Source organism: Streptomyces sp. HNM0574, from assembly GCF_012726235.1.
GTDB lineage: Bacteria > Actinomycetota > Actinomycetes > Streptomycetales > Streptomycetaceae > Streptomyces.
In genome coordinates this window covers 284286-398847 of the sequence record NZ_JAASAH010000004.1, presented here as the reverse complement: position 1 = coordinate 398847, position 114562 = coordinate 284286, and the positions used below count along the sequence as shown (strand labels likewise).

General features: G+C 72.6%; 102 protein-coding genes and 4 riboswitches (2 of these 106 only partly in view). Of the genes, 52 read left to right on the top strand and 50 right to left on the bottom strand.

The window, feature by feature from the left end; translation table 11 throughout:
- The 4 genes from HCC30_RS10795 to HCC30_RS10780 form a co-directional block, all read left to right on the top strand.
- Positions 1-897 carry the 3' portion of a helix-turn-helix transcriptional regulator gene (locus tag HCC30_RS10795; RefSeq protein ID WP_169442201.1) on the top strand. Its footprint begins 306 nt before the window's first position, so only the last 897 of its 1203 coding nucleotides appear in the window; the start codon falls outside the window, past its left edge; the stop codon is at positions 895-897.
- A gap of 95 nt (positions 898-992) precedes the next feature.
- A complete protein-coding gene (locus HCC30_RS10790; RefSeq protein ID WP_169442200.1) occupies positions 993-1478 on the top strand; it encodes a hypothetical protein in 486 nt (161 codons plus the stop codon).
- Between the two features lie 11 nt (positions 1479-1489).
- Positions 1490-1855, top strand: a complete 366-nt coding sequence (locus tag HCC30_RS10785; protein ID WP_240979460.1) for a hypothetical protein — start codon at positions 1490-1492, stop codon at positions 1853-1855.
- Between the two features lie 576 nt (positions 1856-2431).
- Positions 2432-3562, top strand: a complete 1131-nt coding sequence (locus HCC30_RS10780; protein WP_169442275.1) for a methyltransferase domain-containing protein — start codon at positions 2432-2434, stop codon at positions 3560-3562.
- A 200-nt stretch (positions 3563-3762) separates the two neighbouring features.
- On the opposite strand, the gene HCC30_RS10775 is transcribed toward HCC30_RS10780, so the two are convergent.
- Entirely contained in the window at positions 3763-4311 is a 549-nt protein-coding gene (locus HCC30_RS10775; protein WP_169442198.1) for a hypothetical protein, read from the bottom strand.
- 314 nt (positions 4312-4625) lie between these two features.
- Between HCC30_RS10775 and HCC30_RS10770 the strand changes: the two genes are divergently transcribed.
- Positions 4626-4832, top strand: a complete 207-nt coding sequence (locus HCC30_RS10770; protein ID WP_169442197.1) for a hypothetical protein — start codon at positions 4626-4628, stop codon at positions 4830-4832.
- Positions 4833-4883: 51 nt separating this feature from the next.
- Here HCC30_RS10770 and HCC30_RS10765 read toward each other — a convergent pair whose 3' ends face one another.
- From HCC30_RS10765 to HCC30_RS10755, 3 genes are all read right to left on the bottom strand, one after another.
- Positions 4884-6479, bottom strand: a complete 1596-nt coding sequence (locus HCC30_RS10765; RefSeq protein WP_169442196.1) for a precorrin-2 C(20)-methyltransferase — start codon at positions 6477-6479, stop codon at positions 4884-4886.
- Positions 6476-7102 (bottom strand): precorrin-8X methylmutase, encoded by a 627-nt coding sequence (locus HCC30_RS10760; RefSeq protein ID WP_169442195.1) that lies wholly within the window; start codon positions 7100-7102, stop codon positions 6476-6478. Before HCC30_RS10760 ends, HCC30_RS10765 begins: the two co-directional genes overlap by 4 nt.
- A 103-nt stretch (positions 7103-7205) precedes the next feature.
- A complete protein-coding gene (locus HCC30_RS10755) occupies positions 7206-8561 on the bottom strand; it encodes a cobalamin biosynthesis protein CobG (RefSeq protein ID WP_240979459.1) in 1356 nt (451 codons plus the stop codon).
- A gap of 141 nt (positions 8562-8702) precedes the next feature.
- Positions 8703-8764: riboswitch (cobalamin riboswitch) on the top strand.
- A 55-nt stretch (positions 8765-8819) separates the two neighbouring features.
- On the opposite strand from HCC30_RS10755, the gene cobN reads away from it, so the two are divergent.
- On the top strand, positions 8820-12440 hold the full coding sequence (cobN, locus tag HCC30_RS10750; RefSeq protein ID WP_169442193.1) for a cobaltochelatase subunit CobN: 3621 nt from the start codon (positions 8820-8822) through the stop codon (positions 12438-12440).
- Between the two features lie 162 nt (positions 12441-12602).
- On the opposite strand, the gene HCC30_RS10745 is transcribed toward cobN, so the two are convergent.
- The 6 genes from HCC30_RS10745 to HCC30_RS10720 all read right to left on the bottom strand — a co-directional run bounded on the left by HCC30_RS10745 (position 12603) and on the right by HCC30_RS10720 (position 15272).
- Positions 12603-12899 carry a hypothetical protein gene (locus HCC30_RS10745; RefSeq protein ID WP_169442192.1) on the bottom strand — a complete coding sequence of 99 codons (297 nt, stop codon included), beginning with the start codon at positions 12897-12899 and terminating at the stop codon, positions 12603-12605.
- Positions 12896-13141, bottom strand: a complete 246-nt coding sequence (locus HCC30_RS10740; RefSeq protein ID WP_169442191.1) for a hypothetical protein — start codon at positions 13139-13141, stop codon at positions 12896-12898. Before HCC30_RS10740 ends, HCC30_RS10745 begins: the two co-directional genes overlap by 4 nt.
- Before the next feature lie 210 nt (positions 13142-13351).
- Positions 13352-14203, bottom strand: a complete 852-nt coding sequence (locus HCC30_RS10735; protein WP_169442190.1) for a Scr1 family TA system antitoxin-like transcriptional regulator — start codon at positions 14201-14203, stop codon at positions 13352-13354.
- 6 nt (positions 14204-14209) lie between these two features.
- Positions 14210-14728, bottom strand: a complete 519-nt coding sequence (locus HCC30_RS10730; protein WP_169442189.1) for a DUF6879 family protein — start codon at positions 14726-14728, stop codon at positions 14210-14212.
- On the bottom strand, positions 14706-14930 hold the full coding sequence (locus tag HCC30_RS10725; RefSeq protein WP_169442188.1) for a hypothetical protein: 225 nt from the start codon (positions 14928-14930) through the stop codon (positions 14706-14708). Before HCC30_RS10725 ends, HCC30_RS10730 begins: the two co-directional genes overlap by 23 nt.
- Before the next feature lie 183 nt (positions 14931-15113).
- Positions 15114-15272, bottom strand: a complete 159-nt coding sequence (locus HCC30_RS10720; protein ID WP_169442187.1) for a hypothetical protein — start codon at positions 15270-15272, stop codon at positions 15114-15116.
- 294 nt (positions 15273-15566) lie between these two features.
- On the opposite strand from HCC30_RS10720, the gene HCC30_RS10715 reads away from it, so the two are divergent.
- The 4 genes from HCC30_RS10715 (at position 15567) to metE (ending at position 21365) form a co-directional block, all read left to right on the top strand.
- Positions 15567-16583, top strand: a complete 1017-nt coding sequence (locus HCC30_RS10715) for a helix-turn-helix transcriptional regulator (protein ID WP_346776575.1) — start codon at positions 15567-15569, stop codon at positions 16581-16583.
- A 437-nt stretch (positions 16584-17020) separates the two neighbouring features.
- Positions 17021-18001: a trypsin-like peptidase domain-containing protein gene (locus HCC30_RS10710; protein WP_169442186.1), complete on the top strand. Its 981-nt coding sequence runs from the start codon at positions 17021-17023 to the stop codon at positions 17999-18001.
- A gap of 132 nt (positions 18002-18133) precedes the next feature.
- Positions 18134-18361: a hypothetical protein gene (locus HCC30_RS10705; protein WP_169442185.1), complete on the top strand. Its 228-nt coding sequence runs from the start codon at positions 18134-18136 to the stop codon at positions 18359-18361.
- 303 nt (positions 18362-18664) lie between these two features.
- Positions 18665-18886, top strand: a riboswitch (cobalamin riboswitch).
- Between the two features lie 160 nt (positions 18887-19046).
- Positions 19047-21365 carry a 5-methyltetrahydropteroyltriglutamate--homocysteine S-methyltransferase gene (metE, locus tag HCC30_RS10700; RefSeq protein WP_169442184.1) on the top strand — a complete coding sequence of 773 codons (2319 nt, stop codon included), beginning with the start codon at positions 19047-19049 and terminating at the stop codon, positions 21363-21365.
- Between the two features lie 227 nt (positions 21366-21592).
- Here the strand turns inward: metE and HCC30_RS10695 are convergent, their stop codons facing one another.
- The 7 genes from HCC30_RS10695 to HCC30_RS10665 all read right to left on the bottom strand — a co-directional run bounded on the left by HCC30_RS10695 (position 21593) and on the right by HCC30_RS10665 (position 28483).
- The gene (locus HCC30_RS10695; protein ID WP_346776574.1) at positions 21593-22417 is read right to left on the bottom strand and encodes an ABC transporter ATP-binding protein; all 825 of its coding nucleotides are present in this window, start codon (positions 22415-22417) and stop codon (positions 21593-21595) included.
- 23 nt (positions 22418-22440) lie between these two features.
- Positions 22441-23433, bottom strand: coding sequence for an iron chelate uptake ABC transporter family permease subunit (locus HCC30_RS10690; protein ID WP_206323675.1), 993 nt, complete (start codon positions 23431-23433; stop codon positions 22441-22443).
- 83 nt (positions 23434-23516) lie between these two features.
- On the bottom strand, positions 23517-24530 hold the full coding sequence (locus tag HCC30_RS10685) for an ABC transporter substrate-binding protein (protein ID WP_346776573.1): 1014 nt from the start codon (positions 24528-24530) through the stop codon (positions 23517-23519).
- 135 nt (positions 24531-24665) lie between these two features.
- Positions 24666-24784, bottom strand: a riboswitch (cobalamin riboswitch).
- 139 nt (positions 24785-24923) lie between these two features.
- Positions 24924-25160 (bottom strand): hypothetical protein, encoded by a 237-nt coding sequence (locus HCC30_RS10680; RefSeq protein ID WP_206323674.1) that lies wholly within the window; start codon positions 25158-25160, stop codon positions 24924-24926.
- A 244-nt stretch (positions 25161-25404) separates the two neighbouring features.
- Positions 25405-26823: an NAD(P)/FAD-dependent oxidoreductase gene (locus HCC30_RS10675; RefSeq protein ID WP_346776572.1), complete on the bottom strand. Its 1419-nt coding sequence runs from the start codon at positions 26821-26823 to the stop codon at positions 25405-25407.
- A 168-nt stretch (positions 26824-26991) separates the two neighbouring features.
- A complete protein-coding gene (locus HCC30_RS10670; RefSeq protein WP_169442180.1) occupies positions 26992-27891 on the bottom strand; it encodes a TIGR01777 family oxidoreductase in 900 nt (299 codons plus the stop codon).
- A gap of 70 nt (positions 27892-27961) precedes the next feature.
- Complete coding sequence (locus HCC30_RS10665; protein WP_169442179.1) at positions 27962-28483, bottom strand: DUF4240 domain-containing protein; 522 nt, start codon at positions 28481-28483, stop codon at positions 27962-27964.
- A gap of 149 nt (positions 28484-28632) precedes the next feature.
- On the opposite strand from HCC30_RS10665, the gene HCC30_RS10660 reads away from it, so the two are divergent.
- The 3 genes from HCC30_RS10660 to HCC30_RS10650 all read left to right on the top strand — a co-directional run bounded on the left by HCC30_RS10660 (position 28633) and on the right by HCC30_RS10650 (position 31834).
- A complete protein-coding gene (locus tag HCC30_RS10660) occupies positions 28633-29853 on the top strand; it encodes an RNA-guided endonuclease TnpB family protein (protein WP_169442178.1) in 1221 nt (406 codons plus the stop codon).
- 308 nt (positions 29854-30161) lie between these two features.
- Entirely contained in the window at positions 30162-31721 is a 1560-nt protein-coding gene (locus HCC30_RS10655) for a sodium-dependent transporter (RefSeq protein ID WP_169442177.1), read from the top strand.
- The gene (locus tag HCC30_RS10650; protein ID WP_169442176.1) at positions 31721-31834 is read left to right on the top strand and encodes a methionine/alanine import family NSS transporter small subunit; all 114 of its coding nucleotides are present in this window, start codon (positions 31721-31723) and stop codon (positions 31832-31834) included. Before HCC30_RS10655 ends, HCC30_RS10650 begins: the two co-directional genes overlap by 1 nt.
- 93 nt (positions 31835-31927) lie before the next feature.
- Here the strand turns inward: HCC30_RS10650 and aceE are convergent, their stop codons facing one another.
- The 8 genes from aceE to HCC30_RS10610 form a co-directional block, all read right to left on the bottom strand.
- Positions 31928-34642, bottom strand: coding sequence for a pyruvate dehydrogenase (acetyl-transferring), homodimeric type (aceE, locus tag HCC30_RS10645; protein ID WP_169442175.1), 2715 nt, complete (start codon positions 34640-34642; stop codon positions 31928-31930).
- A 326-nt stretch (positions 34643-34968) separates the two neighbouring features.
- Complete coding sequence (locus HCC30_RS10640; RefSeq protein ID WP_169442174.1) at positions 34969-35592, bottom strand: GntR family transcriptional regulator; 624 nt, start codon at positions 35590-35592, stop codon at positions 34969-34971.
- 382 nt (positions 35593-35974) lie between these two features.
- Positions 35975-37693 carry a 2-oxoglutarate dehydrogenase, E2 component, dihydrolipoamide succinyltransferase gene (gene sucB, locus HCC30_RS10635; protein ID WP_169442173.1) on the bottom strand — a complete coding sequence of 573 codons (1719 nt, stop codon included), beginning with the start codon at positions 37691-37693 and terminating at the stop codon, positions 35975-35977.
- A 58-nt stretch (positions 37694-37751) separates the two neighbouring features.
- Complete coding sequence (gene lpdA, locus HCC30_RS10630) at positions 37752-39140, bottom strand: dihydrolipoyl dehydrogenase (RefSeq protein ID WP_169442172.1); 1389 nt, start codon at positions 39138-39140, stop codon at positions 37752-37754.
- A 373-nt stretch (positions 39141-39513) separates the two neighbouring features.
- Complete coding sequence (locus tag HCC30_RS10625; RefSeq protein WP_169442171.1) at positions 39514-41094, bottom strand: leucyl aminopeptidase; 1581 nt, start codon at positions 41092-41094, stop codon at positions 39514-39516.
- Between the two features lie 261 nt (positions 41095-41355).
- Positions 41356-42171, bottom strand: a complete 816-nt coding sequence (locus tag HCC30_RS10620; RefSeq protein ID WP_169442170.1) for an adenosylcobinamide-GDP ribazoletransferase — start codon at positions 42169-42171, stop codon at positions 41356-41358.
- Positions 42168-43301, bottom strand: coding sequence for a nicotinate-nucleotide--dimethylbenzimidazole phosphoribosyltransferase (locus HCC30_RS10615; RefSeq protein WP_169442169.1), 1134 nt, complete (start codon positions 43299-43301; stop codon positions 42168-42170). The genes HCC30_RS10620 and HCC30_RS10615 overlap by 4 nt, the downstream gene beginning before the upstream one ends.
- Positions 43302-43400: 99 nt before the next feature.
- Positions 43401-44636, bottom strand: coding sequence for a bifunctional adenosylcobinamide kinase/adenosylcobinamide-phosphate guanylyltransferase (locus HCC30_RS10610; protein WP_169442168.1), 1236 nt, complete (start codon positions 44634-44636; stop codon positions 43401-43403).
- Positions 44637-44719: 83 nt separating this feature from the next.
- On the opposite strand from HCC30_RS10610, the gene HCC30_RS10605 reads away from it, so the two are divergent.
- Both HCC30_RS10605 and HCC30_RS10600 read left to right on the top strand, forming a co-directional pair.
- Entirely contained in the window at positions 44720-44935 is a 216-nt protein-coding gene (locus tag HCC30_RS10605; RefSeq protein WP_169442167.1) for a hypothetical protein, read from the top strand.
- A gap of 208 nt (positions 44936-45143) precedes the next feature.
- A complete protein-coding gene (locus HCC30_RS10600; protein ID WP_169442166.1) occupies positions 45144-46016 on the top strand; it encodes an SMP-30/gluconolactonase/LRE family protein in 873 nt (290 codons plus the stop codon).
- 1 nt (position 46017) lies between these two features.
- Here HCC30_RS10600 and HCC30_RS28530 read toward each other — a convergent pair whose 3' ends face one another.
- Both HCC30_RS28530 and HCC30_RS28525 read right to left on the bottom strand, forming a co-directional pair.
- Positions 46018-46671 carry a methyltransferase domain-containing protein gene (locus tag HCC30_RS28530; RefSeq protein ID WP_346776583.1) on the bottom strand — a complete coding sequence of 218 codons (654 nt, stop codon included), beginning with the start codon at positions 46669-46671 and terminating at the stop codon, positions 46018-46020.
- A 38-nt stretch (positions 46672-46709) separates the two neighbouring features.
- Positions 46710-47309: a DUF3043 domain-containing protein gene (locus tag HCC30_RS28525; RefSeq protein ID WP_169442165.1), complete on the bottom strand. Its 600-nt coding sequence runs from the start codon at positions 47307-47309 to the stop codon at positions 46710-46712.
- 242 nt (positions 47310-47551) lie between these two features.
- Here HCC30_RS28525 and HCC30_RS10585 point away from each other — a divergent pair, with 242 nt between their 5' ends.
- The 5 genes from HCC30_RS10585 to HCC30_RS10565 all read left to right on the top strand — a co-directional run bounded on the left by HCC30_RS10585 (position 47552) and on the right by HCC30_RS10565 (position 54229).
- Positions 47552-48355: a PspA/IM30 family protein gene (locus tag HCC30_RS10585; RefSeq protein ID WP_169442164.1), complete on the top strand. Its 804-nt coding sequence runs from the start codon at positions 47552-47554 to the stop codon at positions 48353-48355.
- A gap of 135 nt (positions 48356-48490) precedes the next feature.
- Positions 48491-48769 (top strand): hypothetical protein, encoded by a 279-nt coding sequence (locus HCC30_RS10580; protein ID WP_169442163.1) that lies wholly within the window; start codon positions 48491-48493, stop codon positions 48767-48769.
- Positions 48770-48890: 121 nt separating this feature from the next.
- Complete coding sequence (locus HCC30_RS10575; RefSeq protein WP_169442270.1) at positions 48891-50219, top strand: sensor histidine kinase; 1329 nt, start codon at positions 48891-48893, stop codon at positions 50217-50219.
- Positions 50216-50893 carry a response regulator transcription factor gene (locus tag HCC30_RS10570; RefSeq protein WP_169442162.1) on the top strand — a complete coding sequence of 226 codons (678 nt, stop codon included), beginning with the start codon at positions 50216-50218 and terminating at the stop codon, positions 50891-50893. Before HCC30_RS10575 ends, HCC30_RS10570 begins: the two co-directional genes overlap by 4 nt.
- 177 nt (positions 50894-51070) lie before the next feature.
- The gene (locus HCC30_RS10565; RefSeq protein ID WP_169442161.1) at positions 51071-54229 is read left to right on the top strand and encodes an efflux RND transporter permease subunit; all 3159 of its coding nucleotides are present in this window, start codon (positions 51071-51073) and stop codon (positions 54227-54229) included.
- A gap of 118 nt (positions 54230-54347) precedes the next feature.
- Here the strand turns inward: HCC30_RS10565 and HCC30_RS10560 are convergent, their stop codons facing one another.
- Positions 54348-55223 carry a GNAT family N-acetyltransferase gene (locus HCC30_RS10560; RefSeq protein WP_169442160.1) on the bottom strand — a complete coding sequence of 292 codons (876 nt, stop codon included), beginning with the start codon at positions 55221-55223 and terminating at the stop codon, positions 54348-54350.
- A 38-nt stretch (positions 55224-55261) separates the two neighbouring features.
- Positions 55262-56440, bottom strand: a complete 1179-nt coding sequence (gene nadA / locus HCC30_RS10555; protein WP_169442159.1) for a quinolinate synthase NadA — start codon at positions 56438-56440, stop codon at positions 55262-55264.
- A gap of 266 nt (positions 56441-56706) precedes the next feature.
- Between nadA and erpA the strand changes: the two genes are divergently transcribed.
- The gene (gene erpA / locus HCC30_RS10550) at positions 56707-57060 is read left to right on the top strand and encodes an iron-sulfur cluster insertion protein ErpA (protein WP_169442158.1); all 354 of its coding nucleotides are present in this window, start codon (positions 56707-56709) and stop codon (positions 57058-57060) included.
- Positions 57061-57158: 98 nt separating this feature from the next.
- Here the strand turns inward: erpA and HCC30_RS10545 are convergent, their stop codons facing one another.
- The gene (locus HCC30_RS10545) at positions 57159-58586 is read right to left on the bottom strand and encodes a hypothetical protein (protein WP_346776571.1); all 1428 of its coding nucleotides are present in this window, start codon (positions 58584-58586) and stop codon (positions 57159-57161) included.
- A 204-nt stretch (positions 58587-58790) separates the two neighbouring features.
- Positions 58791-59012, bottom strand: a complete 222-nt coding sequence (locus HCC30_RS10540; RefSeq protein WP_169442157.1) for a hypothetical protein — start codon at positions 59010-59012, stop codon at positions 58791-58793.
- 140 nt (positions 59013-59152) lie between these two features.
- On the opposite strand from HCC30_RS10540, the gene HCC30_RS10535 reads away from it, so the two are divergent.
- A complete protein-coding gene (locus HCC30_RS10535; RefSeq protein WP_169442156.1) occupies positions 59153-60127 on the top strand; it encodes a carbohydrate kinase family protein in 975 nt (324 codons plus the stop codon).
- 73 nt (positions 60128-60200) lie between these two features.
- On the opposite strand, the gene HCC30_RS10530 is transcribed toward HCC30_RS10535, so the two are convergent.
- Entirely contained in the window at positions 60201-61595 is a 1395-nt protein-coding gene (locus HCC30_RS10530) for a cysteine desulfurase/sulfurtransferase TusA family protein (protein ID WP_169442155.1), read from the bottom strand.
- A 434-nt stretch (positions 61596-62029) separates the two neighbouring features.
- Here HCC30_RS10530 and coxB point away from each other — a divergent pair, with 434 nt between their 5' ends.
- The 4 genes from coxB to HCC30_RS10510 all read left to right on the top strand — a co-directional run bounded on the left by coxB (position 62030) and on the right by HCC30_RS10510 (position 66530).
- Positions 62030-62992, top strand: coding sequence for a cytochrome c oxidase subunit II (gene coxB / locus HCC30_RS10525; protein WP_169442154.1), 963 nt, complete (start codon positions 62030-62032; stop codon positions 62990-62992).
- On the top strand, positions 62989-64722 hold the full coding sequence (gene ctaD / locus HCC30_RS10520; protein WP_169442153.1) for a cytochrome c oxidase subunit I: 1734 nt from the start codon (positions 62989-62991) through the stop codon (positions 64720-64722). Before coxB ends, ctaD begins: the two co-directional genes overlap by 4 nt.
- Positions 64719-65117, top strand: coding sequence for a cytochrome c oxidase subunit 4 (locus HCC30_RS10515; protein ID WP_169442152.1), 399 nt, complete (start codon positions 64719-64721; stop codon positions 65115-65117). The genes ctaD and HCC30_RS10515 overlap by 4 nt, the downstream gene beginning before the upstream one ends.
- Before the next feature lie 147 nt (positions 65118-65264).
- A complete protein-coding gene (locus tag HCC30_RS10510) occupies positions 65265-66530 on the top strand; it encodes an Ig-like domain-containing protein (RefSeq protein ID WP_169442151.1) in 1266 nt (421 codons plus the stop codon).
- Between the two features lie 153 nt (positions 66531-66683).
- On the opposite strand, the gene HCC30_RS10505 is transcribed toward HCC30_RS10510, so the two are convergent.
- Positions 66684-67094 (bottom strand): hypothetical protein, encoded by a 411-nt coding sequence (locus HCC30_RS10505; RefSeq protein ID WP_169442150.1) that lies wholly within the window; start codon positions 67092-67094, stop codon positions 66684-66686.
- A 167-nt stretch (positions 67095-67261) separates the two neighbouring features.
- Here HCC30_RS10505 and HCC30_RS10500 point away from each other — a divergent pair, with 167 nt between their 5' ends.
- The 7 genes from HCC30_RS10500 to HCC30_RS10470 all read left to right on the top strand — a co-directional run bounded on the left by HCC30_RS10500 (position 67262) and on the right by HCC30_RS10470 (position 76094).
- The gene (locus HCC30_RS10500) at positions 67262-67882 is read left to right on the top strand and encodes a heme-copper oxidase subunit III (RefSeq protein WP_169442149.1); all 621 of its coding nucleotides are present in this window, start codon (positions 67262-67264) and stop codon (positions 67880-67882) included.
- A gap of 94 nt (positions 67883-67976) precedes the next feature.
- Positions 67977-68789: a c-type cytochrome gene (locus HCC30_RS10495; RefSeq protein ID WP_169442148.1), complete on the top strand. Its 813-nt coding sequence runs from the start codon at positions 67977-67979 to the stop codon at positions 68787-68789.
- Complete coding sequence (locus tag HCC30_RS10490) at positions 68786-69856, top strand: Rieske 2Fe-2S domain-containing protein (RefSeq protein WP_169442147.1); 1071 nt, start codon at positions 68786-68788, stop codon at positions 69854-69856. The genes HCC30_RS10495 and HCC30_RS10490 overlap by 4 nt, the downstream gene beginning before the upstream one ends.
- On the top strand, positions 69857-71482 hold the full coding sequence (locus HCC30_RS10485; RefSeq protein WP_169442146.1) for a cytochrome bc complex cytochrome b subunit: 1626 nt from the start codon (positions 69857-69859) through the stop codon (positions 71480-71482).
- A gap of 211 nt (positions 71483-71693) precedes the next feature.
- A complete protein-coding gene (gene trpD, locus HCC30_RS10480) occupies positions 71694-72761 on the top strand; it encodes an anthranilate phosphoribosyltransferase (RefSeq protein ID WP_169442145.1) in 1068 nt (355 codons plus the stop codon).
- A 96-nt stretch (positions 72762-72857) separates the two neighbouring features.
- Positions 72858-74321, top strand: coding sequence for an amino acid permease (locus tag HCC30_RS10475; protein WP_169442144.1), 1464 nt, complete (start codon positions 72858-72860; stop codon positions 74319-74321).
- A gap of 33 nt (positions 74322-74354) precedes the next feature.
- A riboswitch (SAM riboswitch) is annotated at positions 74355-74474 on the top strand.
- Positions 74475-74705: 231 nt separating this feature from the next.
- Positions 74706-76094, top strand: coding sequence for an aminotransferase class V-fold PLP-dependent enzyme (locus HCC30_RS10470; RefSeq protein WP_206323610.1), 1389 nt, complete (start codon positions 74706-74708; stop codon positions 76092-76094).
- A gap of 40 nt (positions 76095-76134) precedes the next feature.
- On the opposite strand, the gene HCC30_RS10465 is transcribed toward HCC30_RS10470, so the two are convergent.
- The 7 genes from HCC30_RS10465 to HCC30_RS10435 all read right to left on the bottom strand — a co-directional run bounded on the left by HCC30_RS10465 (position 76135) and on the right by HCC30_RS10435 (position 82778).
- Entirely contained in the window at positions 76135-77553 is a 1419-nt protein-coding gene (locus HCC30_RS10465) for a glycerate kinase (protein ID WP_169442143.1), read from the bottom strand.
- An 82-nt stretch (positions 77554-77635) separates the two neighbouring features.
- Positions 77636-79060 (bottom strand): SLC13 family permease, encoded by a 1425-nt coding sequence (locus HCC30_RS10460; protein WP_169442142.1) that lies wholly within the window; start codon positions 79058-79060, stop codon positions 77636-77638.
- 144 nt (positions 79061-79204) lie between these two features.
- A complete protein-coding gene (locus HCC30_RS10455; protein ID WP_169442141.1) occupies positions 79205-79864 on the bottom strand; it encodes a response regulator transcription factor in 660 nt (219 codons plus the stop codon).
- Positions 79861-81336: an ATP-binding protein gene (locus HCC30_RS10450; protein ID WP_240979492.1), complete on the bottom strand. Its 1476-nt coding sequence runs from the start codon at positions 81334-81336 to the stop codon at positions 79861-79863. The genes HCC30_RS10455 and HCC30_RS10450 overlap by 4 nt, the downstream gene beginning before the upstream one ends.
- A 91-nt stretch (positions 81337-81427) precedes the next feature.
- The gene (locus HCC30_RS10445) at positions 81428-81754 is read right to left on the bottom strand and encodes a small hydrophilic protein (protein WP_169442139.1); all 327 of its coding nucleotides are present in this window, start codon (positions 81752-81754) and stop codon (positions 81428-81430) included.
- A gap of 58 nt (positions 81755-81812) precedes the next feature.
- Positions 81813-82094 carry an Lrp/AsnC ligand binding domain-containing protein gene (locus HCC30_RS10440; RefSeq protein WP_169442138.1) on the bottom strand — a complete coding sequence of 94 codons (282 nt, stop codon included), beginning with the start codon at positions 82092-82094 and terminating at the stop codon, positions 81813-81815.
- A 12-nt stretch (positions 82095-82106) separates the two neighbouring features.
- On the bottom strand, positions 82107-82778 hold the full coding sequence (locus tag HCC30_RS10435; protein ID WP_240979456.1) for a rhomboid family intramembrane serine protease: 672 nt from the start codon (positions 82776-82778) through the stop codon (positions 82107-82109).
- Between the two features lie 174 nt (positions 82779-82952).
- Between HCC30_RS10435 and HCC30_RS10430 the strand changes: the two genes are divergently transcribed.
- From HCC30_RS10430 to HCC30_RS10415, 4 genes are all read left to right on the top strand, one after another.
- Positions 82953-83192, top strand: a complete 240-nt coding sequence (locus HCC30_RS10430) for a hypothetical protein (protein ID WP_169442137.1) — start codon at positions 82953-82955, stop codon at positions 83190-83192.
- A 103-nt stretch (positions 83193-83295) separates the two neighbouring features.
- Entirely contained in the window at positions 83296-84627 is a 1332-nt protein-coding gene (locus tag HCC30_RS10425; protein WP_169442266.1) for an NYN domain-containing protein, read from the top strand.
- 426 nt (positions 84628-85053) lie between these two features.
- The gene (locus tag HCC30_RS10420; protein WP_169442136.1) at positions 85054-86088 is read left to right on the top strand and encodes an NlpC/P60 family protein; all 1035 of its coding nucleotides are present in this window, start codon (positions 85054-85056) and stop codon (positions 86086-86088) included.
- A gap of 48 nt (positions 86089-86136) precedes the next feature.
- Positions 86137-87411 (top strand): hypothetical protein, encoded by a 1275-nt coding sequence (locus HCC30_RS10415; protein WP_346776570.1) that lies wholly within the window; start codon positions 86137-86139, stop codon positions 87409-87411.
- 12 nt (positions 87412-87423) lie between these two features.
- On the opposite strand, the gene HCC30_RS10410 is transcribed toward HCC30_RS10415, so the two are convergent.
- The gene (locus tag HCC30_RS10410) at positions 87424-88725 is read right to left on the bottom strand and encodes a glycosyltransferase 87 family protein (protein ID WP_169442135.1); all 1302 of its coding nucleotides are present in this window, start codon (positions 88723-88725) and stop codon (positions 87424-87426) included.
- 182 nt (positions 88726-88907) lie between these two features.
- Between HCC30_RS10410 and HCC30_RS10405 the strand changes: the two genes are divergently transcribed.
- The gene (locus tag HCC30_RS10405; protein ID WP_169442134.1) at positions 88908-90050 is read left to right on the top strand and encodes a glycosyltransferase family 4 protein; all 1143 of its coding nucleotides are present in this window, start codon (positions 88908-88910) and stop codon (positions 90048-90050) included.
- An 83-nt stretch (positions 90051-90133) separates the two neighbouring features.
- On the opposite strand, the gene HCC30_RS10400 is transcribed toward HCC30_RS10405, so the two are convergent.
- Positions 90134-91948, bottom strand: a complete 1815-nt coding sequence (locus HCC30_RS10400; protein WP_169442133.1) for an AMP-dependent synthetase/ligase — start codon at positions 91946-91948, stop codon at positions 90134-90136.
- 276 nt (positions 91949-92224) lie between these two features.
- Here HCC30_RS10400 and HCC30_RS10395 point away from each other — a divergent pair, with 276 nt between their 5' ends.
- The 6 genes from HCC30_RS10395 (at position 92225) to HCC30_RS10370 (ending at position 97584) form a co-directional block, all read left to right on the top strand.
- Positions 92225-92986: a metallophosphoesterase gene (locus HCC30_RS10395; RefSeq protein ID WP_169442132.1), complete on the top strand. Its 762-nt coding sequence runs from the start codon at positions 92225-92227 to the stop codon at positions 92984-92986.
- A 166-nt stretch (positions 92987-93152) separates the two neighbouring features.
- A complete protein-coding gene (locus HCC30_RS10390; protein ID WP_169442131.1) occupies positions 93153-93614 on the top strand; it encodes an SRPBCC family protein in 462 nt (153 codons plus the stop codon).
- 75 nt (positions 93615-93689) lie between these two features.
- The gene (locus tag HCC30_RS10385) at positions 93690-94970 is read left to right on the top strand and encodes an ArsA family ATPase (protein WP_169442130.1); all 1281 of its coding nucleotides are present in this window, start codon (positions 93690-93692) and stop codon (positions 94968-94970) included.
- A gap of 133 nt (positions 94971-95103) precedes the next feature.
- A complete protein-coding gene (locus HCC30_RS10380) occupies positions 95104-95616 on the top strand; it encodes a DUF5304 domain-containing protein (RefSeq protein WP_169442129.1) in 513 nt (170 codons plus the stop codon).
- A gap of 113 nt (positions 95617-95729) precedes the next feature.
- Complete coding sequence (locus HCC30_RS10375; protein ID WP_169442128.1) at positions 95730-96671, top strand: ROK family glucokinase; 942 nt, start codon at positions 95730-95732, stop codon at positions 96669-96671.
- A gap of 100 nt (positions 96672-96771) precedes the next feature.
- A complete protein-coding gene (locus HCC30_RS10370) occupies positions 96772-97584 on the top strand; it encodes an endonuclease/exonuclease/phosphatase family protein (protein WP_169442127.1) in 813 nt (270 codons plus the stop codon).
- Positions 97585-97611: 27 nt separating this feature from the next.
- Here HCC30_RS10370 and HCC30_RS10365 read toward each other — a convergent pair whose 3' ends face one another.
- A complete protein-coding gene (locus tag HCC30_RS10365; RefSeq protein WP_169442264.1) occupies positions 97612-98100 on the bottom strand; it encodes a hypothetical protein in 489 nt (162 codons plus the stop codon).
- A 178-nt stretch (positions 98101-98278) separates the two neighbouring features.
- The gene (locus tag HCC30_RS10360) at positions 98279-99022 is read right to left on the bottom strand and encodes an alpha/beta fold hydrolase (RefSeq protein WP_169442126.1); all 744 of its coding nucleotides are present in this window, start codon (positions 99020-99022) and stop codon (positions 98279-98281) included.
- 266 nt (positions 99023-99288) lie between these two features.
- Here HCC30_RS10360 and HCC30_RS10355 point away from each other — a divergent pair, with 266 nt between their 5' ends.
- The 5 genes from HCC30_RS10355 to HCC30_RS10335 all read left to right on the top strand — a co-directional run bounded on the left by HCC30_RS10355 (position 99289) and on the right by HCC30_RS10335 (position 104461).
- The gene (locus HCC30_RS10355; protein WP_169442125.1) at positions 99289-100089 is read left to right on the top strand and encodes a lysophospholipid acyltransferase family protein; all 801 of its coding nucleotides are present in this window, start codon (positions 99289-99291) and stop codon (positions 100087-100089) included.
- Positions 100090-100155: 66 nt separating this feature from the next.
- Positions 100156-101391, top strand: coding sequence for a DUF5931 domain-containing protein (locus tag HCC30_RS10350; RefSeq protein WP_240979455.1), 1236 nt, complete (start codon positions 100156-100158; stop codon positions 101389-101391).
- Positions 101392-101468: 77 nt separating this feature from the next.
- Complete coding sequence (locus HCC30_RS10345; protein WP_240979490.1) at positions 101469-102113, top strand: response regulator transcription factor; 645 nt, start codon at positions 101469-101471, stop codon at positions 102111-102113.
- Positions 102114-102321: 208 nt separating this feature from the next.
- Complete coding sequence (locus tag HCC30_RS10340) at positions 102322-103350, top strand: 6-phosphofructokinase (RefSeq protein ID WP_169442123.1); 1029 nt, start codon at positions 102322-102324, stop codon at positions 103348-103350.
- A gap of 82 nt (positions 103351-103432) precedes the next feature.
- Positions 103433-104461 carry a 2-hydroxyacid dehydrogenase gene (locus tag HCC30_RS10335; RefSeq protein WP_169442122.1) on the top strand — a complete coding sequence of 343 codons (1029 nt, stop codon included), beginning with the start codon at positions 103433-103435 and terminating at the stop codon, positions 104459-104461.
- On the opposite strand, the gene HCC30_RS10330 is transcribed toward HCC30_RS10335, so the two are convergent.
- Positions 104427-106445: an anthranilate synthase family protein gene (locus HCC30_RS10330; RefSeq protein ID WP_169442121.1), complete on the bottom strand. Its 2019-nt coding sequence runs from the start codon at positions 106443-106445 to the stop codon at positions 104427-104429. The genes HCC30_RS10335 and HCC30_RS10330 overlap by 35 nt on opposite strands.
- Before the next feature lie 287 nt (positions 106446-106732).
- Here HCC30_RS10330 and HCC30_RS10320 point away from each other — a divergent pair, with 287 nt between their 5' ends.
- Together HCC30_RS10320 and HCC30_RS10315 are read left to right on the top strand one after the other, a co-directional pair.
- Positions 106733-108082, top strand: a complete 1350-nt coding sequence (locus HCC30_RS10320; protein WP_169442119.1) for a 3-deoxy-7-phosphoheptulonate synthase class II — start codon at positions 106733-106735, stop codon at positions 108080-108082.
- A gap of 173 nt (positions 108083-108255) precedes the next feature.
- Positions 108256-108570 (top strand): (2Fe-2S)-binding protein, encoded by a 315-nt coding sequence (locus tag HCC30_RS10315; RefSeq protein ID WP_169442262.1) that lies wholly within the window; start codon positions 108256-108258, stop codon positions 108568-108570.
- A gap of 9 nt (positions 108571-108579) precedes the next feature.
- Here HCC30_RS10315 and bfr read toward each other — a convergent pair whose 3' ends face one another.
- A complete protein-coding gene (gene bfr, locus HCC30_RS10310) occupies positions 108580-109056 on the bottom strand; it encodes a bacterioferritin (RefSeq protein ID WP_169442118.1) in 477 nt (158 codons plus the stop codon).
- 234 nt (positions 109057-109290) lie between these two features.
- Between bfr and HCC30_RS10305 the strand changes: the two genes are divergently transcribed.
- Positions 109291-109914, top strand: a complete 624-nt coding sequence (locus tag HCC30_RS10305) for a sulfite oxidase-like oxidoreductase (RefSeq protein ID WP_169442117.1) — start codon at positions 109291-109293, stop codon at positions 109912-109914.
- 53 nt (positions 109915-109967) lie between these two features.
- Here HCC30_RS10305 and HCC30_RS10300 read toward each other — a convergent pair whose 3' ends face one another.
- The 4 genes from HCC30_RS10300 to HCC30_RS10285 form a co-directional block, all read right to left on the bottom strand.
- A complete protein-coding gene (locus HCC30_RS10300; protein ID WP_169442116.1) occupies positions 109968-110849 on the bottom strand; it encodes a deoxyribonuclease IV in 882 nt (293 codons plus the stop codon).
- A 5-nt stretch (positions 110850-110854) separates the two neighbouring features.
- Complete coding sequence (locus HCC30_RS10295) at positions 110855-111580, bottom strand: transglycosylase SLT domain-containing protein (protein WP_169442115.1); 726 nt, start codon at positions 111578-111580, stop codon at positions 110855-110857.
- 475 nt (positions 111581-112055) lie between these two features.
- Positions 112056-114005 (bottom strand): Stk1 family PASTA domain-containing Ser/Thr kinase, encoded by a 1950-nt coding sequence (gene pknB / locus HCC30_RS10290; protein WP_169442114.1) that lies wholly within the window; start codon positions 114003-114005, stop codon positions 112056-112058.
- A 144-nt stretch (positions 114006-114149) separates the two neighbouring features.
- Positions 114150-114562, bottom strand: the end of a protein-coding gene (locus HCC30_RS10285) for a thiazole synthase (protein WP_169442113.1). 430 nt of this gene lie beyond the right edge of the window; only the last 413 of its 843 coding nucleotides appear in the window; its start codon lies beyond the right edge, outside the window; it ends in the stop codon at positions 114150-114152.

Sequence of the window (114562 nt, the reverse complement as noted above, 5' to 3'; positions counted from 1 at the left end):
GAGGAGCCGAGTACGGTCAGCGAACTGTCGAGCGCTCATGACGGTATGTGCGCGGCCTACTGGCGGGGCGACTTCGTGGAACTGAGCGAACTCACCGCCAAGGTGGTACTCGAAGGGAGTGCCCGCTACGTCCAGGCGGTGGGGTGCGAACGCGAGCGACTCGGTGCGCTCCTCGCCAGCGCCTACCAGTTCGCCTCGTCGACCGCGATGCTGCTCGGGCAACGTGATCTGGCGCTGAGCGCCCTCACCTCCGCACGGTACGTGGAAGGCGCTTCCGGTGATGCTCTGCTGGCCGCGGTCACGGATTCCACGCTGTCGTGGATTCACCTGCGGAGCGCGAAGGTGCCGCAAGCGGTTGCCGTCGCGGAGCGTGCGGCTTCGCGTATCGAACCCTCGTTCAGCAAGTCGCCGCGCCCTCAACTCCTCATGTACGGACGGCTGATGATCGCGGCGGCCGTGGCAGCCTCGCGCCGGGGTGATGCCACATCCGCGGACGACTACCTGTCGCAGGCTCACGCGGCGGCAGCGCGGCTCGGCCGCGATGAGACGGCGTACGGCACGCATTTCGGCCCTACGTTCGCGAACACCGAGGCCGTGGGTATCGCCGTGGCGCTCGGAAACCACGGAAAGGCGCTCCAACTGGCTGCGCACACGCGTCTTCCCCGGTCCATGCCCAAGCTCGCCCGCAACCGCTACAAGCTCGACGTCGCCCTCGCGCAGTGCTCGGCGGGGCTGTACGACAAGGCCGGTGACACGCTGATCGAGGTCGGTCTCGACGCGCCGGAGTGGGTCAAGCATCAGGCGTTGCCCGGCGTCATCGGGCAGCGGATCGCGAAGGTGTCGACGGCGCGGGTGCGGAGCATCAGCGAAGTGATCGGCGTCCCCCTGGTCGCGTGACGCCTACGGGCCGTAGGAGTTGACGGCGACTCAACCTGGCGCAGCCCTACGGCCCGTCTCTTCACTATGCGTGGTCGTCGCGACACGATGTGCGCATGGCCAGCACCGAGCAAGGACTCAAGAAGGGGCCGACTCCGGCCCGCAGAACCGCAGGTGAGAAGAGTCGGCGGCAGGCCCTCGCGGACCACGCGGCCGGCCACGTGCCGGGCGAGGGCCCCGTACCGGACCACGCGTCCAAGGTCGACCGCTTCCGCGTCGTGCTCTACCTGTGCGCCGCGGCGAACGCCGACATCGCCGGACCGCGCGAGGAGTGCGCCGAGTACGCCGCGGCGTTCGGCTGGGAGATCGCCGAGGTGGTCGAGGACCGCGTCGGCTTACTCTCCCCGGAGGGACGTGAAGGACTCGCCCGCGCCGTCGAGTTGGTCGAGCAGCAGGAAGCGGGCGCGGTCCTCACGCCCTGGCGCTCGATGATCTCGACCATTCCGCAGGAGTACGACGAGGTCGCGCGCGGCGTCGAGAAGGCGGGCGGCTTCCTGCACGTCATGGACTCCGACCGGATCCGGCCGCACACGTCATGCTGACGGGGCCGGTCATGCCGGGGAAGATCACCGCCGGGTACTGGTGCGAGTGGTGGGTGTCCGACCCGAGCGCGCCCGCGCCGCGCCGCATGCAAGCGTGCCCGGTCGGCGCACCGTCGAACGCGCTGCGCTGGGCGCGGGCCGGCCTCGGCGTCATCGCGTCAGCCCTCGACGAACCGGCCTCGTCGTACGTCTTCGACTGGCTCGGTTCGGACCCGCGCGAGGCAGAGGCCGGCCTCGCGCGCGGCGAGCCGTTCGCGTTCTCCGTCTCGTGCGGCGTGGCACGGTTCGTGTGGACGGCCCGGCCGGTCGACTTCCTGCCCCTGGTGGGCGGCGCTCCCTTGCCCTGCGGGGTACGTGGGGGTGCGCCGTGGGAGTAGGGCCGTTGGAACTGTGGGCCGGGTTCGATTTCCGTCGCGGTTCCTGCCATCGCTGCGAGCGGACGAACCTGCCCGTGGCGTGCCTGGGGACGATGGAGGCGCACGGCGTCACCGTCGTATTCCGCGCCTGTCACTGGTGCATCTTCCGGGTGGAACAGCTCCATTGGACCGAGGCCGAGCGCGCCCGACGGCGAGCCGGTGAGCCCGTGCCGGAGCAACAGCCCCTCCCACACCGGCGCTTGCGGCGGGCACTGTGCGTGCCCGGTGTCCCGCTGCGCATCGGGCGTCTGCGGGGCGGCGCCCGCGTAGGCTCCGCCTCGGCCGCGCCCGAGGCGGATTTCTTCAAGCACCATCCGAGCACCACCGATCAGGAGGTAGACCGTGGACGCATTTCCGCGGATGACGCGGGCGGAAGGCGGAAATCCGCAGGATGACAGCGACTCGGGCAACAAGCACGGGGGCGGCGGTTCCGACGAGGGCGGTAACACGAGCGACGGCCAGGGCCCGGCGGACGGTGAGTAGGTGACCGCGGAGATGCCCGGCGCGAACGAGGCCGGCCCGGGAGGGCTGGCCTCCGTGCTGCGGGACAAGGGTGCCCTCACGTCGGCTTGGATGCCCGCGTATCGCGCGGTGCCGCGTGACGCGTTCGTGCCCGACCGGCTGTGGCCGGGAACGGCGGGCGGCAACCGCCAGGGCGAGGTGATCGACCGGAACACGGACCCGGCGCGGTGGTGGGAGAGGGTCTACAGCGACGTTCCGCTCACGACGCAATGGGACGACGGCGCGCACCCGGGCACGGACAAGGGCCGGTCCCCGACCTCGTCCAACTCCATGCCGAAGATGGTGTTTTCGATGCTCGACGCGCTGGGCGTCGAGCGCGGCCACCGAGTGTTGGAGGTCGGGACCGGCACGGGCTGGAACGCGGCCCTGCTCGCGTACCGGCTCGGCCCGGAAAACGTCGTGACGGTCGAGGTCGACCCGGCTGTCGCCGAGGAAGCGCGGCGACGCCTCGCCGCGGCCGGCCTCAACCCGTTGACCGTCGTCGGCGACGGCGCGCAGGGCTGTCCGGACGGCGCCCCGTACGACCGCGTCATCGCCACGTGCGGGATCTCCACCGTGCCGTACGCATGGGTCGAGCAAGCCGCGGAAGGTGCCGTGATCGTCGCCCCGTGGGGCCCGCCCTACGGCGGGCAGGCGGTCGCCCGGCTCAGGGTCGGCGAAGACGGCGTCGCCATGGGCCCGTTCGTGATGTCCTCGGCGTTCATGCGGCTGCGCGACCAGCGGGACACCTTCCCGCCGACGGACGCGTTCCCGGGAGTGGCGAACCGGCCGAGCCCGGCGTCGCGCCGCACCACGGCCCTCTCGCCGGACGACATGGGCGACTGGCACCACATGTTCACGCTCGGTGTGCAGGTGCCGGACCTGTTCTGTCGCGTCGAGCGGTGTGAGAAGGGCGCGTACCGGCTGTGGCTGCTCGACACGGGCCGCACGTCGTGGGCGAGGGCCGACTACGTGCCCGCGCGTACCGAGTTCGAGGTCGCCGAGTACGGGCCGCGCCGTCTGTGGAGTGAGGCCGAGGCCGTCATGTCCTGGTGGCGGGAGAAGGGCGAGCCCCGGTTCGAGCGGTACGGGCTGACGGTCACGCCGCGCGGCCAGCACGTGTGGCTCGACAGCCCGGACAACCCGGTACCGGTACGGGTGCCGTAGGGCCGCTGGCCTTCGCCGGGCGCTCGCGAACAGGGCCGCGAGGCCGGCCGGTCGCCCGGAGCCCAACTGACTGCCCGCGCTCAGGAGACGACGGTCCGATCGGCGCCGGACTCGGGCCGCGCCCCGGCCCTCCGCCCGCCGGCCGGGCGCGGCCTGCACCGGAGCGCGAACACCCAGGCGCAGCCACGAAGTTGGCCCCCCTACCCCAGCCCCCGGCGGACCAGTACGCGGAAGTCGCCGCCCGCCTGGCGGAGGTCCAGGCTGCGGGCCGGGCCGCCGCCGGTGGGGACGGGGAGGTCGCGCAGGGCGGCGGCGGGGAAGTTCTCGCGGGCCACGCCGAGCGTGACGTGCGGCCAGTAGCCGTCCTCCGTGATGCCGAGGTTCCCCGTCAGCTCCGAGTAGATGCCGAGGAGTTCCGGCACGGGTTCGACGCCCAGGCGGATCTGCTCGCCCTGCTGCACGGTGTTCTCGTCGTAGTGGTACGCCGGGTCGCGGGTCCAACTGCCGTGCCGTACCTCGCCGGTGAAGCTGATCCGGGGGAGCGGCCAGGTCCTGCCGCTGGTCAGCGCGGCGGCGTCGGCCAGCTTCGGGGCGTCGGCACCGGCGAGGAAGGCGAGCGTGATGTGGATCTCCTCGCGCTGCTGCGGTTCGAGGGTGCGGTGCTGCTGTTGCAGCGGGATCATGCCGTCCTCCAGCGCGGTCGGGATCTGGAGGCTGAAGAAGGCGTTGACGGTCCGGGCGTCTGTCACGGGGTTCCCTCACGGTCGGTCTCGGATGCGGTGAGGGATCTGCCCCGGTGCGCGGAGAAATCTCCTGTTCGGGGCCCGTACCGGTCGAAACGGTGAACGCGGCGGTCCCCGCTTGACGTCGGTGCCGGGCAGGAGCCCCCGGTTCCGGATCGAGAGGTTGGGTGTGGGCGCGTGGAAGGTGGGTGAACGGGGCGCCGGGGCGGGCGGGGGAGGGCAAGTCTGGCGCACGGCGCGGCTCGGCCGGGGAACACCGCCGTGTGCGGAGGTCCGGCGTGCTCCGTGCCATCCGCCTCTAGCGAAGGACGCTGATCAGTATGAGCGATTCCGGTATCGAGACCTGCGAGATAGCCGACGACGAGCTCGACGACGTCGTGGGCGGCCTCTCGGTCGGCGGCTCCGTGGAGGGCCTGAAGGCCGAGTTCGTGCCGGGCCCGAACGGGGTGCCGGTGCTGACCGACGGCTCCGTGAAGTCCGTCAGCCTCACCGTCTCGGACATCCCGCTGGGTCCCGTCGGCGGCTGAGTCCGTACGGCGTCGGCCTCCGGGACCCGCGGGTCCCGGAGGCCGCGCGCGTCACGCCTCGGGGGACGGGGCCGGGTACCGGCGGGGAGTCCACACCACGGGGGCGTCCGGGGCGGCTTCCCGGGGAACGGCCTGGGTCTGGGACGAGCCGATGAGCAGGATCGTCCGCATGTCGACCTCGTCCGGCTCCAGCTCGGCGAGGCGGACGGTACGGACCCGCTCGCCCGGGCCGCCGACGTCCCGCGCCAGCACCACGGGGGTGTCCGGGGCGCGGTGCTCCAGCAGCACCTCGCGGGCCTTGCCGACCTGCCAGGTGCGGCTGCGGGAGCCGGGGTTGTACAGCGCGAGGGCGAGGTCGGCCGAGGCGGCCGCCGACAGCCGTTCGGCCACCGTCTCCCAGGACTTGAGCCGGTCGGAGAGGGAGATCACCGCGTAGTCGTGGCCGAGCGGGGCGCCCGCGCGGGCCGCCGCCGCGTTCGCGGCCGTGACGCCGGGCAGCACCCGCACCGGGACCTTGCTGTACGGCTCCTCGCAGGCGACCTCCAGCACCGCCGTCGCCATCGCGAAGACACCGGGGTCGCCACCGGAGACGACGGCGACCCGGCGCCCGCGCCTGGCCAGGTCCAGCGCCAGTTCGGCGCGCTCGGACTCGACCTTGTTGTCCGACCCGTGCCGCCGCTGGCCCGGCCGCACCGGGACGCGGTCGAGATAGGTGGTGTAGCCCACGAGGTCCTGCGCGGCGGCCAGTTCACCGCGCGTCTCGGGCGTGAGCCACAGCGGGCCCGCGGGACCGGTCCCGACGACGACGACCTCACCGGAGCCGGAGCCGGAGCCGGAGCCGGAGCCGGAGCCGGGCTCGGATTCCGAGCCGGATGCGGACACCGCCCCGGGCCCGCCCGTCAGCCCTGCGACGCGGCTCGGCAGGACGGCGACGGAGAAGTACGGCACCGCGTCCGCGTCCGCCTCCGCGAGGGTGCCGGTGCGCTCGCCGCTCATCGTGGCCCGCTCGACGTAGTACGTCTCCGCCAGCCGGCCCGAACGCTCGGCGGCGCGGCGGACGTTGGGGAAGGTACGGCCCAGCTTCATCACCACGGCGGAGTCCGTGGCCGCCAGCCGCGCCGTCAGCTCCTCCTCGGGGAGCGTGCCGGGCAGCACCGTCAGCACCTCGTCGGCCTCCACCAGCGGCTTGCCCAGCCGGGCCGAGGCCGCGCTGACCGAGGTGACGCCGGGGATGACCTCGGCCTCGTACCGGTGCGCGAGGCGCTTGTGCATGTGCTGGTAGGAGCCGTAGAAGAGCGGGTCGCCCTCGGAGATGACCGCGACGGTGCGGCCCGCGTCCAGGTGCGCGGCCAGCCGGGCGGCCGACTCCTCGTAGAACTCGTCCATGGCGCCCTGGTAGCCGCCCGGATGGTCGGTCGTGCCCGTCGTCACCGGGTAGACCAGCGGCTCCTCGATGTGGTCGTCCCGCAGGTGCTCGGCGGCGATCGAGCGGGCGATCGAACTCCGGTGCGCCGCGCGGTGGTAGGCGACGACGTCGGCCTCCGCGATGGTCCGCACGGCCCGCACCGTCATCAGCTCCGGGTCGCCCGGGCCCAGGCCGACGCCGTACAGGCGGCCGGGCGCGGGACGGCTGTGCTGCTCGCTCATTCCGCCTCACTCGCTATCGCGTTGATCGCGGCCACGGCGAGGGCGCTGCCTCCGCGCCGCCCGCGCACGACCAGGTGCTCCAGACCCAGGGGCGAGTCGGCCAGCGCGTCCTTGGACTCGGCCGCGCCGATGAAGCCGACCGGTACGCCGATGACGGCGGCAGGGCGCGGGGCGCCCTGCTCGATCATCTCCAGCAGCCGGAACAGCGCGGTCGGCGCGTTGCCGACGGCGACGACGGCGCCCTCCAGCCGGTCCCGCCACAGTTCGAGCGCGGCGGCGGTGCGGGTGTTGCCCAACTCCCGTGCCAGGTCCGGGACCCCGGGCTCGGACAGGGTGCAGATGATCTCGTTGTCGGCGGGCAGCCGCTTGCGCGTCACCCCGCTCGCGACCATCGCGACGTCGCACAGCACCGGGGCGCCGTCGTGCAGCGCCTTCCGGGCGCGGGAGACGACCTCGGGGGTGTAGGCGAGGTCGCGGACGAGGTCGACCATCCCGCAGGAGTGGATCATGCGGACCGCCACCTTGCTGACGTCGGCGGGCAGGTCCGCCAGATCCGCCTCGGCCCGGATGGTGGCAAAGGACTGGCGGTAGATCTCCGCGCCGTCCTTCTCGTACTCGAACACTGTGCTCCCGCTCGTCTCGTTCACTGTCGTCCGCCCGTCAGCTGCCTGTGCTGCTCGTGCTGTCCGTACTGGTCGTTTCGTCCCGTGCCCATGCCCCGGTCCTTCACCGCCCGCGTGCCGCGGTGACCGCCCCGGCGACCGCGGCCGCGGGGACGCGCGGGCCCGCGTCTTCCGATACCCCGCTGCCCCGCACCGCAACTGTGTATCCCGTCTCACCGGCGGTCACGTCCACCCAGGCGCCGTCCTGCGGATGCCCGCAGCGCCGCTCGCAGCCCGACCAGTACACGGGCAGGGGCCGGGAACCTCCGCCGCCGGGCCCGGTGTTGGGCCCGTCCACGGCCCGCGCCGCGTCCGCGCGCACGTCGCGGTGCGACTTGGCGCAGCCCGGGAGGCCGGTGCAGGCGCCGACGCCCAGCCAGGGCGACCCGCCGCGCGTGACGAGTCCGGCCTCCGCCGCCTCCCGCAGCGCCTCCGGCCCGCCCGCACCCGGCACGACCACGCCCCGCCACGGGGTGACCCGCAGCTCGGGCGCCGCACCGGCGCGCGCCGCCAGCCCCGCGAGCAGCCGCCACTGCGCGGACGTCAGCCGGCCCAGCGGCGCCAGCACCGACAGGGCGACGCCGCCCGGGCCTTCGACGAGCCCTGGCTCCGGCCGCGCACCGGCGGACGGGAAAGCGGCATCCGGGACGTACTCCGCATCCACCCCCGCACCGGCCAGTACGGGGACGAGCCGGTCCAGGAACGGCGTCCCGTCCGGCGGCAGTTCCCGTACCCGCCAGGCGCGGGTGGCCCGCTCGCCCGGGACGGCCCGCTCGCCCGCGACGGTGAGAAAGGTCTCCGCGGCCAGCAGCGCGGCACGCGGCGCCGAGGCCGCGGCCACCCGCAGCGCCGCCCGCCCGGCGCCCGCGCGCAGCAGCGCGGCACCGTCCGGCAGCGCGAGCAATGTCACATCCGCGCCGAGCGCCGCCACGTCCCCCCGGCCGTCGTCGCAGGCGAAGAGGAAGCGCCCGGAGAGCTCCGCCGCCGGACCGCTCGCGCACAGCAGCGCGTCCAACTCCCGCGCCCACGGCCGCACATCGGCCCGGCCCGCGCCGTCCAGGCCGCTGAGCGGCGAGGCCACGATGTTCCTGGCCCGCTCGTGCCGCGCCGAGGGCAGCAGCCCGGCCGCCTCCAGCAGTGCGCCGAGCTCGCCGCCGCAGCCGCCGGGCAGCCCCCGCAGCTGGAGGTTGCCGCGCGAGGTGATGTCGATCCGGCCGTCGCCGAGCCGCTCCGCCGCGTCCGCGACGACCGCCGCCCGCGCGGGCGTCAACTCCCCCGCGGGGATGCGGATCCGGGCCAGTGAACCGTCGTCGGCCCGGTGCAGCCGCAGCGCGCCGGGGCAGGCGTCACCCCGGTCCCGTACGGGCGCATCGCCCCGGTTCGGCACCGAGGGCCCGGGGGTCGAGGTCTGCTGTGGCATGGCGGCGAGCATACCGACGACGGCCGCGCCCCCTCAGGTCAGCGGCCGGGCAGGGCCGTGGGGCCCGCCGCGCCGACCCGTACTATGTCCACCGGCGGATCTTCCGGGTCCGCCGACGCCAGACGGCGCCAGGGGAGGAAGACCGGTGTGAATCCGGTGCGGTCCCGCCACTGTGAGCCCGGCAGCAGCCGGGCGAGCCAGGAACTCCCGCCGTTCACCACCGCCCGGGGCGAGGACCCCGAGGAAGGCCGACGCCGCATGATCCTGCTGCTGTCCACGTCCGACACCGACCTGCTCAGCGCCCGCGCGGCGGACGGCCCCGTGCCGTACCGGTACGCGAACCCCGCCCGGCTCGACCTCGCCGAACTGCCCGGACTGCTGGAGGGCACCGACCTCGTCGTCGTCCGCCTCCTCGGCGGCATCCGCGCCTGGGAGGAGGGCCTGAACCAACTCCTCGCCCAGGAGCGCCCCGTCGTCGTCCTCACCGGCGAACAGGCCCCGGACGCCCAGCTGATGGAGAGCTCCACCGTGCCGATCGGCGTCGCCGCCGAGTCGCACGCCTACCTCGCGCACGGCGGCCCGGAGAACCTGGAGCAGCTCGCCCGCTTCCTCTCCGACACCGTCCTGCTCACCGGCCACGGCTTCGCCCCGCCCGCGCCCGCGCCCACCTGGGGCCCGCTGGAGCGCGCCGCCCGCGAGATGCCCGACGGGGCGCCCACCGTGGCCGTCCTCTACTACCGGGCCCACCACATGAGCGGCAACACCGCCTTCGTCGACACCCTCTGCGGTGCCGTCGAGGACGCCGGCGGCCGCCCCCTCCCGCTGTACGTGGCCTCCCTGCGCGCCCCCGAGCCCGAACTGCTCGAAGAGCTGCGCGGCGCCGACGCCATCGTCACCACCGTGCTCGCCGCGGGCGGCACCAAGCCCGCCGAGGCGTCGGCCGGCGGCGACGACGAGTCCTGGGACGCCGGGGCCCTCGCGGCGCTCGACGTCCCGATCCTCCAGGCCCTGTGCCTGACCTCCTCCCGGGCCGCCTGGGAGGAGAACGACGAGGGCGTCTCCCCGCTGGACGCGGCGAGCCAGGTCGCGGTGCCCGAGTTCGACGGGCGCCTGATCACCGTCCCGTTCTCCTTCAAGGAGATCGACGAGGACGGCCTGCCCGCGTACGTCCCCGACGCCGAGCGCGCGGCCCGCGTCGCCGGAACCGCCGTACGCCACGCGCGTCTGCGGCACCGCGCCAACGCGGACAAGCGGATCGCGCTCGTCCTCTCCGCGTACCCCACCAAGCACTCCCGGATCGGCAACGCCGTCGGCCTGGACACCCCCGCCAGCGCCGTCGCCCTGCTGCGCCGGCTGCGTGAGGAGGGCTACGACTTCGGCGACGAGGCGGAGATCCCGGGCCTCGTCTCCGGCGACGGCGACGAGCTGATCCGCGAGCTCATCGACATCGGCGGCCACGACCAGGACTGGCTCACCGAGGAGCAGCTCGCCGCCAACCCGGTCCGCATCCCGGCCGCCGACTACCGTCGCTGGTTCGCCGAACTCCCCTCCGAGCTGCGGGAGTCCGTCGAGGAGCACTGGGGCCCGCCGCCCGGCGAGATGTTCGTCGACCGCAGCCGCAACCCCGAGGGCGACATCGTCCTCGCGGCCCTGCGCCGCGGGAACCTGCTGATCCTCATCCAGCCGCCGCGCGGCTTCGGCGAGAACCCGGTCGCGATCTACCACGACCCGGACCTGCCGCCCTCGCACCACTACCTCGCCGCCTACCGCTGGATCGCCGCCTCCCGCGAGGAGGGCGGCTTCGGCGCCGACGCGATGGTCCACCTCGGCAAGCACGGCAACCTCGAATGGCTGCCCGGCAAGAACGCGGGCCTCTCCGCCGCCTGTGCCCCCGACGCGGCCCTCGGTGACGTTCCGCTGGTCTACCCGTTCCTCGTCAACGACCCCGGCGAGGGCACCCAGGCCAAGCGCCGCGTGCACGCCACCCTCGTCGACCACCTCGTCCCGCCGATGGCCCGCGCCGACTCCTACGGCGACATCGCGCGCCTGGAGCAGCTCCTCGACGAGTACGCGTCCATCTCCGCCATGGACCCGGCCAAGCTGCCCGCGATCCGGCAGCAGATCTGGACGCTGATCCAGGCCGCGAAGCTCGACCACGACCTGGGCATGGAGGAGCGCCCCGACGACGACGGCTTCGACGACTTCCTGCTGCACGTCGACGGCTGGCTGTGCGAGGTCAAGGACGCGCAGATCCGCGACGGCCTGCACGTCCTCGGCAACGCGCCGCAGGGCGAGGACCACGTCAACCTCGTCCTCGCCGTGCTCCGCGCCCGCCAGATCTGGGGCGGCGAGGAGGCACTGCCCGGACTCCGCGAGGCCCTCGGCCTCGACGAGTCCGCCGCCACCCGCACCACGGCCGACGCCGCCGAGGAGACCGCGCGCGGGCTCGTCGAGGCGCTCCAGGCGGCCGGCTGGGACCTGTCCGCGATCCCCGCGGCGACCGCCGCGCTCCCCGAGGAGCAGCGCGAACCCGTCGCCCGGGTACTGGAGTTCGCCGTCCGCCAGGTCGTCCCGCGCCTCGCCGCGACGACGGACGAGCTGGACCACGCGGTGCACGCGCTGAACGGCGGCTTCGTGCCCGCGGGCCCGTCCGGCTCGCCGCTGCGCGGCCTCGTCAACGTCCTGCCGACCGGCCGGAACTTCTACTCCGTCGACCCCAAGGCCGTCCCCAGCCGCCTCGCCTGGGAGACCGGCCAGGCCCTCGCCGACTCGCTGCTGACGCGCTACCGCGAGGACCACGGCGACTACCCCTCCTCCGTCGGCCTCTCCCTGTGGGGCACCAGCGCGATGCGCACCTCGGGCGACGACGTCGCCGAGGCCCTCGCGCTGCTCGGCGTCCGCCCCGTCTGGGACGACGCCTCGCGCCGCGTGAAGGGCCTGGAGGCGATCCCGCTGGAGGAGCTCGGCCGCCCCCGCGTCGACGTGACGCTGCGCATCAGCGGCTTCTTCCGCGACGCGTTCCCGCACACCATCGGCCTCCTCGACGACGCCGTCCGGCTCGCCGCCGGCCTGGACGAGCCGCACGAGCAGAACCACGTCCGCGCCCACGCCCAGGCCGACCTGGCCGAGCACGGCGACGAACGCCGCGCCACCACCCGCATCTTCGGCTCCCGCCCGGGCACCTACGGCGCGGGCCTGCTCCAGCTGATCGACAGCCGCGACTGGCGCACCGACGCCGACCTCGCCGAGGTCTACACGACCTGGGGCGGCTACGCGTACGGCCGCGAGCTGGAGGGCCGTCCGGCCCGCGAGGAGATGGAGACCGCGTACAAGCGGATCAACGTCGCCGCGAAGAACACCGACACCCGTGAGCACGACATCGCGGACTCGGACGACTACTTCCAGTACCACGGCGGCATGGTCGCCACGGTGCGGGCGCTGAAGGGCACGGCCCCCGAGGCGTACATCGGCGACTCCACCCGCCCCGAGACGGTCCGCACCCGCACCCTCGTCGAGGAGACCTCCCGCGTCTTCCGCGCCCGCGTCGTCAACCCCAAGTGGATCGAGGCGATGCAGCGCCACGGCTACAAGGGCGCCTTCGAACTCGCCGCCACCGTCGACTACCTCTTCGGCTACGACGCCACCACCGGTGTCGTCGCCGACTGGATGTACGACAAGCTCGCCCAGACCTACGTCCTGGACCCGCAGAACCGCGAATTCCTCCAGAACGCCAACCCCTGGGCCCTCCACGGCATCACCGAACGCCTCCTGGAGGCCGAGTCCCGCGGCATGTGGGAAAAGCCCGACACGGAAACCCTCGAAGCCCTCCGCCAGTCCTTCCTGGAAACGGAAGGGGAGCTGGAGGACGACGGGAGCTGATCCGCTCTCTGTGTGTGTGGCTGGGCCCCTTCGCCTCCGGGCGGAGGGGCCTTGGTCTTTTACGGGGGGCTCATGCCTCGGTGGGTGTCCCCCGTCAACGCGCCTCATAAGGGCGGCCCCGGGCTTCTGCCGGGGCCGAGGTTCAGGGGCGGTCGAACGGGTTCAGGCGGGCCGGCGCACCGTGCCGTCGCACCGGGTGCAGACGAAGACGTCCTTGTCGTCGTCCGTGAGGAGGTACCGGAGGAGCCCGCGGTCACAGGCGGGGCAGATCGACTCCGGACCGTGCTCCTCCCGTGGGCGGAAGAACCGCTCCCGCTCGCGGGTCTCACACAGCCACTGGTGCGGGTGCCGGCCGGGGCCGTTCTCGCAGGGGACGCAGCACGAGGAGCCCGCGAACGTCCAGCGCCGGCAGTTCGAGCACTTCTCCACGGCCTGCCCGGAGACGTTGCGTGGGTTCACCGCCCGTGCTCGGGCTCGACAAGGACGTAGTCCGCGTAGTCCCGGCGGTACCTGTTGTGGCCGGTCTTCTGCCGGTGATCGACCATCCACCGCTGAAGTCGCTGGTCGGTGTTGTACTCGGGAGACTCGGCCCCGCACTCCCAGAACTCGTCGCCGTGCACACACGTTGCCGAGAACTCCGGCAAGGCCGTCTCGTCCCGGATGAACCTGTGGGGGATGAAGCGGAAGATGGTGCCCTTCACGCTGTGCTCCTGCTACTGGCGTCGGAGCCCCCGGCGGGGCGGGCATCGAAGAAGTCCGGCACGCGTACGCCGCGTGACTCGGCCACCCAGCAGGGCCGCTCTTCCACTGGCCAGGGCAGCGAGCGTGGTTCGTTGTGGTGTCCCATGGCGTCGAGCTTGGGACTGGCGGATTCTCGGCCTCAACGGGTGTGCGCGGACTTGCACGCGGACTCACCCGAGAGCGTCAATTGCCGCTCTGATGAGGCTTCGTGCGGCAGCCCCGTAGACCGCGCCGGCCGACAGCTCGGTGAAGGCCCGCGCGTATTCCTTGACCTCGCGCGGCTGCGTGACGGTCAGGTGGGCGGCGACCAGTTCGACGTTCACCTGGTGGTCGTCGTACATCGTGAAGGACTCAACGGGCCATCCCGCTCCGCGAGGTGTGCCCATGGGGATGATGCCGAGGCTGACCGACGGCAGGGACGCCACGTCGATGAGATGCCCGAGCTGTTCGGTCGTCACCGCCGAGTCACCGATGACGGTGCGCAGTACCCACTCCTCCACGAGCATGGCGAACCGGTGGCCGCCGGAGTGCAGAACCCGCTGGCGTTCCATGCGGACGTCCACCGCGGCGTCGATATCCCCGGGACCTTCTCGCAGGCTCGCGACGGTAGCGAGCACTGCCCGCGTGTAGGCGGGTGTTTGGAGCAAGCCGGGGACCACCCACGACTGGTACATGCGGAAGCGGCGGGTGCGTTCGAACAGGGGCGCCACCGACACCTGGACGTGCTTGAGCCCTCCGCGCTCCAGGCGCTTCCACTCGACGTACATCCCGTCGACCGCGTGGGCTGTGGCGATCAGGTCGGCGGTCTGCTCGTGCGCTCCGCAATGCCGCGCCCAGGCCCGGATGTCCGCATCGGACGGGGCTGTTCGGCCATGCTCGATCCGCGAGCACTTGCTCTCGTGCCAGCCGTTCAGCGCGGCCAGCGCCCGCGCCGTGAGACCGGAGTCCTTCCGTATCTCGCGCAGACGCCGGCCGAGTGCCTGCCGCGCCTCGGCGACGCTTGATGAGGAGGGTGCGGACACGTGCTCTCAGAGGGTCGGCGGCTGGTAGTCGGCGTGCGGAACGGCCCGCTGCCACACCGACTCGAATGCGGCGGCACACAGTTTCACCACCGCCGGGTCCTCCACCGCTTCCTCGTCCCCGTCCGGCGCCGGCTCACCGTCGCCGTCGAAGTAGTGGAAGACGGCCAACTCGCCGTCGAGAAGCCAGAAGTCGTTGCCCGGCAAGGCAAGGTCGGATGCCTGCCGCCTGGGCAGCCAGCGCACATCCTCCCCGGCCTTCACGTTGGACGTCGTGAGGTGGTGCTCGAAGGAGATGTACTCCGAGACGGGCTCGGACACGACGCGCGCACGCCGCAGACGGACGCCACTGCCGGCCACATCGGCTACGAGACGGAGCCATGCGTCCGCTGTGCCCACGGTGCGGTCACCGGCCCGCCAGGCGGCGAAACGCGGGTCGGACGGCATGTACCAGTCGCGCATCTCCAGGTGGATTGCACTGCGTTGGCAGGCTCGTAGCCGGTCCTCAAGCGTCGGCGCGGTCTCCATCCTGAACCTCCAACAAGAACTGCGTCATCCGGCGAGGGAGCACGATCGCATCTTCGTGGTCGGGGATGTCCATCTGCCGGCGCTCCTCGTCCGTGACCTTCCATCCCTGCAAGACGTAGTGCCCCGTGGCGTCGTTGATGTACACCGTGGGCGACTTGCCTTCGGGACTCTCCGGGTCCTTCCCCAGCCTGCGAAGCGCCATCTCTCCTCCTCCAACGTGATCACGGGTTGTCCTGCCGCCAGCCTGCTCCGGCAAACCGGCCGGGCGCCAGGAACTTGCACGTACTTGCACAGGGAGCAGTACGCAGCGTTCGCGACCGGCAGGAAAAGTGGTCGCAGAATCCGACTTGCCAGGTCACGATGTCTTTCCGTAGCGGGATGGCCGTCACGTCGCCTGCGTGTTGCCGGTGTGGTGCTTGCCGTGGACGGCTCGTTCATGCCGACGCAGCAGAACCACCGCATCCGTCGCCGCCGATCCGTCGTGCACGCGCCGAGCTTCAGCCAACTTGTGGTGCAGCTCTTTGCACTTGGCGCAGAAACTCATGCGGTGCGTCCGTGGCCTCGCACGTTGCCGACGGCAGTCCTGGCGCTGCGCTGCTGCTCGGAGCCCCGGCCGTCGGGGCATCCGGGACGCGCGCACCGGCACGGCGGGTACTCCATCGAGCCCGGCGGAATCCGCGCCCCTTCCGGTGCCTCTTCGATTGCCTGTCGCGTCATCTCCGGCACGACTGCCCGTCCTCTCCAGCGGTCCGCACACCGGACCGGTCGCCCGGTAGCGGAGCTCTCTTTTCGACAGCCATACTTCGACTCATCACCGCTGTGCGGAAGTTGACCAGAGGTGACTAAGCTGAGCGGGCTGTCAGTCAACCCACAGGGGTTCACGATGAGTGATGATTTCGCGGTCATCGCCAGCAGGGCGCTAAGGGAAGCCGGATACTCCATGAAGGCTGCCGCGCGGGCGATGAATTACGACCCGGCTTACCTGTCACGTGTTCTCAACAGCAGGCAGCGGCCGTCGGAAAACCTCGCAGTCGCACTCGATTCACTCGTCGGTGCCGATGGTGCCCTGGCTGCCACTGCCCTGAGCGATGACGACACCTCACGAGTAGCGCGAAGCGCGGCGAATCCCTCCCGGCTCGACTCCGGAACCGTTTACGCCCTGGCGGGTGTGCTGGCGGCCTACCGCAGGCTTGACGACTGGATGAGGCCGCGGGCAGTCATTCCCGCCGCCCTGGCCCAAATGCGGGAAGTCACTCGCTTGTTGAAAGGCGCTCGCGGCCCCTGCCGCGCGCAATTGGCGGCCGTCGCCTCCGAATTCGTCCAGTTCGGCGGGTGGATGCTCGCGCAGGACCGGCAGGATGCCCGAGCGGTACAACTGCTCAACGAGGCAGTCGAGTTGGCGGACGAGATCGGGGACGGCACCCTTGCCGCGCAGGCGCTGAACTTCAAGGGCTATCTGGCCCGCAGACAAGGCAGGGCCGAAGGGGTGGCCCGCTGGTACTCGGCCGCCGCCTTCACGCCGGGAGCCCACCCGGCGCAGCGGCTCGGCGACCTGTTGCAGGCCGCCGCCGCACTGGCGGAACTGGGCGAGCGCGACGACGCTCTCCGCCTGGTCGAGCAGGCGGAAGGACTGGCGGACCCCGCGGCCGCCCTCCCGCCCCCCGACACGGCGTACTGGCTGACCCCCGAGTTCAACCGCCTCAACATGGGCCTGGCGAACCTGGGCCTCGGCTGGTACGCCGACGCAGCCGACCACATCACGGCGGGACTTGACGGCCTGCCGCCGGACCTGAAGAACGCGCCGTGGACGTGGGAACACCGGGAGGCGCTGGAACGGGCGCTGGCGGGGCGCTGAGCTCGCGACCCGGCAGGGCGGGTGGCACAGCCGGGCTCAGACGATCACGGTGGAGGCGCTTCGACGGTTCGGGTACGGCGTGGTGTGGTCCCGTGCACCGCTCCCACGGCCGTCGCGGGTGAGCTGCGTCACCGGCGCCACCCTGAGCGGAACGCGCCCGCGGGGCCAATCGGGCGGCTGCGAAAGGGAGTTCAGGCACCCGCAGCCGAGGGAGGCGAACGACTCAAGCGGAATCCGGGGGATCTGGTGGCCGGGGCCGGGTGGGCTTACGTGGGCTGGCAGGGCGTGCGAGCGTGTGCCGCGTACGTACTGTCGCGGGGCGTGCTCGTTCTTCCGGGCTTCCCGCGTGCCGCGTCGTACAACCGACCGCACTGCCATCAGGGGGAACAGTGACACGGATATCGCGCGCCTTAGCGGGCGCTCTGACCGCGACCACCATGGGGCTGACGGCGCTGGCGGGGGCCGGCAACGCGGCCGCTCAGCCCGTGGGTTCACCGGGTGAGGCCGAGGACTCGGACGCCATCAGTACGACCACCGCGAAGCGGAGCGACGGGAGCCGGGTCGCGTCCGCCGAGTCGGCCGCCGACGTGGAGCGCTACTGGACGCCCGAGCGGCGCCGCAACGCGATCCCGGCACCGGGGCCCGCCGGCCGTTCCGGTGACGGGGGTTCGGCCGCGCAGGGGGAGGGCGACGGCCGGGCCGGAACGCCGGAGGGCCGTCCCGGCTCGACACAGGGTGCGCTCCCGAAGGGCGACGGGTCGAAGGCGCGCTCCGAGTCGAGCGCCGTCGGCAAGGTGTTCTTCACGGCCAGTGACGGCAAGGACTACGTGTGCTCGGCGAGCGCCCTCAACAGTGACTCGAAGCAGCTGGCGATCACCGCCGGGCACTGTGTGCACGACGGCAAGGGCGGGGACTGGGCCACCAACTGGGTCTACTACCCCAGGTACCGCGAAGGCGACAAGCCGGTGGGGGCCTTCCCCGCCAAGACGCTCACGACCTTCGACGCCTGGAAGGACAACAGTGACTTCCGGCGCGACGTCGCCATGGTCACCACCTATCCGAACGACCGCGGCAAGCTGGTCGACGTCACCGGCGGGCACGGCCTGAGCTGGAACTACTCGCACACCGAGCAGGTCGACATCGCCGGGTACCCGAGCAACCACAACAAGGGCGAGGTCCAGCACTTCTGCTGGGGGAAGACCTCGCGCTACGGATGGTTCGACTCGCGCATCTCCCTGAAGTGCGGCTTCGGGCCCGGCTCCAGCGGCGGCCCGTGGCTGCGCGAGTACAACCAGGACAGCGGGATCGGCAACGTCAACGGCGTCATGAGCACGGTCGACAACGACGGCGTGAACGCCAGCGCGTACTTCGACGACGCGGTGGCGAAGATGCTCGACGACAAGGGCGACGACACCTGACGGGGTCGCCTCCGTCCCCGGGGCCCGTGGCCGTCGACCGGTCACGGGCCCCGGGGAACCGGCGGGCCCGCGAGCCCGTCACAGCAGCAGCACGAGGTTCCGCGAGGCCCGACGTCGTCCCAGGAGGCCGCCGTGAAGCGCCCGTCCGTACGCAAGCTCGCCGTCCTCGGCGCGGTCGTGGCCGCCGCCGTCGCCGTTCTCGCCCTCCGCGCCGGAGGCCCGGCCGACTCCCCGGCCCCGTCCGGCCCCGGCTCGGGCACCTCCAGCTCCGATGTGCAGCAGGACCCGGGCTCGGCCGAGGACTACTGGACGCCGGAGCGGAGGGCGTCGGCGGAGCCTGCGCCTATGCCGGGGGAGTGAGTCCCCTCCGTATACACGCCAACTGTCTTCATGTGCTGGGCTGTTCGGGGTCCAGGCGCGCGTCTGGCGGCGGCTGCGCTCAGACCCGGCCGAAGCCGCCGGGCCACACCTCCCTCTGAACCGGTTCGAGGTCCTCACGTACAAGGGCGGATCGACAGCGCGGAACGGGCGCTCGCCTCAGGTGAAGTCCTGTAGCGCGGAGGTGCCGTGGACCGTGGTCACGGGTACTGTCCCCGGCCCGGGCTGCCTAAACGCCCCCGTGACGTGAGATGGGCACTGTTTCCACCGGCGGCGGTCGTGCGTAAGGTGAGCCCCGCAGCTGGTTCGCCCTGTCCGCCAGGCAGGTGCGTCGTAAGAGGGAATCCGGTGTGAGTCCGGAACTGCCCCGCAGCGGTGAGCGGAAACGACCGCCGTCATGAGCACTGGGCCCCGTACGGGGGTCCGGGAAGCGACGGTCAGTAGGTGCCGGGTGTGAGCCCGGTGTGTCCGTGAGTCCGAAGACCTGCCGGCTGTCCACGCGTGACGATCGCGCGTGGTGATCTCGGTGACCTCGAGGGCGGGTCGGCGGCGGCAGGGACTCACAGGGCTCCGTGAAGAACGGGCCCACACAGCGTCACGTCCCTCTCCTGTCTCCTCACGCTCCTCGTCCCCGGGGTCGCTGACGAGACTCGCGAAGGAGAGTTGAGTGACAGCCAAGTCCGCAGCCGCGGCAGCCCGGGCCACCGTCTACGGGTACCCCCGTCAGGGCCCGAACCGGGAGTTGAAGAAGGCCGTCGAGGGGTACTGGAAGGGCCGGGTCACCGCAGAGTCCCTGCGGGAGACGGCCGCAGGTCTGCGCCGGGAGAACTGGCAGCGCCTGGCCGACGCCGGCGTCCACGAAGTCCCCACCGGCGACTTCTCGTTCTACGACCACGTCCTCGACACCAGCGTGATGGTCGGCGCCGTCCCCGAGCGGCACCGCGCCGCCGTGGCGGCCGACGAGCTGGACGGCTACTTCGCCATGGCGCGCGGCACCCAGGAGGTGGCGCCGCTGGAGATGACCAAGTGGTTCGACACCAACTACCACTATCTCGTCCCGGAGTTGGGCCCCGACACCACGTTCACGGCCGACTCCACGAAGCCCGTCGCCGAACTCAAGGAGGCCGTGGCGGCCGGACACACCGCGCGGCCTGTCCTCGTCGGCCCCGTCACCTATCTGCTGCTGGCCAAGCCCGCGCCGGGCGTCGCCGCCGACTTCGAGCCGCTGACCCTGCTCGACCGGCTGCTCCCGGTGTACGCGGAGGTCCTCGCCGACCTGCGGGCCGCGGGCGCCGAGTGGGTGCAGCTGGACGAGCCGGCCCTGGTGCAGGACCGCACCCGCGCCGAACTCAACGCCGCCGAGCGGGCGTTCCGCGAGCTGGGCTCCGTCAAGGACCGGCCGAAGCTCCTCGTCGCGAGCTACTTCGACCGGCTCGGCGAGGCGCTCCCGGTGCTCGCCAAGTCGCCCGTCGAGGGGCTCGCGCTGGACTTCACCGGCTCCGCCGCCGCGAACCTCGACGACCTGGCCAAGGCCGGCGGCCTGCCCGGCAAGCGGCTGGTGGCCGGGGTCGTCGACGGCCGCAACGTGTGGATCAACCACCTGGAGAAGTCGCTCGCCACCCTGGCGTCGCTGCTCGGCCTCGCCGGGAGCGTCGACGTCGCCCCGTCCTGCTCGCTGCTGCACGTGCCGCTCGACGCGGCCGCCGAGCGGGACGTCGATCCGCAGATCGCCCGCTGGCTGGCCTTCGCCCGGCAGAAGACCGACGAGGTCGTCGCGCTGGCCCGCGGCCTGAGCCACGGAACCGACGCGATCAGCGGCCAGCTGACCGCCAACCGGGCCGCGCTGGAGGGCCGCGCCACCTCCTCGCTCACCCGCGACCCGGCCGTCCGCGCCCGTGCCGCCGCCGTCACCGAGGCGGACGCGCGGCGCGCGCAGCCGTACGAGGAGCGGGCCGCCGCGCAGCGGAAGCGGCTCGGGCTGCCGCTGCTGCCGACCACCACGATCGGCTCCTTCCCGCAGACCACGGAGCTCCGCACGGCCCGCGCCGACCTGCGCAGGGGCCGGATCGACGCGAAGGCGTACGACGAGCGGATCGCCGCCGAGATCCGCGAGGTCCTCCGCTTCCAGGAGGAGGCCGGCATCGACGTCCTGGTGCACGGCGAGCCCGAACGCAACGACATGGTGCAGTACTTCGCCGAGCAGCTGTCCGGCTACGTGGCCACCCAGCACGGCTGGGTCCAGTCGTACGGCACCCGCTACGTGCGCCCGCCGATCCTCGCCGGTGACATCTCGCGCCCCGAGCCGATGACGCGGGAGTGGACGACGTACGCGCAGGCCCAGACCGAGCGGCCGGTGAAGGGCATGCTGACCGGGCCCGTCACCATGCTCGCCTGGTCCTTCGTCCGCGACGACCAGCCGCTGGGCGAGACGGCGCGGCAGGTGGCCCTCGCGCTGCGGGACGAGGTGAACGACCTGGAGGCCGCCGGTACTTCGGTGATCCAGGTGGACGAGCCCGCGCTGCGCGAGACGCTGCCGCTACGCGCGGCGGACCGGCAGGAGTACCTGGACTGGGCGACGGAGTCGTTCCGGATCAGCACCAGCGGGGTACGCGCCGACACCCAGATCCACACCCACATGTGCTACGCCGAGTTCGGCGACATCGTCTCCGCGATCGTCGCCCTCGACGCGGATGTGATCAGCCTGGAGGCGGCCCGCTCGCACATGCAGGTCGCGGACGAACTCGCCGCCGCCGGCTACCCGAACGAGGTCGGGCCCGGGGTGTACGACATCCACTCGCCGCGCGTCCCCGACGCGGACGAGGTCGCCTCGCTGCTGCGCAAGGGCCTGAAGTCGGTGCCGCCGGAGCGGCTGTGGGTCAACCCGGACTGCGGTCTGAAGACCCGCGGCTGGGCCGAGGTCCGCACCTCGCTCCAGCACCTCGTCGAGGCGGCCCGCGCGGTACGCGCCGGACTGCCGAACGCGTAACGACGGCCGGGCGTACGGGAGTTGACCCCGTACGCCGCCGGACAGCGGGGCCGGGCGCGCAGGTGGCCTGGCGCCCGGCCCCGCCCACGGACCGTGAACCCGGTCGGTCCATGTGACCGGACCGATCCGGTCCGCTTCCCGCCGCGGACGGCCTACTCCACCCGTCCGCGGCGGGCACTTCGGTGCGGGGCACGCGCGGGCCCGCAGGCCGTCACCGGAGCGCCGGCTCACGGCTCCAGCGGCAGGAAACGCACCGCCGGCCGCCCCCCAGGACCGTCCGGGGTGACGACGCCGCGTACGCCGTACACGTCGGCGATCAGCTCCTCGGTGAGCACCTCGCCGGGCGTCCCCGCCGCCACGACCCGGCCCTCGCGCAGGACCACCAGGTGGTCGCAGTACATCGCGGCGAGGTTGAGGTCGTGCAGGGCGATCACGCTCGTCACCGGGGTACGCACCACCAGGGCCAGCAGCTCCAACTGGTGCTGGATGTCGAGGTGGTTGGTCGGTTCGTCCAGCAGCAGCTCGGCCGGCTCCTGCGCGAGTGCGCGGGCGATCTGCACCCGCTGCCGCTCGCCGCCGGACAGCGTGTGCCAGGACTGGCCGAGCCGGTCCTCCAGGCGGGTGCGCCGCACGGCGTGCCGGACGGCCGCCTCGTCCGCCGCGCCCGGACCCGACCAGGGGCCGCGGTGCGGAATCCGGCCCAGGCGTACGACGTCCTCCACCGTCAGGTCGGCCCCCGTCTCGGCGGTCTGCTCGACGACGGCGACGCGGCGGGCGACATCCTTGCGGCGCAGCCGGCCCAGCGGCACCTCGTCGAGCCTGACCACGCCGGAGGACGCCGGGCGGACACCGGCCAGCAGCCGCAGCAGCGTGGACTTGCCGGAGCCGTTCGGCCCGAGCAGGCCGACGGTTTCACCGGGGCGCGGACGCAGGCTGACGTCCTGCACGACGAGCCGGCCGCCGGCGCTCCAGGACACGTTCTCGGCACACAGACCCACGCGCTTCTCCCCGTCGGCGGCCTCCTCGGCCGCGCCCCTCACGTCCTCGGGCACCCTCGTGCCCTCCCGCCCGGCCGTCACCGGACGCTCCGGCTGCGGTGCAGGATCAGTACGAAGGCGGGCACGCCGATCAGTGACGTGGCCACCCCGACGGGGATTTCCCGCGGGTCCAGCAGCGTCCGGGCCGCCGTGTCCACCCACACCAGGAACACCGCCCCGGCCAGCGCGGCGGTCGGCAGCAGCCGCCGGTGCCCCGAGCCGGAGACCGCGCGCGCCGCGTGCGGCAGCACCAGGCCGACGAAGCCGATCGCGCCCGCCACACTGACCAGCACGGCGGTGAGCAGCGCGGTCACCAGCAGCAGGAGCAGCCGGACGCGGCGCACGGAGACGCCGAGCGCCGCGGCCGCCTCGGGCCCGAAGGCGAAGGCGTCGAGGGCGTCGGCACGGGCCAGGCACGTCACCAGGACGGCGGCCAGTACCCCGGCGCACAGCGCCACTTCACCCCAGCCCGCGCCGGAGAGCGAACCCAGCAGCCAGAACAGCACGCCGCGGGTCTGCTCGGCATCGGCGGAGGTGAGCACGATGAAGGAGGTCAGCGCGGAGAACAGTTGCATCCCGGCGATACCGGAGAGCAGCACCCGGTCCGTGGTGCCGCCCGAGATCTGCGCCAGCAGCAGGACGAGCCCGAACGAGACGACGGCGCCCGCGAACGCGCCCGCCGACAGCGACACCGCGCCCCCGCCGACCCCGAGCACGACGACCGTGACCGCGCCCGTCGAGGCCCCCGAGGAGACCCCGAGGACGAACGGGTCGGCCAGCGGGTTGCGCAGCAGGGACTGGAGCACCGCCCCGCAGAGCGCGAGCCCGGCGCCGCAGACGGCGGCGGCCGCGGTCCGGGGCAGCCGCAGCTCCCAGACGATGCCCTCCCGGATCGCGGTCAGCCCGGTCTCGGTGCCGCTCAGCTTTCCGGCGACGACGCGGAAGACGTCCCCGACCGCCAGCTCTGCCGGCCCGATGGTGATCGCGACGGCGACGGACAGCACCAGCAGAAGCAGCCCGCCGCCCCCCAGCGCCGCGAGGCGCCCGGGCCCCCGGCCCGGGGACCGCCCGGCCTGGGCGAACCGGCTTCCCCGCCCGGCCTCCGGCCGCGCCGTCACTTCGTGAGCCCGAACTCGTCCAGCTTCCGGGCGACTTCCTCGATGCCCTCGACGGTGCGGAGGGACGGGTTCATCGCCTGTCCGCTGAGCAGGACGTACCGCTTCTTCTTCACGGCCCGCATCTCGCGCGTGACCGGGTTCGACTCCAGCCACTCGATCTTCGCGCGGGCGGTCTCCGCCGTCTCGCTCCTGCGGGTCAGATCACCGAGGACGATCACGTCCGGGTTCCGGTCGGCGACCTTCTCCCAGCCGATCTGCGGCCACTCGTCGTGCGTGTCGTCGAAGACGTTCTTCGCCCCGACGGCCTTGGTGATGACCCCGGGGGCGCCGCAGCATCCGGCGAGGTACGGCGAGCGGGAGTTGGCGAACCAGTACATGAGGCGGGCGTCGGATGCGTCCACGTCCTCCGTGGCCTCGCGGGTGCGTTCCTTCAGCCGCGCGACGAGCTTCTCGCCGCGCTCCTCCACCCCGAACACCTCTGCCAGGTCCCGGATTTCGCCGTACACGGTGTCCAGGGTGAGGGGCTTCTCGCGGGCGCCGTCGCCGTTGCTGCCCTCGGCCTTGTTGCAGTCGGTGGGGGAGAGGTAGGTGGAGACGCCGAGTTCTTCGAAGTCCTCGCGCGGGGCGACGCCGCCCTTGCCGAGGGTGGCCTCGAAGGACGAGGCCACGAAGTCCGGTTCCTCCTCCAGGACGCGCTCGAAGGAGGGGCCGTTGTCGGCCAGCCGCTCCACCTTCGCGTTCTCCTTGCCGAGGCCCTTCATCACCGGGTCGGTCCAGGTGGCGGTGCCGCTCATCCGGTCGGCGAGGCCGAGGGAGAGCATGATCTCGGTCGTGCCCTGGTTGAGGGAGACCGCGCGCTTCGGCGGCGCCTCGACCGTGACCTTCTGCCCGCAGTTGCGCAGCGTCTTCGGGTAACCAGCCGCCGCACCGCCGCCACCGTCCGTGCCGCCGTCCCGGCCCGTGCCGCCGGAGCCGCACGAGGTGAGAAGCAGCGTCGAGGCGAGGGCCACGACGGCTCCGCGTATCGCGCGTGACGGGCGGCATGACAGGGGGTACGCGGCCACAGGTGGTCCTTCTCCGTCGGAGGCTCGTTCGCGAAGCCCGGCGTCGTGCGCCGCCCGTACTGCCCGGACGGCGGTGCCAGCAGGTCTTCGGACTCGGGGTCGTCGCGGCCGGACGCCTTCCCGGAGCTGCTCCAGTGGCGTGTGCCCGTCCGCTCGCCCTCACCGCTGCGCGTCAGTTCCGGTCTCGCACCGGATTCCCTGGCCCCGTGGGGTCGGCTGGCCTGCGCAAGCTACCACAGGGCTGAACAGGGCCCTCCGGGCCGAGCGGCCCCGAAGAGGACGGACGGGGTCCCGTCGCCCCGGCGGGCGACGGGACCCCGGACTGTCGTGGAGGAGGTGTCACGGCAGCAGTGAACGGACCATCCGGCACGTGGTGTTGGACGGCGGACGCACGCCGATCCGGGCCGCGGCCCGGCGTATCGCGCGGTTGCGCGCCTGGTACGGGGTGTAGACGCCGGAGTCGAGCAGGGCGATGGCGATCCGCATCGCCTTCAGCCTGCGGTTGTGGGATTCGTACCACTCGCGCGGCATTCCGGCCGGGAGCGGCTTCTTCGGGAGAACCGGCAGTACGGACATGCCGGGCAGCGGACGCTGGGCACCCGCGCGGGCGCGGGACGGGGCGGAGCCGGACGTGCGGGGAGCTGTCCTCGGTGCTGTCAGGGTGCGGGCAGCGGTCATCGGCGGACCTCCTCAAGAATCGGAACCCCAAGCGGTTCGGTATCCACCTTACTGGCCACCACTGACAAAACTCCCTGGTGAAAAGGGGAGTTGGGAGAGGTGTTCGATTCTCCTGGGGTGCGTGGTGAGCCCGTTCCCCGGCTCAGGCCGCAGCCCTCTCGGCCCGGCCTCCCGGAGTGGGCAGCGGCAGCCCGAAGTCCCGCAGCACCTCCTGCGCCGCCCGCCGCGCCGAGGTCAGCGCACCCTGCGCCGTACTCGTGTCCCGGTGGTCCCCGCATACGTAGAGACCCGACAGAACCCGCACCGGACGCCGTACGTCGTGCGGCGCCGGCATCGCCGGTACCGCGCAGTCGTCACGCGTCGCCGACAGCAGCGACCAGCGCTCCGCCGACGCCCCGTACAGCGCCCCGAGCTGGGCCCGGGCCGCCTTGTCGAGCACCGACGGCGGATCACCGGCGGCCGCGCCCAGCACCACCGAGGTCACCAGCGGCAGCCCCGGCCGGGACCGGGTCGGATCGACGGCGGAGGCCACCCAGGTGTGCGAGACGGGACCGCGCCGCGTCCCGCCCTCCACCACCAACGCCGGGGACAGCAGCGGCGGTTCGTCGGCCGCGTGGTGCAGCACCGTCACCGGATGGAAGTCCGGGACGCGCAGCCCCGGCAGCAGCCCGGCGGCGGCGCGCGCCCCCGTCGCGATGACCACGGCACGGCAGGAGAGCACCCCGTGCTCCTCGGTCGTCACGCTGTTCGTGGTCACCGCCGTCACCCGCACCCCCGTCCGCACCGTGCCCTCCGGCAGCGCCCCGGCCAGCAGCCGGGGCACGGCGTCGAGCCCGCCCGCCGGCAGGCACAGGCCCGCGCGGACGAAGCCGCGCAGGGTCACGTCGGCGATCCGGCTCGACGTCGTCAGACCCGGGTCGGACAGCAGCGCCGCGAGCAGCGGACGGATCAGCGGCTCGACCATGTGCACGCTGTGCCCCCGCGCCGACAGCGCCTGCCCCGCCGGGAGTTCGGGCCGGGACAGCAGCCGCTGCGGCGAGGTCGCCGCGAACCGGGTCAGCGCCGTCCGCAGCCGGACCACGTCCAGCGCGCCCGTCATCGCCCACCGGGTCCGCGCCGTCGCCTGCGCACGGGCGGCCCCGAAACCCCGCTGCACCCGCTCGCCCCGCGCGGCCTGGCCCGGCACCGGCGCACGCCCCCCGCCCGCCGGACGGCCCGGCAGCCCCGGGTGGCGCAGATCGCCCACCCGGTAGGTGCGCTCCCCGGCCCGCAGCAGCGCGCCCGGCGCGAACGGCCGCAGCGCGAGCGGGGCGAGCGCCGGCAGCCGGGCCAGCTCCGGCCAGTCGGGACAGAGCAACTGGCCGCCGCGGTCCAGCCGGTAGCCGTCGACGCCGTCGGTCGCCATCCGCCCGCCGGTACGGTCCTCCGCCTCCAGGACGAGGACCCGCACCCCGGCGCGGGCCAGATGGTGCGCCGCCGCGAGCCCGGACACCCCCGCGCCCACCACGACGACGTCGGCGTCCTGCGTGCGGCCGGTGCCTGCTGCGCTGCTGATGAGCACGGTGCCTCCCCGCGGTCGACGCGCGCCGGAGGCGTCCCCGATGACGCCCCTGTTGCTCAACCGGCCCGTCTCATACCCGAGTTGGCCGCCCTTCCATGCCGCCGCACGGGCCGCGCACGCCTGGGGGCACGGGCGCACACCGGGTCGCACCCGGCCCGGCCGCGACGGTCAGCGCAGCGCGGCCCGTACCGCTTCCTCGATCCCGGGGAAGGCGAAGTCGAAGCCGGACTCCAGCAGTTGCGTCGGCAGCACCCGCTGGCTGCCCAGCACGTCCTCCGCGAAGTCGCCGAGCGCGGCGCGCAGCGCGGCCGCCGGGACGGGGAACAGCGCGGGCCTGCGCAGCACCCGGGCCATCGCCGCGGTCACCTCGCGGTTGGTCACCGGGTCCGGGGCCGTCAGGTTGACCGGGCCCGTCAGCTCCTCCGTGTCGAGGATGTGCCGCAGCGCGGCGATGTGGTCGTGCAGCGCGATGTGGCTCCAGTACTGGCTGCCGTCCCCCAGCCGCCCGCCGAGCCCCGCCTTGAAGACCGGGAACAGCTTCCCCCAGGCCCCGCCGCCGCGCGCGACGACCAGACCGGTACGCGCGTACACCGTGCGGATGCCCGCCTCCTCCGCCTCGGCGGCGGCCTCCTCCCACTCCTGGCAGACGTCGGCGAGGAAGCCGTGCCCGGGCGGGGCGCTCTCGTCGACGGCCCGGTCCCCGGTGTCCCCGTAGTAGCCGACGGCCGTGCCCACGACCAGCGTCGCGGGCGGGGTGTCGAGCGAGGCCAGCGCGTCCGCGACGGCGGCCGTCCCCAGCACCCGGCTGTCCCGGATCTCCTTCTTGTACGCGGCCGTCCACCGCCGGTCGCCCACCCCGGCACCGGCGAGATGCACGACGGCCTCGCAGCCGACGAGCCCCGCGGTGTCGACGTACTGCCGCTTGGGGTCCCACTCCACCTCGTCGCCCGCCTCCGAGGGACGGCGGACGAGGCGTACGACGTCGTGCCCGTCGGAGCGGAGCGAGCGGGTGAGAGCTGACCCGATGAGACCGGTGGAACCGGTGACCGCGATACGCATGCCGCACATCCTGCCGCGAGCGGCCCCAGCCCGCGCCACCGGCCCGCGCGCGACCCGCCCCGGCAACCCCTACGTGCCGTCAGGCCCGGAAACGCTCCCAGAGTTTGGGCAGCCGTTCGGCCAGCGCCCGCTCGTCCTCCAGGTCGAGCGGCACCCCGACCGGCTCCTCCGGCGGCTCCGGCAGGCCCAGTTCGGGCAGCTCCTGCCCGGTCAGCTGCTCGTACGCGTCGTCGGCCGTGAAGCCGAGCTCCTCGCCGTCCCCGTCGAGGTCCGCGTCGAACTCGCCGAGCAGCCCGGCCAGGGTGTCCGCGTCGTGCGCCGCGTTCTCGAAGACCTCCCGGCCCTGCCCGATCAGCCAGCACCGGAAGGAGGAGAAGACGTCGTCACTGGCCCCGTCCAGCAGAATCCACGCGGCGGCCCACAGATCCCACTGGTACGCCCGGTTGTACCGGGACTCGAAGTGCTGCGCGAAGCAGGTCACCGCATCCGGATCGAGCTGCGCCAGCCGGTCGACGAGCAGCTCACCCTGCTCGTCGGCATCCCCGTCCGCCGCGGTCCTGGCGGAGTCGATCAGCTCCCAGAACTCCGTCTCTTCCATCATCGTGTGGCCCGGGGGTGTCCCGCTTCGGCGGGGTGGGGAACGACTGCTCTCACTGGTGTGACCTCCGCTTTCTGCACGGATCTGGGGGTGTTGTCAGTGGAGCCCGGTAGCGTGATCGCGCTGGCTTTGGTCGTGGAGGTGAGGCGGGGATGAGGCGTGCCTACAAGTTCTTGCTTCGTCCCACCGTCCGTCAGGAGACGGCTCTCGCGGAGATGCTTCGGGACCACTGCTCGCTCTACAACGGCGCGTTGCAGGAGCGACGTGACGCCTACCGGCACGTCTCCAGGACGAGTGTGAGGTACCGGGAGCAGTCCGCGCAGCTCAGGGAGATCAGGGCGTTTGACCCGAAGCATCAGGGGCGCTGGTCGTTCAGCTCGCAGCAGGCCACCTTGCGCAGGCTGGACAGGGCGTTCCAGGCATTCTTCCGGCGGGTGAGGGCCGGACTGGCCCCTGGATACCCCCGTTTCCGGGGCGTCGGGCACTTCGACACCGTGACCTTCCCCAAGGACGGGGACGGCTGCCGTTGGGACTCGACTCCGCAGGACAAGCAGACCCGCGTGCGTCTGCAAGGTGTCGGGCACGTCCGCGTGCACCGGCACCGCGCGGTGCGGGGCCGGGTCAAGACGGTCGGTATCAAGCGGGAGGGCCGTCGCTGGTACGTCGTGCTCTCCTGCGACGAAGTCCCCGTCGCACCTCTGCCCGAGACGGGCAGCATTGTCGGCATCGACATGGGAACGGTGCATTTCCTCACCGACTCGGGCGGCGAGCACACCGAGAACCCCGGGTTCCTCGCCACGATGGCCGACGAACTGGCCAAGGCCCAGCGGCATCTGTCGACATTCCCCAGGCGCACCGGGCAACGCACGAAGAAGCACCGGGCAGCGGCGCGGAAGGTCGCCGGGCTGCATGCGAAGATCCGCCGTCAGCGGCTCGACCACCATCACAAGACCGCGCTCGGCCTCGTGCGGCAGCACGACGTGGTCGGGCACGAGAAGCTGAACACCGCGGGCATGACCAAGGCGCCCGCACCCAGGCCCGACCCCGGGAACGACGGCGCCTTCCTCCCGAACGGGGCCGCCGCGAAGGCCTGGCTCAACCGCAGCATCCTCGACGCGGGTTGGGGGCAGTTCCTGGGGATCCTGGCGCAGAAGGCTGAGAGTGCCGCTCGCCGTGTGATTCCGGTGGACGCCCGCAACACCTCCCGTACGTGCCCGCTGCGGATCGGCGGATGCGGGCACGTCAGCGGGGAGAACCGTGTCACCCGGGCCGAGTTCGAGTGCGTCAGATGCGGCCTGGTGGCCGACGCGGACCGCGTCGGCGCGTTGAACGTCCTGCACAGGGCCGGGCTGGCCCTCTGTGACGGTGCCTAGCCACCGGTCCAGAAAGCCCGCGACGTCAGTCATGGGCGGAGTCACCACGCGACCAGGATCGGGCCTCAGCAGGCCGTGCGCACGTGGAGCGGGGCGGCTGCGGCCCGCTCGTTACCCGAGTGGAGCCCAATGGTGTTCTCCGGCTGGTTTCCTGCCTCCTGTCGTGCGTCGGGGCCGCTCGGGCCCGGCGTGCCCAGCGGGCGTACCGGTGGCGGGAGTTGAGGCTGATCCGGCGGAAGCAGGAGGGGCGCATTCCGCGGTACCCGCTGCTAACGTTCGCTTACTTCATCCGTGTAAGGAATTGATGTATGGCAAATCAACCCCGTGAACAGTGGGGGAGCAGAGCCGGATTTCTGATGGCCGCGATCGGCTCGGCCGTCGGTCTCGGAAACATCTGGCGCTTTCCCGCGGAGGCGTACAAGAACGGCGGCGGGGCCTTCCTGCTGCCCTATCTCGTCGCGCTCCTCACCGCCGGACTCCCGCTGCTCATCCTCGAGTACTCGGTGGGCCGCAGGTACCGGAAGTCACCGCCGGCCGCGATGCGGGAGATGTCCCGTCCCACCCAGTTCATCGGCTGGTGGCAGGTCGCGGTCTGTACCGTCATCGGCATCTATTACGCCGTCATCGTGGCCTGGGCCGTCCGGTACACCGGATTTTCCTTCGGCTCGCAGTGGGGCGAGGACGCCGAGGCGTTCTTCGGCGGTGATTTCCTCCAGACCTCCGACAGTCCGGGGATGCCCTCGGAGTTCGTCGGCGGGGTCTTCTGGCCCCTGCTGTTCGTCTGGGTCGTCATCCTGGCGATTATCGCGCTGGGCGTGCGGAAGGGCATCGAGAAGTCCAACATGGTCTTCATCCCGGCCCTGCTCGTCTTCTTCGTCGCGCTGGTGGTCCGGGCCGTCACCCTGGACGGCGCTGCCGAGGGCCTCGACGCGCTCTTCCGCCCCGACTGGGGCGCGCTCACCGACGGCAGCGTGTGGGTCGCGGCCTACGGCCAGATCTTCTTCTCGCTGTCCATCGGCTTCGGCATCATGATCACGTACGCCTCGTACCTGGGCCGCAAGGCCGACCTGTCGGGCTCCGCGCTCGTCGCCGGGTTCGCCAACAGCTCGTTCGAAATCCTCGCCGGGATCGGCGTGTTCGCGACGCTGGGCTTCATGGCGCAGGCCAACGGGGTCGGCGTGGGCGAGGTCGTGAGCGACGGCGTGGGCCTGGCCTTCATCGCCTTCCCGACGGTCATCTCGCAGATGCCGCTCGGCACCTTCTTCGGCGTCTGCTTCTTCGTCTCGCTGGCCATCGCGGGCCTGACCTCGCTGGTCAGCATCGTCGAGGTGGTCATCTCCGCGGTCCGCGACCGTACGGGCATGAAGCGGGTCCCGGCCGTGCTGATCGTCGGCGGTGCCATGGCCCTCGTCTCGCTGCTCCTCTTCCCGACGAACCAGGGTCTGTCGCTGCTGGACTCGGCCGACCACTTCATCAACCAGTACGGCATCGTCCTGGCCGCGTTCGTCTTCCTGATCGTCGTGTGCTGGATGCTGCGCGGCAGGCTGAAGGCGCAGCAGGACGACATCAACGCGACGTCCGCCGTCCCGATGGGCTTCCTGTGGCGGATCTGCCTCAGTGTCGTCACGCCGGTGATGCTCGGCTGGATGCTGTTCGACAGTCTGCGCGGCGAGTTCGCGGAGAACTACGGCGGCTATCCGGACAGCTTCGTCGCCTGGGCGGGCTGGGCCGTCGCCGGGGGCGCCCTGGCGATCGGCATCCTGCTCTCGCTGATCCCGTGGCGGCGGGAGACCGCCATCGGCGCCGGGGACGAGTCCGGCGCCCCGGCGGGGGACGAGCCCGTCGCACCCACGAAGGAGGACCGCTGATGTCCACCGGTGCCATCGTGATGATGATCATCGCCATCACCATCGTCTGGGGCGGGCTGGCCGCCGCGATCCTCAAGATCCGCAGCCACCCCGACGAGCAGCGCGCGGACTGATCCGCGCCCGCGCAGGACGAACGGCGGCCGCCGCCCCCTTTCCGAAGGGGACGGCGGCCGCCGCCGTGTGTGCGGGCCCCGGGCCCACCCGGATCAGGCCAGGCCGTACTTCTCGGCCGCCTGCTTCACCTGCTCGTGCTTGACCTCGCCGCGCTTGGCCAGCTGGGCCAGCGCCGCGACGACCACGGACTCGGCGTCGACGCCGAAGTGGCGGCGCGCGTCGTCACGGGTGTCGGACAGGCCGAAGCCGTCCGTGCCGAGCGAGGTCCAGTCCTGCTCGACCCACTGCGCGATCTGGTCCTGCACCTGGCGCATGTAGTCCGAGACGGCCAGCACCGGGCCCTGCGCACCGTCCAGCGCGCGCTGGATGTACGGGGTGCGCTCCTCGCCGCGGATCGCGGCGGCGTCGCACTCCATGGCGTCCCGGCGCAGCTCCGTCCAGGAGGTGGCGGACCAGGTGTCCGCGGCGACGCCCCACTCCTCGGCGAGCATCTGCTGCGCCTTGAGGATCCAGTGCATCGCCGTGCCGGAGGACATCAGCTGGATGCGCGGCGCGTTGGCGGGCAGCGAGGAGCCCTCGATGGCCTGCTCGGCGGTGTTGAACCGGTACAGGCCCTTGAGGATGCCCTCGTCCACGCCCTCGGGCTTGGCCGGCTGCGGCATCGGCTCGTTGTAGACCGTCAGGTAGTAGAAGACGTCTTCCGGGTCCTCGCCGTACATCCGGCGCAGACCGTCCTTGACGATCGCCGCGACCTCGTACGCGAAGGCCGGGTCGTAGCTGAGCGCGGCCGGGTTGGTGGCGGCGATCAGCGGGGTGTGGCCGTCGGCGTGCTGGAGGCCCTCACCGGTGAGGGTGGTGCGGCCCGCGGTGGCGCCGATGAGGAAGCCGCGGCCGAGCTGGTCGCCGAGCTGCCACATCTGGTCGGCCGTGCGCTGCCAGCCGAACATCGAGTAGAAGATGTAGAAGGGGATCATCGGCTCGCCGTGCGTCGCGTAGGACGTGGCGGCGGCGATGAAGTCCGCCATCGAACCGGCCTCGGTGATGCCCTCGTTGAGGACCTGGCCGTCCTTGGCCTCCTTGTAGTACATCAGCTGGTCGCGGTCGACCGGCTCGTACGTCTGGCCCTTCGGCGAGTAGATGCCGGCGGACGGGAAGAGCGACTCCATGCCGAAGGTGCGCGCCTCGTCCGGGACGATCGGCACCCAGCGCTTGCCGGTCTCCTTGTCCCGCAGCAGGTCCTTCACCAGGCGGACGAACGCCATGGTGGAGGCGACCGACTGCTTGCCGGAGCCCTTGTCGAAGGAGGTGAACGCCTTCTCGGCCGGGGCCGGCAGCGGCTTCGGGGCGACCTTGCGGGCCGGGGCCAGGCCGCCGAGCTGCGAGCGCCGGTCCTTGAGGTACTGGACCTCGGGGGAGTTCTCGCCCGGGTGCCAGAACGGGACGGTGTCGCCCTCCAGCGCGGAGTCCGGGATCGGCAGCTCCAGCAGGTCACGCATGTCGCGGAACTCGTCGCCGGAGAGCTTCTTCATCTGGTGGTTCGCGTTCTTCGACGCGAAGCCGTCGCCCAGCGTCCAGCCCTTGACGGTCTGGGTGAGGATGACGGTCGGCGCGCCCTTGTGCTCCACCGCGGCCTTGTAGGCGGCGTACACCTTGCGGGGCTCGTGGCCGCCGCGGGAGTTGTGGAAGCAGTCCAGGATCTTGTCGTCGGACAGCAGCTTCGCCATCTCGACGAGCGCCGGCTCGGAGCCGAAGAAGTGCTCGCGGATGTATGCCGCGTCGCGGGTCTGGTACGTCTGGATCTGCGCGTCCGGTACCTCGCGGAGGCGGCGTACCAGGGCGCCGGTGGTGTCGAGCTGGAACAGCTCGTCCCAGGCGGTGCCCCACAGGGACTTGACGACGTTCCAGCCGGCGCCGCGGAACTGGGCCTCCAGCTCCTGCACGATCTTGAAGTTGGCGCGCACCGGACCGTCGAGCCGCTGCAGGTTGCAGTTGATGACGAAGGTCAGGTTGTCCAGGCCCTCGCGGGAGGCCAGGGCGAGGGAGGCGGTCGACTCCGGCTCGTCCATCTCGCCGTCACCGAGGAAGGCCCACACGTGCGAGGCGGCGGTGTCCTTGATGCCGCGGTTGGCCAGGTAGCGGTTGAACCGCGCCTGGTAGACCGCGGAGATCGGGCCCAGGCCCATGGAGACCGTGGGGAACTCCCACAGCCAGGGCAGGCGCCGCGGGTGCGGGTACGAGGGCAGGCCGTTGCCGCCGGACTCGCGGCGGAAGTGCTCCAGGTTGTCCTCGGTCAGCCGGCCGTCGAGGAAGGCGCGGGCGTAGACGCCTGGGGAGGCGTGGCCCTGGACGTAGATCTGGTCGCCGGAGCCGTCGGCATCCTTGCCCTTGAAGAAGTGCTGGAAGCCCGTCTCGTACAGCCAGGCCGCGGACGCGAAGGTGGCGATGTGGCCGCCGACGCCGTATTTGGAGCCGCGGGAGACCATGGCCGCCGCGTTCCAGCGGTTCCAGGCGGTGATCCGGGACTCCATCGCCTCGTCGCCGGGGTACTCCGGCTCGGCGGCGGTGGGGATGCTGTTGACGTAGTCCGTCTCCAGGACGTCCGGAACGTTCAGGCCGGTCTCACGCGCGTGCCCGAGCGTGCGGCGCATCAGGTAGGCGGCGCGGTGCGGACCGGCGTTCTCGGTCACGGCGTCCAGCGACTCGCGCCACTCGGCGGTCTCCTGAGGGTCGCGGTCCGGGAGCTGATCGAGCTCGCTCGGACGGTTGCGTGCGGCCTGGGCCTGCACGTCGTCGACGGGGTCGGGCATGGTGGCCACCTTCCGGACGGACGGCTAGGGGTGTGCTGAGGACCGGGGGTCCACCTTCAGCGCTCTCCTAGAAAGAAGTTTGGGGGTGGGGCTGGGTTTTCCCTGAAGGGGCAGGACAGGGGAGAGCCCCAGCGACTGGACTGTACGCCCACGATCGATGATCGATCAAAGCTTGGGGGTGAAAAAGTGCCTCACAAGGCGAAATTGGCATTCCGTGCCCCGGAAGGGTGCACCGAGTGCCTCACGTTTTGCAGGGCTTCGCCCGTTTTGCCGTCCCGTCCCGCATACCGCCCTCAGGGCGCCTCGGAGGGGTCGCGCCGAACCCGCTACGCGCGCGGCGCGCAGCCCAGCACGTGCCGCTTGACCAGGGGGCCGATGTCCGGGTCCCGCCGCTCGAACGCCTCCACCACGGCCTGGTGCTCCTCCGCGTAGCTCTGCTGCCGGGTGCCCAGCCAGCGGATCGACAGCGCCGTCCACACCTCGATCCCGAGCGACTCCCAGGTGTGCAGCAGCACGCTGTTCCCCGAGGCGCGCACCAGCTCCCGGTGGAAGCCCACGGTGTGCCGCACCTGCGCCTCCCCGTCGCTCTCCCGGTCCGCCGCGTACAGCGCCTCCACGTGCGGCCGCAGTGCCGAGGTGTCCTCGGCCAGCAGCGGCGCCGCCAGCTCGGCCGCGATCTGCTCCAGACCGGCCCGCACGGGGTAGATCTCCTCCAGGTCCGCGGCGGACAGCTCCCGCACGCGCACCCCCTTGTTCGGCGCCGACTCGATCAGCCGCAGCCCCTCCAGTTCGCGCAGCGCCTCCCGCACCGGCGTCTGGCTGACCTCCAGCTCCGCCGCGATCCGCCGCTCCACGATCCGCTCGCCCGGCTTCCACCGCCCGCTCACGATCCCGTCCACGATGTGCTCGTGGATCTGCTCGCGCAGCGAGTGGACGACGGGCGGGGTCATGGAGGTGCTCCTCAGCGCGGGGACGGATGACTAGACGATATCGGTGCACAGGCCACGGCAGTACGTGCTGGTCGCAGCGCACACTGTGATCCCCCGCACGGCTTTTCGTACGGATCAGCTGGTCCCGACGGTGCTCCCGTACGTATGTCCCCACCGGCCCCGGTCCGGGCCGCCGGAGTCGAACGGATGCGGGGGCGCGAGCCGCACCCTCAGCGCCCCTGTGCCGCCCGTACGCGCCGACCCGGCCCCCGAGCAGCGACGACACCGTACGCGCCCCGCAGACCGGAACGGGCCGCTTCGGCCGGATACGACGACGGCGCCCCCGCCCGGACATGTCCGGGCGGGGGCGCCGAGGTGCTGCGGCTGCGAGCCGAGCGGGTCCTTACAGGCCCAGCTCGGTCTCGAACTCGCCGGCCTCCAGGATCTGCTTGACCGTGGTCAGGTAACGGGCCGCGTCGGCGCCGTCCACGAGACGGTGGTCGTAGGAGAGGGCGAGGTAGGTCATGTGGCGCACGGCGATGGTCTCGCCGAGCTCCGGGTGGTCCACGACGACGGGGCGCTTGACGGTGGCGCCGATGCCGAGGATGCCGACCTGGTTCGGCGGCACGATGACCGTGTCGAACAGGGCGCCGCGCGAACCGGTGTTGCTGACGGTGAAGGTCGCCCCGGACATGTCGTCGGGGGAGATCTGGTTGTTGCGCACCCGGCCCGCCAGCTCGGCGGTCTTCTTGGCGATGCCGGCCAGGTTGAGGTTCCCGGCCTCCTTGATGACGGGGGTCATCAGGCCCTTTTCGGCGTCGACGGCGATGCCGATGTTTTCGACGTCGAAGTAGGTGATGGTGCCTTCGTCGTCGTTGATGCGGGCGTTGACGGCCGGGTGGGCCTTCAGCGCCTGGGCGGCTGCCTTGACGAAGAAGGGCATCGGGGAGAGCTTCACGCCCTCGCGGGCTGCGAAGGCGTCCTTGGCGCGGCCGCGCAGCTTCATGATCTTGGTGACGTCGACCTCGACCACGCTGGTGAGCTGGGCCTGGCTGTGCAGGGCCTTCATCATGTTGTCGCCGATGACCTTGCGCATCCGCGGCATCTTCACCGTCTGACCCCGCAGCGGCGACGCCTCGATGACCGGAGCCTTCGACGCGGCGGCCGGAGCGGCGGCGGCCGGAGCGGCAGCCGGGGCCGGAGCCTTGGCGGCCTCGGCGGCCTCCACGACGTCCTGCTTGCGGATACGGCCACCGACGCCGGTGCCCTGGACCTGCGAGAGGTTCACCCCGTGCTCGGCGGCCAGCTTGCGCACCAGCGGCGTGACGTACGCACCCTCGGCGTCACCCGCGACCGGAGCCGGGGCAGCCGGAGCGGCGGCCGGGGCCGGAGCCGGGGCGGCGGGCGCCGCGGGGGCGGCCGGAGCCGGAGCGGGCTCCGGAGCCGGAGCCGGGGCCGGCGCGGGCTCGGCGGCCGGAGCCGGAGCGGCCGGGGCCTCGGCGGCGGCCGGGGCGGCACCGGCGGCGCCGATGACGGCGAGCTTCGAGCCGACCTCGGCCGTCTCGTCCTCACCGACGGTGATCTCCAGCAGGGTGCCGGAAGCCGGGGCCGGGATCTCGGTGTCGACCTTGTCGGTGGAGACCTCGAGCAGCGGCTCGTCCTCGGAGACCTCCTCGCCGACCTGCTTCAGCCAGCGGGTGACGGTGCCCTCGGTGACGGACTCGCCGAGCGCCGGCAGCACCACGTCGGTGCCCTCGGCGGAACCGGCGGCCGGGGCTGCCGGAGCGGCTTCGGCGGCGGGCGCCGGGGCGGCCTCGGCCGCGGGCTCCGGCTCGGCGGCCGGGGCCGGCTCGGCGGCGGGGGCCTCGGCCGCGGGGGCGCCGGAGCCGTCGTCGATGATCGCCAGCTCGGAGCCGACCTCGACGGTCTCGTCCTCGGCGACCTTGATGGAGGAGAGGGTCCCGGAAGCGGGGGCCGGGATCTCGGTGTCGACCTTGTCGGTCGAGACCTCGAGCAGCGGCTCGTCGGCCTCGACGTGCTCACCCTCGGCCTTCAGCCAGCGGGTGACGGTGCCCTCGGTGACGCTCTCGCCGAGCGCCGGCAGGGATACGGAAACCGCCATGGTTTCGGTTGCTCCTTTAAAAGTGCGGATGTGGTCGTGCGTCGCGCCCGACGTACGGTCAGTCGTGGGAGTGCAGCGGCTTGCCCGCGAGGGCCAGGTGCGCCTCGCCGAGGGCCTCGTTCTGCGTCGGGTGGGCGTGGATGAGCTGTGCCACCTCGGCGGGCAGCGCCTCCCAGTTGTAGATCAGCTGGGCCTCGCCGACCTGCTCACCCATGCGGTCACCGACCATGTGGACGCCGACCACGGCACCGTCGCGGACCTGGACGAGCTTGATCTCACCCGTGGTCTTGAGGATCTTGCTCTTGCCGTTGCCCGCGAGGTTGTACTTGAGCGTGACGACCTTGTCCGCACCGTACGCGTCCTTGGCCTGCTGCTCCGTGAGGCCGACGGAGGCGACCTCGGGGTGGCAGTAGGTCACGCGCGGCACACCGGCGTAGTCGACCGGCACGGGGTTGAGGCCCGCGAGCCGCTCGGCGACGAGGATGCCCTCGGCGAAGCCGACGTGCGCCAGCTGGAGCGTGGGGATGAGGTCGCCGACGGCGGAGATCGTCGGAACGTTCGTCCGGCAGTACTCGTCGACGGTGACGAAGCCGCGGTCCATGGCGACCCCGGCGTCCTCGTAGCCCAGGCCCTGGGAGACCGGGCCGCGGCCGATCGCGACGAGCAGGACCTCGGCCTCGAACTCCTTGCCGTTGGCGAGGGAGACCTTGACGCCGCCGTCCGTGTACTCGGCCTTCTCGAAGAAGGAGCCGAGCTGGAACTTTATGCCCCGCTTGCGGAAGGCCCGCTCCAGCAGCTTGGAGCTGCTCTCGTCCTCGGCCGGGACCAGGTGCGGCAGACCCTCGACGATGGTGACGTCCGTGCCGAAGGACTTCCACGCGGAGGCGAACTCGACGCCGATGACGCCGCCGCCGAGGACGATGGCCGACTTCGGCACGCGGTCCAGGTTCAGCGCGTGGTCCGAGGAGATGATCCGGTTGCCGTCGATCTCCAGGCCGGGCAGGGACTTGGGCACGGAGCCGGTCGCCAGCAGGATGTGGCGGCCCTCGTAGCGCTGGCCGTTGACGTCGACGGAGGTGGCGGAGGTGAGCTTGCCCTCGCCCTCGACGTAGGTCACCTTGCGGGAGGCGACCAGGCCCTGCAGGCCCTTGTACAGGCCGGAGATGACCCCGTCCTTGTACTTGTGGACGCCCTCGATGTCGATGCCGTCGAAGGTGGTCTTCACGCCGAACTCGGCACCCTCGCGGGCCTGGTCGGCCAGCTCGCCGGCGTGCAGCAGCGCCTTGGTGGGAATGCAGCCGTTGTGCAGGCAGGTACCGCCCAGCTTGTTCTTCTCGATCAGGGCGACATCGAGACCCAGCTGCGCCCCGCGCAGGGCAGCGGCATAACCGCCGCTACCGCCTCCGAGGATCACTAGGTCGAAAACGGTGCTGGCGTCGTTCGCCACGTCACGTCCTCCATGCATGGGTACGCCGGAGCCGGTCTCCTGTGACCGGGCGGCTGTATGTGCGGCCGCTGTTTACTCGGCCCTGACTCGGCTTTGGGTGAAGCCGTGCGCTGGGGCCCTGTCCTGCCGGGGATCCATCTTCGCACTTGTCGGCCGGAGCCGGGACGCCGGGCCGGTGAAGTGGCCTCCGGGGGCCCGTTCGCCCAGAGCGATCACGCCTCTCCCGTGCCTGGTGACACCGGCGTCGGTGCCGTACGGGCGCGCTCCCGCACGCGCGCGGACGTCCGGCGCGGTGTGGCCGGTCTCTCACCCCGGCCGGGGGCGGTTCCGCCGGACCGTGCGCCCGGCGGAACCGCCCCGTGCGGAGCGGACGTCAGCCGAGGCCGCCCTCCGCGGTCTCCTCCGCGAGCCGCAGCAGCGTGCGGACCGCCGAACCGGTGCCGCCCTTGGGCGTGTAGCCGTACGGGCCGGACTCGTTGAAGGACGGGCCCGCGATGTCCAGGTGCGCCCAGGGGGTTCCCTCGGTGACGAACTCCTGGAGGAACAGCCCGGCCACCAGGCCGCCGCCCATCCGGTCGCCCATGTTGGCGATGTCGGCGACCGGCGAGTCCATGCCCTGGCGCAGGTACGCGGGCATCGGCATCGGCCAGGAGTCCTCGCCCGCGTCCTCGGCCACCTCGTGCACCGCGGTACGGAACGCCTCGTCGTTCGCCATCACGCCGAAGGTGCGCTTGCCGAGGGCCAGCACCATCGCGCCGGTCAGCGTCGCGACGTCCACGAGCGCGTCGGGGGACTCCTCGCAGGCGCGGGTCAGCGCGTCGGCCAGGACCAGACGGCCCTCCGCGTCGGTGTTGAGCACCTCGACGGTCTTGCCGCTGTACATCGTCAGCACGTCACCGGGGCGGGTGGCGGTGCCGGAGGGCATGTTCTCCGCGAGGGCCAGCCAGCCCGTCACGTTGGCCCGGACGCCGAGCCTGGCGGCCGCGACGACCGCGCCGAACACGGCGGCGGCGCCGCTCATGTCGGACTTCATCGTCTCGTTGTGCCCGGCGGGCTTGAGCGAGATGCCGCCCGAGTCGTAGGTGATGCCCTTGCCGACGAGCGCGAGGGTCTTCTCCGCCTTGGGGTGGGTGTACGAAATCCGCACCAGCCGGGGCGGGTTGGCCGAGCCCTGGCCGACGCCGAGGATGCCGCCGTAGCCGCCCTTCGCCAGCGCCTTCTCGTCCAGCACCTCGGCCTTCAGGCCGTGTTCCTTGGCCGCGGCCTGCGCCTGCGCGGCGAAGGTCTTCGGGGTGAGGTCGTTCGAGGGGGTGTTGATGAGGTCGCGCGCGCGGTGCACCTCGTCCGCGAGCACCTGGGCGCGCTCCACCGCGGCCTTGTGCTCCTTGTCGCGCGGCTTGGCGCCGACGACGGCGATCTCGGCGAGCGGCGCGGAGGCGTCACCGGCCTTCTCGGCCTTCGCGGACTTCTTGCCCGCGGCGTCCTTGCCGGCGTCGCCGCTGTTGCCGCGGTACGCGGTGAAGGCGTACGCGCCCAGCAGCGCGCCCTCGGCGACGGCGGCGACGGCCGCGACGTCCTCGACGGGCAGCGCGAACGCGGCCTTCTTGGTACCGGACAGGGCGCGCGCCGCCGAACCGGCCGCGCGGCGCAGCACCTCGGGCGCGAACGGCTCGCCCTCGGCGGGCGCTTCACCGAGCCCGACCGCGAGCACGACCGGCGCCTTCACCCCGCTCGCCGGGGCGGGGACCTTGGTGACCTCGCCCTCGGCGCCGCTCGCCCCGAGCGTGTCCAGCGTGGTGGCGAGTTTCCCGCCGAACGCCGTGTCCACGGCCTCGCCGCCGGGGGCGACGGAGACGGCGGCCTTGCCCGAGGGGCGGCCCTTGGCGATGCCGATGACGACCGCGTCCGCGCGCAGCGTCGCGGCGGACGAGGTGCTGAGAGTCAGTGCAGACACTGTGGGGGAGACCTTCTTCCTTGATGAAGCCGGGTATCTCTGGGACGGCTTCGGGCACTTCGGGCATGGTATGCCCGTGTGATCCCGGGCGTTTTCGCGACCCTATGCGCTACCGGCCCGTCCGTACCGGCCTGTTCGCCCGTTCCCGGGCCGCCGGCCGGTACGCCGTCCCGCCCCGGCCCGCGACGGGGACGGCGCCCCTGCCGCCGGTCAACTCCCGTACCCGGCAGGCGGATCGGTATCCCTGAACGGGCGGTCCGCTCAGCCGAGAGCGAGGACGACCAGCGTCGCGGTGGCCGCGGTCTCCGCCAGCGCGCCGAAGACGTCGCCGGTGACCCCGCCGAAGCGGCGGCGGCAGTGCCGCAGCAGCGCCTCGCCCGCGGCGAGCCCCAGCACGGCGGCGGCCGCGTACGCCACGGCCCCCGGGACGCCGCCGAGTGCGGCCCCGGCGAGCGCGGCGAGCAGCGCGACCACGGCCGCCGCGGCGCGGGCCCGGGCGGCGGGGACGGTTCCGGCGACGGCGGCGCCCAGCCCCTCGGGCCGCGCGGCCGGGACACCGGAGCGGGAGGCCAGCGTCAGCGCCGTACGGGCCACCACGGCGGAGACCACGACGGCCGTGCCCCCGGCCGCCCAGCCCCGCGCGAACAGCTCGCTCAGCACGGCGATCTGGCCCAGCAGCGCCAGGACGAGGGTGATCACCCCGAACGGGCCGATGTCCGACTGCTTCATGATCCGCAGCGCGTCGTCCGCCGGCTTCCCGCTGCCGAGCCCGTCCGCGACGTCCGCCAGCCCGTCCAGGTGCAGCCCCCGGGTCAGCGCCGCCGGGACGGCGACGGCGACCACGGCCGCGAGCAGCGGCGACGCGCCCAGCACCAGCAGCAGGCACCCGGCGGCCGCCGCGGCCAGGCCGACGACGAGCCCGGCGCCCGGCGCGCACAGCATCCCGGTCCTGGCGGCCGGGCGGTCCCAGCGCTCCACCCGTACGGGCAGCACGGTCAGCGTGCCCAGCGCGAAGCGCAGACCCTCGGACGGGCGGGCGGGGGAGGGGAGTTGAGCGGCGGGGTCCTGCGCGGTCACGTGGCGTCGACCGCGTCCAGGGCCTCGTCCGCCGCGCCGTCCTCGGCCGACGGCGCGTCCGCGACCGGCAGTTCGGCGGTGAGCTGGGCGGCGGCCTGCACCAGCGGCAGCGCCAGCAGGGCGCCCGCGCCGCCGCCGAGGGCCACGTCCTGGGCGAGCAGCGGGTCGAGGGAGAGCCGGTCGAGGGCCTTCTCCTGCGCGGGCTCGCCGCTCACGTGGCCCGCCACCCACCAGTCGGGCGCGCGGAAGGCGACCCGCTGCGCCACCAGCGCGCAGGCCGCCGACACCACGCCGTCCAGGATCACCGGCGTCCGCCGCACCGCGCACTGGAGCAGGAAGCCGGTGACGGCCGTCAGGTCGGCGCCGCCGACCGCCGCCAGCAGCTTCAGCTGGTCGCCCAGCACCGGCCTGGCCCGGCGCAGACCGTCCCGTACGGCGGCGCACTTGCGCATCCACGCGAGGTCGTCGATCCGCCCGCTGCCCCGGCCGGTGACGACGGAGGCGTCCGTTCCGCAGAGCGCGGCGATCAGCGTCGCCGCCGCCGTGGTGCCGCCCACCGACAGGTCGCCCAGGACGACGAGGTCGGTGCCCCGGTCGGCCTCCTCGTCGGCGACGGCCATGCCCGCGCGGAAGGCCCGCTCCGCCTCCTCGGCGGTCAGCGTGTCCTCGACGTCCAGCCGGCCGGAGGAGCGGCGCACCCGGTACCGCGTCACCTCCTCGGGGAACGCGTCCGGATCGCAGTCCAGCGCCATGTCGACCACCCGCACCGGGACTCCGGCCCGTCGGGCCAGCACCGCCTCGGCCGAGGTGCCGTCCAGCGCGGCGCGCACCAGCTCGGACGCGCTGCCCGCGGCCCGGGTCGAGACGCCCTGCCCGGCGACGCCGTGGTCACCGGCGAAGAGCACCAGGCGGGGGCTGCGCACCGGCTCGGCCGGGACGCGGCCCTGGGCCGCCGTCAGCCACTCCGCGAGATCGTCCAGCCGGCCCAGCGCCCGAGGGGGCAGCTCCATCCGGGCCCGCCGCTCCTCGGCCTCGCGGCGGCGTCCGCCGTGCGGGCGCTCGATGAGATCGGAGAAGTCGTCCAGGTCCAGGTCACGGGCACGGTCGCGGTCCGAGGTGCGGTCACTCATGGTCGCGAAGCGTACGGCACCACCCGCGTGCGCCGGTACGCGTGGGCGGGCGCCGCGGGCCCGTCCGCGCGGGCGCGGGAGGCACGCGCGCCGGTGCCGTCAGCCGCGCAGTGGTTGCGCGATGCCCGCCGTGACGAGCAGTACGTGCTCGCACTCGGCCGCGAACGCCGCGTTCAGCCGCCCCAGTTCGTCCCGGAAGCGCCGCCCGGCGGCCGTCGCCGGGACGACGCCGGAGCCGACCTCGTTGCTCACCGCGACGAGGGTGCGCGGCGTCTCCCGCACCGCCGCCGTGAGCGCCGCGACCCGTTCCGCCAGCGCCCCGGCGCCGCCGTCCGCCCAGCGCGCGTCGTCCCAGGCGCCGACCTCGTCCATCGCGTACGTCAGCCACAGCGCCAGGCAGTCGACGAGCAGCGGCGGGCCCTCCGCGGCGAGCAGCGGCACCAGGTCGCGGGTCTCCTCCGTGCGCCAGGAGGCGGGCCGCCGCTCGCGGTGCGTGGAGACGCGCTCGGCCCACTCCGGGTCCCCGTCCCTGGTGCCGCCGGTGGCGACGTAGACCACGCCGGGGAAGCTCTCCAGCCGCCGCTCCGCCTCCACCGACTTGCCCGAGCGGGCGCCGCCGAGGACCAGCGTCCGCCGCGGCACGTCCGGCACCTCGTGGTACTCGCCGACCGTCAGCGTCGTGCTGTCCGGCACCGCGCGGGCGCCCGCCGCGGCGAGCCTGCGGGGCAGTTCGGACGGCGGGACGTCGTGGTCGAGGTGGACGGCGACGACGTCGGTCGTCGGGGTCACCGCGCCGGAGGCCCGCAGCCGGGCCAGCGCGTCCGGGCGCCCGACGACGTCCAGCACGACCATCTCGTACGGGCCGGTGCCGTCCGCCCGCGCGTCCTGGTCGTCGGGGCCGTCCGGCGCGGGGCCCAGCCCGGCGGGGGCCGTGCCCGGCGGGAGGTACAGCAGCCGTTCGCCGCCGGGGCCCGTCACCTCGTAGCCGGTGCCCGGCGCGTCCAGCGCGACGGCCCGCACCCGGTGACCGCTGATCAGCGCCAGCTCCTGCCGGTCCGGTACGCGGACGGGGGCCGGGAGCCCGGCGGGGATCTCCCGCGCCGGACCGTTGTGCGGGTGGGAGAGGAACACCTGGCGCACGCCGTTCAGCGACTGCCCGGCGCGGGCCGCGGCGAAGGCCGGTCCCGGGGTCAGGTCGAGCAGCAGCGTGGCGTCGACGAGCAGTGCGGTGGCGGCGCGTGCGGCGTCGCCGACCGCGGCCGCACAGCTCGCGCAGGGGCAGCCGGGGCGGGGGAGTCCGGCGGGTGCGCCGGTGCCGAGCAGAGTGAGTTCCACACCACGATCGTCTCGTGACCGGACGTGGGCCGCGCACCCGGCATTAGTCTGCCGAAGGCAACTGTCGATGTCGGGAGGCGCACATGGCGTGGACGTGGCGATTCGAGAAGGCCGACGGGACGGAGACCGAACCGGCGGTCACGCCCGAGGAGTTCCCCACGCAGGGGGACGCCGAGTCCTGGATCGGGGAGGTCTGGAAGGACCTCCTGGAGGGCGGCACCGAACAGGTGACCCTCCTGGAGGACGGCAGCACGGTGTACGGGCCGATGAGCCTCAGCGCCGAGGAGGCCGCGGGCTGACGGCCCCGCGGCGGGGGCGCCGCGAGGCCCCGACGGGGAGGGCTCGCGGCGCCCGCCCGTGACCGCTCCCGCGCGCCGGAGCACGCCGCCGGAGTGCGGTGCCTCCGGCTCGCGGGCGGGTACGGTCCCGGGAACGGCCGCACCTGCGTACGGGGCGGCACCCCCGGTGCGACGGCCCGCGGCACGGGCCGGAGGAGGAAGACCGCTCATGCTGCCCGAGAAGTCCGCCTCACCACCGGGTTCTGGAAGGCCGGTCGCGTCCGGCCGGCTGGAGAGGGGCGGTGGCCCGCGGCTGCTCGGCGACGGCACCGTCGTCCTGGCCGACGTCACCGGCGGGCGGCTGCTGAAGATCCCCGACGAGCCGGGCCCCGAGGCGGACCTGGAGGAACTCGCGGGCCCCGCACGGCTCCCCGCGCACCTGCTCGCCGCGGCCCCGCTCGCCGGGGACGGCGCGGACTGGCTCGTGGCCTGCGGCGGCGGCTTCGCCGTGCTGGACGGCGACCCCGCCGCCGGAGCGCGGTGGCTCACCCGCACCGAACCGCTCAGCTGCGCCGCGAGCGATCCGCGCGGCCGGGTCTGGGCGGGCACCGAGGCGGGCGGCGTCCTGCTGCTCGGCCCGGACGGGAGCGTCACCGAGGCCCTGCCGCCCGGCGGCCGCCCCGCACCCCGAGGCCTCGCCTTCGCCCCGGACGGGGGCACGCTCTACCTCGCGGGCCGGAACATCGAGGCCCATCCCGTCGACCCGGACACCGGGGCCCTGCGGCGTCCCTCGCGCACCCTGGCGCGGGTGGCCGAGGCGGACGGGCTGCCGTGCGGGATGGCCGCCGACGGGTTCGGGCGGCTGTGGTGCGCGCTGCGCGGCGGCGCCGCCGTGCGCTGCTTCGCGCCGGAGGGCCGCGTCCTCCTCGACGTCCCCGTCCCCGCCTGGCAGCCCTCGGGCGTCTGCCTCACCGGCGGCACGATGCTCGTCACCACCGACTACGACGGGCTCACCGGGCGCGGACCGCTGGACGGCGCGGTGCTGGAGCTGCTGTGCACGGCCCCCGTCGTCCCGTCCGGGCCCGCCGTCCTCGGCGGGTGAGTCAGCCCCGTACCCCGCACAGGTGCAGCAGGGCCGCGACGGAGCGGTACGGGTCGGTGCGGCCCGCGCGCTCCTCGGCGTCCAGCATCCGCGGGTCCGGTTCGTCCGGCCCGTCGCCGGACGGGCCCGAGGAGAAGACGCCGATCCCGTACCAGGCGCTCAGCGGGGTGCCGGCGCCCGACATGGCGCGCGCGAACGTCTCGCGGCGCAGCGGGTGTTCGGCGCGCGCCGGGTAGTCGAGCGCGGCCAGCGCCGCGTCCCAGTCGCCCAGGCGCGCGGGGTGCACGGCCAGCGCGTCGTCGTTGCGGACGACGACGGACAGCAGCCCGCCGGGTGCCAGCACCCGCGCGAGACCGGCGAGCGTGTTCCCCGGCTCGCGGGCCTCGGTCAGGTCGCTGTGGCACAGCACGACGTCGAAGGAACCGGGCGCGAAGCGCGCCCCGGCCTCCGCGACGGCACCGCCGACGAGGTCGACCCGCCCGGCCGTCTCCTCCGGTTCCCCGTCGAGCGCGGCACGGACGACGTCCAGCAGATCGGGGTCGGCGAGACCGGTCACCCGGTGCCCGGAACGGGCCAGCCGCAGGATCTGCTCACCCCGGCCCGGGCCCGCGTCCAGCACCCGCAGCTCGCGGCCGGTGCCGAGGCGGGAGGTGATCTGCTCGGTGAGCTGGCGGGCTGCCAGCTCCTGCGCGATCAGGGCCGTTCGCCGCGCTTGACCTGCGGCTTCGGCAGGCGCATCGGGCGCAGCTGGAGCGTACGCATCAGGCCGTACCGGACGGCGCCGCGCTTGGACTCGTCGGGGAAGCGCTCGTTCAGCGCCTTCCGCAGGCGCAGGCCGAGACCGATCGAGTCGAGGATGATCGCGGCGATCACGAACAGCCACAGCAGCAGCGAGATGTTCCGCATCTGCTGCGACGGGACCATGCTGAGCACCAGGATCACGATGGCGACCGGCAGGAAGAACTCCGCGACGCACCAGCGGGAGTCGACGAAGTCCCGGGCGAAGCGCCGCACGCGGCCCTTGTCGCGCGCCGGGAGGTACCGCTCGTCGCCGCTGGCCAGCGCCTCGCGCTGCTTCGCCATGTCGGCACGGCGGGCCTCGCGCTGGCGCTTGGCCGCCTCCTTGCGGTTGGCCGGGGCCTGCGCGAGCGAGCGGCGCTGGCTCTGCGCCTCGCTCCGCTTCGGCGTCGGGCGGCCCTTCGGGGCCTCGGGGTCGCGGGTCTTCTGGGGCTCGGCGGCCGGTGCCTGCGTGGCGTCGGTGGCCTGCCCGTCCTTCGAACGGCTTCGGAACACGCCTCCAGCGTACGGTGTGCGCCGGTGTGGCCCACAGCCAGGCGGGGAACGATATGACAACGCTGTGGGGCCGGGCCGCGCGGCGGCTACTCCCTGAGCCGGAGAGAGCGCCGCGGCGATCGTCCTCGAGGAGGAGCACAGAGGCGTCCGGACAGTGCGGTAATGGAATCAGGCCCCGTAGGCTGGGGGCTGTCAGATGTGCTGAGGCTCGAGTCCGTTGACGAAGGGGGCGCGCGAGGCCCATGAGCGGTGTCATGAAGCGTATGGGGATGGTGTTCCGCGCGAAGGCCAACAAGGCCCTGGACCGGGCCGAGGACCCGCGTGAGACTCTCGACTACTCGTACCAGAAGCAGCTCGAACTGCTGCAGAAGGTGCGCCGCGGTGTTGCCGACGTCGCGACGTCCCGCAAGCGCCTGGAGCTTCAGCTCAGCCAGTTGCAGAACCAGTCGGGGAAGCTGGAGGAGCAGGGCAAGAAGGCCCTCTCGCTCGGCCGTGAGGACCTCGCCCGCGAGGCGCTCTCCCGCAGGTCCGCGCTCCAGCAGCAGGTCACCGACCTGGAGACGCAGCACCAGACGCTGCAGGCCGAGGAGGAGAAGCTGACCCTCGCGGCGCAGCGCCTCCAGGCCAAGGTCGACGCCTTCCGCACCAAGAAGGAGACGATCAAGGCCACCTACACCGCGGCCCAGGCCCAGACCCGCATCGGCGAGGCGTTCTCCGGCATCTCCGAGGAGATGGGCGACGTCGGCATGGCCGTCCAGCGGGCCGAGGACAAGACGGCCGAGCTCCAGGCCCGTTCCGGCGCCATCGACGAGCTGCTCGCCTCCGGCGCGCTCGACGACCAGTCCGGCACGGCCAAGGACGACCTCACCGCCGAGCTGGACCGCATCTCCGGCGGCTCGGACGTCGAGCTGGAGCTCCAGCGGATGAAGGCCGAGCTCGCGGGCGGCGGCTCCGAGGGCCAGCAGGCCCTGGAGGGCGGCAACGGCGCGCAGCAGGGCCAGCAGCAGGCCCAGTCGCAGGACACCCCCCGGTTCGACAAGCCCTGACGGCGCCGTGCGGGCGGCGGACGGGGTGCGGTTCCCCGGTGACGGTGGTGGACTCGGACGGGGACGCGGCGTCCGCCGGGCCGCCACCTCGTACGGCGTCCCCGGTGGAACGGCCCTCGCGCGAAGGAGAGCGGCATGATCGTACGGATCATGGGGGAAGGCCAGGTGAAGCTGGAGGACAGCCACTTCGCCGAGCTCAACAAGCTGGACGACGCACTGCTGGCCGAGATGGAGGCCGAGGACGAGGCCGGCTTCCGGCGGACCCTCGGCCAACTGCTCGACGCCGTACGGTCCTTGGGCACCCCGCTGGCCGACGACGCGCTGGAGCCCTCGGAGCTCATCCTGCCCTCCCCGGAGTCCTCGCTGGACGAGGTGCGCGCGATGCTCGGCGAGGACGGGCTGATCCCGGACTGACGGCGGCCCCCGCGGTTCCGGTGACCGGACCGGCGGGTTCCGCGGCTGTCGTACCGTTCCTGATGTGACAACGAACCCCGCGACCGGCCCCCGGGACTCCGGTCCCGGTGCGCTGTGCGCGCTGCGCCGCACGCTGCGCGCGCACCCGTACGCCGTCGATGTGCTGATCGCGGCCGGAACCTTCGTGGTGATCCTGCTCGGCGCCGCCACCGAGCCGTACGGCCGGGGCGGCTACCCGCGCTTCGGCGAGCGCGAGCTGAGCGCGCAGACGGTGCTGCTCGCGCTGGTCTCCTGCGCGACCCTGGTGCTGCGGCGCCGGGCCCCGATGCCGGTGCTGGGCGCCACGGTGCTGGTCGCCCTGGTCTCCCTGGCCGGCGGGCCGTACGCGGGGTCGGCGCCGGACAGCCGGTCCCCGCTGGTGATAGCGGCCGTCGTCGCGCTGTACACCGTCTCGAACCGCACCGACCGGCTGACCAGCTGGCGGGTGGGCGCGGTCACCGTCGTCGCGCTCACCGCCGCGGCGATGGTCTTCGGGACCAGGCCCTGGTACGCCCAGGAGAACATCGGCATCCTCGCCTGGACGGGGCTGGCCGCCGCCGCGGGCGAGGCCGTACGCAGCAGGCGGGCCTTCATCGACGCGATGCGGGAGCGGGCCGAGCGGGCCGAGCGCACCCGCGAGGAGGAGGCGCGGCGCCGCGTCGCGGAGGAGCGGATGCGGATCGCGCGGGAGCTGCACGACGTCGTGGCGCACCACATCGCCCTGGTCAATGTGCAGGCCGGGGTGGCCTCGCACGTCATGGACCAGCGTCCCGACCAGGCCAAACAGGCCCTCGCGCACGTGCGCGAGGCCAGCCGGAACGCGCTGGACGAGCTGCAGACCACCGTCGGCCTGCTGCGGCAGAGCGGCGACAGCACGGCCCCGACCGAACCGGCGCCCGGGCTGGCCGTGCTCGACGAGCTGGTGGCCGGGTTCCGGCACGCGGGCATGGACGTCGAGGTGGAGGAGGCGCCGCCGGAGCCCGGGGCGCAGGTGCCCTCGGCCATCGACCTCACCGCGTACCGGGTGGTGCAGGAGGCGCTGACCAACGTGCAGAAGCACGTCGGTACCGGGGCGCACGCGCGGGTGCGGATCGACCGCGGGGCTGACGCGCTGGAGGTCGAGGTCGCGGACGACGGCGCCGGGGTCACCGAGTCGGCGGTGGACAGCGGCGGCGGGCACGGGCTGGTGGGCATGCGGGAGCGGGCCGCCGCGCTGGGCGGCGAGTGCGAGACGGGGCCGCTGCCCGGCGGCGGCTTCCACGTCCGGGTCCGGCTGCCGCTCCCGCCGGGCGGCGCGCGGCGGCAGGCGGCGCGGGCGGCCGAGTCGGGGCTGCCGGAACCGGGGCCGCCCGGAACGGAGTTGAGCCGGTACGGGCCGGGCGGGACCGAGTGGAAGGAGGCGGCGGAGTGAGCATTCGGGTCGTACTCGCCGATGATCAGGCGCTGTTGCGCAGCGCGTTCCGGGTGCTGGTCGACTCGGAGCCGGACATGGAGGTCGTCGGGGAGGCGTCCGACGGGGCCGAGGCCGTCGCCGTGGCCCGCGCGGAGCGCGCCGACGTCGTCCTGATGGACATCCGCATGCCCGGCACGGACGGGGTGGAGGCGACCCGGGCGATCAGCGCGGACCCGGCGATGGACGGGGTCAGGGTCGTCATCCTCACCACGTTCGAGATCGACAGCTACGTCGTGCAGTCGCTCCGCGCCGGGGCCTCCGGGTTCCTCGGCAAGGGCGCGGAGCCCGGTGAGCTGCTGGCCGCGATCCGTACCGCGGCGAGGGGCGAGGCGCTGCTCTCGCCCGCCGCGACCAAGGGACTGATCGCCTCCTTCCTCGCGCAGGGCGGCGGCCGGGCCGAGGAGGAACCGCCCGCGGGCGCGGGGCTGGAGGCGCTGACCGGGCGGGAGCGCGAGGTGCTCACCTTCGTCGCCGGAGGGCTGACGAACGACGCCATAGCGGCCCGGCTCTCGGTCAGCCCGCTCACGGTGAAGACGCACGTCAACCGCACCATGGCCAAGCTCGGCGCGCGCGACCGGGCGCAGCTGGTGGTCGCCGCGTACGAGAGCGGGCTGGTGCGGCCCGGCAGCTGAACCGGCCGCAGCATGCGCCGGGGGCTGCCGTACTGCGGCTGGAGTACGGGCGCGGTGGCGGAAAGGGGACCTGCGGGCGACAGGATCCGGCCTCGTCGTGGGTGAAGGTGTACGCGGCACGCGGACTGTCCGCATGTCCATGCACCACCGACAACCGGAGAGAGAGCACTGACGCCCATGTCCTGGCTGTCCAGAATCAGCCTCGTGCAGCGTGGCCTGATCGCGCTGATGGCGATCGTCGCCGTGGTCTTCGGCGCCATCGCGATACCCCAGCTCAAGCAGCAGCTGCTGCCGTCCGTCGAGCTCCCCATGGTGTCGGTCGTCGCGCCGTACCAGGGCGCCTCGCCCGACGTGGTCGAGAAGCAGGTCGTCGAGCCGCTGGAGGAGGGCATCGAGGGCGTCAACGGCGTCACCGGCGTGACGTCGACGGCGAGCGAGGGCTCGGCCGTGGTCATGGCGCAGTTCGACTACGGGGACGACACCGACCGGCTCACCGCCGACATCCAGCAGGCCGTCAACCGCTCCCGCGCGAAGCTCCCGCAGGACGTCGACCCGCAGGTCGTCTCCGGCGGCACCGACGACCTCCCCGCTGTGGTGCTCGCCGCCTCCTCCGACACCCGGGACCAGCAGTCCCTCGCCGACCGGCTGGACACCGCCGTCGTCCCCGTCCTCAAGGACATCGAGGGCGTCGGCCAGGTCACCGTGGACGGCGTGCAGGACCGGATCGTCGCCGTCACCCCCGACGACGCGAAGCTGGCGCGGGCCGGGCTCACGCCCGCCGACCTCTCCAAGGGCCTGGAGGCCGGCGGCGCCTCGCTGCCCGCCGGCTCCTTCTCCGAGGACGGCAGGAGCCGCACCGTGCAGGTCGGTTCGGGCTACACCTCCGTCGCCCAGATCGAGGACCTGCGGCTCCAGGCCAAGGGCCGGGGCGGTGCCGTACGCGTCGGTGACGTCGCCGAGGTGACCGAGAAGCCGGCCGCCGCGACCTCGCTGACCCGCACCAACGGCGAACGCAGCCTCGCCGTCAACATCACCATGGACAACGACGGCAGCGCCGTCGCCATCTCGGACGCCGTCCAGGACGAACTGCCGCAGATGCGCCAGGACCTGGGCAAGGGATCGGACCTGACGGTCGTCTCCGACCAGGGCCCGGCCGTCTCCAAGTCGGTCAAGTCGCTGACCACGGAGGGTGTGCTCGGGCTGGTCTTCGCCGTCGTCGTCATCCTCGTCTTCCTGCTGTCGGTGCGCTCGACGCTGGTGACGGCGGTGTCCATCCCGCTGTCCGTGGTGCTGACGCTGCTCGTGCTGTGGTGGCAGGACCTGTCGCTGAACATGCTGACGCTGGGCGCGCTCACCATCGCCATCGGCCGGGTCGTGGACGACTCGATCGTCGTGCTGGAGAACATCAAGCGGCATCTCGGCTACGGCAAGGAACGCACCACCGCGATCCTCGACGCCGTCAAGGAGGTCTCCGGCGCGATCACCTCCTCGACGCTGACGACCGTCGCCGTCTTCCTGCCGATGGCCTTCGTCGGAGGCATGGTCGGCGCGCTCTTCGGCGGCTTCTCGGTCACCATCACGGTCGCGCTGCTCGCCTCGCTGCTGGTCTCGCTGACGATCGTGCCGGTGCTCTCGTACTGGTTCCTGCGCGCGCCCAAGTCCCTTGCGGGGACGCCCGATCCGGAGCGGCTGCGGCGCGAGGCCGAGGAGAAGGAGGCGCGCAGCCGGCTCCAGCGCGCCTACGTGCCGGTGCTGCGCTTCGCGACGCGCCGCCGGTTCACCAGCCTGGTGCTGGCGGTGGCGGTGCTCGCCGGGACGTTCGCGCTGGCCCCGCTGCTGAAGACGAACTTCTTCGACCAGGGCGAGCAGGACACCCTCAGCCTCAGCCAGGAGCTGGAGCCCGGCAGCAGCCTGGCGGCGGCCGACGAGCAGGCCCGGCGCGTCGAGAAGCTGCTCGACGGCGTGGACGGCGTCGCCGACTACCAGGTGACGGTGGGCTCCTCGGGCATGATGGCGGCCTTCGGCGGCGGGGCCAACGCCAACCAGGCCCAGTACCAGATCAGGCTGACCGACTCCGCCGACGCCGAGCAGGCCCAGCGGGACATCCGGAACGGACTCGACGCGCTCGGCGAGAAGGCCGGCGAGACGAAGCTCGCCGCCGGTGACGGCTTCAGCAACCAGGACCTCAGCGTCGTGGTGAAGGCCGCCGACGCGGACGTGCTGGAGCGGGCGTCGGAGCAGGTCAGGAAGCGCGTCGCGGAGATCGACGACGTGACGGACGTGCAGAGCGACCTGTCCAGCTCGGTGCCCCGGATCTCCGTCACGGCCAAGCCGGAGGCCGCGAAGTACGGCTTCTCGGACGCGGCGCTGGGGCAGCTGGTGGCCCAGTCCGTGACCGGCACCAAGGCGGGGACGGCCGTCCTGGACGACACCGAGCGCGACGTCATGGTCACCTCGGCGGAGCCCGCGACGACCCTCGCCGAGCTGAAGCGGCTGAACCTCGGCAAGGTCACGCTCGGCCAGGTCGCCGACGTGAAGACGGTCGAGGGCCCGGTGCAGACCACCCGCATCGACGGCGCCCGCGCCGCGACCGTCACCGCCAAGCCGACCGGGGAGAACACCGGCGCCGTCGGCACCGAACTCCAGTCGGCCGTCAGCGGGTTGGACCTGCCCGAGGGCGCGACGGCCGAGATCAGCGGCGTCTCCCAGGACCAGGACGAGGCGTTCGCGCAGCTCGGCCTCGCGATGCTCGCCGCCGTCGCGATCGTCTTCCTGCTGCTGGTCGCGGCCTTCAGGTCGCTGATCCAGCCGCTGATCCTGCTGGTGTCCATCCCGTTCGCCGCCACCGGCGCGCTGGGCCTGCTCGTCGTCACGGACACGCCGCTGGGCGTCCCGGCGATGATCGGCATGCTGATGCTGATCGGCATCGTCGTCACCAACGCGATCGTGCTGATCGACCTGATCAACCAGTACCGGGAGCGGGGCTACGGCATCGTCGAGGCGGTCATCGAGGGCGGCCGCCACCGGCTGCGCCCGATCCTGATGACGGCGCTGGCCACGATCTGCGCGCTGACGCCGATGGCCCTCGCGGTCACCGGGGACGGCGGCTTCATCTCGCAGCCGCTCGCCGTGGTCGTGATCGGCGGCCTGGTCTCCTCGACGCTGCTGACGCTGCTGCTCGTCCCGACGCTCTACGCGATGGTCGAGCTGCGCAAGGAACGCCGGGCCAACAAGAAGGCGGCCAAGCGGGCCGCACGGAACGGCACTCCGGGGGACGGCCCCGCCGAGCCCGTCCAGGCTCCCGAACCGGAGCCGGCGGGGGCGGCCGGCCACTGACCCCGCACCGGAGCCCCGGCCCGCACCCCGAGAGGGAGCGGACCGGGGCTCCGGCCGTTCCGGAAGCGGAACTCCGTTGCGGGGAGGCGCCGTTGGGCAACCCGGCGGGAGGACGCCGCTACAGGAAGGCGCCCGAGGGGATGTACGGCGAGGGCGGGCGCATGCCGCGTACGCAGACCCAGCCGTCGGTGCTCGGCTCCAGCCCCGCGGCGAGGCCGACGTCCACCGCCCACTGCTGCTCGGCGGTCAGGTCCCGGACGGTGGCCCGCGCGCCCTCGGGGAGGCTCAGCAGCGCGGCGGTCAGCAGCCGCGTCGCCAGCCGCCGTGAGGTGGCGGCCAGCAGCTCGACGGTGCCGTCGTCCCGGAGGTAGCAGTAGCCGCTGCCCGCGAGGTCGTCGGAGACCAGCAGGCGGCGGTGCGCCAGCAGCCAGTTGTGGTCGGGCCCGTGCGCGCCGCCGCGCAGCCGCCGGTCGACGGAGTCCATCAGGTCCCGCTGCGCCGCCCCGCCGACGGCGACCGGCCCGTCCGGCGTGGCCAGCCGGGCCGGTTCGACGGTGCCGCTCAGCCGCATCGTCGGGTGCAGGTCGAACCCGGCCCCGCGGTACGCGCGGGCCGCGGCCGGGTGCCGCGAGCCGCGGACCAGCCCGCGCAGACAGCCCTTGCCCTGCTCGGCCGCGCGCTCCAGCAGGGCCCGGCCGACGCCGGCGCCCCGCGCCTCGGGCAGGACGGCGAGCAGCGCGAGCCCCCAGGTGCCCTCCCGCACCAGCGACTGGGCCGCGCCGACGGGACGGCCGTCGGCGTCCTCGGCGATCCAGCTCCCGCCGCCGGGCCCGGTCCGCACCAGATGGCGGACCCGGGAGCGGAACTCGGCCTCCCCGGGGGCCTGTTGAACCGGTACGGGCAGCCCGTCCGGCGGGCCCCCGAGGGCCCCCGCAGCGATCCGGCGTACCGCCTCCGCGTCCTCCTCGCTGTCCCGTACCGGCCGCACCCACATGCGCGGCAGGCTACGGCGCCCCGGGGGAGGCGGGGAACCTACGGCAGCGCCAGCATCTGCTCCAGCGCCTGCCGGGCGAACTTCTCGGTCTCCGCGTCGACCTGGATGCGGTTCACGACCTTGCCCTCGACCAGCGATTCCAGCGCCCAGACCAGGTGCGGCAGGTCGATCCGGTTCATGGTCGAGCAGAAGCAGACGGTGCGGTCGAGGAAGACGACCTCCTTGTCCTGCTCCGCGTACCGGTTCGCGAGCCGGCGGACGAGGTTGAGCTCGGTGCCGATGGCCCACTTGGAGCCGGCCGGGGCCGCGTCCAGGGCCTTGATGATGTACTCCGTCGAGCCGACCTGGTCGGCCGCCTCCACCACCTCGTGCTTGCACTCGGGGTGCACCAGGACGTTGATCCCGGGCACGCGCTCGCGCACGTCCCGGACGGAGTCCAGCGAGAAGCGGCCGTGCACCGAGCAGTGGCCGCGCCACAGGATCATCTTCGCGTCCCGCAGCTGCTCGGCGGTGAGCCCGCCGTTCGGCTTGTGCGGGTTGTAGACGACGCAGTCGTCGAGCGACATCCCCAGCTCCCGCACGGCGGTGTTCCGGCCGAGGTGCTGGTCGGGCAGGAAGAGCACCTTCTCGCCCTGCGAGAAGGCCCAGTCCAGGGCCCGTTTCGCGTTCGAGGAGGTGCAGATCGTGCCGCCGTGCCTGCCGGTGAAGGACTTGATGTCGGCGGAGGAGTTCATGTACGAGACGGGCACCGTGACGTCGGATATCCCGGCGTCGGTCAGCACGTCCCAGCACTCGGCGACCTGCTCGGCGGTGGCCATGTCCGCCATGGAGCAGCCGGCGGCCAGGTCGGGCAGGACGACCTGCTGGCCGTCGCCGGTGAGGATGTCGGCGGACTCGGCCATGAAGTGCACGCCGCAGAAGACGATGTACTCCGCCTCGGGCCGGGCCGCCGCCTTCTGCGCGAGCTTGAAGGAGTCGCCCGTCACATCGGCGAACTCGATGACCTCGTCGCGCTGGTAGTGGTGACCGAGCACGAAGACCTTGTCGCCGAGTTTCTCCTTCGCGGCCCGGGCGCGGGCGACCAGGTCCGGGTCGGAGGCGGCGGGCAGGTCGCCGGGGCAGTCCACGCCGCGCTCGCTCTTCGCATCGGCGTCACGGCCGAGCAGGAGCAGCGCGAGGGGCGTCGGCTGTACGTCCAGTGACTGGGCGGTGTTCACGTGCACGCACCCTTTCTGTAGCCCCTGAACGCGGTCACGCGCAGGGTTCTCGTCTAACTGACGTTATCTATCATAGCCGCTTCACGTCACTTTGACGATGCCCATAGCGTCGATGTGACGCATTCCCGTTCGCTCAGGCCGTGTGCGAGCATGAGGGAGAGAAAACGACCACGAGAGCAACGGTCAGTGCCGGCCCGGAATGAATCCGGGGAGCCGTCGGTTGCAGCTGACGGCAGAGCAGTCCGTACAACCCGGGAGAGAAGCAGATGTCCGTTTCGGACGAGACCGCTGTAAGCGACGGCATCATCCTGTCCGACGCCGCCGCGTCGAAGGTCAAGAGCCTGCTCGAGCAGGAGGGCCGCGACGACCTGGCGCTCCGCGTCGCCGTTCAGCCGGGCGGCTGCTCGGGTCTGCGGTACCAGCTCTTCTTCGACGAGCGCTCGCTCGACGGCGACGTCGTCAAGGACTTCGACGGCGTCAAGGTCGTCACCGACCGCATGAGCGCCCCGTACCTCGGCGGTGCCTCCATCGACTTCGTCGACACCATCGAGAAGCAGGGCTTCACGATCGACAACCCCAACGCCACCGGCTCCTGCGCCTGCGGCGACTCCTTCAGCTGAGTCTCCCGGCGGCAGCCCGCAGCGCCGTGCACGACGAGGGCGGCGGATTCCCTTCCGGGATCCGCCGCCCTCGTCGTCGTCCGGCCGGGCCCGCGCGGTCAGTCGGAGCGCGGCAGTTCCTCGCCGTCCCGCGCGTCCACGACCTTCCGCTCGCCCAGCTCGGCGTCCAGCCGGACCTCCAGGGTCTGCCGCTTGGCCATCTTCACGCAGACCTTCTTCTCGTCCGGATTCTCCGGCCGGACCTTCACCTCCACCGACTTCTCCGTCTCCTTCGCCGAGGCGGTGTAGGTGTCGCACACCCCGGCCCAGAAGGTCAGCTTCAGCGTCCGCCCCTCGGCCCGGTAGGTGTCCACGGCCTGCGCGGCCGGGTCCACGTCGCCCTCGGCCGGCGGCCGCGAGGCGGACGGCTTCGGCGGAGTGCCGGGAACCTCGACGGACGCGTCCCCGGACGGGGCACCCGCGCCGGGCTCCAGGTGCTCCGGCTCCACCGCCGGATGCGCCACCCGGGCCGTGCCCCCGCCGCCCGGCAGCTTCACCTCGTAGATCCAGGACGGCACCAGCACGGGCTCACCCCGCGACTCCCGCGCGGCCAGCCCGAACCGCGCGCTCTCCACCCGCGCGGGCTCCCGCTTCCCCAACTGCCCCGCGAAACCGGACGACGCGGACGCCGGCTCGGCCGCCTGCCCCGCCCCCGCACCCGAACCGGGCCGCGCCCGCTGCGAGTTGAGCTGCTTCAGCGTCTCCTCGGCGCTCATCACCGGGTACGAGTCGCCCGTCTCCAGCCGGCCCAGCTCCCCGTGCGCGGTGCCGACCCGTCCGTCCGGGCCGACCATGAAGCTGCCGCCCCACTGGTACGTCGGCAGCCCGCCGACCTCGGGCGCGACCGTCACCTGCCGCGCGGGCCCGACGGTCCGCTCGGTGCCGACCTCCGCTCCGTCCGCGCCCAGCGCCCGTACGGCGGGCCGCACCGCGCGCTCGGCCTCCTCGGCCGGGACCGGGCCGCCGTCGCCCCCGGCGCTCTCGTCGGTGTACCGCCACGAGCCGCCCGCGGCCTCCGCGTCCACGGTGAGCCGGGCGCCGTCCCGCTCCGGCCCGACCGTCCACCGGCCGTCCTGCTTCTTCGGGGTGCCCGACAGGTCCAAGGCCTCGGCCAGCGCCGCCACTTGGGCCCGCTCGACCGCACCGGCCGGACGCTGCACCCGCGCCGACTCCGGCCCCTCGGGCAGCTCACCGGCGGCCTTCAGCCGCGGGGCGCCGGCAGGCTCACCCGGCGCGATCCCGCCCGCCCCGGCCTTCTCCTGCCCGGACGCCGCCTGCCGGGCCTGCACCCCGTCGAGCGCGAGCGGGGGAGGGGCCGCGCCGCTTCCGTCCGGCCCGGCCGTGGCGGCCCAGTACGCGCCACCGCCGCCGGCCAGCAGCACGGCCGCCGCGACCGCGACGACGGGCAGCCGCCCGCGCCGCGCGCCGGAGGCCGGGGAGTCCCCGCCCTCGGGCGAGGGGGGAGTAGGGGACGCTTCGGTGCTCACCGCATCGCTCCTGTCCAGTCCGCTCGTGTCCACGCCTGTCCGCCGGACACCTTCCGCCCCACCGCTCTCGCGGGGGACGCCGATGGGACGGGGCGAACCGGTGAGCGGTTCCCCGGTGTGCGGAAAGCGGACGGTCAGGGCCGGCCGGCGACCGGGCCCGCGGCGCGGCGGACCCGGTCCCGGCCGTTCGGCGAACGGTCCCGTTCAGTCGCCGTAGTCGGACATTCCGTCCAGCAGCCGGGCCGAGGCCGGGGAGACCCGCACCCCGTGCAGCGCCGCCGGCGCTACGGATTCCGCACCCCGGCCGCCGCCGTGCGCAGGGGAGACGCGGGTGGGTGCGGGCCAGCGCGAGGCCATGCGCGCGCAGTCGCCGCGGAGTTGGGCGAGGGATTCGGGTTCGGCCGCTTCCGGCTCGTATTTCTCCATGTACCGACGCTACGCACCCGGTGACCTGCGTGGAAAGGTCTACTATCTGGTAGTTACGTCCTGTTCGTATTCTGCGGGCCAGCGGGTAGCGTGCAAGAGACCGACGACCGCACCTCCTTCTGTCAGGAGCAGATTTCGCCGTGCGCATCGCAGTAACTGGATCTATCGCGAACGACCATCTGATGACGTTCCCCGGGCGCTTCTCGGACCAGCTCGTCGCCGACCAGCTCCACACGGTCTCGCTCTCGTTCCTTGTCGACACCCTCGACATCCGGCGCGGCGGCGTCGGCGCGAACATCGCCTTCGGCATGGGCCAGCTCGGCGCGAACCCCGTGCTCGTGGGCGCGGCGGGTGAGGACTTCGAGGAGTACCGCGCGTGGCTGGACCGCCACGGAGTGGACACCCAGTCGGTCCGGATCTCCGACGTGAAGCACACTGCGCGATTCACCTGCACCACCGACGCCGACCACAACCAGATCGGCTCCTTCTACACGGGCGCCATGAGCGAGGCCCGGCAGATCGAGCTCCAGTCGGTCGTCGACCGCGTCGGCAGCCTCGACCTCGTCTGCATCAGCGCCGACGACCCCGAGGCCATGACCCGGCACACCGAGGAGTGCCGCACCCGCGGCATCCCCTTCGCCGCCGACTTCTCGCAGCAGATCGCGCGGATGGAGGGCGAGGAGATCCGCGCCCTGCTTCCGGACGCGACCTACCTCTTCTCGAACGAGTACGAGAAGGAGCTCATCGAGAACAAGACCGGCTGGACCGAGGCCGAGATCCTCGCCAAGGTCGGCACCCGCGTCACCACCCTCGGCGCCAAGGGCGTCCGGATCGACCGCCAGGGCGAGGAGCCGATCCTGGTCGGCGTCCCCGAGGAGGACGCCAAGGCCGACCCGACCGGCGTCGGCGACGCCTTCCGCGCCGGCTTCCTCTCCGGCCTGGCCTGGGGCGTCGGCCTCACCCGCGCCGCGCAGGTCGGCTGCATGATGGCCACCCTGGTCATCGAGACGGTCGGCACCCAGGAGTACGAGCTCTCGCGCACCCGCTTCCTGGAGCGCTTCACCAAGGCGTACGGCCACGACGCCGCCTCTGAGGTCCAGGCCCACCTGCCCTGACCCGCACCGCGGCACCGGCCGGGCCGGGCTCCCCTCGGGGGCCCGGCCCGCGCCGCACGCGGACCCGGCCGGCTCAGGCCAGCCGCCGCACCCGGTACGCCGTACCCTCGGCGCCCAGGTAGGCGTGGCCCCGCATCTCGCACCAGGCGGGGATGTCCAGCCGCGCGGCCTCGTCGTCCGCGAGCACGGTGACGACCCCGCCCACCGGGACGTCCCCGATGACCTTCGCCAGCTCGATCACCGGGATCGGGCAGCGCTTCCCGAGCGAGTCCACCGTCAGCCCGCTCTCCTCGCCGGACGCACCGGTCTCGCCGGTCACGGCCTGCGCGGCCGTCCCCGTCGTCGCGCCGAACTCCTCGCGCACGCCGCGCACCGCCTCCGGCAGCACCGCCAGGAACCGCTCGACATCGGCCTCGTCCACCCCGGGCGGCAGCGAGATCCGGACGTTCCCCTCCGACAACACCCCCATCGCGCGCAGCACATGACTGGGCGTCAGCGTGCTGGAGGTGCACGAGGAGCCGGAGGAGACGGAGAAGCCCGCGCGGTCCAGCGCGTGCAGCAGCGCCTCGCCGTCCACGTACAGGCAGGAGAAGGTGAGGACGTGCGGCAGCCGCCGCACCGGGTCCCCGACGACCTCCACGTCCCCGACCAGCTCCGGCACCCGGACCCGCAGCCGGTCGGTCAGCGCCCGCAGCCGCACGGCCTCCGCCTCGGCCCCGGCCCGGACGGCACGCAGCGAGGCCGCCGCCGCGACGACGGCCGGAATGTTCTCGAACCCCGGCGCCCGCCCGGACTCCCGCTCGTCCGAGGGCGAGGGCGCGGCGAAGCGCACCCCCTTGCGTACGGCGAGGAGTCCGACGCCGGCCGGGCCGCCCCACTTGTGCGCACTGCCGGCCAGCAGCGACCAACGGCCCCCGACGGGGCCCCAGCTCAGCGACTGCGCCGCGTCCACCAACAACGGAACGCCCGCCTCCGCTGCCAGTTCGGCGACTTCGCCCACGGGCTGCTCGGTGCCCACCTCGTGGTTGGCCGACTGCAGACAGGCCAGCGCCGTCCCCTCCGTCAACGCCCCGGCGAACACCCCGGGATCGACCCGCCCCGTCCCGTCCACCGGGACCTCGGTCACCGCGCCGCCCTCCCGCCGGTGCGCCTCGGCCGCGTGCAGCACGGCGGAGTGCTCCACGGCGGAGACGACGAGCCCGCGCCCCGTACGGCGGCGCCCGGCGAGCGCGCTGGCGATGCCGGTGTGCAGGGCGCGGGTGCCGGAGGTGGTGAAGGTCAGCTCGTCCGGCCGGCAGCCGACGGCCTCGGCCGCGGTCTCCCGGGCGGCGTCCAGCAGCATCCGGGCCCGCCGCCCCTCGCGGTGCAGCCGGGCCGGATCGGCCCAGCCCTCGTCGAGCGAGGCCATCAGCGCCTCGCGCGCGACGGGATGGAGGGGAACGGAGGACGCGGCGTCGAAGTAGGGCACGCCGGAACGCTAGCGCGCGGCACCCCTCCGCACCCTCGCGGAGTGCCGTTCCGGCTCCCGGCCCGGGCGGGGTGACGCGCCCGGGGGATCACCCGCCGCGGGGAGCGCACGCGCTCGCGTACGCGGGCCCCCGGAGCGGTAAGGGGGCCGGGTCCTGCCTCCTGCGGAGCGCTGTGGAAAAGTGAGTCGTACGAGGTCGCAAGGCGTGTCGCGACTGTCCGGCGGACCGTCAGTTCCCGGCCCGGAGCGCGCCCTTCCACCCCATCGGAGGGTCTCGCGGCGCGTTACGCACCCTCCCCGCGCAAGCCCAAATAGCGTCCAGTAGGGTTTGGTCCGCATAAACATCCAAACCCCTGCCCGCGCCAGGGCCCGCGCCCGACCACGCAAGACGGCCGAGCCCGGATGGGCGGGCGAGACTCTCGGGAAGGCGCTACGTGAGTCCCAACGGCTCCGACCGCTCGTCGCGGCGCCCGATGCGGCGGAAGCTGCAGCAGGCGCTTGCCGCGGGCCTGGTCCTGGCGACCGCGACCGGTTGCACATATAAGGACTTCCCCCGCCTGGGTATGCCCACCCCCGTCACGGACGAGGCTCCCCGGATCCTCTCCCTTTGGCAGGGCTCGTGGGCTGCCGCGCTCGCCGTGGGCGTGCTGGTCTGGGGTCTGATCCTCTGGAGTGTCTTCTTCCACCGCCGGTCCAGGACCAAGGTGGAGGTCCCTCCGCAGACCCGGTACAACATGCCCATCGAGGCCCTGTACACCGTGGTCCCGATCATCATCGTGGCGGTGCTCTTCTACTTCACCGCGCGGGATGAGGCGAAGCTCCTCGAAACCTCCAAGAAGCCCGACCACATCGTCAACGTGGTCGGCTACCAGTGGAGCTGGGGCTTCAACCACATCGAGGACGTGGACGGTGACGCCTCCACGGACAACACCGACGCCAAGGAACTGGAGGCCATCCCCGACCGGATGGCCAAGAGCTTCCCCAAGGGCGCCGAGGGTGTCCACGAGGTCGGCACCCCTGGAGAGCGGAACCCGCAGAACGGTGACCCCGGCCCCACGCTGTGGCTGCCGAAGGGCGAGAAGGTCCAGTTCATCCTGACCTCGCGCGACGTCATCCACTCCTTCTGGGTGGTGCCGTTCCTGATGAAGCAGGACGTCATCCCCGGCCACGTCAACCGCTTTGAGGTGACCCCCAACAAGGAGGGCACCTTCAAGGGCAAGTGCGCCGAGCTGTGCGGCGTGGACCATGCCCGAATGCTCTTCAACGTGAAGGTCGTCTCCCCGGAGCGCTACCAGAAGCACCTGGAGGACCTGGCGAAGAAGGGCCAGACCGGCTATATCCCGGCGGGTATTGCCACCACCGGCGAGGCCAAGAACGCGGAGACGAATAACCCGTGAGCATCCTCAACGAATCCCAGGGTGCCGCCGCAGCGACAGCCGAGGCAGCACCGCCCCCACGACGCAAGCAGCCCGGCAATGTCGTGGTGCAGTGGCTGACGACCACCGACCACAAGACGATCGGCACGCTGTACTTCGTCACGTCGTTCGCCTTCTTCATCCTCGGCGGCGTGATGGCGCTCTTCATGCGTGCCGAGCTTGCCCGCCCGGGCACGCAGATCATGTCGAACGAACAGTTCAACCAGGCGTTCACCATGCATGGCACCGTCATGCTGCTGATGTTCGCCACCCCGCTGTTCTCCGGCTTCGCGAACTGGATCATGCCGCTCCAGATCGGCGCGCCCGACGTGGCGTTCCCGCGGCTGAACATGTTCGCGTACTGGCTGTACCTCTTCGGCTCGCTCATCGCCGTGGGTGGCTTCCTCACCCCGCAGGGCGCCGCGGACTTCGGCTGGTTCGCCTACTCGCCGCTGTCGGACGCGGTCCGCTCGCCGGGCGTCGGCGCCGACATGTGGATCATGGGCCTGGCGCTGTCCGGCTTCGGCACGATCCTCGGCTCGGTCAACTTCATCACCACCATCATCTGCATGCGCGCTCCGGGCATGACCATGTTCCGGATGCCGATCTTCACCTGGAACGTCCTGCTCACCGGTGTTCTGGTGCTGCTGGCCTTCCCGGTTCTCGCCGCCGCGCTCTTCGCGCTGGAGGCGGACCGCAAGTTCGGTGCGCACGTCTTCGACGCGGCCAACGGTGGTGCGTTGCTCTGGCAGCACCTGTTCTGGTTCTTCGGGCATCCAGAGGTCTACATCATCGCGTTGCCGTTCTTCGGCATCGTCTCGGAGATCATCCCGGTCTTCAGCCGTAAGCCGATGTTCGGCTACATCGGCCTGGTCGCGGCCACGGTCTCCATCGCCGGTCTGTCGGTGACGGTCTGGGCACACCACATGTACGTCACAGGCGGCGTGTTGTTGCCCTTCTTCTCCTTCATGACATTCCTGATCGCCGTGCCGACAGGTGTGAAGTTCTTCAACTGGATCGGCACGATGTGGAAGGGCTCGCTGTCCTTCGAGACACCGATGCTCTGGACGATCGGCTTCCTGATCACCTTCGTCTTCGGTGGTCTGACGGGCGTCATCCTGGCCTCGCCGCCGATGGACTTCCACGTCTCCGACTCGTACTTCGTCGTGGCGCACTTCCACTACGTCGTCTTCGGCACCGTCGTCTTCGCGATGTTCGCCGGATTCCACTTCTGGTGGCCGAAGTTCACCGGCAAGATGCTGGACGAGCGGCTCGGCAAGATCTGCTTCTGGACGCTGTTCGTGGGCTTCCACGGCACGTTCCTGGTGCAGCACTGGCTCGGCGCCGAGGGCATGCCCCGTCGTTACTCGGACTACCTGGCCGCCGACGGCTTCACCGCCCTGAACACGATCTCGACGATCAGCTCGTTCCTGCTCGGCCTGTCGATGCTGCCGTTCTTCTACAACGTCTGGAAGACCGCCAAGCACGGCAAGAAGGTCGAGACCGACGACCCGTGGGGCTACGGCCGTTCGCTGGAGTGGGCGACGTCCTGCCCGCCGCCGCGGCACAACTTCCTCACCCTGCCGCGGATCCGTTCCGAATCCCCGGCGTTCGATCTGCACCACCCCGAGATCGCCGAGATCGAGCAGCTGGAGAACCCCGTCGACTCCGACGACAAGCTGCTCGCGGGTGGCAAGGAGGCCGGCAAGTGAAGATCCAGGGCAAGATTTTCCTCTGGCTGTCGGTCTTCCTCCTCGCCGTAGCGATTCTCTACGGCGTCTGGTCGAAGGAACCGGTCGGCACCACGGGTCTGTTCCTCGCGTTCGGCCTGTCGATCATGATCGGCTTCTACCTGGCGTTCACCGCTCGCCGGGTGGACGTGGGCGCACAGGACGACAAGAACGCGGACGTCGCGGACGACGCGGGCGAGCTGGGCTTCTTCAGCCCGCACAGCTGGCAGCCGCTCTCCCTGGCCGCCGGTGGCGCCTTCGCCTTCATGGGCGTCGCGTTCGGCTGGTGGCTGGTGTTCGTCTCGGCACCGCTGCTGCTCGTCGGCCTCTTCGGCTGGGTTTTCGAGTACTACCACGGTGCTGACCAGAACCAGTAGGACCATCTCCAGCAGCACCGCCAAGCCGGAGCAGCGCTAGCAGCACCGCGCGGAATATCCAAGGGTCGGCCCCCGGACACACCGGGGGCCGACCCGTTTGTACGCACTCAGCAGGACCCAATTGATGGTGCTTCATATTTTGGGCATATGAGTCACCGTGCGAACAGTTCCAAGCGGCGCATAGCCATGACCTGCGCCCTCACCCTCACCCCCCTGGCCGCCGGTCTCACCGCCTGCGGCAGTGACAGTGCCGACCCGCTGGCGAGCGCCCCGTACGACGCCAGCAGCCAAGTCGCCGTCAACACCGGCGACGACGGGGGCACCGTCGATCCGGACAAGCCCCTCGAGGTCACCGCCAAGGGCGGTGAGGGGAAGATCACCGACGTGACGGCGGTGGACGCGGCCGGCCGGCACGTGGCCGGTGAGCTGTCGGCCGACGGCGGCAAGTGGCACAGCACCGGCGCACTGGCCGCGGGGGTCCGTTACACGGCGGAGGTCAGCACCGAGAACGAGGACGGCGAACCGGGGCGCCGCACCATCGAGTTCGAGACCGCACCCGCCGACACCAAGAAGATCGGCGTCACCTTCGGGCCCGACAGCGGCACCTATGGAGTCGGCCAGCCCATCACGGCGGAGCTGAGCCACAAGATCAAGGACCCGGAGCAGCGGAAGATAGTCGAGGGCGCCCTCAAGGTCACGTCCACCCCGAAGGTGGAGGGCGCCTGGCACTGGGTGGACGGCAAGGAGCTCCACTACCGCCCCAAGTCCTACTGGCCCGCACACGCCTCGATTTCGGTCCGCTCCGAGCTCAAGGGGCTGAAGGTGCGCGAGGGGCTGTACGGCGGCGCCGCGAAGCCGCTGAAGCTGAAGACGGGCGACCGCGTCGAGGCCATCGCCGACGGCGGTTCGAAGCAGATGCGCGTCGTGAAGAACGGCGAGACCGTCAAGTCGATACCGATCACCACCGGCAAGGCGGGCTTCCGCACCCGTACCGGGACGAAGGTGATCCTGGGCCTGGAGTCCTTCGTGCGGATGCGGGGCACCAGCATCGGTATCGCGGAGGGCAGTTCGGAATCGTACGACCTGCCCGTCCGCTGGGCGACCCGGCTCACCTGGAGCGGTGAGTACGTGCACGGCGCCCCCTGGTCCGTCGGCTCCCAGGGTTCCGCGAACGTCAGCCACGGCTGCACCGGCATGAACAGCGCCAACGCCAAGTGGTTCTTCGACAACGTCAAGCAGGGTGACCTGGTGACCCACGTCAACACCAGCGGCGAGAAGATGGCGCCCTTCGGCAACGGCTTCGGGGACTGGAACATGCCCTGGAAGGAGTGGCAGGAGGGCAGCGCCGTGCTCGACGGCCAGCGCGAGGGCAGCGGCCCCGCCGCGGCCGCCCGCCTCCGCCCCCAGGTCTGACCCGTACCGGGTACGGCCCCGCCGCCGGCGCACAGAAGCGGCGGTCACGCACGCGGCGCGGCCCCGGGCTCCCCGGGGCCGCGCCGCTGTGTCACAGGGCCGTACGGCCTCTCCTGCGCCCGCTGTGCCCGCTGTGGGGCGTGCGGCGCGGGGTCAGGCGTGGCAGGTGCCGGAGGCGAGGCGCTCGCGCAGCAGCCCGGCGAGCTGATCGGCCAGCGCCGCGGGGTCGATCGGGTGCGGCACGGCGGCCTCGGCGCGGCTCCACGTCGCCAGCCAGGAGTCCGTCGGGCGGCCGATGAGCAGCAGCACCGGCGGGCAGTTGAAGATCTCGTCCTTGATCTGCCGGCACACGCCCATGCCGCCGGCGGGCGCGGTCTCGCCGTCCAGCACGCAGACGTCGACGCGGCGTTCGTCCAGCGTGGACAGCACGGCGGGGAGCGTCGCGCACTCGATGTACTCGATCGGGGGAACGTCGGACGCGGGGCGGCGACCGGCTGCGAGCCGCACCTGCTCGCGGGTCGTGGCGTTGTCGCTGTAGACCAGCACGGTGGCGGTCGGCTGCATTGTTCCTCCGCTGGGTCTCGTGAGCCGTCCCGGCGGATGCTACTCCTTCCGACGACCCGTCAACACCGGTTCGTACGCCCCCGCGATGGGCTGTTTGAGCAGGGCACACCGCCCTGACACACCGAACAGGACCCCCCGAAGTGAGGCCGGGATAAGCGACCGACATAATGTCGGTCGTGGCGACAGCAACAGCAGTAGAAACCGGGCACGCGCACCCGTCGGTCAATCGGCCGAATCTCACCAGCGTCGGAACCATCATCTGGCTGAGTTCCGAGCTGATGTTCTTCGCGGCCCTCTTCGCGATGTACTTCACCCTGCGATCGGTGACGGGCGCCGAGTACTGGAAGGAACACGCCGAAGCGCTGAACCTTCCCTTCTCCGGCGTGAACACCACGATCCTGGTGCTCTCCTCCCTGACGTGTCAGTTCGGCGTGTTCGCCGCGGAACGCGGGGACGTGAAGAAGCTGAGGGGGTGGTTCATCGTCACGTTCGTGATGGGCGCGGTCTTCATCGGCGGCCAGGTCTTCGAGTACACGGAGCTGGTCATGCACGAGGGGCTCACGCTCTCCTCCGACCCGTACGGCTCGGTGTTCTACCTCACCACCGGCTTCCACGGACTCCACGTGACCGGCGGTCTGATCGCTTTCCTGCTCGTCCTCGGCAGGACCTACATGGCAAAGCGGTTCACCCACCAGCAGGCCACTGCCGCCATCGTCGTGTCCTACTACTGGCACTTCGTCGATGTCGTCTGGGTGGGCCTCTTCGCCACGATCTACCTGATCAGGTAACGGATCGGGCAGCGGCCTGGCGACGAGAGCCGGGCCGCGTCACAGACACAGCCAGTAAGCATCGACGCAGAAGATCCTGACACCGGGGTAATCCGTGAAAAAGCTCTCCGCACGACGGCGCCATCCGCTGGCGGCGCTCGTCGTCCTACTCTTCGCGCTGGCGGCCACCGGGGGGCTGTACGCCGCGTTCGCTCCTGCGGGTGAGGCCAAGGCAGACCAGGAGTCGAGCCAGTCCCTCGCCATCGAGGAGGGCAAGAAGCTCTACGCCACCGGCTGCTCCAGCTGCCACGGAACCGGCGGCCAGGGCACCAGCGACGGGCCGAGCCTCGTCGGTGTCGGTGCCGCCGCCGTGGACTTCCAGGTCGGCACGGGCCGCATGCCCATGCAGCAGCCGGGTCCGCAGGCTCCGAAGAAGCCGAAGATCTACAGCCAGGACGAGATCAACCAGCTCGCGGCGTACGTCGCGTCCCTGGGTTCCGGTCCCGAGCAGCCCACCAAGAAGCAGTACGACCCGAACGGTGCCGACATCGCCAAGGGCGGTGAGCTGTTCCGTACGAACTGCGCCCAGTGCCACAACTTCACGGGTGAGGGCGGTGCGCTGACCCACGGCAAGACCGCGCCGGACCTGAGCAACGTGGACGAGAAGCACATCTACGAGGCCATGCAGACCGGCCCGCAGAACATGCCCGCCTTCCCCGACACGGTCATGCCGGAGAAGAGCAAGAAGGACATCGTCGCTTACCTGAAGACGGTGAACAGTGACGAGGCCGAGAGCCCGGGCGGCAACAAGCTCGGCGGTTTCGGTCCGGTCAGTGAGGGTCTCTTCGCCTGGGTCTTCGGCCTCGGCGCCCTGGTCGTCGTCGCCGTGTGGGTCGCGGCCCGGACCGCAAAGGCCAAGAAGTCATGAGTAGCCAGACTGGATCACACGAGAACGTGTCAGACGAGAACCTGCCGACCGCGCAGGCAGAAGGGGCGCACGGCGCGGTGGCCGTCGCGGACGATCCGCTGGCGGACCCCGGCCTTCCCCCGCACGAGCACCGCATCCAGGACAATGACGAGCGTGCCGCGAAGCGTTCCGAACGCACCGTGGCGCTGTTCTTCGTCGTGTCCATGCTTGCCACGATCGGCTTCATCGCCTCGTACGTGGCCATCCCGATCGACAAGATCGTCACCATCTGGCCGCTGGGCAAGATCGGTGCGCTGAACTTCGCGCTGGGCACGACGCTCGGTGTCGCGCTGTTCCTGATCGGCGCCGGCGCGGTCCACTGGGCCCGCACGCTGATGTCCGACGAGGAGCTCGTCGACGAGCGGCACTCCGTCACCGCGGAGCCCGAGGTCGAGGCCAAGGTCAAGGCCGACTTCAAGAAGGGCGCCGAGGAGTCCGGCTTCGGCCGGCGGAAGCTCATCCGCAACACCATGTTCGGCGCGGTCGCCCTCGTGCCGCTCTCCGGCGTCGTGCTGCTGCGCGACCTGGGCCCGCTGCCCGAGAACAAGCTCCGCAGCACGCTGTGGAGCAAGGGCAAGCTGCTGGTCAACGAGAACACCATGCAGCCGCTGCGCCCGGAGGACATCACCGTGGGCTCGCTCACCTTCGCCATGCCCGAGGGCCTGGAGATCGAGAGCGAGGACTTCCAGAAGGAGATCGCCAAGGCGGCCCTGATGCTCGTCCGGCTGGAGCCCGACGACATCAAGGACAAGCAGGAGCTCGACTGGTCCCACGAGGGCATCGTCGCGTACTCCAAGATCTGCACCCACGTCGGCTGCCCGGTCAGCCTCTACGAGCAGCAGACGCACCACGTGCTCTGCCCGTGCCACCAGTCGACCTTCGACCTGTCCGACGGTGCACGAGTGATCTTCGGTCCCGCGGGCCACCCGCTGCCGCAGCTGAACATCAGCGTCAACAAGGACGGCTACCTCGAAGCGCAGGGCGACTTCGCGGAGCCGGTTGGCCCGGCCTTCTGGGAGCGCGGATAAATGAGCACTGCAACCGAGACGAAGCCCAAGGCGCCCGCGGGTGAGCGGGTCGCCGACTGGGCCGACGGCCGGCTGGGCATCTACAGCCTCGCCAAGGCCAACATGCGCAAGATCTTCCCGGACCACTGGTCCTTCATGCTGGGTGAGGTCGCGCTCTACAGCTTCATCATCATCATCCTGACGGGTGTCTATCTGACGCTGTTCTTCCACCCGTCGATGAACGAGGTGACGTACCACGGCGCGTACGTCCCGATGCAGGGTGTCCACATGTCCGAGGCGTACGCCTCGACGCTGGACATCAGCTTCGACGTGCGCGGTGGTCTGCTCGTCCGGCAGATCCACCACTGGGCCGCGCTGATCTTCCTCGCGGCGATGTTCGTGCACATGATGCGCGTCTTCTTCACCGGTGCGTTCCGGAAGCCGCGTGAGATCAACTGGCTGTTCGGCTTCCTGCTGTTCGTGCTGGGCATGTTCACCGGCTTCACCGGCTACTCGCTCCCGGACGACCTGCTGTCCGGTACCGGTGTCCGGTTCATGGAGGGCGCGATCCTGTCCGTGCCGATCGTCGGCACGTACATCTCGATGTTCCTCTTCGGCGGGGAGTTCCCCGGCCACGAGATGGTGCCGCGCTTCTTCGCGGCGCACGTGCTGCTGCTGCCCGGCATCATGCTGGGTCTGCTGGTGGCGCACCTGATCCTGGTCTTCTACCACAAGCACACGCAGTTCGAGGGCCCCGGCCGGAAGAACAGCAACGTGGTGGGCATGCCGCTGCTGCCGGTCTACATGGCCAAGGCCGGAGGCTTCTTCTTCCTGGTCTTCGGTGTCATCTCGGTCATCGCGGCGACGTTCACGATCAACCCGGTCTGGCGGATCGGTCCGTACCGGCCCGACCAGGTGTCCACGAACGCGCAGCCCGACTGGTACATGGGCTTCTCCGAGGGCCTCATCCGTGTGATGCCGGGCTGGGAGGTCAACTTCGCCGGGCACACGCTCGTGCTGGGTGTGTTCATCCCGCTGATCATCTTCCCGCTGGTGCTGGCGGCGATCGCGGTCTACCCGTTCATCGAGTCCTGGGTCACCGGGGACAAGCGCGAGCACCACATCGCGCAGCGTCCGCGGAACGCGCCGACCCGTACGGCCTTCGGCGCGGCCTGGATCAGCTGGTACTTCGTGCTGCTCGTCGGTGGCGGCAACGACCTGTGGGCGACGCACTTCCACCTGTCGATCAACTCGATCACGTGGTTCGTGCGGATCGGCTTCTTCGTGGTGCCGGTCATCGTCTTCTGGATCACCCGTCGCATCTGCCTCGGCCTCCAGCGCCGGGACCGCGAGAAGGTGCTGCACGGACGCGAGTCCGGCATCATCAAGCGGCTGCCGCACGGCGAGTTCATCGAGGTGCACGAGCCGCTGTCGCCGGAGGAGCGCTACACGCTCACCGCGCACGAGCAGTACCAGCCGTACGAGATCGGTCCCGAGACCGACGAGAACGGAGTGAAGCGGAAGATCACCCGCCGGGAGAAGCTGCGCGCGCGGCTCTCCAAGGGTTACTACGGTGACCACGGGCAGATCGCGAAGCCGACCTCCGAGGAGTACAAGGAGATCACCGAGGGCCACGGCCACCACTGATCTCCGGGCCGTCCCGGCGGCCACTGCGCAGCGCCACGCTGGGGCCCCGTCCGCGATGCGGACGGGGCCCTTCGCCGTGTCCGGGTCCGTGCTCGGGAGGGCAGGCGGCCCTATAGGGTTTGACCAGCCCGTCACGGGCGTGCCGGGCGCGGCAGCCGCGCGCCGAGCAGACGAGACGCCCGATCAGACACGAACGCCAGGAGTGATTCCTATGAGCGCTGCGACCACCGCCGGAGGCGACACCACGGCAGCGCGCACCTGGCCGGACGTGCTGAGCGCCCTGCTGGCCGGTGAGGACCTCGGCGCGGACTCCACGGAGTGGGCGATGGACCGCATCATGCGGGGTGAGGCGAGCGACGCGCAGATCGCCGGGCTCGCGGTGGCCATGCGGGCCAAGGGCGAGACGGTCGAGGAGATCGTCGGCCTGGTGCGGGCGATGTACGAGCACGCGCGGGTGATCGAGGTGCCGGGGCCGACGGTGGACATCGTCGGTACGGGCGGGGACCGCGCGCGTACGGTCAACATCTCGACCATGTCCTCGATCGTGGTCGCGGGCACGGGTGCCCGGGTCGTCAAGCACGGCAACCGTGCCTCGTCGAGCGCGAGCGGTGCCTCGGACGTGCTGGAGAAGCTCGGCGTCAATCTGGAGCTGAGCCCGCGGCGGGTGGCCGAGGTCGCGCGGGACGCGGGGATCACCTTCTGCTTCGCCGTCCGCTTCCATCCCTCGTTGCGGCACGTCGCGGGGGCGCGGAAGGAGCTGGGCGTCCCGACGTTCTTCAACTTCCTCGGCCCGCTGACGAATCCGGCCCGGGTGCGCGCCCAGGCCACCGGTGTCGCGGACGCCAGGATGGCGCCGATCATCGCGGGCGTGCTGGCCGAACGCGGCTCGTCCGCGCTGGTGTTCCGCGGGGACGACGGGTTGGACGAGCTGACCACGACGGCGACGTCCACGGTCTGGGTGGTGCGCGACGGCATGGCCCGCAAGGAGAGCTTCGACCCGCGGGACGTCGGCGTCGAGCTGGTGCCCGTCGAGGCGCTGCGCGGTGCGGACGCCGAGTACAACGCGGGTGTCGCGCGCCGGCTGCTGGACGGGGAGCGCGGGCCGGTGCGGGACGCGGTGGTGCTCAACTCGGCCGCCGCGCTGGTCGCGTTGCACGGCCCGACGGACGCGCCGCTGCCCGAGCAGCTCGGTACGGCGATGAAGACGGCGGCCGAGTCCATCGACTCGGGCGCGGCCAGGGCGGCGCTGGAGCGCTGGGTGGCCGCGAGCACGGCCTGACGTCCCACCCCCGCGCGCCCGCGCGCTGCCTCGTCCGAGGGGATCGCAAAGCCGCCGCAACACCGTGTTAGCACCGGGCTGGCAGCGTCGTGTGCCATGAGTACCGACACGGGCAGGGACGGCGCGGGTGCGCGGGCGGCGGCGGGTGAACCGGCGGGCGCCGCACCGGAATCGGGCGGGCTGCGTACGGGGCTGACCCGGCGGCACATGAACCTCATCGCGCTGGGCGGGGTGATCGGCGCCGGGTTGTTCGTCGGCAGCGGGGTGGTGATCGCGAAGACCGGACCCGCCGCCGTGGTGGCCTTCCTGATCGCGGGCGGGCTGACCGTCGTCGTGATGCGGATGCTCGCGGAGATGACGGTGGCCCGGCCCGCGGTCGGCTCGTTCTACGTGCACGTGCGGGAGAGCCTGGGGCCGCGCGCGGGGTTCGTCACGGGGTGGCTGTACTGGTACTTCTTCGTGATCGTCGTCGCCGTGGAGGCGGTGGCGGGCGGGCGGATCATCCGGCTGTGGCTGCCGGGCGTCCCGCTGTGGGCGGTCAGCCTGGTGCTGATGGTGCTGCTGACGGCGACGAACATGGTCTCGGCGCGCAGCTACGGCGAGTTCGAGTACTGGTTCTCCTCGGTGAAGATCGCCGCGATCGTGGTCTTCCTCTTCCTCGGCGGCCTGTACCTCTCGGGCGCCTGGCCGGCCGGGGACGCGGGCGGGCCCGGGCTGGCGCACCTCACCGGGCACGGGGGCTTCGCGCCGTTCGGGGTGGCGGCGGTGCTCGCCGCCGTCGTGCCGTGCATCGGCTTCTTCACGGGTGCGGAGATCGTGACCATCGCGGCGGCGGAGTCCGAGGAGCCGGAGCGGGCCGTGGCCTCGGCGACCCGGTCGATCATCCTGCGCGTGGTCGCCTTCTACGTGCTGTCCGTCCTGGTCGTGGTGGCCGCCGTGCCGTGGAACTCCGGTGCGGTTCAGGTCAGTCCGTACGCGGCGGTGCTCGGGCGGCTGGGGGTGCCGGCGGTGGAGACGGTGATGAACGCGGTGGTGCTCGTCGCCGTCCTCTCCTGCCTCAACTCGGCGCTGTACACCTCCTCCCGGATGCTGTTCGCGCTGACCCGGAACGGGGACGCGCCGCGCGGGTTCACCCGGGTCGGCGCGAGCGGGGTGCCGCGCCGGGCGCTGCTCGCGGGGACGGTGCTGGGCTTCGCGTCCACGGTGGCGGCCTGGGCCTCGCCGGAGGGGATCTTCGCGTTCCTCATCAACTCCTACGGCGCGGTCGCGCTGTTCGTGTACCTGTTGATCGGGATCGCGCAGGTGCGGATGCGGCGCCGTCTGGAGCGGGAGGCGCCGGAGCGGCTGGGGCTGCGGATGTGGGGCTTCCCGTGGCTGAGCTACGCGGCGATCGCCGGGATGGGCGCGGTGCTGGCGGCGATGGCCGTACTCCCGGACAGCCGGGCGCAGTTCTGGATCAGTACGCTCACGCTGGCGCTCGTGCTGGGTGCGTACGAGCTGCGCCGGCGGGGCGGGACGGGGAGCCGCGGAGTGATCTCGGCCACGCCGGAAAGCCGGTGACGTGCCCGGATCCCTGTGCCATAATCCTTCGCAGGTCACGAGCGACAGCGATGAAGGCCCCGGCCCGCTGTCCGGCAACCCTCCTTCCGTGGTGGGGTGCCCCGGGTGATGACCGGGCCGCACGACACGCAAGGTCTGCGGCAAGCACGGATCCCTCGCTACCAGGGGTCCTGGGTCTGAGGGAGATTCTCGTGAGCAAGCGAATGCGATAGGGCCGCAGCGCCCCGCTCCTCATCTCACGCCTCCGCCTGGCGCCGCCGGCAACTCCCGGCCGCCCTCGGGTGGTTGACGTCCCCCTCACCCGCTCCGTACGCGGTCGCCGCAGTCCTGCCGGCACCGGGTGCGTCGAGTTCCGTTCGCCTGCTCTTTCCACGGGAGATCACCATGTCCAGCGCTTCCGCGACCACCGCTACCTGTACCTCGTCACTCTCCGTGCTCGGCCGTGACGTACGTGTGCCGCTCGTGACCGGAGGTGAGGTCACCTACGCGGCACTCGACTACGCCGCCAGCGCCCCCGCGCTGCAGAAGGTCTGGGACGACGTCGCCGCGTACGCCCCCTACTACGGCAGCGTGCACCGGGGTGCCGGGTACCTCTCGCAGCTGTCCACCGACCTGTTCGAACAGAGCCGTGCGACCGTCGCGGAGTTCCTCGGCTGCCGGGAGGACGACCAGGTCGTCTTCACCCGCGCGACGACGGACTCGCTGAACCTGCTGGCCTCCGTACTCCCCGAGGGCACCCGGGTGTTCGTCTTCGAGACCGAGCACCACGCCTCGCTGCTGCCCTGGCGCGGCCGTGCCACGACCTTCCTCGACGCGCCCCGCTCGCCCCGCCAGGCGGTGACCGTGCTGGAGGAGGCGCTGCGCGCGGCGCCCGAGGGGCCGAAGCTGGTGTGCGTCACGGGCGCCTCGAACGTCACGGGAGAGATCTGGCCGGTACGCGAACTGGCCGCCGTGGCACACCGGTTCGGGGCGCGGATCGTGCTGGACGCGGCGCAGCTCGCGCCGCACCACCCGGTGGACATCGCCGCGCTGGACGTCGACTGGGTCGCCTTCTCCGGGCACAAGCTGTACGCGCCCTTCGGCGCCGGCGTCCTCGCGGGCCGGGCCGACTGGCTGCGCGAGGCCGAGCCGTACCTCGCGGGCGGCGGCGCGAGCCGGAAGGTGGTGCGCGGCGCGGAGGGGAACGGGGCCGTCGAGGTCGAGTGGCACACCAACGCGGCCCGGCACGAGGCCGGTTCGCCGAACGTCATCGGCGCGTACGCCATCGCCTCCGCCTGCCGGGCCCTGACCGAGGCCGGGTTCGACGCGCTGCTGCGGCGCGAGCGGGAGCTGATCGGGCGGCTGTGCGCGGGGCTCGCCGAGGTGCCCGAGGTCAAGGTGCTCTCGCTGTTCGGGGAGGACGCGGACCGGGTGGGCGTGCTCTCCTTCGTCGTCGAGGGCTGGAACAGCTCGCACTTCGCGGCCGCGCTCTCGGCCGAGTACGGCATCGGCGTCCGCGACGGGCTCTTCTGCGCCCACCCGCTGCTGCGCACCCTGCTCGGCGCGGAGGAGCAGGAGCCCGGCGAGTGCGGCGCCCCGGAGGCGGCGCCGGGCGAGAAGTCGCTCAACGCGGTACGGGTCAGCTTCGGCGCGGGCACGCCGGACGAGCACATCGAGCGGTTCGTGCGGGCGGTGAAGGAGCTGGTGCGCGACGGCGCCCGCTGGAGCTACCGCACCGAGGACGGCCGCTGCGTCCCGGACCGCGGCGCGGACAGCGCCGCCGGACAGGGCTGAGCGGGGGCCGGTCCCGTACGGCGGCCCCCGCGTTCCCCGCTCAGGCGGCGGGCCGGGTGCGGGCCGTGGCGCCGGCGCGGTCCGCCGGGCGGGTGTGCGGGGCCGCCGCCTCGGAGCGGTCGGTGCTGCCGGTGCGGGTGCCCGAGCGGCCCGCGCCGGAGCGCGAGCCCGGCAGGCGGGTGCCGAGCAGCACCATGCGGACGGCGTGCTCGGCCGCGTCGGTGAGGAACTCCTCGGCGTGCCCGAGCGCCTCGGGCAGGGCGAGCGGGCGGGGCAGGATCGAGGCGTAGGCGTCGATCCCGCAGGCCCGCACCTCGTGCACGCCCTCGCCGAGGGTGCCCGCGAGCGCGATCACCGGCGTGTCGAACTCCCGTGCTCTGCGGGCGACTTCGGCGGGCACCTTGCCGCGCGGGGTCTGCCCGTCCAGTGAGCCCTCGGCGGTGATGACGAGGTCGGCGCGGCCGAGCGCCTCGTCCAGGCCGAGGCTGTCGAGCAGCACGTCGAAGCGGGGGAGGAGCCGGGCGCCGAGCGCGGCCAGCCCGGCCCCGAGCCCGCCGGAGGCACCCGTTCCGGGCCCGTGCCGCAGGTCGGTGCCAGCGGCGGGGAGGAGGTCGCGGGTGAGGACCTCGGCCCAGCGGTCGAGCGCCCGCGCGAGCTGCTCGGTCTGCTCCGGTGTGGCCCCCTTCTGCGGGCCGAAGACGCGGGCGACGCCGCGCTCGCCGCAGAGCACGTTGAACGGGTTGCAGGCGACGAGGAGTTCGGCCTCGGCCAGCCGCGGGTCGAGCCCGCTCGGGTCGATCCGCGCCAGGCGGTCGAGGGCCGCGCCGCCGCGCGGGAGCTCCTCGCCGTCGGCGTCGAGCAGCCGGGCGCCCAGGGCCTGGAGCGCGCCCGCGCCGCCGTCGGAGGTGCCGGAGTCGCCGCAGCCGACGAGGATGCGGCGGGCTCCCGAGTCCAGCGCGGCGCGCAGCAGTTCGCCGACGCCGTACGTGGTGGTCGCGCCCGGGTCGCGGCGGTCCGCCGGCACCAGGGAGAGGCCGGCCACGGCCGCCATCTCCACGACCGCCGTGGGCACCGCGGGCACGGTGTGCCCGAGCAGCGCGAAGTGCGTGCGTACCGGCTCGCCGACCGGCCCGGTGGCGGTGAGCGGCCGCAGTTCGCCGTCGGTGGAGCAGGCCAGGGCCTCGGCCGTGCCCTCGCCGCCGTCGACGAGCGGGACGAGGTCGATCGCCGCCTCCGGCGCGACCCGGCGGATGCCGGCGGCGACGGCCTCGGCGGCGTCCCGGGCCGACAGCGACTCCTTGAAGCCGCTCGGCGCGACCGCGAAGCGGAGCGGTCCGCCCTCGGCGGAGGCCCGGGCGGAGCCGGCGGCGATGCCGGTGGCGGTGCGGGCGCGCGCCCTGGCCCGGGCGCGGGAGGAGGCGGAGGGGGCGGAGGCGGCGCGGGACGACGGTACGGACATGCGGAACTCCCGGAACGTGGAAGGCGGAACGTGACAGGCGGCGCCGGTGAGGACGTCCGCCGGAGCGGGTCGGGGGAGTGCGTCAGGGGGCGAGCACGGGGACGCCGAGCAGCGGCCAGACGGCCAGCGCGAACACCAGCACCAGCGCGGCCATCAGCGGCGCCAGGATCGCCGAGAGCCGCAGCAGGTCACGCGGCTCGTAGGTGGTCACTCCCGGTATGTCGGAGAACAGCGCGACGGGCTTGGCCGAGGCGGGCAGCGTGTGGCAGAACCCGGCGGCCGCCGTCGAGGCGAGCGCCGCCGCGACGGGGTTGACGCCCGCGCCCGCCGCGGCCGCGATCACCAGCGGGACCAGCACGCTGGAGCGGGCCGAGCGGGACTGGAGCACCAGGTGCGCCACCGTGCTGACGACCACGACGACGGCGAGGAACAGCCACGGCGGCACCGAGGCGCCCGCCGAGATGCCGTCCACCAGCCACTTCGCGGCGCCCGACTCGGACAGCGCGACGCCCATCGCCATCGTCGCGGCCATGAACAGCAGCAGCGACCACGGCACCGTGGCGAGCGCGTCCTTGAGGCGGACGGTGCCCAGCGCGGGCGAGGCGGCGACGACCGCGCCGATCAGCGCGACGAGCGCGGGCGAGACCCCGTGCAGCGGCTCGCTGCACCACAGCGCGACGACGGTGATCAGCAGCAGCGCCGAGCGGGCCTCGTTCTGCGAGAGCGGCCCGGTGACGGGGGTCTCGGTGTGCAGGCCGATGTCCTCGGCGGTGATGTGCACCGGCTCGCGCCGGTCGGCCCGGCGGGTCGTCGTCAACAGCACGACCTCGGCGGCCAGATGGGACCCCACGATCGCCAGCGGCAGCCCGAGCAGCAGCCACTGGGTGAAGCCGATGTGCTCGCCCGTGGTCTCGAACAGCACGTTCACGGTGATCAGATGGGCGCCGGCGCCGATCAGCGTGGCCACGGCGGACAGCAGGATCACGGTGGGGAACAGCAGCGCCAGCATCACCACCACCCGCTTGCGCTCCGCCAGCACGGAGGCGAGCGCGAGGAAGACGGGCAGCGCGAGCGCGGCCCGTCCCGAGGTGGCGGGCACGGCGAAGGCGCTGACCACCAGCGCCGCCGTGGTGAGGTGCGCCAGCTGCCGCACGTTCCGCGCCCCGCTCACCAGGAACGCGGCGGCCCGCGCCGCCAGCCCGGTGCGGGAGACCGCGGCGGCGAGGACGAAGGCGCAGATCAGCAGCCAGACCGTCTCGTCGCCGAGGGTGCCGAACAGGGCGTCGCTGCTGAGCACTCCGGTCGCGGTGAGGACGAGCCCGGCGCCGAGCGCGATGTAGGTGTCGTCGACGGGCGTCGCGATCCAGGCGCAGGTGGCGAGGGCGAAGACGGCCAGCGTGATCCGCGCGTCACCGCTGACGCCGGGGAAGTTGCCTGGCACGGCGAGCAGGGCGCAGACGCTGAGGGCGGCGCACACGGCTACCGCACGGCCGGGACTGAGGGTCATGGAAGACACTCTCGCGAGCCGCTGTGAGTCGCCCATGAGCGTTGTATGAAAGCGACTTCATGCGCCGTCGGCGGGGTCGCACGGGGGAGTGAGGGCCCCTTGACGAGGGCGCCGGCGCCGGATCCGTCCGGCGCCGGCGGGGGTTCACGGCAGGCGGTAGCCCATGCCGCGGACGGTCTCCACGCGCTGCGTGCCCAGCTTCTTCCGCAGCGCCCGCACGTACACGTCGACGATGTTGGAGCCCGGGTCGAAGTCGTAGCCCCAGACGTGGGAGAGGATCTGCTCGCGCGAGAGGACCTGGCCCGGGTGGCGCAGGAACAGCTCCAGCAGCACGAATTCACGTGCCGTCAGGTCCACCGTCCGGTCCCCGGCGTGCGCCCTGCGGGTGCGCAGGTCGAGGCTGAGGTCGCCGCTGCGCAGCAGGGTCACCTCGGGGACGCGGGCCGCGGTGCGCAGCCGGAGCCGCACCCGGGCCAGCAGTTCCTCGAAGCGGAACGGCTTGGTCATCCAGTCGTCGGCGCCGCCCTCCAGACCGGCGACGGTGTCGCCCACGGAGTCCCGCGCGGTGAGCACGATGACGGGCACGGTGACCCGGGACTCGCGCAGTTCGCGCAGCACCGTGAAGCCGTCCTTGCCGGGCAGGCCGATGTCCAGCACGACGAGGTCGAAGCCGCCGGTACAGGCGTAGTCGAAGGCCGTCCTGCCGTCCTCGGCGACGGTGGTCGCGAACCCGTTGGCCCGCAGGCCCTTTTCGACGAAGGAGGCGATGCGCTCCTCGTCCTCCACGATCAGGATGCGGTTCATCCGTCCTCTCCAGGTGCCGCGGGAACGGCGATGACGAAGGTGGCTCCGCCGCCCGGCGTCGCGCGCAGCTCCACGCCGCCGCCGGGGTGGCCGTCCGCGATCGCCTTGACGATCGAGAGGCCGAGCCCGGCGCCGCTGCCCGAGCCGCGCCGGGAGGTGCCACGGCGGAATCGTTCGAAGATCAACTCGGCGTCGTCCGCGCGGACTCCCGGTCCGGTGTCGGCGACGTACAGCTCGACCGTTCCGGGGTGCCAGCCCCCGGCCGCCGGTCCGGGCGGGGGGACCAGGGTCGAGCCGCCGGGCGGCAGGGGGGCGCCCGCCGGTCCGGTGCCGGCCTGCGGTCCTGGCGCCGCGGTGCGGCGGGAACCGATCCACACCGTCGCGCCCGGCGCCGTGTGCTGCACGGCGTTCTGCGCCAGCTGCACCATGGCCTGCGTGACGCGCTGCGGGTCGAGCAGCACGGTGCCCTCGGCGACCTCGGCCAGCCGCCAGTCGCGGTCGCCGAGGGTGCGGGCCTTGACGAAGACGTCGGCGGTGAGCTCCGCCAGTTCGACGGGCTCGGGCGAGACGAAGTCGGGGCGCTCGGACTTCGCGAGCAGCAGCAGGTCCTCGACGATCCGGCTCATCCGGTCCAGCTCGTCGGTCACCAGCCGGATGGTCTCCTCCCGCTCGGCCGCCGTCTCCGTCGCCGTGCCCATCACCTCCAGGTGACCGCGCACGATGGTGATCGGCGTCCGCAGCTCGTGCCCCGCGTCGTCGACGAACTGGCGCTGCACGGCGAAGGCCCGCTCCAGCCGGTCCAGCATCCCGTTGAACGTCTCGGCGAGCGCGGCGATGTCGTCCTTGCCCTCGACGGGGATGCGCCGGGTCAGGTCCTGCTCGGTCAGCTGGGCCGCCGTCGTCCGCACCAGCCGTACGGGGGCGAGGATGCGCCCCGCGGCGGCCCAGCCGACGCACACCGTCATCAGCAGGGCCACGCCGGAGATGGCCAGCAGGATGCGGAAGATCTCCTCCACGCCCTCCTGCTCCCGGTCGGCATGGAAGGCGACGACGAACGTGCCGCGCGGCGCGCCCTTGCCGCCCGGCTCGATCACCACCTTCGACCAGCGGATCTCGCCCTGGGGCCGGTGCAGGGTCCCGGAGGAGGCGGTGCTGGAGGTGATCTCGCGCAGCGAGGCGCGGTCCTCGTGCAGCGGCAGCGCGCTGGGGATGTCCCTGGTCTGCCGGATCACGCGGCCGTCGACGACGCCGAGCAGCTCCTCGTCCGGGTCGGCGTACTGCCGCTCCAGGAAGACCCGCAGCAGCCGGTCCGCGTCGTTGAACGGGCGGCCCGTCTCCGGGTCCTGGCCGCGCTCGACGAGGTTGACGAACTCGCCGGCCTCCTGCGCGTGCAGCCGCGTCACCCGCTGGTCGATGTCGCGCAGCAGGATCGAGCGGGTGGTCGCCGCGACGGCGGTGAGCCCCACGGCCATGACCACCAGCAGCCACACCAGGATCCGGACCCGCGCGGACAGCCTGACGCGCCCGCGCGGACGCGCGGGTGCGGCGGGGTCCTCGGTCCCGTCAGCCGTCGGCACCGGGGCCGTCGTCCGCGTCGTCGTCCTGGTCATCGGCACCGCCGGTGTCGTCGTCGGCGTCGTCCTCGGTGGGGGACGGCGGCGGGACGGTCTCGTCCCCGGTGGGCTTCGGGGAGTCGGAGGGGCCCTTGCTGCCCGAGGGGTCGGGTGAGGTGGACGAGCCCGTCGACGGGCTCTTGCTCGGGTCCAGCTCGACCTCGGCCGGTGCCTTCGGGGGGTCGGGGCTGTCGGTCAGCGCGTAGCTGGTGGCGGCGATGCCGAGCGGGATGGCGACGACGGCCGTCAGCGTCGCCATGCGGTGTGAGAAAGCCATACGGACAAGCCTGGTCGGCGTACCAGGGCGTCTTCATGAAGGCCGGATGAGGAAATCTTCATGCGTCGAGGCCGATGGCGAAGGCCGACTCCAGATCGTGCTCGGAATAGGTGCGGAAGGCGATGTGCGTCTCGGTGTGCTGGACGCCGGGGACCTTGCTGATCCGGCCGGGGATGACGTCCGCCAGGTCGTCGTGGCGCGAGACCCGGACCATCGCGATCAGGTCGTGCGCACCGGTGACCGAGTAGACCTCGCTGACGCCTTCGAGCGCGGCGATCTGCTCGGCGATCTCGGGGATGCGGTCGGTGCTCGTCCTGATGAGCACGATCGAGGTGATCACGGCTGGTTCTCCCTAGGTCGCCGGCGCTGGCCTGCCCACTTTAGCCGTACGGAAACGGAGCCACGCGTAGAGGAAGCCCAGGGTGAATCCGACGATGTGCGCGAGGTACGCGACGCCGGGGCCGGACGCGGCCTCGCGGGCCGCGAGCCACTGGAGCGCGAGCCAGAAGACCAGCACCAGCCAGGCGGGGAAGCGCAGCGGCAGGAAGAAGAGGAACGGGAAGACACTGGTCACCCGCGCCCCCGGGTACAGGTAGAGGAAGGCGCCCAGCACTCCCGAGACGGCGCCGGAGGCACCGATCAGGGTCTCGGTCGAGCCCCAGTAGGCGGCGGCGTAGCAGAGCATCGCGATGTATCCGGTGAACGCGTAGAAGAGGACGAACCGGAGCGCACCCATCCGCCGTTCCACGAGCCCGCCGAAGACCAGCAGGAAGAGCACGTTGCCGATCAGGTGGAGCCAGTTGCCGTGCAGGAACAGCGCGCTGAACGGGGTGAACAGCGGCCGGATCGCCCCCGCCCACAGACTCCGCGGCAGCACGCCCCAGCGCTGGAACCAGTCGGCCTGCGCCCGGTGGAGCCCCCCGCCCGAGCCGTACACCGGGAGGAAGCCGGAGGCCGGGCTGAGGAGGAAGATCAGGCAGCACGATCCGATGAGCGTGTAGGTCATGACGGGACGCGACGGCATGAGCGGGATCATGACTGCTCGGTTACGGGGCAGGCTCCACGACACACGAGTCCGGTGCCAGGTCTTAGGGTGACGGTGGGTGCTCCCGCGCTCCCCGCACTCCCGGCCGGCCGGTCTTCGTGGCACGTACCAGGCCAGAAGTCACAACCCGACAGAAGGAAGAGGAACACGACGATGGCGGTCCCCACGCCCACGGCCGAGACCCGCTGGCGCTGCACGCTCTGCGGCAACCTGACCCGCTTCGACGTGACGCGCTCCAGCCGCGTCGTCGAGTACGTCCACCTGGACCTGGCCGGTGAGCCCAAGGTCGAGGAGCGGGAGGTGCTCAGTGAGAACATCGAGTCCGTGCGCTGCCGCTGGTGCAACGCCGTGGACGAGATCGAACTCGTGGACCGGCCGGGCGCCGAGGTCTGAGGAACGGCAGGTGTGAGCGGTGGTGAAACGGACGGGTGACGACGGCGGGCCCGGGCGCGAGGCGCACGAGCACGCCCCGTCACCGGTCGGCGAGGGCGAGGCGGTGCCGGGTGGCCCCGAATCGCTGGACCGGCCGCTGCCGGAGAAGGTGCGCCGCCGGGTGGTGGCGCTCACCGGAGGGGTCCTCGGCGCGCTGACGATGGCCGAACTGCCCCTCCCGCTGCGGCAGTACGCCCGTTTCACCCCGCAACGCCGGATTCGCTTCGGCGGCAACGCCATGGCCACGGCGCTGGAGAACGAGTCCGTCTTCCGGCGGCGCATCGCCGAGCTGCTGCGCGAGCAGCTGCCGGAACTGGCCGAGCTGGCCGAGGCGCTGGAGTCCGGCGCCCCGCCCCCGGCCGCCGACCCGGTCGACGTCGCGGCCCTCGCGTACGTCCTGCGGCCGGACGGCTGGCCGAAGCTGGTCGCGGCGGCCAGCGAGGAGGCCGAGCGGGCGCAGGCCGAGCAGGCCGGTGAGGAGACCCAGCGCGAACTGGGCCGCCTCCGCGAGGAGTTGGCACAGGCCCGCTCCGCCGCGCGGACCGACGCCGAGCAGCACCGGCGGGATCTGGACGCGGCCCGCAGGCAGCTGGAGTCCACCCAGCGGAAGCTGCGCAGCGCGCAGAGCGACGTCAAGCGCGGCGAGGCCGAGGTGCGCAAGCTGCGCACCGAACTGGAGTCGGTGCGCGGGACGGCGGCCGCCGACCGCACCGCGGCCGAGAGCGAGGCGCGGCGGCTGCGCGCCCGGCTCGCCGAGGCGGAGTCGGCGCTGGAGGCCGGGCGCCGCGCGGCCCGTGAGGGGCGCAGCGTCGAGGACATGCGGGTGCGGCTGCTGCTGGACACCGTGCTGGAGGCGGCGCAGGGCCTGCGCCGCGAACTGGCCGTACCGCCCGCCTCGATCCGCCCGGCCGACACCGTGGACGCGGAGGAGCCGGGCCGGATGACGCCGAAGGACATCGCCGCGCGCGCCCTGTCCGAGACCGACCCGGCCCTGCTGGACCAGCTGCTGGCGCTGCCGCAGGCCCATCTCGTCGTCGACGGCTACAACGTGACGAAGACGGGCTATCCGCAGATGCCGCTGGAGAAGCAGCGGCTGCGGCTGCTCGGCGGCCTCTCCGGCCTCGCGGCCCAGTCGGGCGCCGAGGTCACCTGCGTGTTCGACGGCGCCGACCTCGCGGCCCCGGTGCTGCTCGCGCCGCCGCGCGGGGTGCGGGTGCTGTTCAGCAAGTCGGGCCAGACGGCGGACGAGGTGATCCGGCAGCTGGTGCGCGCCGAGCCCGACGGGCGGCCCGTCGTGGTCGTCTCCTCCGACCGCGAGGTCGCCGACGGCTGCGCCGCGGCCGGCGCCCGCCCGGTGGCCTCGACGCTCCTGCTGAACCGGCTCGCGCACCCGTAGCCCGCAACTCCCGCGGGCCTGCGTCCGGTTCGTCCCTCTGTGGCTGTCGTCGCCCTGCGTGGCCGGTGCCGTGTGCGAGGTCCGTCCCGCTGTTCGGTGAAGTGTCCCCCCGCGGGGTGAAAAGGCGGGGTGCGGGCGCCTCCTCACGGGTCAACGGCCTTCCGGTGGGCGGGTGTTCGGCCGCAGTGCGTGACACTCTCATCGCAGCGCGTGTGAACTGAGTAAAGAATCCTCTCCCCTGACGGGTTTTTACCCGGGGGGATTTGATCCGATCAGATACGCGTGGCTAATGTCTGGCCCGAAGCTCCGCGTTGTTGATCATCCATCCGGGGTGGCAGCGGAGGACCGCCTAGTTCCGCCGAGTCGAGACGACGCGGGCCGGTGTGACTGACCGGCAGGCGGCTGAGGAAGAAGGAGATCGCCCCAGTGGCGTCCCACCGTCGTCCCAAGCAGCCCAGTCGCACTCGTGCCACCGTGCTCACCGCGACCGCGGCGGCAGCCGTCGCCCTCACCACGGCCCAGGGGGCCCAGGCCGCTCCCGGCAAGCCCTCGAAGGAAGAGGTCAAGGAGAAGGTCGACAAGCTCTACGAGGAAGCCGAGGCGGCGACCGAGAAGTACAACGGCGCCAAGGAGAAGCAGAAGGACCTGCAGAAGCAGGTCGGCGACCTCCAGGACAGCGTCGCGCGCGGGCAGGACGACCTGAACGGCATGCGGGACGGCCTCGGTTCGATGGCCACCGCGCAGTACCGCACCGGCGGCATCGACCCCTCCGTGCAGCTCTTCCTCTCGGCCGACCCGGACAGCTACCTCGACAAGGCCTCCACGCTCGACCAGTTGAGCGCCAAGCAGGCCGAGGCGGTCAAGAAGATCCAGACCAAGCAGCGCAGCCTCGCGCAGCAGCGCGAGGAGGCCTCCGGCAAGCTGGAGGACCTCGCCGAGACCCGCAAGGAGCTCGGCGAGAAGAAGGAGAAGATCCAGGGCAAGCTCGCCGAGGCCCGCGAGCTGCTCAACTCCCTGACGGCCGAGGAGCGCGAGCGCCTCGCCGAGAAGCAGGCCCGCGCCGACCGCGAGGCCGGTGAGCGCGCCGACCTCGGCAGCGACGCCTCGGCCTCGGCCCGCGCCGCCGCCGCGTTCGGCGCCGCCAAGACGAAGATCGGCTCGCCGTACGTCTGGGGCGCCACCGGGCCCAGCTCCTTCGACTGCTCGGGCCTCACCTCCTGGGCGTTCAACCAGGCCGGCGTCTCCATCCCGCGCATCTCCCAGGACCAGGCCAACGCCGGCTCGCGGCTCGGCCAGGACGCGCTCAAGCCGGGCGACCTGGTGTTCTTCTACGACGACCTGCACCACGTCGGCTTCTACGCGGGCAACGGCCAGATCCTGCACGCGCCGAAGCCCGGCGCCAACGTGCGGTACGAGTCGATCAACAACATGCCGTTCCAGTTCGGCGTCCGCATCGGCTGACGCCCGGCTCCGCCGGCCCGCCCGGCCGTCCCCCGTACGATCGTGCGCGTGGTGGATCACGGCTGGCGGGTGCGGCGGACGGGACGGTTCCGGCGGGGGATCGGCCTCCTTGTGAGCGCCGCGCTGCTCGCCGGGCTCAGCGCCTGCGACGACGGCGGGCGCGAGCGGGCCGAGGGCGACCGGCACGCGCTCCAGCACCTGCTCGACGACCAGGCCGCCGCCGTGACCGGGGGCGGCCCGGACGGCGCCCGCGACTTCCTCGCCACCGTGGACCCCGCGGCCCGCGGCTACCGGCTCCAGCAGCAGCGCGTCTTCGCGAACCTGGAGCGGCTGCCCCTCGCCGAGTTCTCCTACCGCCTCACCGGGGCCCCGCGCCGGACGGACGGCGACGGCACCGGCCAGGTGCGCGCCGAGGCCGAGGCGGAGCTCAGCTACCGGCTGCGCGGCTACGACCACCGGCCCGTCGTCTCCACCGAGCGGCTCTCCTTCGTCCGGCGCGGTGAGGACTGGTACGTCCGGGCCGAACTCTCCGGCAGCGACCGCCAGTTGTGGGAACAGGGCGAGATCACCGCGGTACGCGGCGCACGCTCCGTCGTGCTGGGCGTCGGCCAGAGCCGCGCCCGGCTGCGCGCCCTCGCCCGGGACGCCGACCGCGCGGTGACCGAGGTGACCGACGCCTGGCCGCACGGCTGGCCGCGCCGGGCCGTCCTCGAAGTGCCCGGCTCGGCCGAGGAGATGGCCGGGCTGCTTGACGCGAGCCCGTCCGAGTACGAGGGGATCGCCGCCGTCACCACCGGCGAGTCGGGCGTCTCCCCGGACGCCCCCGCCGACCGGGTCCTGGTCAACCCCGACGCGTACGGCGAACTCAGCGAGGAGGGGCGGCGGATCGTGCTCACCCACGAGGCCGTGCACGTCGCCACCCGGACGCACACCTCCGACTCGACGCCGATGTGGCTCTCCGAGGGGCTCGCCGACTGGATCGGCTACCGGGGCTCGGACCGCACGCCCCGGGAGGCCGCGCCCGAACTGACCCGCGCCCTGCGGAAAGACGGGCCGCCGCGCGCCCTGCCCTCGGACGAGGACTTCCGCTTCGGCGGCGGCCGGCACGTGCTGGGCCGCGCCTACGAGGGCAGCAGGCTGGCCTGCGAACTCATCGCGCGGGACTGGGGCGAGAGCCGCCTGGCCGCCTTCTACGTCGCCGTCGGCCGCCAGGGGAAGGACGCGGACGCCGCCGTGGACGAGGCGCTGCGCGCGGAACTCGGCCTGAGCCGGGACGAGTTCACCGCACGCTGGCGCGCGTACGTCGAGCACCGGCTGGGCTGAGCCGCCCCGCGCTCAGGCTGCCGGCACCGCCGGCGGCGCGGGCACCGTCGTACGCCACAGCCGCAGCGCCGCCGTCAGGCAGGCGGCGACGAGCAGGCCGTTGCGGACCAGCAGCAGCGCGATGCCCGTCGGGGTGCTGCCGACGACGTCCGCGAAATGCAGCGGGAACTCCAGGAACGTGACGCCCGTCGCCACGAGCACCAGCACGGCGGCCGGACGCTGGCGGCTCGCCCGCAGTGTCAGACAGACGGCCGCGAGGCCGACGAGCCAGAGCAGGTACTGCGGGCTGATCACACGGCTGGTGGTGGTGAACAGCAGCACGGCCGTCAGCGCGGCGTCCGCCGGGGTGGCCGCGCTCCAGGTGCGGGCCCGCAGCCGCCACAGCAGCAGCCAGCCGAAGGCCGCCGCGGTCAGCGCCAGGGCCACGTCGCTGACCACGTTCACGTACGGGCCGAGGAACTCCACCGAGCCGTAGTGCAGCAGGACCTGCCCCTCCCAGCCGAAGTGCCGGGCCACGTGGAAGACCAGCGAACCCAGCGACTCCACCTCGGTGCCGCGTTCGCGCTGGTAGGTGAGGAAGTCGAAGGCGCCGGGCAGCGCGGCGGCGAAGCCGGCGGCGAGGACGGCCGCGGTCACGGCCGCCGCCGTCACGGCCCGGCGCGCGGGCCGGCCCCGCCCGATGCCGGCCAGCAGCAGCACGGGCCACACCTTCAGCATCGCGCCGAACCCGGCCAGCGCCCCCGCCACCGCGGGCCGCCGTACCGCGGCGAGCAGCGCGGCCACGGCGACGGCCGTCACCATCAGGTCGTAGCGCGCGTACGCCGTGGGTCCGAGCAGTGGTACTCCGGCGACCCAGCCCCAGGCGCCCGCGCGGCTCCCGCCGGTCCGCCTGCCCGCGCGCAGCAGCAGCGCCAGGACGACGGCGTCGACGGCGCAGACCAGCAGGAAGAACGCGGACGGGTAATCGAGCCCGGGCAGCAGCGCCTCCGACAGCAGGAGGGGGGAGAGGATGGGGAGCGCGGCGGCCGGCGGGTACTGCCAGGTCTCGTCGTCCAGCGGGAAGGTGCCGGTGCGCAGCACGTCGGACCAGCCCTGGTAGATCACGTGCACATCGCTGGTGACGTCCGGGCCCGGCAGCGTGACCACCCGGAACACGCACAGCAGCAGCGCGGCCCGGGTCACCAGCCACACGGCCCGCACCGGCCAGACGGGCGCGGGGCGTCCCGTACCCGCGGGCGGGGTGCCCGCAGAGGTGCCGTCCCCGGTGGCCCGGCCCGTCTCCGGCGCCGGGGCCGCCTCCGTGCCGTCCGTCATGCCCACCTCGTCGTCTCCGCTCCGGCGCCGCGGGCGCGGCGCAGCGCCATCATGCCCGCTGCACCGGCACGGCGACGAAACCACGACACCACGGGGGTACGACGGCCGTACGACCAGCGGGCGACGGGGGGTACGGCGGCGGCCCGGGGGCCGGGGCGGGGCACAGGGTACTGTCGGCGGCGATGGACAAGACCCTGATCGTGACCAACGACTTCCCGCCCCGGCCCGGCGGCATCCAGGCCTTCCTGCACAGCATGGCCCTGCGCCTCGATCCGTCCCAGGTCGTCGTCTACGCGTCCACCTGGAAGCGGACGGCGGAGGGCATCGAGGCCACCCGGAAGTTTGACGCGGACCAGCCCTTCACCGTCGTCCGCGACCGTACGACGATGCTGCTGCCCACCCCGCGGGTCACCCGCCGCGCCACGGAGCTGCTGCGCGAACACGGCTGCCGCTCCGTCTGGTTCGGCGCCGCCGCGCCGCTCGGCCTGATGGCCCCCGCGCTGCGTAAGGCGGGCGCCCGGCGGCTCGTCGCGACCACGCACGGGCACGAGGCCGGCTGGGCCCAGCTGCCCGCGGCCCGCCAACTGCTGCGGCGGATCGGCGAGGGCACGGACACGATCACCTATCTCGGCGAGTACACCCGCTCCCGCATCGCCGGCGCGCTCACCCCCGAGGCGGCGGCCCGCATGGTCCAACTCCCGCCGGGTGTGGACGAGAAGACCTTCCACCCCGACTCGGGCGGCGACGAGGTACGGGCCGGGCTCGGGCTCGCCGACCGCCCGGTCGTCGTCTGCGTCTCCCGGCTGGTGCCGCGCAAGGGCCAGGACACCCTGATCCGCGCGATGCCCCGGGTGCTGGAGCAGGTGCCGGACGCCGTGCTGCTGATCGTCGGCGGCGGCCCGTACCGGCAGGACCTGGAGCGGCTGGCCCGCGAGACCGGCGTCGCGGACGCGGTGCGCTTCACCGGCGCGGTGCCCTGGGAGGAGCTGCCGGCGCACTACGGCGCGGGCGACGTGTTCGCCATGCCGTGCCGGACGCGGCGCGGGGGACTGGACGTCGAGGGGCTCGGCATCGTCTACCTGGAGGCGTCGGCCACCGGACTCCCCGTCGTCTCCGGCGACTCGGGCGGCGCTCCGGACGCGGTCCTCGACGGCGAGACCGGCTGGATCGTCCGCGGCGGCGCCCCCGAGGAGGCGGCGGAGCGGATCACCGTCCTGCTCCGCGACCCGGAACTGCGCGCCCGGATGGGCGCGCGCGGCCGGCAGTGGGTCGAGGAGCGCTGGCGCTGGGACCTTCTCGCCCAGCGACTCCGCGAACTCCTCTGACACAGAAGCGCAGTTCCCCGGCCCCGGAAGGGGCGCGGGGAACTGCGCGAGCAGCGTCCAGGACCGTCAGTCCGACGACGGCCTCATGCCGAGTACAGCGCCTCGATCTCGTCCGCGAAGTCCTTCGCGACCACACCGCGTTTCAGCTTCAGCGAGGGCGTGATGTGCCCCGACTCCTCCGTGAACTGGGTCGACAGCACCCGGAACTTGCGCACCGACTCGGCCCGCGAGACCGCCTCGTTGCCCTCGTCCACGGCCTTCTGCAGCTCGGCCCGCAGCTCCGGGTCGGCCAGCAGCTCGCCGTGCGGAAGCCCGGACTTGCCGTGCTCCTCGGCCCAGCGGGGCAGGAACTCCTCGTCCACGGTGAGCAGCGCGCCGACGAACGGCCGTCCGTCGCCCACGACCATGCACTCGGCGACGAGCGCGTGCCCGCGGATGCGGTCCTCGATGACGGCCGGGGCGACGTTCTTGCCGCCCGCCGTCACCAGGATCTCCTTCTTGCGGCCCGTGATGGTGAGGAAGCCGTCGGCGTCGAGGGTGCCGATGTCACCGGTGTGGAACCAGCCGTCGGACAGCGCCTCGTCGGTGGCCTGCTGGTTGTTCCAGTAGCCGGAGAAGAGGTGCTCGCCGTGCAGCATGACCTCGCCGTCGTCGGCGATCCGCACCACCGAGCCGGGCAGCGGCTGGCCGACGGTGCCGATCTTCTGCCGGTCGTACGGGTTGAACGCCGTCGCCGCACAGGACTCGCTCAGCCCGTACCCCTCCAGCACCGTGAAGCCGATGCCGCGGTAGAAGTGGCCGAGCCGCTCGCCGAGCGGGGCGCCGCCGGAGATCGCGTGCGTGGCCCGCCCGCCGAGGACGGCGCGCAGCTTGCTGAACACCAGCTTGTCGAAGACCTTGTGCTGGAACTTCAGCTTCAGCGACGGGCCCGCCTCGGTGTCCCGGGCGCGGCTGTAGGCGATCGCCGTCTCCGCCGCCTTGTCGAAGATCTTGCCCTTGCCGTCGGCCTGGGCCTTGGCGCGCGCGGTGTTGAAGACCTTCTCGAAGACGCGGGGCACGCCCAGCACCATCGTCGGCCGGAAGGAGCCGAGTTCGTCGGTGAGCGTCTTGACGTCGCTGACGTGCCCGAGCTTGATCGGGGCCAGCATCGAGGCCACCTGCACCAGCCGTCCGAAGACGTGCGCGACGGGCAGGAAGAGCAGCACCGAGCCCTCGCCGGGACGGAACATCGGGCGCAGCCGCTCGACGACGTTGCCGCACTCGGCGAAGAAGGCGCGGTGGCTGAGCACGCAGCCCTTGGGGCGGCCGGTGGTGCCGGAGGTGTAGACGATGGTGGCGGGCGAGTCGGCGTTGGCGACGGAGCTGCGCTCCTCCACCGTCGCGTCGTCGATCTCCGCGCCCTCGGCGGCGAGTTGGGCGATCGCGCCCCCGTCGGCCCCGCCGTCCGCCGGCTCGATCTGCCAGACGTGGCGCAGGTCCGCGAGGCGGTCCCGGACCGACTCGACGGCCTTGGTGTGCGCCTCGCTCTCGACGAGGCAGGCCACGGCGCCCGAGTCGCCGAGGATCCAGGCGATCTGCTCCGGCGAACTCGTCTCGTACACGGGGACGGTGACGCCGCCCGCGCTCCAGATGGCGAAGTCCAGCAGCGTCCACTCGTACCGCGTGCGGGACATGAGGCCGACCCGGTCGCCGGGGCTGACGCCCGCCGCGATCAGGCCCTTCGCGGCCGAACGGACCTCGGCGAGGAATGTGGTGGAGGTGATGTCCTCCCACCCGCCGCCCCGCTTGCGCCCGATGACGGGAGTGTCCGGGTGCTGCGCCGCGTTGCGGCGGAGGAGATCCGTCAGGTTGCCGTCGGCGGGGACCTCATAAAGGGCCGGAAGGCTGAACTCGCGCAAGACTGCTGCTCCTCGTCGGCGCCGGACATGAAAGCCGTCGAGGGGCGGCCTTCATTGGCTTCGGTCCAAGAACTGTGGGGGGATCTTGAATAGTTGACGGGCCGGACGTTACCCATCGGTACTTGTTCGGGGATAGGGGGTGACGCCGAGATGTCTTCTGCGTCACACAGCGGGCGGACCGATGGCCGCAGCCTAGACCACCCCTTCCGTGACCCGGAAGTAACCGCAGGTGGAGCGGGCTCCCGCGGGGACGGGGCCGCCGTCTAGGGTGTGTTCATGCGAGTCCATGTAGTGAGTGACGTACACGGCAACAGTCGGGATCTCGCGACCGCGGGCGACGGCGCCGACGCCCTCGTCTGCCTCGGGGACCTGGTTCTCTACCTGGACTATGCCGATCATTCGCGCGGCATTTTTCCCGATTTGTTCGGAGTGGAGAATGCGCACCGCATCGTCGAGTTGCGTACTGCGCGGCGATTCGAGGAGGCCCGCGAATTCGCCGCCTCGCTCTGGGAGGGCATCGACCGCAAGGCCGCCACGGAAGAGGCGGTCCGCCGGCAGTACGCCGAGATGTTCGCCGCGTTCCCCGCCCCCACCTACGCGACCTACGGCAACGTCGACGTCCCCCCGCTCTGGCCCGAGTACGCGCGCGAGGGCACGACCGTCCTCGACGGGCAGACCGCCGACATCGGCGGCCGCCGCTTCGGCTTCGTCGGCGGCGGCCTGCGCACCCCGATGAACACGCCCTACGAGATCGACGACGAGTCCTACGCCGCGAAGATCGCCGAGCTCGGCGAGGTCGACGTCCTCTGCACCCATATCCCGCCCGACGTACCGGAGTTGTGCTACGACACCGTCGCCCGCCGCTTCGAGCGCGGCAGCGGCGCGCTGCTGGACGCGATCCGCTCGGTGCGCCCCCGCTACCACCTCTTCGGGCACGTCCACCAGCCGCTCGTGCGGCGGATGCGGATCGGCGCGACGGAGTGCGTCAACGTCGGCCACTTCAACGCGACGGGCACCCCCTGGGTCCTGGAGTGGTGAACGGCGCGCCGGCCTCCTCCGCAGGTCCCCGGCAGGTGCCCGTCACCGGGCCGTAGCACCCGCGCGGTAGCCTGCCAGCGCGGACACGGAGCGCCCGCCGGTGACGGCAGTGGACGGCAGCACGTGTCCACCGGGGCAGGCGCAGCAGACGGAGGAAGACAAGCCGATGGCCGAACACACCAGCTCGAGCATCACCGTCGAGGCGGCACCCGCCGCCGTGATGGGGGTGATCTCGGACTTCGCGCGCTACCCGGAGTGGACGGGCGAGGTGAAGGAGGCCGAGGTCGTCTCGCGGGACGGCGAGGGCCGCGCCGAGCAGGTGCGGCTGCTGCTGGACGCGGGCGCCATCAAGGACGAGCACACCCTCGCCTACGAGTGGGTCGGCGCGCACGAGGTGCGCTGGTCGCTGGTGAAGTCCCAGATGCTGCGCTCGCTCGACGGCGTCTACCGCCTGGAGCCGCTCTCCGGCGACCGCACCGAGGTCACCTACCAGCTGACCGTCGACGTCAAGATCCCCATGCTCGGGATGATCAAGCGCAAGGCCGAGAAGGTCATCATCGACCGCGCCCTGGACGGCCTCAAGGCCCGCGTGGAGTCCGGCGGTTCGGCCCCGGCGGCCGAGGGCTGAAGAGCCCCGGAGCCGGCGTACCGGGCCCGGGGCGGAACCGACAGCGGAACCGGAAGCGGACGAGAGCTGCCCGACGTGAACGACCCCGCCTCCCCGCCGCGCACCCTGTTCGTCACCGGGCAGGGCGGCGCCGGACGCACCACCGTGGCCGCCGCCACGGCCCTCGCCGCCGCGCGCACCGGCCGCCGCACGCTGCTGCTGAGCACCGAACCAGGACGCGTGCTGGCGGGCGTGCTCGGCGAACCCGGCACCGCCGCCGCCCGCCTGCCGGACGCCGTCGAGGCGGCGCCGGGCCTGTGGGCCGCGCGGGCCGACCCCGCCGAGGAGTTCCGGGCCCGCGCCGTCGCGGGGCAGGAGCAGGCCCGCGCGGTGCTCGACCTGCTCGGCGCCGAGCCGCTGGACGGGGACGAGCTCACCGAGCTCCCGGGCGCCGAGGCGTTCGCCCTGCTCGACGCGGTACGCCGGGCCCACGGGCAGACCGACGGGGACGGCCCCGCCTGGGACACCGTCGTCGTCGACCTGCCGCCCACGGCGCGCGCCCTCGCCCTCCTCGCGCTGCCCGAACAGCTGCGCCGCTACCTGCGCCGGCTGCTCCCGCCCGAGCGGCAGGCCGCGCGGGCGCTGCGCCCCGTACTGGCCCAGCTCGCCGGCGTCCCCGTGCCCGCCGAGCGGCTGTACGCCACCGCGGCACGCTGGGAGCGCGAACTCGCGGACGTGCAGCGGATCGTGGACTCCCCGCTGACCTCGGTGCGCTTCGTCGCCGAGCCGGGCCAGGACGCCGACGGGGCGCTGCGCGAGGCGCGTTCCGGCCTGGCGCTGCACGGCCTGCGCCTGGACGCCGTCGTCGCCAACCGCCTCCCGCCGGCGGACTCGGCCGACCCCTGGCTCGCCGCCTTCTCCGCCGCCCGCCAGGAGACGCTCCACGCGTGGCGCGCCCGGCTGGAGCCCGCGGGCGTCCCCGTCCACGCGCTCCCGCACCTCGGCCGCGCGCCGCAAGGCCCAGCCGACCTGACCACCCTCGTCCCGGACCCGGCGGCGCACCTGCGACCGGAACCGGAACCCCCGGAACGGCCGGAACCGGAATCAGTTCCGGGCTCCGTCGAGGACGACCGGGCCGGGAGCGGACACCTGCTCTGGCGGCTGCCGCTGCCGGACGCGGACGGGGAGGAGCTCGGCCTGCTGCGGCGCGGGGACGAACTGATCGTCAGCTGCGGCCCGTTCCGCCGGGTGCTGCCGCTGCCCTCGGCGCTGCGCCGGTGCCGGGGCGCGGGCGCCGCGCTGGAGGACGGCGAGCTGACCGTACGGTTCGCGCCCGATCCGGGGCTGTGGCCGGGGGAGCGGACCGGGGGCGGCTGAGCCGGGGCCCTCAACCGCGGTGGTCCGTTCGGGTAACGTCGGAGACGGGACCACGGCCCGTCCCGCCCGTTCGATCGTCGGCCGTACCGAACGCAGAGGTCCGCGGCCGCCGTAGCCGCAGGAGGAGCCCGTCATGAGCGATGCCGCCGAGCACCCCGCACCGGAAGGCGACCGGCCGGACGCCGACGCGTGGGCCACGGCCTGCGAGGAGGACCTGGCCTCGGAGAAGGCCCGCCGCCGGGCCGAGTACGGGCACGAGCCGCTCAGCGCCGCGGAGGAACTGCGCCGCCTGGCCGACGCGGTGAGCGGCAAGATCGCCGAACTCGGCAAGCCGCTGGGCGGCTCCGCCGCGGCGGCCGCGGCGGCGGGCCTCGCGCAGCAGGCCGTCTCGCAGGCCAGGGCCGCCGTCGAGCCCGTCGTCGAGCGCAACCCGCAGGTCTTCGACCACCTCGCCACCGCCGGCGGTGAACTCCTCGCGGCCTACCGCGCCGCCGTCCAGGGCGCCGAACAGCGGTGGACGGCGGCCGACTCGGCCTCCGCCGACCGCGCGGGCGGCCCCCGCCGGGACGAGCGCATCGACCTCGACCCGAGCGACGAACGCGACGAGCCGGGCCAGGACCACGGCGGGGACGCCCCCGGCAGGTGACCGGCGCGCGTCCTCGCGGTCACGGGCGGGTGGCCAACGGGTGCGGTCCGTGAGCACACCCCCCTCCGGTACGGTGGTCCTTGGCGGGGTTCGACCGAATACCTGAGGGACACATGGGACTCACTATCGGCGTCGACATCGGCGGCACCAAGATCGCGGCCGGAGTGGTGGACGAGAAGGGCACGATCCTCGAAACGAGCACCGTGCCGACTCCGCCCACCGCCGACGACGTGATCGACGCCATCGCCGAAGCGGTGCGTCGGGCCAGCGCCGAGCACGAGGTGGACGCCGTGGGCATCGGCGCCCCCGGCTACGTCGACGACAAGCGGGCGACGGTCCTGTTCACGCCCAACCTGACCTGGCGGCACGAGCCGCTGAAGGACAAGGTGGAACAGCGCGTCGACCTCCCCGTCATCATCGAGAACGACGCGAACGCGGCCGCCTGGGGCGAGTACAAGTTCGGCGTCGGCACCGGCCACGAGGACGTCGTCTGCATCACCATCGGCACCGGCCTCGGCGGCGGCGTCATCACCGGCGGCAGGCTGCACCGCGGACGCTTCGGCGTGGCCGCGGAGTTCGGGCACATCCGGATGGTTCCGGACGGCCTGCTGTGCGGCTGCGGCAACCAGGGCTGCTGGGAGCAGTACGCCTCCGGCAGCGCCCTCGTCCGGTACGCGCGGCAGCGCGCCACCGCGACCCCGGACAGCGCCGAGGTGCTGCTCGGTCTCGGTGACGGCACCCCCGAGGGCGTCGAGGGCAAGCACATCAGCGAGGCGGCCCGGCTCGGTGACCCGGTCGCGGTCGACTCCTTCCGGGAGCTGGCCCGTTGGGCCGGCGCGGGCCTGGCCGACCTGGCCTCGCTCTTCGACCCGGGCGCGTTCATCGTCGGCGGCGGCGTCTCCGACGAGGGCGACCTCGTCCTGGACCCGATCCGCAAGTCGTACCGCCGCTGGCTGGTCGGCAGCCGCTGGCGGCCGCACGCCGAGGTCCTCGCGGCCCAGCTCGGCGGCAAGGCGGGCATGGTCGGCGTGGCCGACCTGGCACGCCAGGGCTGAACGGGCCGCGGCGGCCGGGCGGTTCGGCGCACACACCGGACGGCCCGGCCGGGCCCGTACACGGACGCGGAACACACGCAGCGCGGCGAGTGGGGGAGCGATGGGACGGACGGAGCGGACCGGAGCACAGACCCGGGCGGCAACTCCCGGGCGCACGCCCGACCTTCCCGCCTCCCGCACCGGCCCGGACGGCTCCGCCGTCGTCCGGCTGCTGAGCTACAACATCCGCTCCCTGCGCGACGACCGGGAGGCGCTCGCCCGGGTGATCCGGGCGTGCGCCCCCGACGTCGTCTGCGTCCAGGAGGCCCCGCGCTTCTTCCGCTGGCGCAAGCACGCGGCGCGGCTGGCCAGGGAGTGCGGGCTGGTCTACGTCACGGGCGGGGCGACGGCCACCGGGCCGATGATCCTCTCCACCCTGCGGGCCACCGTCGAGCACACCGAGGACGTGCTGCTGGAGCGGACGCCCGGGCTGCACCGCCGGGGCTTCGCCACCGCGGTGCTCCGCTTCGGCACGGCCGCCAGGCTCGGCGTCCTCAGCTGCCACCTGAGCCTGCAGCGGGACGAACGGTACGCGCAGAGCGGGCAGTTGCTGGAGCGGCTGGACGCGCTGGACACCCCGTACCGGGTCGCCGCCGGTGACCTCAACGAACGCCCGGGCGGCCGCTCCTTCCGCCGCCTGTCCGGCACGCTCAGGGACGGCTGGACGGTCGCGCCCTGGGGCTCGGAGTACACCTCGACGCCGGAGGAGCCGCATCAGCGCATCGACGCGGTGCTCGCCTCCGACGGGGTCGAACTCCTCGGCTGCGGCGTCCCGTCGGGCCTCGACGGCGTCACCGGCGCCGATCTGCGCGCCGCCAGCGACCACCTGCCGGTGCTGGCCGCGCTGCGGGTACCGGCGGGCCCGGCCGCCTAGGCCCGCAGTCCTTCCGCGTCCCGTCGGTCAGACGACGGCGCCGCGGCCCGGGTCGTCCCAGTCGTCGTCGTCCCGGCCGTCCCGCATGCGGGCGACGAGGGTGGCGAAGCCGCCGAGGAAGCCGCCCAGCCCGAGCGTGATGATCCACCACGTCATCTCCTGCTGGGTGAGGATGCACGCGAACAGCAGCAGCGGGCCGCCGAGCGCCGCGAGCCAGGCGAACTTCGTGGTGGTGTCGGCCTCCGGGAGCGGCGGCGGCTCGGGCGGCTCGAAGTGGCCCTCGTCCTCGTCGTCCTCGGGCTGCCAGTCGCGCGGCCCGGTACCGGCGGCGTACACCGTGAAGCTGCGCAGCGGGGTGCCCGTGTCCGCCTCGCCCGGGCCGTCGGTGCCCGTCGCGGTGGAGCCGGAGGAGGTGCCGGCGCGGCCGTCCTCCTCGGGCCCGAGGGTGGTGGCGTCCGGCTCCTCGCCGTACCCGGCGACGATCTCGGCCCAGGCGGCCTCCTCGTCCTCGGGCAGCCGCGGCTCCCGCCCCGCCTCCGGCTTCTCGGGCGCCTCGGCCGCTTCCGGCTCGGCGTCCTTCTCCGCCGCGTCCGTCGCGTCCTCCGGGGCGGCGGTGCCCTCCGCCCCGGTCCCTTCGGCGTCGGCCTCGGCGTCGCGCGGTTCGGGCTGTTCCTCGCCGCGCTCTCTGTCGGGGTTACGCTCCGTCACGTGCCGTCTTCCTCGCTGCGAGCCGGGAGATGAATCCGTACGAGTCCGCGAAGATGCGCTCCGCGTCATGATCCAGGGTGGCCACGTGGTAGCTGTTCTCCAGGACCGTCTCCGTCACGTCCTCGCTGGAGACGCGGCTCAGGACGAGCCCCGAGTCGGTGGGCGGGACGACGTGGTCGGTGCGGCTGTGCATGACCAGCAACGGCTGTGTCACCTGCGGCAGTTCACCGCGTACGACGCCGAAGAACTCACGGCAGGAGTACGCCGCGTGGGTGGGCACCCGGTCGTACCCGACCTCCGTGACGCCCTCCTTCGCGATGTCGCTGGAGATGCCCTTGGCCGAGCGGACCAGGAACCGGCCCAGCGGCAGCGCGAGGCCCTCCAGGCGCGGGAAGGTGGCCGCCGGGTTCACCACGGCGACGCCGCTGACGGCCGCGCCGTGCCGCGCGGCGAGCCGCAGCGCGAGGGCTCCGCCCATCGACAGGCCGCAGACGAAGACCTGTTCGCAGCGCTCGCTCAGCAGCCGCAGCTCGCGGTCGACCGTCGCGTACCAGTCCTGCCAGCGGGTCGCGGCGAGGTCCTCCCAGCGGGTGCCGTGGCCCGGCAGCAGGGGCAGCGAGACGGTGAGGCCCTTGGCCGCCAGGTACTCCGCCCACGGGCGCACCGACTGCGGTGATCCCGTGAAGCCGTGACAGAGCAGTACGCCCGTCTCCGAGCCCTCGTGACGCATGGCTTCGGATCCGGGAAGGCCGGCAGAGAGGGACACCGTGGGCCTCCAGGGGTGAACGCGGATGTGAACGGTCCGGAATGGGTGCTGGGGTGTTGGCCACCCTACGCGGGGCGCCGGACACCGGGTAGTTCCGCCGCCGTCCCCGATCCGGGCGCACCGGCGCCGGAGCGGCCCGCGAGCAGGGGCTGTGGCCTGGGAAGACGCTCCGGGGCGAGCGCCCGTCGCGGGCGAGATAGGCTCGTGCCGTCGCGTACAGGAGGTATCGGTTGTTCTACGGAGCGATGAAGCTGTCGGTCGGGAACGGGCTCAAGCTGGCGTTCCGGCCCTGGGTCGAGGGGCTGGAGCACATCCCCTCGGAGGGGCCGGCGATCCTTGCCAGCAATCACCTGTCCTTCTCGGACTCCTTCTTCCTGCCTGCCGTGCTCGACCGGAAGGTCACCTTCATCGCGAAGGCCGAGTACTTCACCTCCCCCGGGGTCAAGGGCAAGCTGACGGCGGCGTTCTTCAAGGGCGTCGGCCAGCTGCCCGTCGACCGCTCCGGCGGGCGCGGCGCGGGCGAGGCGGCGATCAGGAGCGGGCTCGAAGTCCTGGAGCGGGGCGAGCTGTTCGGCATCTACCCGGAGGGCACGCGCTCGCCCGACGGCCGCCTCTACCGCGGCAAGCCCGGCGGTCTCGCACGGGTCGCGCTGCTCTCCGGCGCCCCGGTGATCCCGGTCGCGATGATCGACACGGAGAAGATCCAGCCGCCCGGCAAGGTCGTGCCGAAGCTGATGCGTCCCGGCATCCGGATCGGCGCCCCGCTGGACTTCAGCCGCTACCAGGGCATGGACAACGACCGCTTCATCCAGCGTTCGGTGACCGACGAGGTCATGTACGAGATCATGCGGCTCTCCGGCCAGGAGTACGTCGACATCTACGCGACGGCCGCCAAGCGGCAGATCGCGGAGGCCGCGAAGAAGCAGGCCGAGGAGGAGAAGGCCGCCAAGTCCCGGGCCGGGGACGGCGGCCGGGACGACGGCCCGGACAGCGGGGACGGTCCGGACGAGCGGAAGAAGCGGGCGGCGTAGACCCGCCGGGGCCCCGGCACGGCGGCGGGGCGGGGCGGGCACGGAATGCGAGGGGGCGGGGCAAGCATGGCGGCGAGAATGTCCGTCGAACAACCGCTGTGGCGGGCGCTGACGGGGTACCGCGTACTGACACTGGTGTACGCGCTGTGCGTCTTCTGCTGGATGTACGACGAGTACGCGCACCCGCTCGCCGGGCTCGCGTACCTGCTGGTCCTCACGGTCTGGAACGGCGCCACGCTGCGCAACGTCTCCTCCGCCCGGCGCTGCACCAAGCGCTTCCTGGCGGCGGACGTGCTGCTCGCCCTCGTCGGCATCCTGCTGTCGCTCTACGTCGACGCGCTGGACGCGGTCGGGCCGACGCTGCCGTCGATATGGGTGGCGGGCCCGGTGCTGGCCTTCGCCATCAAGGGCGGCTGGCGCTGGGGCGCGATCGGCTCGGTGCTGGTCGGCGTCGCGAACGTCGTGGAGAGCGGTACGCTCACCCGCTCCACGCTGCACAACGTGCTGCTGGTCTGCGTGGCCAGCATCGGCATCGGCTACGTCGTCGAGGTCGCCCGGGCCAGTGAGCGGACCCTCGCCCGCGCGCTCCAGATAGAGGCGGCGACGCGGGAGCGGGAGCGGCTCGCCCGCGACATCCACGACAGCGTGCTCCAGGTGCTCGCCATGGTGCAGCGCCGCGGCACCGCGATCGGCGGCGAGGCGGCCGAACTCGGGCGCATGGCGGGCGAGCAGGAGGCCGCGCTGCGCGCCCTGGTCTCCAGCGGCGTCGTGCCCGCGCAGCGGGACGGGACGGAGGCGGAGGTGCCCGCCGCCGTGCGGACGGGCGCCGACGGCCTTGCGGAGCCGGCGAGCCGGGACGCGTCCGCCCCGGCGCACCCGGAGGGCACGCCCCCCGCGGACGACGGGCACTGCGACGTACGGGCCCTGCTCGCGCCGCACTCGGGCTCCCGCGTCTCGTACGCCGAGCCGGGGACGCCCGTCGTGCTGCCGGTGGAGGCCGCGCGGGAGCTGGCGGCGGCCGTCGGCGCGGCGCTGGACAACGTGCGCCGGCACGCCGGGGGCCCCGGCGGCGAGGAGGCGCAGGCGTGGATCCTGCTGGAGGACGAGCCCGACGCGGTGCTCGTGACGGTCCGGGACGACGGTCCCGGCATCCCGGCGGGACGGCTGGCGGACGCCGAGGCCGAGGGCCGGATGGGCGTCGCGCTCTCGATCCGGGGACGGCTGCGGGACCTGGGCGGCAGCGCGGAGCTGACCTCGGTCCCGGGGCAGGGGACAGAAGTCGAGTTGAAGGTGCCGAAATGACGCGTGAGACGACGGACGCCGGACTGCCGGGGCAGGAGCAGGGGGCGGCCGGGCAGGCCGGCCCGCCGGTGAGGGTGATGGTCGTCGACGACCATCCGATGTGGCGCGACGCGGTCGCCCGCGACCTGGCGGAGGCGGGCTTCGACGTCGTCGCCACCGCGGGGGACGGGCAGCAGGCCGTGCGGCGGGCCCGCGCGACGGCCCCCGACGTCCTCGTCCTCGACCTCAACCTGCCGGGGCTGCCGGGCGTCGAGGTCTGCCGTGAACTCGTCGGCGCCGACCTGTCGTTGCGGGTCCTGGTGCTCTCCGCCAGCGGTGAGCACGCGGACGTGCTGGAGGCCGTGAAGTCCGGCGCGACGGGCTATCTGGTGAAGTCGGCCAGCACCCAGGAGCTCCAGGACGCGGTGCTGCGCACCTCGCTGGGCGACCCGGTCTTCACGCCGGGGCTGGCGGGTCTGGTGCTCGGCGAGTACCGGCGGCTGGCGGCCGAGCCCGTGCAGACCAAGCCCGACGAGCCCGCGGCGCCGCAGCTGACGGAGCGGGAGACGGAGGTGCTGCGGCTGGTCGCGAAGGGGCTGAGCTACAAGCAGATCGCGGAACGGCTCGTCATCTCGCACCGCACCGTGCAGAACCACGTCCAGAACACCCTGGGCAAGCTCCAGTTGCACAACCGGGTGGAGCTCGTCCGGTACGCGATCGAACGGGGGCTCGACAGCGAGTAGGCCGGGGCCCGTTCCCCGGAATCCCTCTTTCCGCGCCGCCCGTTCCGTCCTTCGTTCGGGTGGTGCCTCGTCGTGCCCTCGTCCCCGTGTTCCCGTGATTCCGGGGAGAGTTGGGGCAATTCCGGCCCTCCGCACCCATCCCGTGTGACCTGGATCACCGCTACGGTGACCGCCGTTGTGTCCGGCGTCCACGGAGAAGGGAGACCTCATGCGGGTCGGAGTGCTGACCGGTGGCGGCGACTGCCCCGGGCTGAACGCGGTGATGCGTGCCGTCGTCCGCAAGGGAGTCCAGCGGTACGGCTGCGAGTTCGTCGGCTTCCGCGACGGCTGGCACGGGCTGCTGGAGGGGGACACGGTGCGCCTCGACATCCCGGCCGTACGCGGCACGCTGCCGCGCGGCGGGACGATCCTCGGCTCCTCGCGCACCAATCCGTTCAAGGAGGCGGACGGCGTCCGCCGCATCAACGCCACCCTGGCCAAGGAGGAGGTCGACGCGCTGATCGCGATCGGCGGCGAGGACACCCTCGGCGTCGCCGCCCGCCTCGTCCAGGAGCACGGCGTGCACTGCGTCGGCGTCCCCAAGACCATCGACAACGACCTCTCCGCGACCGACTACACCTTCGGCTTCGACACCGCCGTCGGCGTCGCCACCGAGGCCATCGACCGGCTGCACACCACGGCGGAGTCGCACATGCGGGTGCTCGTCGTCGAGGTGATGGGCCGGCACGCGGGCTGGATCGCGCTGCACTCCGGCCTCGCCGGCGGCGCGAACTGCGTCCTGATCCCCGAGCAGCCCTTCGACGTGGACGAGGTCTGCGGCTGGGTCACCTCCCGCTTCCGGGCGAGCTACGCGCCGATCGTCGTGGTCGCCGAGGGCGCCGTGCCCAAGGGCGGCGGGATGGTGCTCAAGGACGGCTCGCAGGACTCGTTCGGGCACGTACGGCTCTCCGGCGTCGGCGAGTGGCTCGCGAAGCAGATCGAGTCGCGCACCGGAAAGGAGGCGCGGACGACGGTGCTGGGGCACATCCAGCGCGGCGGCACCCCGAGCGCCTTCGACCGCTGGCTCGCCACCCGCTTCGGACTGCACGCCATCGACGCCGTGCACGAGCAGGACTGGGGCACCATGGTCGCCCTCCGCGGCACGGACATCGTGCGGGTCCCGCTCTCCGAGGCCACGGCCCGGCTCAAGACCGTCGACCCGGCGCTGTACGAGGAGGCCGGCGTCTTCTTCGGCTGACGCCCGAACACCCGCCCCGTACCGCCCAGTCGACCACCCGGCGGCCCGCCCCGCGCCAGGGGCGGGCCGAGGAGGAGAAGCCGTGGAGATCCTCGCGTTCGGCGTCCAGGCCGACGAGAAGCCGTTGCTGGAGAAGGCGTGCGCCGACCGCGAGCACCGGGTCCGCTGCCTCGACGTGTTCCTCAACCGCGACACCGCGCCGCTCGCCGCGGGCCACGAGGTCGTCAGCGTCAGCGTCAACGCGCGGCTGGACTCCGGCGTGCTGGGCGTCCTCGCGGCCAACGGCACGCGGATGATCGCCCAGCGCGCCACCGGCTTCAACAACATCGCCCTCGACGTCGCCGAGGAGCTCGGCCTCACCGTGGCCCGGGTCGCGTACTACTCGCCGTACTCCGTCGCCGAGTTCGCCTGGGCGCTGGCCACCGCGGCGGGACGGCGCGTCCCCCGCGCCGTGCGCCGCACCCGCGAGTTCGACTTCCGGCTGGACGGGCTGATGGGCCGGGACATGCACGGCCGCACCGCCGGGATCGTCGGCACGGGCCGGATCGGCGAGGCGTTCGCGCGCATCGCGCACGGCTTCGGGATGCGGCTGCTCGGCTGGGACGCGCGGGAGAACCCGGCCTGCGCCGCGCTCGGCATGGAGTACGCCGAACTGCCCACGCTGCTGGCCGAGTCCGACCTCGTCAGCCTGCACGTGCCGCTGATGCCCGAGACCCACCACCTGCTCGACGCCGACGCGCTGCGGCTGATGAAGGAGGACGCGCTGCTGGTCAACACCAGCCGCGGCGGCCTCGTCGACACCGAAGCGCTGGTCGGCCAGCTCCGCAGGGGCCGCTTCACCGGCGTCGGGCTCGACGTGTACGAGGCGGAGGCCGGGCTGTTCTTCCTCGACCGCTCCCTCGACGTCGTCACCGACGAGACCCTCGCCCGGCTGATGACCTTCCCCAACGTCCTGGTCACCTCGCACCAGGCGTACTACACCAAGGAAGCGGTCGGCCAGATCGTCGGCACGACGGTGAACAACATCGAGGACTACCTGGCCGGACGCGACAGCGAGAACGTCCTCGTCGGCCCCGTCACACGAGAACGGCCTCCAGCAGCCGGGCGGTGATCCCCACCCCGTCCAGCGTCAGCACCGACTCGGGGTGGAACTGCACGCCCGCGAAGCCGGGCCCGCGCAGCGCGTGCACCTCGCCGGTCTCCTCGTCGCGGCTCAACTCGACGTGGTGCAGCGCCAGTTCCGCCGCCGCCTCGTCGTCGCAGCGGGCGCTGTAGGAGTTGTAGAAGCCGACGGTCTCCCGCTGCCCGAACAGGTCGATCCGCTCCTGAGCGCCCTGGAACGGACGCTCCTTCCGGACGATCTCCAGTCCCAGCTCCGCAGCGAGCAACTCGTGCCCCAGGCAGACGCCCAGCAGCGAGGGACGGCCGGACGCGCCCCGGTGGGCCCGCACCAGATCGGCGGCCAGGCCGCGCAGGAACCGCATCTTCGGGTCCCGCTCGTCCCCCGGGTCGCCCGGCCCCGGCCCGAGCACCACAGGCCCCGCGAAGGACAGCGCGGCCTCCCGCAGCCCCGGCTCGTCGTAGCGCAGCACCGTCACCTCGTAGCCGGTGGAGCGCAGCAGGTGCCGGAGCATCGAGGTGAAGGTGTCCTCCCCGTCGACGACGAGGACCCGCCCGCGCGGTTCCGGAAGGGCCTCCGCCGTCCGCATCCGCAGCCAGAACGGCGCCAGGTCCGCGCGCCGCGCCTCCAGCGCGGCCAGCACCCGCGGGTCCTCCGCCAGCCGAGCCCCCTCCCGCGGCGCCCGCCGGGCCCCCTCGCGCACCCCGAGCGCGGTCAGCACCCCGGCGGCCTTCGCGTACGTCTCGGCCACCTCGCTCGCCGGGTCGGACGCCCGGACGAGGGTGGCGCCGACGGACAGCCGCAGGGCGCCGGTGGCGGCGTCGATGTCGGCGGTGCGGATCAGGATGGGGGAGTCGAGCGAGCGCCCGGCCGCCTCGCCGGTCTCCGGGCCGATCAGCGCGAGCGCGCCCGCGTAGTACCCGCGCCCGGCCGTCCCCGAGGGCCCGGCCGGTTCGTGGCGCTCGATGACGCGGCAGGCGTTCTCCACGGGCGATCCGGTGACCGTCGCCGCGAACATCGTCTCGCGCAGCACGTCCCGCACGTCCCAGGTGCTGCGGCCGCGCAGCTCGTACTCGGTGTGCGCGAGGTGCGCCATCTCCTTCAGCCGCGGTCCGACGACGACGCCGCCGCGGTCGCCCACCGCGCACATCATCTTCAGCTCCTCGTCGACCACCATGGACAGCTCCTCGCTCTCCTTGCGGTCGGCCAGGAACTCCAGCAGCTCCTCCGGGCTCGGCCCCTCCGGCGGATACCGGTAGGTGCCGCTGATGGGATTCATCACGACGGTGTCGCCGCTCATCCGCACGTGCACCTCCGGACTCGCGCCCACCAGCGCCCTCCCCCACCCTCGAACTCCGCTTCGCTCTGCTCGGGCGGGAGGTGCCCCCTTCCCGGTGTGCACCACGAACGTCCAGTACGCGCCCTGCTCCCCGCGCAGCAGCCGCCCGAACAGGGCGAGCGCGTCGGCCCGCGAGAAGCCGGGGATCCCGGCGCGGTACGAGCGCTGGACGACGAAGTTCGCGCCCTCGCCCGCGCCGATCTCGTCCTCCACGACCCGGCGCACGATCTCCTCGTACTCCGCGTCCCCGACGTCGAAGGCCCCGCCCTCGACCCGCACCCGGTGCCCGGGCAGCGCCTCCAGCACGCTCTCCAGGGGCAGTTCACGGATCCGCTCGGGGACGAGCACGGACAGCGGGGTGCCGTCGTCCCGTACGTCGAAGCCGCGCTCGCGGATCTGCCGGAAGGGGACGAGCGCGAGCGCGCCCAGCGGCCCGGAGGGGATCGCGGCCAGCTCCTCGACCTCGGTGACGGGGCCGGTGAGCACCTCGACGGTGTCCGCGTCCCGGCCCGGGGTGCGCCGGCGCAGCAGCGCGAAGGGCGGCGCGTCGTCCCGGAGCAGCGCGGCGATCAGCCCGGCGGCGGCGTCGGCGGAGAGCCGCTCCGGGGAGACTTCGGGGGAGCTGGGGTGCGGCATCGGGGTTCCTTCCGGTCAGGGGTGCTGTCGGGAGAGGAACGGCCGCGGAAACACCGAAGGCCGCCCCTCGGGCGGCCTTCGCGTCGTTCGTGGAGTCGCGCGCAGATCAGGTGGCCGCCGGATGAGCGGTCCACCACCAGTTGCTGATGCGGGTCTGCGCGAACATGAGCGGCACCCTAACACGCGGTAGCGGACCCGGTACGACGGATCGGCGGCGGATGTGGACAGGCCGTCTCAGTGGGCGGGCGGCCCGCTGACCGCACCGGCGGAACACGTACTGTTGACCCGTGACTGTGAACGCCAATCCCGACGCCGGTGCGAACACCTGGCAACACCTTCCCGCGGCGCAGCAGCCTGAGTGGCCGGACCGTGAGGCTCTGCGCTCTGCCGTGGCCGAGCTCGAGTCCTATCCGCCTCTCGTCTTCGCGGGCGAGTGCGACCAGCTGCGCGCCCGCCTGGGTGCCGTGGCGCGCGGTGAGGCGTTCCTGCTCCAGGGCGGCGACTGCGCGGAGGCGTTCGACCAGGTCAGCGCCGAGCACATCCGGAACAAGCTGAAGACGCTCCTGCAGATGGGCGCCGTGCTCACCTACGCCGGCTCGGTGCCGGTGGTCAAGGTCGGCCGGATCGCCGGCCAGTACAGCAAGCCCCGCTCCAAGCCCACCGAGACCCGGGACGGCGTGACGCTGCCGACCTACCGCGGCGACTCGGTCAACGGCTTCGAGTTCACCGAGGAGGCCCGCCGCCCCGACCCGGAGCGGCTGAAGCGGATGTACCACGCGTCCGCCTCCACGCTGAACCTCGTACGCGCCTTCACCACGGGCGGCTACGCGGACCTGCGCCAGGTGCACGCCTGGAACCAGGACTTCGTCAAGTCCTCGCCGTCCGGGCAGCGTTACGAGGCGCTGGCCCGCGAGATCGACCAGGCCCTGAAGTTCATGCACGCCTGCGGGACGGACCCGGAGGAGCTGAAGACGGTCGAGTTCTTCAGCTCGCACGAGGCGCTGCTGCTGGACTACGAGTCGGCCCTGACGCGCACGGACTCGCGCAGCGGCGAGCTGTACGACGTCTCCGGGCACATGATCTGGATCGGCGAGCGGACCCGGCAGCTGGACGGCGCGCACATCGAGTTCGCCTCGAAGGTGCGCAACCCCGTCGGCGTGAAGCTGGGCCCGACGACGACGCCGGAAGAGGCGCTCACGCTGATCGACAAGATCGACCCGGACCGTGAGCCCGGCCGTCTGACCTTCATCACGCGCATGGGAGCGGACAAGATCCGCGACCGGCTGCCCACCCTGGTGGAGAAGGTCGCCGCCTCCGGCGCCCAGGTGGCCTGGGTCTGCGACCCGATGCACGGCAACACCTTCGAGGCGGCCAGCGGCCACAAGACCCGGCGCTTCGACGACGTGCTGGACGAGGTCAAGGGCTTCTTCGAGGTCCACAAGGGCCTCGGCACCCACCCCGGCGGCATCCACATGGAGCTGACGGGCGACGACGTCACGGAGTGCGTGGGCGGCGGCGACGAGATCTTCGTCGACGACCTGCACCAGCGCTACGAGACGGCCTGCGACCCGCGGCTCAACCGCAGTCAGTCGCTGGACCTCGCGTTCCTCGTCGCGGAGATGTACCGCGACCAGTGAGCCGGCCGTGCGCACCCCGGTGCGCACGCGCCCCCGGCGGTGAGACGAGTGGGGCCCGCGTCACAGAGACGTGGGCCCCCTCGCTGTTTTGTGGACACCGCCGGAAGGGTAAGGTTAGGTTGGCCTTACTGAGTGGGGCCGAGACGGAACAGCAGTGCTGGGAGGTGATCCGCGTGTACGTGTGCTCCTGCTTCGGGGTCACCGAGCAGCAGGTCCGCGAGCATGCGGAATCCGGCGCCTGCACCCCCCGGCAGATAGCTTCCGCCAGCAAGGCGGGCACCGACTGCGGTTCGTGCGTGCGCCGGATCCAGGGAATTCTCGGCCGGGGCAGCTGCCCCCGCCGTGAGGCGCTGGAGCGCGGGGAGGCCCCGCTGGCTCCCGCCGCGACCGCCGCCTCCACCGCGGCCACGACGGAACGCGCCGAGACCGCGCCGCCCGTCGCCCCCGTTCCCACGCCTCTTCCGGCGGTCGCCGCCGAGGCGGCCTAGCGGCCCGTTCTACTCGGGCTGTTCCACGAGCTGCGCGATGTAGAGGGCCTCACCGAGCTTCTCGACCAGTTCCAGCTGGGTGTCGAGGTAGTCGATGTGGTGCTCCTCGTCCTCCAGGATGTCCTCGAAGAGGTTCGCCGAGGTGATGTCGCCCTTGTTGCGCATCACCTCGATCCCGCGCTTCAGCCGGTCGATCGCCTCGACCTCGATCTGGCGGTCCGCCTGGAACATCTCGGTGACGGTCTGCCCGATGCGTACGTGGAAGAGCCGCTGGTAGTTCGGCAGTCCGTCGAGGAAGAGGATGCGGTCGGTGAGCTTCTCCGCGTGCTTCATCTCGTCGAACGACTCGGACCGGGTGTATTTCGCCAGCTTCGGCCAGCCGTTGTTCTCCTGCATCTTGGCGTGCAGGAAGTACTGGTTGATCGCCGTCAGCTCGGCGGTCAGCTGCTCGTTCAGGAACTCGATGACCTCGGGGTCGCCCTGCATGGCAAAGGGCTCCTTCCAGGGGCGAATGTGACGTGGGTTACGCGCGCATCGCGCATCCTTGCACTGCCCCGGTGACACAGTCCAGTAAGTACAGGCTTACCGAAATTGCCCGAATTCCCGCGCTGAGTACGGCGGGAGAGTGCGCGGCGGGTCCGCGTCCGCCGGGGCGTACCGGCCCGGCCTCACCGGCGGGGTGCGGTCACCGGCCGCGGTGGGGTCTGTCACCATGGAGCCATGGGTCAGCCGCGAAGTCTTGAAGGGGAGCAGTCGGAGCTTCCGCCGGGACAGCGGCTCCAGCGCGGATGGCCGGTCACCCACTACGGCCCGGTCCCGAAGTTCAAGCCGGAGCGCTGGGAGTTCCGGGTCTTCGGTGCCACCGCGGACGGCGAGAAGCACTGCTGGAACCACGAGGAGTTCACGGCCCTGCCGTACGACACCGTGGTCGCCGATCTGCACTGCGTGACCAAGTTCAGCATGCTCGGCGCCGAGTGGGGCGGCGTCCGTGCCCGTACGGTCATGGAGCTCGCGCCGCCCGCCGAGGACGTCACGCACGTCATGGTCTGGGCCGAGTACGGGTTCAGCTCGAACCTGCGGCTGGCGGACTTCACCGCCGAGCACACCCTCTTCGCCACGCACCGCGCCGGCGAACTCCTCACCGCCGAGCACGGGTTCCCCGTCCGCCTGGTCGTGCCGCACCTCTACGCCTGGAAGGGCCCCAAGTGGGTGCGCGGCATCGAGTACATGACGGCGGACCGGCGCGGCTTCTGGGAGGAGCGGGGGTACCACAACATCGGTGACCCCTGGCAGGAGCAGCGCTACTCGTACCAGGAGGGGCCGGAGGACGGGCCGCAGTTGTAGCCCGCCCAACGGCGTTGGCGTCTCTTCGGTTCTTGAAGCGGGCGCGGTGCGCCTCAGGCGGGGCGGCAGTGGTCGCGGAGCTCCTTGAGGCGGGCGATGTCCGCCGCGTGCCCCTCCTTGCCGCCCGGCGTCTCGATCACCAGCGGTACGCCGTCCGTCACGGGGTGTGCCAGGAGTTCGCCGAAGGGTTCGGCGCCGATGTCGCCCGCGCCGATGTTCGCGTGCCGGTCCTTGTGCGCGCCGGCGACGTCCTTCGAGTCGTTGGCGTGGATCAGCTTCAGCCGGCCGGGGCCGGTCACCGACTCCAGCTCGTCGAGGGCCTGCTTCATCCCGCCCGGAGCCGAGAGGTCGTGGCCCGCGGCGTGCGCGTGGCAGGTGTCGAGGCACACCCCGAGCCGGGGGTGCCGCTCCAGGACCTCGAAGTACGGGCCGAGATCCCGGACTTGGGAGCAGAGCGAGGCGCCCTGGCCCGCGGTCGGCTCCAGCAGCAGCCACGGGTCGTCGTCGTGGGTGAGCTCGTCCAGCAGCGGCAGCATCAGTTCGCGGGCCTGCGCGAGCGCGGTCTCGCGGGGGCGGCCGCCGGTCGCGGAGCCGGTGTGGACGACGACGCCGAGGGCGCCGATGTCGCGGCCGCGGCGCAGTGAATGGCGCATCGAATCAACGGACTTGGCGGCCGTGGCCTCGGTGTGCGAACCGAAATTGATCAGATAGGGCGCGTGCACATAGGCGGGAAGATCACGTTCCGCGCAGGCCGCGCGGAATTCCTCGTCCTGCTGCGGAGAACCCGGAGGGGTCGCCCAGCCGCGCGGATTGGCGACGAAGACCTGAACGGTCTCCGCCGAGATTTCTCGGGCATAGGAAAGGCCATTGGCGGCCAGGCCCCCGGCTACGGGGACATGGCCGCCAATGGGATTGCGCTCTCGGTTCGTCGTCACACGACTCAGTATGCCGAGTTCACGTTGTCCATCGAACCGTACCGGTCGGCCGCGTAGTTGCAGGCCGCGACGATGTTCGCCACCGGGTCGGTCAGGTCCTTCGGGGTGCCCTTGACGTGGTAGGCGTCGAAGGTGGGCTGGATCACCTGGAGCAGGCCCTTGGAGGGGACGCCGTTGATCGCGTTGATGTCCCAGTCGTTCACGGCGTTCGGGTCGCCGCCGGACTCGCGGATGATGTTCCGCTTGATGCCCTCGTAGGAGCCGGGGATGTCGTGCTTCTTCATGATCGAACGGGCCTCGCGGATCCAGCCGTCGAGGTTGTTCGGGTAGTTCTTCACGGCCGGGCGGTCGGCGGAGCGGCTGGCCTTCTTCCGGTCGGCGATGCGCTCCTTGCGGGCGTCGATCCGGGCCTTGCGCTCCTCGTGGGCCTGCTTGCGTGCCTCGTGGGCGCGCTTCGCGGCCTTGCGCTCGGCCTGCTCCTTCGACCGCTCCTGGGCGCTGGAGACCTGGGTGTCCAGGTGCTTGCTCTGGGACGGCACCGTGGCGGAGGTGTTGCTGTAGGCCACCGGCTCGGCGGCGACCTTGCCGCCGGACGCCTGCGAGGCGTCACCCGCGTCGGCCGACCCGGGGACGACCGTCAGGGCGATGGCGGCCGCGCCAACCGCCGAGACGCCGGCGGCGGAAAGCTTCTGGACCTTGGTCATACGGCCGTAGGCGGGAATGCTGCGCATTACGAGCGAACCTTTCGTTGCTTACGTCGCAGAGGCCGGTCGGCGTAGCACGCCGAGTTTCCGGTCCCGGCGCCGTGCGACGGGAGCAATTGTTAAAGGCTCGAAAAACGCAAATCAAAAGTGTGACGTACTATCCGGATTCGTGACCCGTACCCGAAGAAACCGGGCATCGAGGGCTCCCCGGGGCCCGGTTGTTCACCTGTGAACCGGGGTTGCTTCCACTAGGCGATTTCGTAAGTGACGTGCGTCCTATGGGTGGCGTCACAGAATGCCGGGGGTTTCGACACGCTCGGTTGATCCGTGTGCACGAGAAGTCGAGGACATTTCGGGCGAACCGAGAGGACGGCGTCACGGCCCTTCCCGCACGGGCCCGCGGCCCCGCCGTACCGGCACGACGAGGCCCCCGCCGGCGCAATGCCGACGGGGGCCTCGTACGGGGTGCGGACGCCTCAGCGGGCGCGGGCGACGGGCGGCGTCACCGCAGCCAGAGGGTGACGCCGGAGCCGCGCGGGGCCTTGCCGCCGCTGCCCGGGGTCTGCTTGAAGACCGTGTCGCCGATGAAGATGCGGTGCGTGGTGACCTTGAACCCGGCGCGCCTGAGCTGCTTGACCGCCGCGTCCCGGTCCTTCCCCTCCACGTCGGGCACCGGCACCATGTCCCGGCCCTTGGACAGGGTGAGCGTGACCGTGTCGTTCTTCGCCGCGGCGCTGCCCTCGCCGGGCGACTGCCGGGCCACCGCGCCCTTCGCCTCGCCGGAGAACACCCGCTCCTTCGCGAACCGCACCGTGAACCCGGCGTCGCTCAGCTTCTCCTTCGCCTTGGCGGCCGGGCTGCCGACCACGTCGGGCACGGACAGCTCGGCGCCCTTGGAGACCGACAGCGCGACGGCCGTGCCCGGGCGGCGTTTGGTGCCCGCGCCCGGCTCGGTGGCGATGACCGAGCCCTGCGCGGTCTCGGCGTCGAACCTGCGGCTGACGACGCCCGGTTCGAGGCCCGCCTCCTTGAGCTTGCGCTCGGCGTCCTTGAGCGGGGTGCCGGACAGGTCCGGGATCTTCACCTCGTTCGGGCCGCGCGAAACCGTCAGCTTCACCGTCCCGGTGTTGCGGATGCGCTCGCCCGGCGCCGGGTCGGTGCCGATCACGTGGCCCTTCTCGGTGCGCACGCTGAACTCGCGGGTGACGGAGACGTCCAGCCCCGCGTCCCGGAGTGCCTCCGTCGCCTTCTCCTGGGTCTGGTCCAGCACCGCCGGGGTCCGGGTGAACTGGCCCGCGTTGACGTACCAGAAGCCGGTGCCCACCAGCGCCAGCAGCACGGCGGCGAGCACGGCGAGGACGGACCTGCGCGGGCCCCGGCGTCCGCCCGCGCGGCCCCGGCCCGCGGGGGAGTCCGGGAGGCTGAAGCGGCTGGTGCGGTCGAGCGGGCCGGCGTCCCCGTCCGCCGCGTCCGGCAGCGGGGTCTGCCGCGTCATCGAGACGGGGGTGACGGCCGCGCGGGCGATCACGCTCGTCCGCGCCTCGGTGCCGGCGGCGTCCCCCGGCTCCTGCCTGGCCTGCGGCGGGACGGCGTCCAGCTCCGCCTCGGTGAGGGTGGCGCGGGCGGCGCGCACCTCCGACAGCAGCGCGACCGCGTCCTGCGGGCGCGCCTCGGGGGCGCGCGCGGCGGCGCGGGCGACCAGGCCGTCGAGCGCGGCGGCGAGGCCGGGGACGGACCGCGACGGCGCGGCCACGTCCTCGTGCAGGTGCTGGTAGAGCACCTGGGCCGGGGTGCCGCCCGCGTGCGGCTTGGCGCCGGTGAGCATCTCGTGCAGCATCACGCCGCAGGCGTACAGGTCGGTGCGGGTGTCCGCGGTGCCGTGCTCGATCTGCTCGGGCGCGAGGTAGGAGACGGTGCCCAGGACTGACTCGGTGCTGGTGGAGGTCTGGCTGTCCACCGCCCTCACCAGGCCGAAGTCGGCGACCTTGACCCGGCCGTCGTCCCCGATCAGCACGTTCTCCGGCTTCATGTCGCGGTGCACGAGCCCCGCGCGGTGCGCGGCGCCGAGCGCGGCGAGCACCGGCTCCAGGATGTCGAGCGCCGCGCGCGGCTGGAGCGCCCCGCGGTCCCGCAGGACGTCGCGGAGCGTGCAGCCGGAGACGTACTCCATGGCCAGGTAGACGTAGTCGCCGTCGGTGCCCTGGTCGAAGACGCCCACGACATTGGGGTGGGCGAGCAGCGCGGCCGACTTGGCCTCGCGGATGAACCGCTCGACGAAGGCTCCGTCGGCGGCGAGCGAGGGGTGCATCACTTTCAGGGCGAGCACGCGGTCGAGGCGGGTGTCCACCGCGCGATAGACGGTGGCCATGCCGCCGACGGCGATCCGCCCGTCGATGCGGTACCGGCCGTCGAGAACCTGTCCGAACAGCCCGTCCTGAAGGGTCGTATCCATCGCGTCGAGTCTACGAGCCGCCGCCGGCGCCCCCGCGCGTGGAGGCCCGGGGGCCGGGCGAATGAAGCCGAACGGTGACACGGCCCCCGCCCGGCTTGTCCGTTGGGCGCCGTACGTCCGCCGATGCCGGATGTACGGCCGGTGTCAGGAGAAGGCCGGACGTTCCGGATCGAGCGCCGCCACGCCCTCCGACGGGGACGAGGCCGCCGCGAAGTGGCGGCGCGGAATCCGGCCCGCGCGCTGCGCCAGCCGCCCGGACTCCACGGCCAGCCGCATCGCCTCGGCCATCAGCACCGGCTCCTGCGCCCTGGTCACGGCGGAGGCCAGCATCACCGCGTCGCAGCCCAGCTCCATCGCCAGCGCCACGTCCGAGGCCGTGCCCGCGCCCGCGTCGAGGACGACGGGGACCCGGGCGCGCTCGGTGATCAGCTGGAAGTTGTGCGGGTTCCGGATGCCGAGCCCGGAGCCGATGGGGGAGCCGAGCGGCATCACGGCGGCGCAGCCCACGTCCTCCAGCTTCCGCGCGAGCACCGGATCGTCGTTGGTGTAGGGGAGGA

Coding starts and splice junctions, on each gene's coding strand:
- HCC30_RS10790 (WP_169442200.1), top strand. CDS start 993: ATGGCCAGCACCGAGCAAGGACTCAAGAAGGGGCCGACTCCGGCCCGC.
- HCC30_RS10785 (WP_240979460.1), top strand. CDS start 1,490: ATGCCGGGGAAGATCACCGCCGGGTACTGGTGCGAGTGGTGGGTGTCC.
- HCC30_RS10770 (WP_169442197.1), top strand. CDS start 4,626: ATGAGCGATTCCGGTATCGAGACCTGCGAGATAGCCGACGACGAGCTC.
- HCC30_RS10765 (WP_169442196.1), bottom strand. CDS start 6,479: ATGAGCGAGCAGCACAGCCGTCCCGCGCCCGGCCGCCTGTACGGCGTC.
- HCC30_RS10755 (WP_240979459.1), bottom strand. CDS start 8,561: ATGCCACAGCAGACCTCGACCCCCGGGCCCTCGGTGCCGAACCGGGGC.
- cobN (WP_169442193.1), top strand. CDS start 8,820: ATGATCCTGCTGCTGTCCACGTCCGACACCGACCTGCTCAGCGCCCGC.
- HCC30_RS10730 (WP_169442189.1), bottom strand. CDS start 14,728: ATGGAGACCGCGCCGACGCTTGAGGACCGGCTACGAGCCTGCCAACGC.
- HCC30_RS10725 (WP_169442188.1), bottom strand. CDS start 14,930: ATGGCGCTTCGCAGGCTGGGGAAGGACCCGGAGAGTCCCGAAGGCAAG.
- HCC30_RS10720 (WP_169442187.1), bottom strand. CDS start 15,272: ATGAGTTTCTGCGCCAAGTGCAAAGAGCTGCACCACAAGTTGGCTGAA.
- HCC30_RS10710 (WP_169442186.1), top strand. CDS start 17,021: ATGGGGCTGACGGCGCTGGCGGGGGCCGGCAACGCGGCCGCTCAGCCC.
- HCC30_RS10680 (WP_206323674.1), bottom strand. CDS start 25,160: ATGTCCGTACTGCCGGTTCTCCCGAAGAAGCCGCTCCCGGCCGGAATG.
- HCC30_RS10670 (WP_169442180.1), bottom strand. CDS start 27,891: ATGTGCGGCATGCGTATCGCGGTCACCGGTTCCACCGGTCTCATCGGG.
- HCC30_RS10665 (WP_169442179.1), bottom strand. CDS start 28,483: ATGATGGAAGAGACGGAGTTCTGGGAGCTGATCGACTCCGCCAGGACC.
- HCC30_RS10660 (WP_169442178.1), top strand. CDS start 28,633: ATGAGGCGTGCCTACAAGTTCTTGCTTCGTCCCACCGTCCGTCAGGAG.
- HCC30_RS10655 (WP_169442177.1), top strand. CDS start 30,162: ATGGCAAATCAACCCCGTGAACAGTGGGGGAGCAGAGCCGGATTTCTG.
- HCC30_RS10650 (WP_169442176.1), top strand. CDS start 31,721: ATGTCCACCGGTGCCATCGTGATGATGATCATCGCCATCACCATCGTC.
- aceE (WP_169442175.1), bottom strand. CDS start 34,642: ATGCCCGACCCCGTCGACGACGTGCAGGCCCAGGCCGCACGCAACCGT.
- HCC30_RS10640 (WP_169442174.1), bottom strand. CDS start 35,592: ATGACCCCGCCCGTCGTCCACTCGCTGCGCGAGCAGATCCACGAGCAC.
- sucB (WP_169442173.1), bottom strand. CDS start 37,693: ATGGCGGTTTCCGTATCCCTGCCGGCGCTCGGCGAGAGCGTCACCGAG.
- HCC30_RS10615 (WP_169442169.1), bottom strand. CDS start 43,301: ATGAGTGACCGCACCTCGGACCGCGACCGTGCCCGTGACCTGGACCTG.
- HCC30_RS10605 (WP_169442167.1), top strand. CDS start 44,720: ATGGCGTGGACGTGGCGATTCGAGAAGGCCGACGGGACGGAGACCGAA.
- HCC30_RS10600 (WP_169442166.1), top strand. CDS start 45,144: ATGCTGCCCGAGAAGTCCGCCTCACCACCGGGTTCTGGAAGGCCGGTC.
- HCC30_RS10585 (WP_169442164.1), top strand. CDS start 47,552: ATGAGCGGTGTCATGAAGCGTATGGGGATGGTGTTCCGCGCGAAGGCC.
- HCC30_RS10580 (WP_169442163.1), top strand. CDS start 48,491: ATGATCGTACGGATCATGGGGGAAGGCCAGGTGAAGCTGGAGGACAGC.
- HCC30_RS10565 (WP_169442161.1), top strand. CDS start 51,071: ATGTCCTGGCTGTCCAGAATCAGCCTCGTGCAGCGTGGCCTGATCGCG.
- HCC30_RS10560 (WP_169442160.1), bottom strand. CDS start 55,223: ATGTGGGTGCGGCCGGTACGGGACAGCGAGGAGGACGCGGAGGCGGTA.
- erpA (WP_169442158.1), top strand. CDS start 56,707: ATGTCCGTTTCGGACGAGACCGCTGTAAGCGACGGCATCATCCTGTCC.
- HCC30_RS10540 (WP_169442157.1), bottom strand. CDS start 59,012: ATGGAGAAATACGAGCCGGAAGCGGCCGAACCCGAATCCCTCGCCCAA.
- HCC30_RS10510 (WP_169442151.1), top strand. CDS start 65,265: ATGAGTCACCGTGCGAACAGTTCCAAGCGGCGCATAGCCATGACCTGC.
- HCC30_RS10505 (WP_169442150.1), bottom strand. CDS start 67,094: ATGCAGCCGACCGCCACCGTGCTGGTCTACAGCGACAACGCCACGACC.
- HCC30_RS10500 (WP_169442149.1), top strand. CDS start 67,262: ATGTCGGTCGTGGCGACAGCAACAGCAGTAGAAACCGGGCACGCGCAC.
- HCC30_RS10490 (WP_169442147.1), top strand. CDS start 68,786: ATGAGTAGCCAGACTGGATCACACGAGAACGTGTCAGACGAGAACCTG.
- HCC30_RS10485 (WP_169442146.1), top strand. CDS start 69,857: ATGAGCACTGCAACCGAGACGAAGCCCAAGGCGCCCGCGGGTGAGCGG.
- trpD (WP_169442145.1), top strand. CDS start 71,694: ATGAGCGCTGCGACCACCGCCGGAGGCGACACCACGGCAGCGCGCACC.
- HCC30_RS10475 (WP_169442144.1), top strand. CDS start 72,858: ATGAGTACCGACACGGGCAGGGACGGCGCGGGTGCGCGGGCGGCGGCG.
- HCC30_RS10470 (WP_206323610.1), top strand. CDS start 74,706: ATGTCCAGCGCTTCCGCGACCACCGCTACCTGTACCTCGTCACTCTCC.
- HCC30_RS10465 (WP_169442143.1), bottom strand. CDS start 77,553: ATGTCCGTACCGTCGTCCCGCGCCGCCTCCGCCCCCTCCGCCTCCTCC.
- HCC30_RS10460 (WP_169442142.1), bottom strand. CDS start 79,060: ATGACCCTCAGTCCCGGCCGTGCGGTAGCCGTGTGCGCCGCCCTCAGC.
- HCC30_RS10455 (WP_169442141.1), bottom strand. CDS start 79,864: ATGAACCGCATCCTGATCGTGGAGGACGAGGAGCGCATCGCCTCCTTC.
- HCC30_RS10450 (WP_240979492.1), bottom strand. CDS start 81,336: ATGGCCGTGGGGCTCACCGCCGTCGCGGCGACCACCCGCTCGATCCTG.
- HCC30_RS10445 (WP_169442139.1), bottom strand. CDS start 81,754: ATGGCTTTCTCACACCGCATGGCGACGCTGACGGCCGTCGTCGCCATC.
- HCC30_RS10435 (WP_240979456.1), bottom strand. CDS start 82,778: ATGCCGTCGCGTCCCGTCATGACCTACACGCTCATCGGATCGTGCTGC.
- HCC30_RS10430 (WP_169442137.1), top strand. CDS start 82,953: ATGGCGGTCCCCACGCCCACGGCCGAGACCCGCTGGCGCTGCACGCTC.
- HCC30_RS10410 (WP_169442135.1), bottom strand. CDS start 88,725: ATGACGGACGGCACGGAGGCGGCCCCGGCGCCGGAGACGGGCCGGGCC.
- HCC30_RS10405 (WP_169442134.1), top strand. CDS start 88,908: ATGGACAAGACCCTGATCGTGACCAACGACTTCCCGCCCCGGCCCGGC.
- HCC30_RS10395 (WP_169442132.1), top strand. CDS start 92,225: ATGCGAGTCCATGTAGTGAGTGACGTACACGGCAACAGTCGGGATCTC.
- HCC30_RS10390 (WP_169442131.1), top strand. CDS start 93,153: ATGGCCGAACACACCAGCTCGAGCATCACCGTCGAGGCGGCACCCGCC.
- HCC30_RS10380 (WP_169442129.1), top strand. CDS start 95,104: ATGAGCGATGCCGCCGAGCACCCCGCACCGGAAGGCGACCGGCCGGAC.
- HCC30_RS10375 (WP_169442128.1), top strand. CDS start 95,730: ATGGGACTCACTATCGGCGTCGACATCGGCGGCACCAAGATCGCGGCC.
- HCC30_RS10370 (WP_169442127.1), top strand. CDS start 96,772: ATGGGACGGACGGAGCGGACCGGAGCACAGACCCGGGCGGCAACTCCC.
- HCC30_RS10360 (WP_169442126.1), bottom strand. CDS start 99,022: ATGCGTCACGAGGGCTCGGAGACGGGCGTACTGCTCTGTCACGGCTTC.
- HCC30_RS10350 (WP_240979455.1), top strand. CDS start 100,156: ATGGCGGCGAGAATGTCCGTCGAACAACCGCTGTGGCGGGCGCTGACG.
- HCC30_RS10345 (WP_240979490.1), top strand. CDS start 101,469: ATGGTCGTCGACGACCATCCGATGTGGCGCGACGCGGTCGCCCGCGAC.
- HCC30_RS10340 (WP_169442123.1), top strand. CDS start 102,322: ATGCGGGTCGGAGTGCTGACCGGTGGCGGCGACTGCCCCGGGCTGAAC.
- HCC30_RS10330 (WP_169442121.1), bottom strand. CDS start 106,445: ATGCCGCACCCCAGCTCCCCCGAAGTCTCCCCGGAGCGGCTCTCCGCC.
- bfr (WP_169442118.1), bottom strand. CDS start 109,056: ATGCAGGGCGACCCCGAGGTCATCGAGTTCCTGAACGAGCAGCTGACC.
- HCC30_RS10305 (WP_169442117.1), top strand. CDS start 109,291: ATGGGTCAGCCGCGAAGTCTTGAAGGGGAGCAGTCGGAGCTTCCGCCG.
- HCC30_RS10295 (WP_169442115.1), bottom strand. CDS start 111,580: ATGCGCAGCATTCCCGCCTACGGCCGTATGACCAAGGTCCAGAAGCTT.
- pknB (WP_169442114.1), bottom strand. CDS start 114,005: ATGGATACGACCCTTCAGGACGGGCTGTTCGGACAGGTTCTCGACGGC.